Origin of the sequence: Verrucosispora sp. WMMD573, from assembly GCF_027497175.1 — a bacterium.
Lineage (GTDB): Bacteria > Actinomycetota > Actinomycetes > Mycobacteriales > Micromonosporaceae > Micromonospora.
The window spans coordinates 2,813,680-2,929,022 of the sequence record NZ_CP114901.1 but is presented as its reverse complement, the minus strand read 5'-3'; the positions used below and the strand labels follow the sequence as shown (position 1 = coordinate 2,929,022).

Here is a 115,343-nt window from a genome sequence, read left to right as displayed (position 1 = left end):
GCCCGTCGCGGCCACCTCAAGGAGCCGGGTGGGCAGCTCGGCCGGGACGGTCGCCGCGCCACTGGCTCCGGCCGGGCGCAGGTGTCCCTCGCTGTCCCGCAGGTAGAGCAGCCCCAGCGGGACGTCGGCCCGATACCTGTCGAGCACCGCCGCCGCAACCCGGCCGAGTTGGTCGGTGTCGACCGGATCGGCCAGTTCCGAGCCGAGTTCGGCCAGCGCGCGCAGCCGGCGTTCGCTGAGCACCCGCCCGGTGGTCTCGCTACAGATGCAGAGCACCCCGCTGATCGCACCGCTCACGTCGCGGATCGGATCGTACGAGACGTCGAAGTAGACATCCTCCACGAAGCCGTGTCGATCAAGCAGGAAGTGATGATCCTGAGCCTGGTACGACTCGCCGCTCCGCAGCACCCCGGTCAGCAGCGGCTCCAGCACGTCCCAGGTTTCCACCCAGTGCTCCCGGGCAGGCTCGCCCAGCACGGCGGGATGCTTGTCGCCGATGGTGGGCCGGTACGCGTCGTTGTAGAAGGCGCGCAGGTCCTCGCCCCAGAACATGGCGATCTGCGCCTTCGAAGCGAGCATGGTGCTGAGGGCGTTGCCCAGCGAGGTGGGCCAACGCTCCGGTGGACCGAGCGGGTTGGCCGACCAGTCGCGGTCGCGCAACAGGGCACCCATCTCGCCGCCACCCGCGAATGCCGCCGCGAGCAGCAACGACATTCCACTTTCCGCTGCGGAAGGCCGATCACTGTCCACGCCCCCCTGGGCCGAGTTCATGCAGCCTCCCCGGCCGTGTCCACGCCGCTCCCGATCACCAAATGCCCTGACCGCCTTCTACCCAGACGGATCAGCAACGTAACGCATACGGCGGCTGGGACGCTGTTCAGCTCCAGGTGAGCGTCGGTGGCGACCCGACCCAGCAAGCTTGCTCACTTTGGGTGCTGGGAAGATCACAGAGGGGTGACGTACGCGCCGGTGATCCCCCCGTCGACCACGAACTGCGCGGCGGTCATGAACGAGGCGTCGTCGCTGGCCAGGAAGGCCACCGCAGCGGCGATCTCGGTCGGTTCACCGAATCGACCCATCGGCACGTGCACCAGCCGGCGGGCGGCCCGCTCCGGATCGGCCGCGAACAGCTCCCGCAGCAGCGGCGTGGCCACCGGCCCCGGGCAGAGGGCGTTGACCCGGATGCCCTCCCGGGCGAACTGCACGCCCAGTTCCCGGGTCAGCGCCAACACACCGCCCTTGCTCGCGGTGTACGCGATCTGGGACGTCGCCGCACCCATCAACGCCACGAAGGAGGCGGTGTTGATGATCGAGCCCCGGCCCTGCCGGCGCATGTGCGGGATGACGTGCTTGCAGCACAGGTAGACGCTCGTGGTGTTCACCCGCAGCACCCGTTCCCAGGCGTCCAGCCCGGTCTCCAGGATGGAGTCGTCGTCCGGCGGGGAGATGCCGGCATTGTTGAACGCCACGTCCACCTGCCCGTACCGCTCGACCACCCCGTCGAAGAGGTCGCGTACCGCCGTCTCGTCGGCCACGTCCGCCGCGACGAAACTCCCGCCCACCTCGTCGGCGGCCCGCTGACCGGCCTCGGTGTCCACGTCGACGCAGACCACCCGGGCGCCCTCGGCAGCGAACCGCCGCACGGTGGCCAGCCCGATACCGCTGGCCGCCCCGGTCACCACGGCCACCCGGTCCTGCAACCGTCCCGACATGCTCACTCCTCCGTGTTGACGAAGACGTTCTTGACGTCGGTGAACGCGTGCAGGGCGTCCGGCCCCAGTTCCCGGCCCAGACCGGAACGCTTCATCCCGCCGAACGGCGTCCAGTACCGCACCGAGGAGTGGGAGTTGACGCTCAGGTTGCCGGCCTCCACGGCCCGGGCCACCCGCAGCGCCCGGCCCACGTCACGGGTCCAGATCGAGCCGGAGAGACCGTACTCGGTGTCGTTGGCCAGCCGGACGGCGTCGGCCTCGTCGTCGAACGGGAGCACCGAGACCACCGGGCCGAAGATCTCCTCCCGCCAGTGACGGTCGCCGGGCGATTCGGCGAGCAGCACGGTCGGTGCGTGCCAGTAGCCGGGGCCGTCGGGCCGTGAGCCGATGAACGCCACCCGCGAGCCGTCGACGTACCCGGCGACCCGGTCCCGCTGCCCGGCCGAGATCAGCGGTCCCATCTCGGTGCTCTCGTCGGCCGGGTCACCCACCCGGAAGGCCCGCACCGCCGGTTCCAGCAGTTCGAGGAAGCGGTCGTACACCCCGCGCTGCACCAGCAGTCGGGACCGGGCGCAGCAGTCCTGGCCGGCATTGTCGAAGACGGCGTACGGCGCGCTGGCCGCGGCGCGCTCCAGGTCGGCGTCGGCGAAGATCAGGTTTGCCGACTTGCCGCCCAACTCCAGGGTCAACCGCTTCACCTGGCTCGCGCAGCCGGCCATGATCCGGGTGCCGACCTCGGTGGATCCGGTGAAGCAGATCTTGCGTACGGCCGGGTGGCTGACGAACCGTTCGCCGACCACCTCGCCCCGCCCCGGCAGCACGGTGAACACACCCTCGGGCAGACCCGCCTGCTCCGCCAGCTCGGCCAGCCGCATCGCGGTCAACGGAGTCAGCTCGGCGGGCTTGAGCACCACCGTGTTGCCGGCCGCGAGCGCGGGAGCGAAGCCCCAGGCGGCGATGGGCATGGGAAAGTTCCACGGCACGATCACCCCGACCACGCCGAGCGGTTCGTGGAAGGTGACGTCCAGCCCGCCCGGCACCGGGATCTGCCGCCCGGTGAGCCGTTCCGGCGCCCCCGCGTAGTAGTCCAGCACGTCCCGGACGTTGCCCGCTTCCCAGCGGGCGTTGCCGATGGTGTGGCCGGCGTTGGCCACCTCCAACCGCGCCAACTCCTCCAGGTGCTCGTCCACCACCGCCGCGAACCGCCGCAGCAACCGTCCCCGGTCCCCCGCGCTTACCCCCCGCCACCGCTCGAACGCCCGCCCCGCCCGCGCAACCGCCGCATCAACCTCCCCAACCGAACTCTCCCCCACCTCCCGCAAAACCACCCCACGAGCCGGATCCCATACCTCACCCACCCACCCTCACCCCACCCCACCCCACCCCACCCTCACCCCACCCACCCTTCGCCCACCCATTCTTCGCTGATCATGCAGTTGTGGCACGGGAGAAAAGCCACCTACCGCCGCACTTCGGGTACCACAAGTGCATGATCGCGGTGGTCGGGCGGGGTGGCTAGAGGCGTTCGAAGCCACGGGTGAGTTCCCAGTCGGTGACGGCGGCGTCGAAGGCGGCCAGCTCGACGCGGGCCATGTTGGCGTAGTGGGCGGCCACCTCCTCGCCGAAGGCGTCCCGGGCGGCCGTCGAGTCTTCCCAGAGGGTGAGGGCGTCGCGGAGGGTGCCGGGGACGCGTTCCGCGCCCGGGTCGTCGTACGCGTTGCCGGTGCACTCCTCGCCCAGCTCCAGCTCGTTCTCGATGCCGTGCAGCGCGCCCGCCACCAGGGCCGCGATCGCCAGGTACGGGTTGACGTCGGCGCCCGGCACCCGGTTCTCCACCCGCATCCCCTGGCCGTGCCCCACCAGCCGCAGCGCGCAGGTGCGGTTGTCGGTGCCCCACCGCAGTGCGGTCGGCGCGAACGAGCCCGGCTGGTATCGCTTGTAGGAGTTGATGTTCGGCGCGAAGAACAGGCTCATCTCGCGCATGGTGGCGAGCAGCCCGGCGAGCACCCGCTGCCCGGTCGGGCTCAGGTGCGCCGGCCCGTCGCCAAGCATCGCCGAGCCACCGGAGGCGTCACGCAGCGAGAAGTGGATGTGGCAGGAGTTGCCCTCCCGCTCGTTCGGCTTGGCCATGAACGTGATCGACATCCCCTCCTGGGCCGCGATCTCCTTCGCCCCGTTCTTGTAGATGACGTGGTGGTCGGCGCAGGCGACCGCCTCGTCGTAGCGGAAGGCGATCTCGTGCTGGCCGAGGTTGCACTCGCCTTTCGCGCTCTCCGGAACCAGCCCCGCAGCGGCCATCTCGGTGCGGATCCGGCGCAGCAACGGCTCCACCCGGGCGGTACCGAGCAGCGAATAGTCCACGTTGTACTGGTTGGCCGGGGTCAGTTCCCGGTAGCCGCGCCGCCACGCCTGCTCGTACGAGTCACGGAACAGCACGAATTCCAGCTCGGTGCCGGCGTACGCGGTCAACCCGTGCGCGGCCAGCCGGTCCAACTGCCGGCGCAGGATCTGCCGTGGCGAGGCGATCACCGGACCGGCGCCGTCCAACCACTCCAGGTCGGCCAGGAGCAGCGCGGTGCCGGGCTGCCACGGCACCCGGCGCAGGGTGCCGAAGTCCGGCTTCATCGCGAAGTCGCCGTAGCCGCGTTCCCAGCTCGACATCGCGTACCCGTCGACCGTGTTCATGTCCACGTCGACGGCGAGCAGGTAGTTGCACCCCTCACTGCCGTGCGCGACAACCTGGTCGAGGAAGTACGGGGCGTGGAACCGTTTGCCCTGCAACCGGCCCTGCATGTCGACAAGGGCCAGCACCACCGTGTCGATCTCGCCCTCGGCGACGGCGACCCGCAGTTGTTCCAACGTGAGCGGCGGCTTTCTCATCCGCGAGCCTCCATCACCAAGGTCTACCGGCCGAGCCGATCACCGTCAATAAGACGCTCCGCCCGTACCCCCATCCGATCCCCCGCCAAACCGTCAGGGACCGACGACCGGTCGCCACCCGCGCACCGCCACAACCTCGACACCGGCGGTGGTGAAGTAGGGATCCTCGGCCATCAGCCGGTCGACCTCCGCCCGGTCGCCGGTGAAGACCAGCAACGCACCGGAGTCGCCGTCCCAGGGGCCGGCGAGAAGCAGCGCACCCTGCTCGTACAGCGCCCGCAGGCGGTCCCGGTGCGCCGGTCGGGCCGCCAGCCGGGCAGGCTCGTCGGTGAAGGAGAGTTCCACACAGATCATGGCGAGGAGCGTAAGAACCGGGCGGTCGTACGGCTGTATCCCGCGATACGCTCCGCGAGATGGACCAGGTCGAACTGGCGGCGGTGCCGCTGTTCTCGATGCTCGACGAGGCACGCCTGGCGCGGCTCGCCACCGAGTGTCCGCCCCGCGACCTTTCCCGGGGCGCCACCGCCGCCCGCGTCGGCGAGCCCGCCCGACACCTCGTCGTCGTGCTTCGCGGAACGCTCTCGGCGGGTTATGACACCAGCCACGGCTCGCGGGTCCGATTCACGACGGTGACCGGCCCATGCGTGATCGACAAGGCCGCCGTGCTCGGCGGCGGATCGCACACGGCAACCTGGACCGCGTCGACCGCCTGCCGGATCCGCCTGCTGCCGGCCGTTCTCCTGCGAGATCTCATTGATCAGGTTCCGGCGCTCCGCGACCACGTCCTACGCCACCTCGCCGACCAGGTGCACCACGACCGTCGGGCCCAGGTCCGCCGCGCCGCGCCGCAGCCCGTCACGCGGGTCGCCGCCTGGGTCGCCGAGTCCATGCGTACGCGGGGCAGCCGGATCACCCTGCCCGGGGCACAGCAGGGACTGGGCGAGGAGATCGGGCTGTCCCGGGTGACCGTCAACCGCGCACTACAGGTCCTCGTCGGCGCGGGCGCCATCCGGGTCGAGCCCGGCGCCATCATCGTGTTGGACCCGAGCCGCCTCACCGCCGGCGACGGCAGGTAGCAGCGTCAGGGCCGCAATTGCGTTGCCGGCGCGGCCCGCGTACCCCATCCTTGGGCTTGTGACCAGGCCCGATCGCGACGGGCCGACCACCGGGCCCTCGGAACGGCCCGGCCGCCGCGGCGGCGCGGGAAAGCGTCACCTCTCTCTCGGGTACGGCGTCGAGCCCTACCCCGACTCCGCCCCGCGCCGCTTCGGTCAGCACCCGTGCCACGACCGGTCAGGCCATCACCAGGCCGGCCACCCACAGCGCACCGATCACCAGCCCGGAGAGGAACTCCACAAGCATCGACAGCCCCGCTGCGGCGACCGCCCGTTTGGTCGCCGGCCAGGCGAGTCGGGTGTCACCGAGCCGCAGCCGCTCCATCGCGAAGATCCCGCCGACGAAGCCGATGACCAGTCCGACCACCGGGATGATGAAGAAGCCGACCAGCCCGAGCACCGCGCCGGCCAGCAGCGACGTGGTGGGCACCCCGGCCCGCTTGAGGTTCCGCCCGGGCCAGGCGTACTTGACGACGGTGCCGGCCACGGCGACCAGCGTGGCTGCGGCGAGCACCAGCCACCGGCCGGCTCCGGCGTCACCGAACAGGCTCCACACCAGTACGCCGCCCCAACACAACGGCAGCGCCGGCAGGCCGGGCACCACCACCCCGGCCAACCCGGCGAGGATGGCCAGCGCGGCGACGACCGACACCGCCGTTCCGGTTTCCGTCAGCCCCACGTCGACTCCCCACCCGTTCGCCTCGACCCTGATCCACGGGCCACGTTCGTACCCGGAACGGTCACGGTCCGATCATCGCGGTTCGTCGCCACGCAACCGGGCCACCACCGTCTCCGCCGGACCCGGCGGGCCGAACAGCCGGCCCTGCGCGGTGTCGCACCGCAGCGCTCGCAACCGTTCCGCCTGTGCCTCGGTCTCTACCGCCTCCGCCGTGACCCAGAGTTCCAGCGCGTGGGCCAGCCGCACCAGCGCGTCGACGATGCGTTCGTCGCGGTGGTCGGCGTCGGCCGGCTCGGTGCCCCGGATTCCCTCCACGAACGGACCGGCCAGCTTCAGGCAGGTGATCGGCAGCCGGCGCAGGTACGCCAGATTCGAGTACCCGGTGCCGAAGTCGTCCACAGCCAGCCGTACGCCCAGCGCGGCGAGCCGGTGCAGGGTCCGCAGCGGCTCACCGGCGGACCCCATCACCGCGCTCTCGGTCAGCTCCAGTTGCAGCAGCTCCGCCGGCAGGCCGCTGCTGGCCAGCGCATCGGCCACGGTGTCCACGATCGCCGGGCGGTCAGCCTGACGGGCGGCCAGGTTGACGCTCACCACCAGCCTGGCGTCGGGAAACTCGGTGTGCCACCGGTGGGCGTCGCGGCACGCCTGCCGCAGCACCCACTCGCCCAGACGGACGATCAGGCCGGTCTCCTCGGCGAGCCCGATGAACCGGTCCGGACCGACAAGTCCCAGTTGCGGATGCTGCCAGCGGACGAGCGCCTCGACGGCCAGCACGCGCCCGTCTAGCAGGGACACGATCGGCTGGTAGTGCAGCACGAACTCGCCCCGGTCCAGGGCCGCCGGCAGCCCGGCGCTCAGCTCCGACCGGGCGATGTCCCGGGCGCTGCGCTCGGGATCGTAGACCGCCCACCGGTCACGCCCCTCCGCCTTCGCCCAGTAGAGGGTGGTGTCGGCCGCCTTCATCAAATCCACCACGCTGGTGCCGGCGACCGCCGAGTCGACGATGCCGATGCTCGCCGAGACGGCGAGCTGCTGGTCGCCGACGCACACCGGCGCGGCGACGGCGGCCAGGGCCGACTCGGCCACCGCGATCACGTCCTCGATGGCGCCGATCCCGTCGACCAGGATGACGAACTCGTCGCCGCCCATCCGGGCGACCAGATAGCCCTGCTCGGCCACGCAGTCGGCCAACCGTCGGGCGATCATCACGAGCAGCCGGTCGCCGAGGGCGTGCCCGAGACTGTCGTTTATCGCCTTGAATCCGTCCAGGTCGAGGAAGCAGACACCAACCCGGCCCGGCGCGTCGGGTTGCTCCACCAGGCCGGCCAGCGTGTCGAAGAACAGCGTCCGGTTCGGCAGGCCGGTCAGCGGATCGTGCAGCGCCTGGAAGCGCAACCGCTGCTGGAGTTCGTACCGTTCGGTGATGTCCTCGACCACGGCCACGGTGAACCGGGGCCGGCCGTCGTCGTGCCGGATCAGCGAGACAGCCAGGTCGGTCCAGACGGCGCTGCCGTCCTTGCGGTAGTAGCGCTTCTGGACCCGGGCCGCGTCGTGCTTGCCCTCGATCAGTTCCTGGTACAACTCCCACATGCCGGCCGCGTCGTCGGCGTGGAACAGCGACGCCACATTGAGCTGCCGCAGTTCCTCGACCGAGTAGCCGAGCATGTCGGCGAAGGCGTGGTTGACGTCGATGATCGTCCCGTCGACTCCGGCGATGCCGATGCCGATGGCCGCGCCGTCGAAGACCGCCCGGAAGCGGGCCTCGCTGTCACGCAGCGCGGCCTCGGCGTCGTCGCGCGCCTGCCACATCGCGCGGGCGATCCCCTCCTGCTCGACGAAGGTCCGCTCGCGCAACGCGCGGGCGAAGCCGGCCGCGAGGGCACCCTGCACCACCGCGATCCGCTCGTCCAGCCCCGGCCGCGCGGCCAAGGCGGCGAGCACCTCGGTCCGGAACCGCTCGCCGAGGTTACGCACCGACCACTCGATGACGCCCGGTTCGGTGAGGTGCGCGCCGACGAGTGAGCGCCCGATCTCCTCCGCAGCCGCAGCCGGCGACTCGGCGGAGAGCAGCACCTCCGCCAGCCGGACGGTGTGCCCGAGCATCAGCCGCTCGGTCTCGGCCGCGCTCAGCGGCACGAAACCGAGCCGGCGTACGGCCCGCGCCCAGTCGGCGGCGTACCGCTGGGCGCCGGCCGGATCGACGGTGTTCCCGCCGGAGGCACCCACGGCGGCCATCGGATCAGCCGGCGGGCCGGTCGTTCCGGGCGACACCACCGAAGGCACCGAAGCGCTGCCCGTCGGCGGTGACCTCGGACGACGAGTCGGGTCGCCACAACTCCATGTGCACCACCCCGGGGTCCACGATGGTCCAGTCGCCGAAGAATGCGGTTATCTCGGCCCGCGAGCGGAGGGTGATCTCCGTGGCGGTACGCGCCGACAGTCGTTGCGCGTCCAGCATCTCCTGCGGCTGGTCCTCGAAGGTGGAGTGTGAGATGACCAGGTGGCTGCCGTGGGCGGCGGCCGCACGCAGGGTGGCCAGGATGTCACCGGGGTGGTCGGTGTCCGGCACGAAGTGCACCACCCCGGCGAGCAGGATGCCCAGCGGCCGGTCGAAGTCGAGCAGGTCGAGCTTGCGGGCCTCGGCCAGGATCCGTTCCGGGTCCCGCAGGTCGGCGTGGATGACGCCGGTCGACTCGTTGCCGGCGAGCAGTTCCCGGCTGTGCGCCACCGCGACCGGGTCGATGTCGACGTAGACCACCCGGGCCTTCGGGTTCGTGGCCTGGGCGACCTCGTGCACGTTGCCGACCGTGGGGATGCCCGAGCCGATGTCCAGGAACTGGTCGATACCGGCGTCGAGCAGGGCGCGCACGGCCCGGCGCAGGAACTCCCGCCCGGCCCGCATGGTCGCCGGCAGGTTCGGCGTCATGGTCGCGATCTGCTCGGCCAGTTTCCGGTCGATGTCGAAGTTGTGGGCACCGCCGAGGAAGTAGTCGTACACCCGCGCCGCGCTGGGCCGGGAGAGGTCGATCTCGGCGGGGAGTTCGTCCGGCTTCTGCACTGGCTGCACCTCACGTCGTCGCCGTGGATCGTGATGCTGACCACTCTAGGCGGGTCCGTGGCGCGGGGGGAGATCCACAACGGCCTTTTCCCGATCTACCGCCGGCACCGGCGGCTCAGGCGGCCTCCAGCAGCAGCGCGATGCCCTGCCCCACCCCGATGCACATGGTGGCCAGCGCCCGCCGCGCACCGCGTCGGCGCAGCTCCAACGCGGCGGTGAGGGCGAGCCGGGCACCGCTGGCACCGAGCGGGTGGCCAAGGGCGATCGCGCCACCGTTGGGGTTGACGTGCTCCGCGTCCTCGGGCAGGCCGAGTTCGCGCAGCACCGCGACGGACTGGGCGGCGAACGCCTCGTTCAGCTCGATCACGTCGATGTCGGTGAGCGCCAACCCCTGCCGGTCCAGCAGCCGCCGGGTCGCCGGAACCGGCCCGATGCCCATGACCCGGGGCGGCACGCCGGCTGCCGCCGTGCCGGTCACCCGGGCCAACGGAGTCAGACCGTACGCGGCGACGGCCGCCTCCGAGGCGACCAGCAGCGCCACCGCGCCGTCATTGACGCCGGAGGAGTTGCCCGCGGTCACCGTGCCGCCGTCGCGGAACGGGGTGGGCAGCGCCGCCAGTTTCTCCAGCGAGGTCTGTCGGGGGTGCTCGTCGACCTCGACCAGCCGGGTCTCCCGCCGGCCCGCCGGCACGGTCACCGGCACGATCTCCTCGGCCAACCGCCCGTCGGCCTGGGCCTTGGCGGCCCGCAACTGCGAGCGGTACGCGAACTCGTCCTGCGCCGCCCGGTCCACGCCGTACTCGGCGGCCACGTTCTCCGCCGTCTCAGGCATCGAGTCGATGCCCCAGCCCCGCTCCATCAACGGGTTCACCAGCCGCCAACCGATCGTGGTGTCGTACATCTCGGCGGACCGGGAGAACGCGGTGGTCGCCTTCGGCATGACGAACGGCGCCCGGCTCATGCTCTCCACCCCGCCCGCGACGACCAGGTCCGCCTCGCCGGCCACGATCGACCGGGCGGCGGTGGCCAGCGCGTCCAGGCCGGAGCCGCAGAGCCGGTTGACCGTGCTGCCCGGCACCTGCTCGGGCAGCCCGCCGAGCAGAGCCGCCATCCGGGCCACGTTGCGGTTGTCCTCACCGGCCTGGTTGGCGCAGCCGAGCACCACGTCGTCGGTACGCGCCCAGTCCACCGACGGGTGCCGCGCGACCAGCTCGCGGATCACGTGGGCGGCCAGGTCGTCGGGGCGTACGCCGGCCAGCGCGCCGGCGTACCGGCCGATCGGGGTGCGGACACCGGCCACCAGGTATGCCACGGTCATCGCGAGTCCTTCGGGGGGATGGGAAGGGGTGCGGGGGCGCGTCCACCGGGTCCACGGGGACTCACCGACGGCCAGGATATCCCCGGCGGGTGCCGATAGGTTGTGGGCATGGCACGGGCCCAGTTCAGCGCGGAAACCAGCGGCGGCGGCGCGTTCGTCCGCCAACCCAACCGGTTCACCGGTCGGGTCACCCCGCACTCGACCGCACCGCCTGGCGGCGGGCCGGACGAGCAGGACCGCTGGCCGCTGGAGCCGGGCCGCTACCGGCTGATCTGGTGCCGGGCCTGCCCGTGGGCGCACCGGGCCCTGATCGTGCGGAACCTGCTCGGGCTGACCGACGCCATCTCGCTGGGCACCGTCGATCCGATCCGGGACGATCGCGGATGGCGGTTCGCCCTCGACCCGGACGGTTTCGATCCGGTGCTGGGCATCGGCTTCCTCTCCGAGGCGTACCTGGCCACCGATCCGGACTACACCGGCCGGGTCACCGTGCCGGCGCTGGTGGACACCCGCACCGGCCGGGTGGTCACCAACGACTACCCGCAACTGACCCTGGACCTGTCCACCGAGTGGCGGCAGTTGCACGCCCCGGACGCGCCGGACCTCTACCCGGTCGAGCTGCGCCCGGAGATGGACGCGCTGATGGCCGAGATCCACCGGGACGTCAACAACGGCGTGTACCGGTGTGGCTTCGCCACCACCCAGCAGGCGTACGACGAGGCGTTCGAGGCGCTGTTCGGCCGGCTGGACGCGTTGTCGGAGCGGTTGGCCGGCCGGCGCTACCTGATGGGTGACTCGATCACCGAGGCGGACGTGCGCCTGTTCACCACGCTGGTCCGCTTCGACGTGGCGTACCACGGACACTTCAAGTGCAATCGGCAGAAACTCGCCGAACTGCCGGTGTTGTGGGCGTACGCCCGGGACCTGTTCCAGACCCCCGGTTTCGGGGAGACCGTCGACTTCGACCACATCAAGCGGCACTACTACGCCACCCACAACGAGATCAACCCGACCGGGATCGTCCCACTCGGGCCGGACCTGCACGGCTGGACGACGCCGCACGGGCGTGGCTGAGCGAACGGCGGCGCGACTGGCCGCCGGTGCCGCCGCCGGCTGCGTCGGCGTCGGGGTGGCCGCGGTGACGCTCGCCGTGGTCGCCGGTCCGGGTCCAGGTCTGACCGGGTACGTCAGCGAGGCCGGTGTCGTCGGCAGCGGCTACGCCTGGACGTACCGGATCGGCGTCTTCGCCCTGGCCACGGCGTTGCTACTGCTGGCCGCCGCGCTGCGGTCCGGCGACCGAGGGCCGCGCGTCGCGGCCGGGTTGCTCGTCGCGAGCGGTCTGGCGACGCTCCTGTCCGGGGCGGTGACCTGCAGCGCCGGCTGTCCGTTGCCGCCGTTCGAGCGGGCCACAGTTGCCGACCTGGTGCACGGCGGGGCCAGCATCGCCGCCACGGCAGCTGTGGTCTTCGCGATGATCACCATCGTTCTCGCCCCGACGGCGCGGCGCCCGCTGCGCCGGATCGCCGTCCTCGCGGCCACCGTCGCGCTACCGCTCGCGGGCGCGGTCGGCCTGGCCATGCTGTTCGCCGGGCGGGGTTCCCTGGTCGGGGTGCTGGAGCGGCTGCTGCTGGCGGTGGCCGCGCTCTGGGGTCTCGCCACCGCCCTCACCCTGACCGCGCCTCGGCCCGCCGTCACACCGACCGCCCCTGCGAAGCGGACCACCCGTCCGCCGTGGCCGACCGGGCCATCGGTCCCGTCAGGACGGCGGCGAGACGACCCGCAGCGGTGACCGACTCGCCGTTCCCGCCGCCGCAGGCCGAGACCCGCCGGCAGGTCAGCCGGCCAGGTGGCCCCAGTGCTGTTCCAGGTCACGCCAGGGGCCCTGGGCGGCCACCGTGCCGGCGACGAGCACCACCACGTGGTCGGCCCGCACGAGGGCGGCTCGTTTCGAGGTGGAGCCGACCACTGTGACACCGCGGTCCCGCAACGCCTGCCACAGCGCCAGCTCGGTGGTGACGTCCAGCGCGGAGGAGACGTCATCGGCCACCAGCAGCTCGGTACGTGGAGCCAGCGCCCGAGCCAGCGCCAGCCGTTGCAGCTGCCCACCGGACAACCGGGTGCCCTTGTGCCCGATGAGCAGGCCCAGCCCGCTGCCGGTGGCGGCCAGGTCGTGTTCGAGCTGGGCGGTGCTGACCGCGTGCGCGGCGTCCACCTGATGCCCGAGGGTGATGTTCTCGGCGACCGTGCCGGAGAGCACCCGGGGCAACTGACCGACGTAGCCGACCTGGTTGGGACGCAGGAACAGCTCCGGCTCGGTCACCGGCTCGTCGTTCCAGCTCAGCAGCCCGGTGTGCGGGGCGATGCCGGCGAGGGCCCGCAGCAGCGACGACTTGCCCGAGCCGACCGGTCCGACCACGAGGACCAGTTGACCGCGTGCCACGGTGAGGTCCACGTCGCGTACGGCGACGGTGCCGTCGGTGTGCCGGACGCCGAAACCGACCAGTTCCAGCCGCCGCAGCGGGTTACGCGGTGGCGCCGTCGGGGCCGGAGCCGTGCCGGCCGCCAGGTCTACCCCGGGCACCCGGGCCGAGTACGCCTCGATCCCGGTCATCTCCGCCGTCCGCCGGGTCCATACCCGCGCCGACGGCACCTGGGAGATCAACGAGGCGGTGGTCCAGGCGAACCAGCGGGCCGCGCCCAACGTGGCGACCGAGACCAGAGCCGCCCCGGCGGAGAGCCCGCCGGCCAGGAACAACGCCCACACGCCGATCGGGAACAGCCCGCTGGCCACTGCCGGCGTGGAGCGCGCCCAGACCTGCACGGCGATCTCCCGGCGCTGCCGTTCGCTGCGCACGGTGTCGAGGTTGGCGAGGTGGGTCAGCACCGGTCGGGTGGCCCCGGCCAGCTTCACCGTGCGCGCCGCCGACAGGGTCGAGACCAGGGCGGTGGCGAAGGCCGCCCGCGCCGCGACGGTGTCCCGTGCCGCCCGTTCCAGCCTCGGCCCGAACGCCGTGGCGGCCAGCCCGGAGAGCACCATGGTGCCGAGGAAGAACAGTCCCGGCACCACGCTGTCGGTGATCAACGTCATGGCGACCAGCAGGATCAGGCCGACGGTCTGGTCGAGCACGTTGTCGGCGAGTTGGACGACCCGCTCGGTGTCGCCGCCCTGGGCCACCACCTCGGCGGGGGTGTGCCGGCTGACCCGGCGCGGGCCGGTCTGGCCGTGCACCAGGCGCGCGCTTATCCGCAGCATCTGCCGTACCCACCAGGCCGGGAACCACAGGTGGGTCCAGTAGTGCGCCGGGATGGCGATGATCAGCCCAGCCGCGATGCCCAGGGCGGGCAGCCAGGGGTCGCCGGTGCCGTCGACCACGTCGGCCCACAACCAGGCGAGCACCGGCCCGTCCAGGCCGAGGATCGCCAGCACGGCGAAGATGCCCACCGCCGCCGCGCCGTACCGGGGATCGTTGAGGCAGAGCCGACCGATCTCCCGCAGGGTCCGTGCCCGGGAGGCGGGTCGCTGGTCGCCAGTGCCGCCCGTCCTCTGGTCGAGTGGCGGTCCGCCGAGCTCACGTCCGCCCACCTCGTGTCCCCCGGTCTCCCGGCCCTCCGCCGGCTCGACCGGCTCGGGTCCGACCACGGGTGTGGCAGGTACGACGGCTCCGGTCGGCGGGTCCGTCCGCACGGCGTCGGCCAGCGGATCGCTCGCCTCCGGCAGACCGGGGGGCCGGATGTCCGCGATCAGCAGCCCTCTCGGGTCGCCCGAGTCGGCTGCGATCGCCGCGTCCGCCGGATGGGCACCGACCAGCACCGGTTCCGGCCGCGACCAGCCCGACCCGGCCAGCAGGTCGACCTCGACGTCGCCGGCAGCACCACCCGCATGACCGGCAGCATCTCCCGCGACACCACCCGCGTGACCGGCGGCGAGGAGTTCGGCGAAGCGCCGCGACTCGGCCAGCGGTGCGGCCTCGACCACCGCGCCGTCGGCCAGCACCACCACCTCGTCGCAGCGGCTCACCGACGACAGCCGGTGGGCGATGACGATGCCGATCCGGTCGTGCAGCAGGCGCTCGGTGGCCTGCTGCACCCGGGTCTCGGTGACCGGGTCGAGCCGGGCGGTGGCCTCGTCGAGGATCACCACGTGCGGATCCCGGACCAGGATCCGGGCGAAGGCGACCAGCTGCTCCTGACCGGCCGAGAGCACGTGGCCGCCCTCGCCGAGGCGGGTGTTCAGGCCGGCCGGCAGCTCCGCGATCCAGTTGGCCAGCCCCAGCTCGTCCAGGGCCCGCGCGGCGGCGTCGAGCAGTTCGGGATCGAACAGCGCCACATTCTCGGCGAGGGTGCCGGCGAGGATCTCGGTACGCTGCGGCACCACGGCGATCCACCGGCGCAGCTGCTCCACGTCGAGGTCGAGCACGTCACGCCCGCCCAGCAGGACCGTCCCCGGTGGCACGTCGACCGCCCGGGTGAGCAACTTGGCCAGCGTCGACTTGCCCGACCCGGTCCGGCCGACCAGTGCGTACGAGCGGCCCCGCACGAAGGTCAGGTCGATGTCACGCAGCGCCGGCCCGCGATCGGCGTCCGGGCCGGTGCTCGGGTACCGGTAGGTGAGGTCGCGGATGACCAGGTCGCCGTCGCTGGGGGCGGCACCGCCGATGGGTTCCTGCGGCGCCGCCGAGAGCAGTTGGACCCGCCCCCACGCGCCGAGGGCGTACTGCACCTCCGGCACCATCCGGCTGACGTGCTCGACGGTCATGCCGAGGGAGAGCGCGAGCAGCCAGATCGCGGTCATCCGGGCGGCGTCGACCCGGCCGGTGGTCAACGCCCACACCCCGCCGAGCACGACCACCGCCACCCCGGCCCGGGTCACCCCGGCGGCGACGGTGTTGACCTGCGCCGACATCTGCCACACCCGCAGGCCCCGGCGCAGCACCTCGGCTGCCCGGCGGGCGTACAGGCGAAGCACGTACGGCCGGGCCAGACTCGTGCGTACGTCGTCCTGGCCGTGGATCGCCTCCTCCATCACCGCCGCGAGATCCGACCAGGCCGCCTCCTCGTGCATCCGGGCCGGGGCGATCCGGGCGGCTGGACGGCGCAGGGTGACCGCGAGCAGGACGCAGAGCAGCAGCATGCCGATCCCGGCCGGCCACCAGACGGTGAGCGCGACGAGCGTGGACAGCAGGCCGACGGCCAGCGCCTGGGCCAGCCGTACGCCGGGACCGCGCACCCCGGAGGCGACGTCGTAGACGTCGCCGTCGATGCGGTCGAGCATCTCCCCCACCGGGGTCGTCTCCAGGGTGGGTACGGGCTGCCCCAGCGCCACCCGGCACAGTCGGCGACGCAGGTCGGCGGACCAGTCGGCGGTCACGCCGGCCATCACCAGGCTGACCACCAGGTCGCTGACGACCGCCGCGACCAACGCCACCGACAGCAGCAGGAAGAACCCGACGGAGCGATTCAGCAGCACCGGCCCGGCGAGCGCGGCGGTGGCCGCCTGGCCGATGCCGCCGAGCAGGATCAGGACGACCACCAGGGTCATCCGACGCGAGGAGGTGACCCACAGATCACGGAGCAGGCGCATGCGTCGGTTTCCTCCGGTCTGGTGGCGGAGTTTCCAGCCTGCTTCGCCCGGCCGCCTGACTCAACGCATTTTCGCCGGTGGCGGGGCGTGACGAGGATCTCCGCCGACCGGCGGGCCGGCTCAGAACAGCACGGTCGCCAGCGCGCCGACCGGGCGGAAGCCGCAGCGCTGGTAGACCCGCCGGGCGGGCAGGTTGAAGTCGTTGACGTACAGGCTGACCGTCGGGGCGACCCGGGCCAGCGCGTCACGGACCACCGCCGCCATCGCGGCGGTGGCGATGCCCCGCCCGCGCCACTCGGGTGCCACCCACACCCCCTGGACCTGCGCGGTGCGCCGGGTGACGACCGCCAGTTCGGCCTTGAACACCACCCGGCCGTCGACGAAGCGGGCGTACGCCCGACCCGAGCGGATCATCTCGGTGACCCGGCGCCGGTACCCGCGCCCGCCGTCGTCGACCAACGGTGAGATGCCGACCTCCTCGGTGTACATCGCCACGGCCGCCGGGAAGAGCCTGTCGAGTTCGCCGCTGTGCACCCGGCGTACCTGCGGGTCGACGGGGATCGAGGGCAGCGCGTCGGTGACCAGCAACGGCTGGTTCGGGCGTACGTCGCGGGCCGGTCCCCAGGTGTCGGAGAGCCGCTCCCACAGTTGCAGCACGGCGTCGGCGCGCCCGACGATCGAGGAGCAGAGCCGTTCCTCGCCGGCCAGCAGGTCGGCGAAGGCGGCAATGGCCTGTGGGCCGGCCAGCACCGGGGTGAGGTTGCCGCCGAGCCAACAGACGGATTCGAGGTGGCGGCGGGAACCGTACCCCAGGACCCGGCCCTCGGCCCGCCACCAGGCCAGCCCACGCGCGGCGACCCGCTCCGCGACCTGCGCGCTAGCGAACGGGTCGAGATCGAGCAGCCGCTCGACCGCACGCCGTTCCGATTCCCCGATTTGCCGCACCGGCGCCGTCAGCACGGTTACCAGCCTGCCAGATTCGTTCACTTTCTGTCGGCAGACCGCAACCCCACCCCACCCGCTCCCCCTCCCACCCCCTTGATCAAGGAGCTTTCGCCGTCCGCGGGCCTCCATCTCGACCCAAACTTTTGGTCAACAAGGCGGGGCGGGCGGCAGTGAGTTGTCGGCGTTGTGTTGGCGATATATCGTTGATGCATCAGTGATAGTGTCGCGAAGGAGAACAGTCTGATGAAGTTCCATCGACGTGGGCATGGGCTGCACGAAGGGCGGATGCGGGGGTTCGGTTTTCCGCCCTTCCCGCCGGGGCCGCCGTTTCCGCCGGGCGGGCACGGGTTCGGGCACGGTCGGGGCGGTCGCGGACGGGGCCGGGGACGCCGGCCCAACGTCCGCAACGCCGTACTGGCTTTGCTCACCGAGCGGCCGATGCACGGCTACGAGATGATCCAGGAAATCGACTCGCGCACCGGCGGAAGCTGGCGGCCGAGCCCCGGTTCGATCTACCCAACGCTCCAGTTGCTGGAAGACGAGGGCGTCGTCGTCGCCACCGAGGAGTCCGGCGGTGGCCGGAAGCGGTTCACCCTCACCGAGCAGGGCCGCGCCGAGGCCGACGAGGCGGCCCAGACGCCGCCCTGGGCGGAGGTCGCGGAGGACACCATCAACAGCTGGCACGACATTCGTCACGCCGGCATGCAGGCGATGCAGGCGCTGCGCCAGGTGATGATGACGGGCACCGACGATCAGCGGGAACGCGCCGCCCAGGTGCTCGACGAGACCCGCCGCAAGCTGTACGCGATCCTCGCCGAATCCGAGTGACCCGGTACGCGCCGAGGGCGGCCACCCAGTGGATGGCCGCCCTCGTACGTCCGGCCGCGCCCGCGCCGCCCACGACCCTGCCGATCGCGCTCGGGCCGGTCGCCCTCGCCCGCCTGTCGCGTCGTCAGTGCACGGTGACGGTGGCGCCGGGGATCAGGTCGCGCAGTTCCTCGGGCAGTTCGGCGCCCATCTCGTCGGCCAGCCGCAGCGCCTCCTCGATGAGGGTCTCCACGATCTGCCCCTCGGGCACCGTCTTGATGACCTGGCCCTTGACGAAGATCTGCCCCTTGCCGTTGCCGGAGGCCACCCCCAGGTCGGCCTCGCGGGCCTCACCGGGACCGTTGACCACGCAGCCCATCACGGCGACCCGCAGCGGCACCGGCAGCCCTTCCAGGCCGGCGGTGACCTCCTCGGCCAGCTTGTAGACGTCCACCTGGGCCCGCCCGCAGGACGGGCAGGAGACGATCTCCAGGCCGCGCTCACGCAGGCCGAGCGACTCCAGGATCTGGTTGCCGACCTTGATCTCCTCGACCGGCGGCGCGGACAGCGACACCCGGATGGTGTCGCCGATCCCCTCGGCCAGCAGCGCCCCGAAGGCGACCGCGGACTTGATGGTGCCCTGGAACGCCGGCCCGGCCTCGGTCACGCCGAGGTGCAGCGGGTAATCGCACTGCTCGGCGAGCTGCCGGTACGCCCGGATCATCACCACCGGGTCGTTGTGCTTCACCGAGATCTTGATGTCCCGGAAGCCGTGCTCCTCGAACAGCGAGCACTCCCACAGCGCCGACTCGACGAGCGCCTCCGCCGTGGCCCTGCCGTACTTGGCCAGCAGCCGCTTGTCCAGCGAGCCGGCGTTGACCCCGATCCGGATCGGCGTACCGGCGGCGGAGGCCGCTGCCGCGATTTCCTTGACCTTGTCGTCGAACTGGCGGATGTTGCCCGGGTTGACCCGGACCGCCGCGCACCCGGCGTCGATCGCGGCGAAGACGTACTTCGGCTGGAAGTGAATGTCCGCGATCACCGGGATCTGCGACTTCTTGGCGATCGCCGGCAGCGCCTCGACGTCGTCCTGGCTGGGCACCGCGACCCGGACGATCTGGCACCCGGACGCCGTCAGCTCCGCGATCTGCTGAAGGGTGGCGTTCACGTCAGCGGTCAACGTGGTGGTCATCGACTGGACGGACACCGGCGCGCCGCCGCCGACCGGCACGGACCCGACCATGATCTGGCGGCTGGCCCGGCGGGGCGCGAGCGGCGGCGGCGGTACGGGCGGCATACCGAGACTGACAGCGGTCACTTCAGGCACTCACTTTGGGAAGAGGGTGATCGGGTTGACCACGTCCGCGGTGATGGTGAGCAGGGTGAACACCCCACCGATCAGGATCACCACGTACGTGAAGGGCATCAGCTTGAAGTAGTCCACCCGACCCGGGTCGGGCTTGCGCAGCCGCGCGTACAGCCAGGAACGGGCCCGTTCGAACCAGGCGATGGCGATGTGGCCGCCGTCCAGTGGCAGCAGCGGCAGCAGGTTGAACACCCCGATGAAGAAGTTCAGCGAGATGAACAGCATGACGAAGATTTCCCAGGCGTTGTTGGCGACCGCCTCGCCACCGAGGACGCTCGCGCCGACCACGCTGATCGGGGTGTCGATGTCCCGCTCGCCGCCGGTGATGGCGGTCCACAGCGCGGGGATCTTCTCCGGCAGCCGCTGCAACGCCTGCGCGGTGGCCACCGCCATGTCGCCGATGAAGGTGCTGGTCGCGCCGACCGCCTCCACCGGGCCGTAGCTGACCAGGCCGGGGGTACTGATGATCAGGCCGATGCCGAGCGCGGGAACGTCGGTGACCGGCCCGTCCGGGTTGTCGATCGGGGGGCGCTTGGTGGTGCCCAGCACGGTGTCGACGGTGCCGGCCTGGCCGTCGCGCTCGTAGCCGAGGGTGGCGGTGGCACCCGGGCTGGCGGTCCGTAGGGCGGTGAGCAGGTCGCCGTAGTTGGTGACCGGGGTGCCGTTGAACGAGGTGATCCGGTCGCCGTTCCGGAGCCCGGCCGCGGCGGCCGGGCTGGCGGCGTCGCTCGGGGTGCACTCGCGGTAGGTGGTGTCCGGCAGGACGCAGTCCTGGAGGGCGATCACCGCCGGCTCGCTGCGGATCTGCTCCTCGGTGGTCGGGCGGTCCGGGTTGGGCAGGCCGAAGGTCATCGCGGCCAGCCAGGCGGCGAAGATCGCCAACCCGAAGTGGGTGACCGACCCGGCGGACATCACGATGGTGCGCTTCCACACCGGGTAGCGCCACATGGCCCGCTTCTCGTCACCGGGCTCGACGTCGTCGTCCTGCGGCGTCATCCCAACGATCTTGCAGAAGCCACCGAGCGGGATGCCCTTGATCCCGTACTCGGTCTCGCCGCGCTTGAACGACCAGAGGGTGGGGCCGAAGCCGACGAAGTAGCGGGTGACCTTCATGCCGAAGGCCTTGGCGGTGAGCATGTGCCCGGCCTCGTGCAGGCTCACCGAGATGAGAATGCCGAGGGCGAACAGCACCACCCCGAACGCGAACGACATCAAGCTCCTTCCACCGCAGCAGCGATGATCTCCTGCGCGTGTGCGCGCGCCCACGACTCGGCTTCGAGTACGTCCTCGACGGTACCCGGTTCGCCGAAATCGGGAGCCTCCTCCAACACGCGCTGCAACGTGTCGACGATGCCGAGGAACGGCAGCCGCCCGGCGACGAACGCCGCCACGCACTCCTCGTTCGCCGCGTTGTAGATCGCCGGCCGGCATCGACCGCCCTCCCCGGCCGCCTTGGCCAGCGCCACCGCCGGGAACGCCTCGTCGTCAAGCGGCGCGAACTCCCAGGTGTGCGCCGTGGTCCAGTCGACGGCGGCGGCGGCCTCCGGCACCCGGTCCGGCCAGCCGAGGCCCAGGGCGATCGGCAGCCGCATGTCCGGCGGGCTGGCCTGCGCCAACGTCGACCCGTCGACGAACTCGACCATCGAGTGGATCACCGACTGGGGGTGCACCATCACGGTGATGTCGGCGTACGGCACGTCGAACAGCTCGTGCGCCTCGATCACCTCAAGCGCCTTGTTGACCATGGTCGCCGAGTTGATCGTGACGACCGGCCCCATGGTCCAGGTCGGGTGGGCCAGCGCCTGCTCCGGGGTCACCGCCGTCAGCTCGTCGCGCCGCCTACCCCGGAACGGCCCACCGCTGGCGGTCACCACCAGCCGGCGGACCTCACCCCGGGTGCCGCCGCGCAGGCACTGGGCCAACGCCGAGTGCTCCGAATCGACAGGGACGATCTGCTCCGGCCGCGTCACCGCGCCCTTGACCAGCGAGCCGCCGGCCACCAGCGACTCCTTGTTGGCCAGCGCGAGCGTACGCCCGGCGCGGAGCGCCGCCAGGGTCGGCGCCAACCCGAGCGACCCCACCACCCCGTTGAGCACGACGTCACACGGCCACTGGGCCAGCTCGGTCATCGCCTCCGGCCCGGCCACGATCTTGGGCAGCTTGAACTCGCCGCTCGCCCAGCCCCGCCGGCTCGCCTCGGCGTAGAACGCCAGCTGAAGGTCCTGCGCGGCGGACGCCTTGGCCACCCCGACCACGTCGACACCGAGTTCGAGCGCCTGGGCGGCGAGCAGCCCGATGTTGCCGCCACCGGCACCCAGCGCCACCACCCGGAATCGCTCCGGGTTGCGCCGCACGATGTCGATGGCCTGCGTACCGATCGACCCGGTACAACCCAGCAGCACAAGATCACGGGGGGACGTCACGCCGCCCATTGTTACGCACCGCCGCTGAGCGCAAGGCAGGGCACCTTGTTGCGCCTGAGGTCGCGCAAGGGCGTCTCTGAAGGAAGGAAAGCTACTTCCCTTCCCGGTCCGCCTCCGGCGGGACCGGGCCTTCCGTCGAGTCAGCATCCTGCGGTGCCTCGTCGTCGAGCAGGTCTGCCGGGTCGACCGAGAAGTCGAAGGGCCGATTCATCGCGAAGGTGGTGCCAGCGGCGGCTGCCGCCAGCGGTGACCACGAGACAACCACGCGAGACCCCGACCCTCGGTCCCACGCGAGACCCCGATCCTCGGTCCGTTGCTCTCCAGCAGCACGCCCGACGCAGCGCTCGCTCTCCACCGCGAGTCCCGGACGGCACCACCTCAAAAAGGCAGATGCGATCCTCGCTCGCTGCACGCCGTCAACCTTTCACAGCGTCAACGGGTCAAACTGAGGACTCGCCAGCAAATCTTGGACAGTTTCCGTTAGCGCCTAACGGAAACTGTCCAAGTCACCCGGTCTTTCGGGACGCCTCGCAGGCGTGAAAATGGTGGGTAGGTCGCCCGCCGACGTCGTGAGATCTTGGCCTGTTTGAGGCCGTGTCCAAGTCTGACGCCGGGGCCCGGACCTGAAGGGTCACGCACTGTTGCTTCGAGCACGCCGGTCAGATTTTCGGTTCCCGACCGAGGCCCCCGGGCGACCGCCTTTCATATCGATTGCGCGGTGAGTGAGGGGGTGTGGGTGAGGATGCGTGGAGTGCCCGAGGAGATTGCGGACGCGGAGTCTGAGCAGGTCCTGGCGCGGGTGTGCGCGGTCGACGTGGCCAAGGAGTCGGGGATGGTGTGCACCCGCGGGTCTGGTCCGAGCGGGCGGCGTGTCAGCCGGGTGTGGCAGGTGGCGGCGACCACGAAGGCGGTCAGTGACCTTGCGGGGAATCTGGTGGCGGCGGGGGTGGAGAAGGTCACTGTGGAGAGCACGTCGGACTACTGGCGGATCTGGTTTTACCTGTTCGAAGCTGCCGGGTTGGATGTGCAACTGGTCAACGCCCGTGACGTCAAGAACGTGCCCGGGCGGGCGAAGACCGACAAGCTGGACGCGGTGTGGTTGGCCAAACTCACCGAGAAGGGCCTGTTACGGCCGTCGTTCGTGCCCCCGGCGCCGGTGCGGGTGTTACGCGATTACACCCGGATGCGGGTGGATCTGGTCCGGGACCGCACCCGTTACTGGTCGAGGTTGGAGAAACTCCTCGAAGATGCCCTGATCAAGGTCTCGTCGGTGGCGTCGACCCTGAAGACGGTCTCGACGCGGGACATGGTCGAGGCGTTGATCGCCGGCCAACGTGATCCGCAGGCCCTCGCCGGCCTGGCCCGTGGCCGGATGCGCGGCAAACACACCGCCCTGATCGAGGCACTCACCGGCCGGTTCGACGCCCATCACGGTGAGCTGGCCCGGATCCTGCTCGACCAGATCGACCGCCTCGACGCCGAGATCGCGAAGCTCACCACACGGATCGGGCAGTTGCTCGACGACATCGATCCACCCTCCCCCGACGGGGACATCCCGCGGCCAGACGCCCGCACACGGCTGGCCGAGATCCCGGGAATCAGCACCGAGTCCGCACAACTGATCATCGCCGAGATCGGCCTGGACATGACACGGTTCCCCACCGCCGGACACCTGGTGTCCTGGGCGAAACTATGCCCACGCACCATCCAGTCCGGCACCACCCACACCCCGGGCAAGACCGGCAAAGGCAACCCCTACCTCAAAGGCGCACTCGGTATCGCCGCCGCCAGCGCCGCCCGCGGCAAGACAACGTTCCTGTCCGAACGCTACCGACGCGTGGTCAAACGCCGAGGCAAAGGCAAAGCCCTCGTCGCCGTCGCCCGATCCATACTCGTGACCATCTGGCACCTGCTGGCCAACCCCACCACCCGTTTCCACGACCTCGGCGCGGACTACCACGACCGCCGCGTCAACACCACCCGCAAGATCAACAGCCTGATCCGGCAACTCGAAGCCCTCGGCCACACCATCACCCTGCAACCAACCACCTGACCCACACCCACCCCAACCCCAGCCAATCGACACAAGGCCAGTCCCGCACGCCCCAAACCCGCCGCGGTACAGGTCATTTACCGGTCAGATCTCACATCCATGTCCCGCCTTGGCACCGCGCATAGCCCGATTCAGGTTGTGATCGACACCGTTGCGGCCATCCGGCAGCCTCCCGGCGCCGTGGAGACCACAATTCCACCGAACCGGTTTCCTGATCATGCTCCGACCGGCCCGGCACCGCGAAGACACGGCCCGGTGCCGACCGGGTTCGGTCGGCACCGGGCGGGTCATGCCAGGTTCAGGTGCGGGGGGCGAAGCGGCCTGCGCGGGTGGCGGCGACGAACCGGGTCCAGCTTGTCGCGGCGAAGCTCAGCTCCGCGCCCTGCCGGTCCTTGCTGTCGCGTACGCCGACCGCGTCGACAAAGCCGGCCACCTCGACGCATTCACCGCTGCCGGACCGGGACGACGTGCGCCACGCTCCGTCACGTCTCATGGGTCATCTCCTTCGCGATTGCCGTGATCAACTCACGGGAGTCATCGACGTCGAGCGCCCGCTCGCCGAGCGAGCGCCAAACTTCCTCGTAGGTCCGGATCTCGTGCGGCTTGTCAAGGTAGACCGCGCCGCACGGACCGTCCATGTAGATCGTGGTCGGCTCCGGTTCCCGCACGTCGGCGGGGAAGTCGAGCATGGTGAAGGTGCCCGTATCGGCCGAGCGGAACAGCCCGGCGGCCAACGGAAGTACCCGGATCTTGATGTTGTGCTGGCGACCCGCCACCACCAGCGCGTCGAGTTGCCGGGCCATCGCCGCCCGGTCACGCAGCGGCCGACGTAGCACCGCCTCGCTGAGAATCACGTCGTAGTAGGGCGCGCGGGGTACCGCCCGAGCCAGCAGACGTTGTCTGCGCAGTCGAACATCTACCTTGACCTGCTGTTCGGCCTGGGACAGATCCGGATGGTTCGTCGCGATGACCTCAGTCATGTACTCGACCGTCTGCAACAGGCCGGGTACCAGGTCGGCCTCGTACTTTCGGATCTTTGTCGCGGCGGCCTCCAAGCCGACGTACAGCTTGAACCAGTCCTCGATCGCCTCGCCGTAGCTGTGCCACCAGCCGTGCGCCTTGGTTTCCCGGGCCAGCGACCGCATGGTCTGGATGGTCTCGGGGGTCGCACCGTACACCCGGCACATGGCCTCCACGTCGTTCGGGTGCATGGGGACCTGGCCGGTTTCGTACCGCCAGATTCGCGGCGTCGACCATTCCAGTTCCTTCGCGGCCGCGACCACAGTTACGTGCGCGTTTTCGCGAAGTTCTCTCAAATACCTGCCGAGTTGCCTACGCGGGACGGTGCTTCCCGGGTCGTCCACGTCATCTCCTCTGCTGTTGTCGCGTAAGGCACCTCATCCCTTGATTCGCATTCTCGCGCAAAACATTGCGCCAGGCCAGTAGTGAAATGACCATCGTGGATGACCAGCCAATCCCCCTGGCAGGTCAGGGCCGGAGCGGACGCCTCCCACGAACCTCATCCCGGCATCCGCTCCGGCCCCGCGACCATTCCACAGAGGAGGACCATGGATTCGATCGACGAAGCCTTCGGCGAGATTCCGCTGCCTCCCTACATCACCGCCGAAGATGTCACATTCGCGCTCCGGGCGATAAGCGTGCACGCCGCAGAACAATGGCCCGACGGCCAACGCTGCCGCAACGACCGGGCAACCCACCCCTGCCGCCTGCACCGCTGGGGCCGCCGCATCCTCACCATGCGCGGCCTCACCGATCAGGAAATCCAGACGATGCTCGCCGAGCAGGAAGCCTCCCGCCCATGATCTACCTGTCCGGGGAGCGCCCACTTCCCCAGCACGCCCGCGCTACCACCTTCGACACCCGTTGGCGCGGCCTCGACCCAACCCAGGTGTACGCCTACCTCAACCGGCTCGCCGACGAGCTGGAACGCCTACACCGCGAACTGACCACCGCCAACACCGAAGCCGAACGCATCCGCCAGGCGCTGCGCCAATGGCAGTCCCGCCAGGCCGCCCACCGCCACCACAGTCGCGACTCCCGATGAACCCGCCTCGGTGGGTCATCCACCTACCCACCACACTGATCCGCTCCGACGAGGCGACCGCACTCGCCGTGGCCCTCCGAGATTCCCTCGGCCACCTGACGGTCATCGACTTCGGCGAAACCACCCTCAGCGAGGAAGACCACCAAAGCCGGCGTACCCGAGTCTGGTGCGACACCCCACTCGACGGCCCCGGACGCTGCCCCCGCCCCAACGACCACCCGGGCACCTGCGCGCCAGCTCCGACGGCCTACGAGTAAACGTCCTTGCGATGCCCGACATCGTGGATGGTGAGTTCGTCGTCGTCGAGCCGGTAGAGGACCCGGTAGTCGCCGACGCGCAGACGACGCCCAGATCCATCGCGCATCTCGGTTGAGTTCTGCGGCGAAGGATCGGCGACCAAGCCGAGGATCGCACTCAGGACGGTCAGAAAAACGTGGCGAGGTTGCTTGTGCAGCCAGACCAGCACGTTCCGGTCGATCTGAACCTTCACGCCGCCGCACCGCCGGGCCGGTCAGCCAGCAGCGCCTCCACCTCGCGAGGATCGACCCCTAGCGACTCCAGAGCCGCCGACAGCGGCACGAACTGACCCTCGGCACGGGAACGAGCGATCACCGCCGAATCCCGGCGGTCCCGGAACGCCTCGATCTCCTCCCACTCGTCGATGCCGATCAGGACAGCCACGGGTCGCTCGTACTTGGTGATGATCACCGGATCACCGGTGCGCTCGATCCCCTCCAGCACCCGACCCACGCCATCGCGAAACTCCCGCAGCGTAATCTTCGCCATGTACCGCACCGTACCACGCGGTACCATTCCGACGCCCCCACATGCCCCGCCGCCACCTTCGACACCCGCTGGCGACGCTGCCCCGCCCCGGCGACCACCCGGGCACCTGCCTGGCCGTTGGGCACCACCCGATCAGGCGGTGCGTGGCTCGTCATTGGTTTGCGGCCACGGTGGGTCGGGTGGTGTCCACGGCGGTGTGCCTGCCGATGAGGAGCCTCGCCTCGGCACCCGGCGTACGGCGTAGCGGATGGCCCACGGGATGCCGCCAAACATCACGACCACCGCGACGATCGGCACAACGATTACCGCTACACGTTGCGGAGGCCAACCGGTCAGCAAACGCAGCAGCAACGGCAGTGGCACCATCGCCCCAGCGAGGATGCCCGCAACGCAGATCCGGCCGGTCAGGGCCGGCAACGGCTCCGTGGCGTTGGCGACGAGCACCGGACCACTCCGAGGAGCCCTGTTGGTCTGGAGATTGGCCGGCGTGTCAGCCAATCCGTCCTTCACAATTAGGAGCAGGCACCCGCACCGGGCGGCCATCAGGATTACCTGTCCGTCTGCGACTCCGTCATCAGCGTCGGCCGGTATCCACGCTCCGAGGCCCATCGTTCAGCCTCGATTAGGAGCTGGCTTACCTCAACTTTCGAAAGACCTCTCACGCTTGCCATTCCGGCAAAAATAAGCATCTTAAGTCCTTCCACCCTTCCACTTGGAATGGCGGACAAGTCTGCGCTTTCCCCCAGCGCGGAACGAACGACTAGCTCCACCTCCCCTTCTTTCATTCGAGGATCCGGGAACTTTTTGACAATTTTTCGGGACAGCTTCTTAACGTCAGACAACTTCGGGGGAGTCGCGAAATGCCCAGCTAGCGCCACAGCCAGCGCGCCGTCAACCAAGCCATCCGCGTCCCGCCAGCCCGTCGATACCAACTTCGCTTTGACCCTATCCCGGGACTCATTGTCACGAAGGATCGTGGCCATCATAAATTGCGCCATCAGCGACCTGGGACCAAAAACGTCACTCATCTTCGATGCTTTCCCTTGTAGCCACCCTGAAGGATGCGCTTTACCCCCAAACCAATTGCGTACAATACGATACCGATATTTCCGACAGCGTCCCCGACGGCCACATCGGCCACTGGCGGAGCTCCGGTGTTCTCATATACTTGCGCAAAGAACTCGGCACCTTCCTGAATGCTGTCGACCTTCTTTTCGACACCATCGCGCCGACGTTGGTTGGGCTCGTCGTAGTCGGTCTTCTGCCGATCAACCGTGACCCCGTCCCCATCCACCTCAAAGCGAGGGGCTTTGTCGCACTGGCAATCGTCAGAATGCCCCGCAAGCGAACCCCCACAGTTATGGACGAGGATCGAAGTTCTGTCCGCTACCACATGGTACGTGTGGGTGTTGGCGACGGTTAGGTTGTGGACGGTGGCGCGGGGGACGCTCCAGCGGTCGATCGCGGTGATCTGGACGTAGGTGCCGGCGCTGGTTCGAAGCCACTGGCCGGGCTGGAGGTCGGTGGCGTCGATCCACTCGCCCAGTTCGGGTACCCAGAACGGGTGACCGTCGGTGGCGGTGACCTCGGCGGTCTCGCTGCCGTGATCGCCGTCGGTGTCGATGACGACCTTCACCAGGTCCTTGACGCCGTCGCCGGTGATCGTGGCGGTAACCGTGTCCACCTCGGTACGGCCGGTCTCCGGATCGGTGACCACCACCTTGTCGCCGGGCTCGACGTCCTCGATCGCCTTGGTTGAGCCGTCGGCCATGAGCACCCTGGTGCCCGGCACGAAGCTGTTGCCGGGGCGCTCACAGGATCCACCACCCGACGAACCGCCATTGTTGCCGCTGGAGCCGCCGTTACTGCGGTTGGAGGCACCGGAGGAACCGCCCGGCTTTGAGTCGCCCTTGCCACCGCCACCGCTACCGCCGCCGCCCTTGCCGCCGGCGCCGCCGGACGCCGCCGACGAGCCCTTCGGGTTGGACTTGGCCTGGGCTTCCTTCTGCGGGCCGTTACCCGTCTTCTTCGCCGACTGGGTCGCCTTGTTGCTTGTCGAGTTGACCTTGTCGGCGGCCTTCTTCTTCGCCGCCTGGGCAGCCTTCTTGGCCCGTTCGATGGCGAGCTTCTTGGCCTGCAACGCGGCGGCCTCGGCAGCTCGTGCCGCCGCCAGCACCGCCTCGGCGGCCCGTTTCGCCGCCTGCCATGCCTGGATCGCGTTGATCGTACGGTTGACCGCCCGGATCACCGCCGGAATCTTGGCGACCTTTGTCCAGGGGATGGCGTTGAGGATGAGGCTGCCGCACGCCCACATGTCACCGCCGAAGCAGTTCAGGGCGTCGTTGATGCCGATGAACTCCTTGAGGATGTACCACGCCGAATCCAGGATGACCGAGATCAGCGAGCGGCCCATGTTGGCCTGCGCCTGAGCGATCATCGCCGACGACAAGCCTGCACCAGCCAGCGCCGCCGCCGTCTCCGACGCGGTCAACGCCACCGACAGGCCCGACGGGTCGGAGTGGGTGACCGGGTTGTTGTGGGCGTACGTGAAGCCGTTGTTCTGCACCGGGTCGGTCAGGTCCAGCACCGGGTCCGCGGAGAGGAACCGACCCACCTCCGGGTCGTACAGCCGGGCACCCAACGGTACGAAGCCCGACGTGTCGTCGCGGACCGCGCCGAGGAAGCCCCGGTTGGTCTGGAGATTGGCCGGTGTGTCGGCGATCCGCTGGTTGCCGAACGGATCCTGCTTACGGATCCGGATCTGCATCCCGTTGGCGAGGGCCACCTCGGCGGACGGGCTGCCCTGGTGGTCGCTGGCGACGGCCACCAGGTTGGATCCGGTGCTGGTGCCGTAGGCGTACCGCGTCACCATCCCGCCCGGCGTGGCGTAGCTGCGCTGGGTGTTGAGCAGCATCCCGCCGCTCTGCACGGAAACCTGGGCCTCGCCGAGGTCGAGGGTGGCCTGCTGACCCTGGATCTTCAGCAGGCGGGTGCCGCCCGGCCCGTAGATGTGCCGCGTCTCGTCCTGCGCCTCCCACAGCTGCTCGGGAGCACCACCGGCGCAGGCCGCGAGCACGATCGGCGTGGAGTCGGCGATGGCTGCGTCCTGCACCGCCAGGCACAGGCCGGAGGTGGGATGCTTCAACTGCCCCGTCGACAGCCGCTCCAGCTGCTGCGCCGCCGTGCCGTCACACCGTTGCAGGCGCAGCGCCGACCCGGCGGTGGTGCCGGCCGGCTGGGCGCACCAGGAGTCGAATATCGACAGGGTGCCCAGGTTCGCGTTGGTCTGCTCCGGTGCCGGGACGAAGGCCCACTTCTGCGCGATTGTCGCGTTGCACGTGTACAGCTGGATGGGTCGATTCGGCTCGGCCAGGCTGGAACTCAGGTCTATGCACTTGCTCGCCAGACCCAGGTACGCGGTGCGGCCCTTGGTGCCGGAGCCGGTGATCCGCTCGACCTGGCCGTCGTACGTCCAGGACAACTCCTGCTGGTCCCCGTTGCGGGTGGAGGTGACCGACTTCGTCTCGCCGGTCAGCTCGTACAGCCGCTTCGCCTCGGAGACGATGGCCGCGCCCTGCGGCGTGGTGTAGGTCTTGGTGACGGCGTCGAGGGTGCGCGGCTGGTCGCCCTCCTCGGTGCCGTAGCCGTACCCGTAGGTGGTCTCGATCGGGCCGGTGGAGGTGCGGCCGGTCAGGTCCCGCTCGACCAGCTTGGTCCGGTTGCCGAGCAGGTCGTACTCGTACTCCTGCCAGTAGCCGGTGCCGTCGACGCCCGCCGCCGCGTTCGGTGCCGTCGCGGTGCCCGGACCGGCGCTGCACGACGCCTGGTCCTGGGAGGTCCAGGCGTTGCGGAGCTGGCCGAGCGGGTCGTAGGTGAAGCACTGCCGCTCGGCGATTCCGGCCGCATACTCACGGATCGCGGTCACGTTGCCGGCGGCGTCGTACCAGTAACCACGGTTCGAGACCAGGTGGTTGCCCTCGATCTCGCGGAACACCTGCTGCCGGGTGAGGGCGCCGCTGGCGTCGTCGTACGAGGCCATGGTCCACACCCGGTACGGGTGCGCGCCCAGCGTCGAGCGCAACACCTGCCCGTACGGCGAGTAGACCGTCTCGGAGCCGTACCAGTCCTTGCCGGACACCGACAGCGGCAGGCCGTCCCTGGTGTACCGGACCAGCAGCTTCTCGCTGGGCAGCGAGCCGACCGCCGGCAGCGTCGCCGACTCGGTCAGTCCGGTGTCGGTGTACGTGTGGTCGTAGCGGTAGTCCCGGTTCAGACCCCAGGTGGTGGCGATCGACTCCGGCAGCGTCAACGTGGTCGAGGTCGGCTGGTAGTCCTCGGTGTAGCCGCCGACCGACTGGGTGTACGGCAGGCCGTCGGTGTACCGGGTCGACGTCGCCGGCAGGCCCTTACCGCCGGCCACCGTGTCGTAGGTGTACTCGGCCAGCAGTTCACCGCCGCTGCCACCGAGCCGCTGCTGGGTGGGGCGGGACAGCTCGTCGTACCCGTTCCAGACCGTGATGCCACGGGCGTTGGTGCTGGTCAGCGGCCGGTCCCGGTGGTCGTACGTCATGGTGGTGGCACCGGTGTCCGGGTCGGTGGTCCGGGTCAGCCGGCCGCGCTGGTCGTACGTCCAGGTCCACGGGACCGGGTTGGCCGAGTGGGTGGCCTCGGCGAGTTGCCCGCGCGTGTCGTACTCGTAGCGCATGGAGGTGAAGTCGGTGCGGGCGGCGTCGCGGAAGGTATCGACCCGCGTGGTGCGGCCCAGGCCGTCGGTGTAGAGGCGGTACGAGGCCGCGCCCGCCGGGTTGATGACTGTGGAGTGGTCGAGCCCGTAGCTGTACTTGGTGGCGCGGCTCGGGTACTCCGTGCCGTTGAGCAGTGGCAGTTCCTCGACCACCCGACCGAGGCCGTCGTAGGTGTAGCGGGTGGCGTTGGGCACCACCGTGTCCGACTCGGGGGTGAACAGCCGGCCGATCGGCGAGCCTTCGGCGAAGTAGACGTTGTTGGTCTACCAGACCTCGCCGGCCGAGTTGTAGAAGCGTTGTCCAGGCTGGTGTCCTTGAGCATCTGCACCGTGGACCCGTCACCGTTGGCGGTGGTCCAGGTCCCGGTGGTGTCGTCCCGGACCAGCTCGGTGGTCATCCCGCCGAGGGAGAGAGTGGCGTTCTTCGACCCCCAGCAGAGGTCCGCGGTCCGGTGCTCGCTGTTGTTCGAGCCGGGCTTCTTGGAGCCCTGCCGACAGTTGACGTAGGTCGTAGGTGCGGGTGATCGCGCCGGCCGCGTAGTCCCAGCCGTCCGCTCCCGGCCAACGCGCCGAACCCGTCGACCTGGACCCAGATCAAGGCGGTCGGCGACATCACCGGCGACAAACGGCCCGACCTGGCGCTACGCTCCGGCGCGGAGTTCTGGGTGCTGTCCGGTACACCGGGGCCGCCTTTGCGGAGGCGACCCTGATGAACCACGACGCCTGGGCGCGCCGCGATGTCGTCAATCATCGACATCGACATCGACGGGACACCCGACCTGCTCTGGCGTTGTTCTCTCCGCCGACTGGCGACTGTACCGGGCATTCGGCTGACCGAACCGAACGGCGACGGGCCTGAGCAGCCGCATCCCTGCCAGGCCCGTCGCCGGGCGCCTTCTCACTACCTCACGACCCGGTCCACCGAACAGACCCGGCCGCTGATCCGTCGGCCGGGTGCGACCCGCGCAACGGGGATGGTTGCCAGCGGGAATGACGGGGAAATGGAGCGCGATGGGCGGTGCGTGGGAGCGGACGAGGCGGATCACCAATGGGGCTTTCCGCCCGGTCCGAGGCCGGGATCTGTCACTGCACGCCGCCTCGATCACGTTCTACGGTGCGATCGCCGTGGTGCCGGTGGCCCTGCTGGCGATCTGGCTCACCTCGCTGCTGGCGGGAGCGTCCCAGGTTCGGCGGCTCACCGGGTACGCCGTGGAGGCCCTGCCGGACGCGATCGGTGCGCCGCACGCGGTGGCCGCACTGGTCGAGGCGGGGGTCGGCCTGACGCCGTGGCTGGCGCTGGCCGCGCTGTTGCCGGCGTCGCTGTACGGCGAAGGGCTGCGCCGGGCGTTCGTCTCGGTCGCCGCGCCCCGCTCCGACGAACACCTGATCGGCTGGCGTGGCCGGCTGTTGCTGCTGCCGCTGCTGGCACCGGCCCCGGCGCTGCTGCTGTCGATCCTGCTGGCCCTGCCGACCACCACCGGGCTGGTCCGGCGCGGCGGTTGGGCCGGCGCGCTCGGGGTGGTGCTGTCGTTCCTGGCGGTGTGGCTGGTCCTCACGCCGGTGCTGATGTGGGTGTTCCGGGTGGTCGGCCCGGCCTCGCCGGACTGGCTCTCCACGCTGGGAATGGGCTCGTTCACCGCGGCGAACCTGTCCGGCTTCCTGCACGGTTTCGTGCTCTTCGCCTCGTTGCCACTCGACCTGGGCGTGCCCTTCGGCGGCCTCGACGAGGTGGGTTCCGCCGTGGCGATCCTGCTCTGGCTCTACCTGTTCCACGTGATCGTGCTGGCCGGCTACTCCGCCACCCTGGCCCTCTCCGCCTGGCGCACCCGCCGCCGACAGCGCGGATGACAGCGCGGATGACAGCGTCGGTGACAGCGTCGATCATGAAGTTGTTGCCCTGAGCAAACGCTCTCCGAGACAACAACTTCATGATCGACGGAGCTGGGGGCAGGGACGGAGCTGGGGGCAGGGACGGAGCTGGGGGCAGGGACGGAGCTGGGGTCAGCGGCGGAAGGGGCCGGTGACCTCGTAGGTGATGCCGCCGGAGCCGACCGAGTTGCCGCTGGTGCCGCGCTGGGAGGAGAAGTAGAGGCGGGAGCCGTCGGGGCTGAACGCGGGGCCGGTGATCTCCGAGGAGGACTGGCCGAGCAGGCGCAGGAACGGCGCCACCACCCCGGCCGGAGTGATCACGCAGATCTCCATGTTGCCGCCGTCCTCGGCCACGTAGAGGTCCCCGCCCGAGGTGCCGGTGATGTTGTCGACACCGGTCAACGGCGCGGTGCCTGCCGGCACCAGCGAGTCGTCGTACGCCAGGTCGATGCGCTGGTTGACCGCGTCGTACGCCCACACCCGGTTGTCGCCCTTGGTGGTGAACCAGCAGGTGCCCCGGTCGTACCAGCAGCCTTCGCCACCGTCGAAGTGCTTGGCCGCGCCGACCTGCCACCGGGTCGGGATCGGGAAGCCGTCCCGGTCCGGAATGTCCTGCCAGGTCACCGGGCCGGCGGTGGCGTTGGCCGGGGCGCACAGCACCTGCACCTGGCCGGTGCGCAGATCGCCCCAGGTGTCGGGGACGAAGCGGTAGAAGCAGCCGTCGCTCTCGTCCTCGGTCAGGTAGATCACCCGACGGTCCGGGTCGCAGGCCGCCGCCTCGTGGGTGAACCGGCCCATCCGGGTCCGCTCCTCGGCGCTACGGCTGCCGTCCGGCCAGGTCTCGAAGACCCGCCCCAGCGGCACCTCCTCGCAGGACAGCCAGGTGCCCCACGGGGTAGCCCCACCGGCGCAGTTGACGTTGGTGCCGCCGAGGATCCGGTACGAGGTGGCGATCGACCCGTCGGCGCGGAACCGCACCGCGGAGGCCCCGCCGATCAGCGGCACCTCCGAGTTCGAGACGTAGATCCAGCCGTCGCCTGCCGGGAAACAGGCACCGCCGTCCGGTGCCCAGTGCCAGACGTACGAGGTGCCGGCGACCCGCTGACCCGAGCGGGCAATGACCCGGCTGGTGAAGCCGGCCGGCAGCTGGATGCCGTTGGCGTCGGCGGCGAGCAGGCCGCCGTACGGGCCGGGGCCGGGTTGGGCGGGCGCGGCCAGGGCGGCGCCGGCCCAGAGACTTCCGGAGAAGGCGGCGGCACCGCCGACGACGGTGGCACGCAGCACGGTACGACGGTCCACGGAGAACCTCCCAGGGGTGACGGGGGCGGGCCTCACGACGCTAAGCCCCCCACCCCATCGACAAAACCCACTCCCCCATGAACACCAATCGAACCCTCCACCCTGTTGATCATGAGGTTAGCCGCACGAATGGAGATCAAGAGTGCCGCCAACCTCATGATCAACAAGCGTGCGGCGGGGCGGGAACGGGTTAGGGTGCGGGGATGGTGGGTGGTGAGGTGCCGGGGCGAGCGGACGTCGTGGTCGTGGGGGCGGGGCACAACGGGTTGGTGTCGGCGATCCTGCTGGCTCGGGCCGGGCTGGACGTGCTGGTGCTGGAGGCCGCCGAGGTGATCGGTGGGGCGACGCGCACCGAGAACCCGTTCCCCAAGGTGCCGGGGCTGCGTCACTCCACCGGGTCGTACCTGCTCGGGTTGATGCCGCCGGAGCTGCTGGCCGCGCTCGACGTCCGGATCCCGGTGCTGCGCCGCGACCCGCACTACTTCCTGCCCACCCCCGGCGGGGTCGGCTCGCCGTACCTGCTCTTCGGCACCGACACACAGGCCACCCGGGCGCAGCTCACCGAGTTCTTCTCCCCCGCCGACGCCGGCGCCGACGAGGCGTTGCAGGCCGAGCTGGCCGCGTTGCGCGAGGACCTCGCCCCGGCCTGGCTGGCCGAGCCGTTCAGCGTCGAGGAGACCGCCGAACGCTACGTCCGCCCCGCGCTGCGCCAGGTCTTCATCGACCTGGTACGCGGCTCCGTCGCCGACTACCTGGCCCGCTTCGACTTCCGCTCCGAGCTGCTGGTCAGCATGTACGCGGTCACCGACGGCCTGTCCGGGCTCAACGCCGGCCCCGACGACCCCGGCACCGGGCACAACTTCCTGGTGCACAACATGTGCCGGCTGCCCGGCTCCGGCGGCACCTGGATGATCGCCGAGGGCGGCATGGGCACCGTCTCGCGGATCTTCGCCGACGCGGCCCGAGCCTCCGGCGCCCGGATCGTCACCGGTGCCCCGGTCACCGCGATCACCCTCGACCGCGGCGCCGCCAGTGGCGTGGTGCTCGCCGACGGCCGCCAGATCGACGCGGAGGTGGTGCTCGGCGCCTGCGACCCGTACCGGCTGATGGAGCTGCTGCCCGACGGCGCGCTGCCGACCACGCTCAGCGGACGGATGGCGGCGGTCCGGCGCACCGGCAGCACCCTCAAGCTGAACCTGGCGCTGCGTGACCTGCCCCGCTTCTCGTGCCTGCCAGACGGCGCGCCGAGCCCGTTCGGTTCCACCATCCACCTGCTGCCCGGCTCGGCGACGCTGGCCGGCGGCACCGGCGAGTCACCGATGGCGGCGCTGCGCGCCATGTGGGCCGACGTGCGGGCCGGGCGACTGCCGGCGGAGCCGACCATCGAGTGGTACCTGCACACCACCGTCGACCCGTCGCTGGCCGACCCGGCCGGGCACCACTCATCGGCACTGTTCGTGCAGTCCGTGCCGTACGAGTTGGCCGGCACCACCTGGGACGCGGAGCTGCCCGGCTACGTCGACCGGCTGGTCGGAATCTGCGAGCGCTATGCACCCGGCACCGGCGACCTGATCGCCGACGCGGTGCCGCTGCCGCCGCCCGGCATCGAGGCGCATTTCGGCATCACCGGTGGGCACATCCACCACGTCGACAACACCGTCTCGTTCGCCGACCGGATGCCCTATGCCACCGGCGTGGACGGGGTGTACGCGGGCAGCGCCGGCTGTCACCCGGCCGGCAGCGTCATCGGTGCCGCCGGCCACAACGCCGCCCAACGCATCCTCGCCGACCTCGGTCGGTAGGCGACGCCTCAGCTCGTCGGCTGGGTGACCTCCGTGGCGGGAGCCTCCTCGCCGACCCGGTGGGCGCGGACCTTGTGACCGACGCTGGTCAGGCAGCGCCCGCTGGGTAGGTCGAACCGCCAGCCGTGCAGCTGGCAGGTGAGCTGGTCGCCGTCGACGATGCCGAACCGGCTCAGGTCCGCCTTCAGGTGCGGGCAACGCCGCTGCACCACCCAGTCACCGATGGTGATGTCCTCGGCGTCGACCGCCCGCTCGTGCTCGTCGTACCAGCCCTCGGCGTACTGGAGTCGCTCGCTGGACAGGCACTTGAAGAAGGCGTAAACGAACTCGTTGTACTGCCCGATCCGGGCGGCGGAGAAGCGGCAGGACAGGAAGAGCGAGTTGACCCAGTCCACCTCGCCGATGTGCAGCAGGTGCTCCACCAGCGCCCGCTCGGTACGGAACCGGTAGCGCACCTTCTCGTCGGCGTACGGCCGCACCTGCTTGCCGGGGAAGTCGACCACGATCGACTCGACGCTCTCGCCGTCGTAGCCGACCAAATCGAAACGGACCGGACCGCCGACCCCCTTGGCCAGGTAGATCGACTCGTCGAGCAGCGGTTCGACACGCCGCTTCAGCTCCTTGAGCACATCGACCTCGGGGTGCCGCCAGGACGCCTTCTCCGCCTCGATGACGGGCCGCTTACGCTCGCGCATCTCCTCCAGGTGGGCGACCTTGTTGGCGAAGAACTCCGCCACCGGCACCGGGTGGGTGGTCGTGGCCCCGGTGGTGGTGACCTCGGTGACGCTGCCGGGCAGCAGCACGATGCCGTTGGTGCCGCCGACCTTGGCGTACTCGGACAGGAAGACCGACTGGTCGGGAAAGATGTTCCCCTCGTCGCCGAAGATGTCGTTGAACTGCCACAGCTCGTCGTCGAGGAAGCACGGCGGGCCGGCGATCGGGAAGACGTGGTCGGCCTTCAGGTCGTCGATGTAACGCCAGGTACGGTCGAACTGCCGATCCCGCTTCTGCTTGCCGAAGGCGGTCTTTGCCGCGTTCGGCAGCTCGTAGACCATCGGATACCAGATCGCGCCGGAGAACTGGAGCAGGTGCGCGTGCACGTGGCCCAGCTCGGCGAAGGTGCTCAGGTCGGTGGGGCGGGCGTCGTTCTGGTTGAGCAACCGGACGCCGTCGTACTCGACCCAGAGCGAGGAGTCACCGATCGGACCGTCGGTCGGGCTGGTCAACGCCTGAATCATGATCTTCAGGCCGCCGTCCAGCTCGACGACCTCCTCGTTGCGGGTCTTCAGGAACTTCGTGAAGCCCAGCTCGCGGAACTCGTCCTCCATCTCGGAGGTGGGGAACTCGGGCAGCAGCACGGTCGCCTTCTTCGACACGTACCGCCTCAGGTGCGCCGCGTCGAAGTGGTCCCGGTGCAGGTGGGAGACGTAGAGGTAGTCGACGTCGCCGAGGGCCTCCCAGTCGAGCTGGGAGTTGTCGGGGAACGGGAACCAGGAGGCGAAGTAGGCCGGATTGACCCACGGGTCGCACAGGATGCTGCCCGCGGCCGTGTCGATCCGCATGCTCGCGTGCCCCGTACCGGTCACTCGCACCGCAGTTCCCCCTCAAAAAGACAATCAAGGTGTACGCCCCAGAACGCTACCGGAGGCAGTCTGGTCCTCGCCCCGCGACGCCGGTAGTGCCCTGCCACCCACCAGAGCGGGGCCCATCGGCCCTGGCCGGGAACCTTCACGGGGGACGTGCCAGACTAGCCGCAGATCCGTTCGCGAGGAAGGACCGACAGTGGCAGGCAGCGAGCCGGTAACGTCGCCAGACCAGCACAAGCCCGGGCATCGTAAGGCCGGGCGGATCGGCGCGGTGGTCACCGCGTTCGCGCTGCTGGCCATGCTCTGCGGCAACCACGAGGGCAGGGTCGAAAACCTCTGGCTGATCGGCTTGGCCGCGCTCCTGCTGCTCATCGTGATCGGTGACGTGGTGCTGCGCCGCAACGGCCTGCGCTCCTGACGACCTGTTCAGCCGCAACGGCCCGCGCTGCTGAGCGACCGGACCCGGCGCGACGACCTGACGGCCGGCCGGCGCACGCACCTGGGTAGGCAAGCGCGAGGGCCCGCTCTCCGTTCCCGGAGGCGGGCCCTCGCGCATCGCTGTCTGTCAGCGGCCGAAGAGGATGTCCTGCACGTTCTTCAGCGCGGCGTCGACCTCGGCCTCGAAGTAGCCGCCCTGCACCAGCCCGAAGCGCAGCGTGTCCAGGTCCTTCGGGTTCACCGGCATCTGGTTGCGCCCGGCCATCCCGCCGAGCAGTGACTCGAAGAACCGGTCCACCTGGTCCGGGTCGTATCCGCTGCCGAAGCGACGGACCTGGAAGCTGCGCCGGATCTGGTCCACCCGGTAGAGGTCGCTGCCGGGCGGGCCGGCCATCGGAGGCCCACCCATCGCGGGCGGACCGCCCATCGCCGGAGGGCCGCCCATCGGAGGGCCGCCCAGCGCCTGCTGCGGCAGGCCGGGAGGGCCCGCCGGGCCACGCCGGGGATCGCGGTCCGGCAGCCTGATCTCGGCGGTCATGTCCGTACGGCCGTGCCGACCCGCCTCGAACCCGTCGAAGCGCTGCTCGTCCGGGGGACCGTAGCCGCCGGGACCGTCCGGCGGACCGTAGCCACCCGGCGCGTCCGGTGGACCGTAGCCGCCGGGGCCGGCGGGCAGTCCGCGCGGCGGAGGCCCGCCGTGACCCATGCCGCCGGGAGGAGGACCCATCGGCGCGCCCGGGCCCATCGGCGCGGCGGCACCGCGCGGGCCGTCGTAACCACCCCGGGGAGCGTTGTCGTACCCGCCGGCGAAGGCGCCCGTCGGCTCGTCGTAGCGGCCATAGGGCGGGCCGGCCTGTGCCGGCATCGTCCGGGGCGGCATCGGTGGCTGCGGCACCGGGGACATGCCGCGGTCCTCGCGCATGCCGGGGCCCATCCGCTCCATCGGGCCCATCCGGCCGTCGCCGCGAGCGGACACCCCGCCGCGCTCCTCCAGCTCCGCCAGCTGCCGTTCGACCCGGTCGAGGTGCAGGTCGACCTGCCACTCGTCATAGCCGTTGAAGCGAACCCGGAAGACGACGTCATGGACCTCCTGCGAGGCCACCGGCGCCCCTACCGGCTGCCCGGCGAGTGTCGCCTCGACCCGGTCCAGGAAGGCGTCCACCTCGTCAACCTTGTATCCCCGGCGGAGCGCCTTACGCCGGAAACGCTGACCCTGACTCGCCACTATGTCTCCTGGTCTCGTTCGCCACGCCCGGTCACGCCGTCATCTCCCCGGCCGGGTCGGTGCCACTGTCCTCCGCGGCGGCCAGTTGCCCACATGCTCCGTCGATCTCGCGACCCCTGGTGTCCCGCACCGTGGTGGGCACCCCGGCGTCGCGCAACCGCCGGACGAACTCCCGCTCGACCGGCTTCGGGCTGGCGTCCCAGCGGCTGCCCGGAGTCGGGTTGAGCGGGATCAGGTTCACGTGGGCCAACTTGCCGGCCAGCAGCCGGCCGAGCAGGTCAGCTCGCCACGGCTGGTCGTTCACGTCCTTGATCATCGCGTACTCGATCGACACACGACGGCCCGTGCGGGCCGCGTAGGCCCAGGCGGCGTCCAGCACCTCGGACACCTTCCAGCGCTGGTTGACCGGCACGAGTTCGTCGCGCAGCTCATCATCGGGGGCATGCAGCGACAGCGCAAGAGTCACGGAGAGGTCTTCGCTGGCCAGTCGGTGGATGGCCGGCACCAGCCCGACCGTGGAAACGGTGATGTGCCGCTGCGACAGGCCGAGCCCCTCGGGCGGCGGCGCGACCAGGCGGCGGATCGCGGCGATCACCCGGTTGTAGTTCGCCAGCGGCTCCCCCATGCCCATGAAGACCACGTGCGACAGCCTCGGCGGTGACCCCGCGACCTTGCCGGAGGCGGCCACGCCCGCCAGGTAGACCGCCTGGTCGACGATCTCGGCAGTGGAGAGGTTACGGGTCAGGCCGGCCTGACCCGTCGCACAGAACGGGCACGCCATGCCGCATCCGGCCTGGCTGGAGATGCAGACGGTGACCCGGTCCGGGTAGCCCATCAGCACGCTCTCCACCAGCGATCCGTCGTGCAACCGCCACAACGCCTTGCGGGTCGCGCCGTCGTCGCAGGCCAGCTCGCGGACCGGGGTGAGCAGCCGGGGGAGCAGCTGGTCGGCCAGGCGGTCGCGGGACGACGCCGGCAGGTCGGTCATCTGGGCGGGATCGCGGACCAGCCGGCCGAAGTAGTGGGTGGAGACCTGCCGGGCCCGGAACGCCGACTCGCCCAGCTCCGTGACCAGGTCCTTCCGGCCGGCGAGGTCGAGGTCGGCGAGGTGTTGCGGTGGCATCGCCGCCCGGCGCGCGCCAGGCGCGTCCGGGTCGACAGGCATCAGGGGAAGACTCGTCATGGCACGTCCAGTCTGGCACGCCCGGCTCGAAACGCACCCCTGCGGAGGTGCCGGATCCGCTGCCGCCTCGTCCGTGCCCCGATCCCGTCGGCGTGGGCCATGCCTCAGCTCACCGCCGGAACGAACACCACGAGCAGCAGGTACGCCGTCGGCACCGCGAACAGCACGGAGTCGAGCCGGTCCATCAGGCCGCCGTGGCCGGGCAGCAGGTTGCTCATGTCCTTCACGCCGAGATCCCGCTTGATCATCGACTCGGCGAGGTCACCGAGGACCGCGGCGCCGGAGACCGCCATCCCGAACACCGCACCCCACCAGGGCGCCACGTCGAACAGCAGCCAGAGCAGTACGGCGCTGCCCAACGCCGCCGCGCCGACCGAGCCGGCAAAACCTTCCCAGGACTTCTTCGGGCTGATCGTCGGGGCCATCGGCCGCTTGCCGAAGTTGGCACCGGCCGCGTATCCACCGGTGTCGGAAAGCACCACCGCGACCAACGTCACCAGCACCCGCAGCGCACCGTCACCGGGAGACGAGGCGAGCAGAGCGGCGAAGCCGCCGAGAAACGGTACGTACACCGAGATCAGGGTCGCGGCGGTCATGTCCCGCCGAAGGTTGGCCGTACCGTCGCCGAGCCGCCAGACCAAGGTGCCCGCCACGGTGACCAGGAGGCCCAGCAGGAGCGCGTCCAGCCCGGCGAACCAGGCCAGGGTGACGGTGAGCACCCCACCGGCGACCAGCGGCACCAGCGGCACCTCGGCGCCGCCACGACGCACCGCGCGGGACATTTCCCAGATGCCGACGCCGAACGCGGCGGCCAGCACCAGCAGGAACGCCGGGGTATAGAGGAACAGGGGCAGCAGGACCGCCGCGCCCAGGCCCACGCCGACCGAGATGGCCGCCGGCAGGTTCCGCCCGGCCCGGCTCGCGCCCGGCTGCGTGGCCGGCCGGCCGGCACCGGCCCGACGCCGGCCCCGGTGACGCCGGCCCGGGGCGTCCGCCCCGTCAGGCTGTGGTGCCTCGGGGTCCGCGGCACCGGGCGGCACGGCCGCGAGCTGGGTGGTGGGCGCGTCGTCATGGTCCCGACCGGCGCCCACCCGTACCGGAGCGATCTGCGCGGTGGGCGCGTCGCCGTGGTCCAGGTCGCGGACTCCGTTGCGCCCGTGCGGTGGCTGGTCCCAGCTGGCGGGTCCGCGCCCGTTGCGGCTCTCCTGGGTCGGCCGGTCGCCGACGTACCGACCGCGTCGATCCGGGTCAGCGTCGTACGGCTCGCCGAACTCCGCGCCGACCGGGCCACCCCGGTCGTCGGGGCGATGGGCGTATGGCTGCTCGGACTGCGGGCCGGGTCGGGTGCGCGGGTTGGCGTACAGCTCGGCTGCGGGCTGCGGGCCGCGGCCCCACGGACCGGGTTCCACGTCCGGATCCGGCCAGGGCAGCGAGGTGGGTCGGTCCGGGCGATCCCAGTCACGGGCCTCGGCGCCGCCGTAGGGGTCGAGGTGGGACATCACGCACCAGGGGCGAGCGGTACGAGATCCACCACTTGACGCACAGCCACTACCATCCCCTACCCGCGCGAGACGCTCCGTCTATGTGCCGGCCTGTCGGCTGGCCGATCCCCACCGTTCACCGTCGGGTCACCGGGAATCGTGCCGAGCCTACTGCACCCGCCCGCCCGACAGGACGTACCGGTGTCCGTCCCCACCTCCTTGATCATGAAGTTGTCACCACGCCACGCCGGTGACGAGGACAACAACTTCATGATCAAGGAGGGGGTGACCTCGGCGTCAGACTTCCAGGAGTTCGGACTCCTTGTGCTTGACCAACTCGTCGACGTGCGACACGTAGCGCTGGGTCAGGTCGTCCAGTTCCTTCTCCGCGCGACGGCCCTCGTCCTCGCCGACCTCGCCGTCCTTGACGAGCCGGTCCAGTTCTTCCTTGCCCTTGCGGCGGATGTTGCGGATGGCGACCTTCGCCTCCTCACCCTTGTGCCGGGCCACCTTGATCATGTCGCGACGGCGTTCCTCGGTCATCTGCGGGAGCAGGATGCGCAGCTGGTTGCCCTCGTTGTTCGGGTTGACCCCGAGGTCCGAGTCGCGGATCGCCTTCTCCATCGCATTGATCTGCGAGTTGTCGTACGGCTTGATGATGGCCATCCGCGGCTCGGGGACGGCCACCGACGCCATCTGCGTCAGCGGGGTCGGGCTGCCGTAGTAGTCGATGATGACCTTGGAGAACATGGCTGGAGTCGCGCGACCGGTGCGGATGGCGCCGAACTCCTCCTTGGCGTGCTCGACCGCACGCTCCATCTTCTCCTCGGCCTCGAGGAGGGTGTCGTCGATCACCGGTCTCCTCGCCTCCTTCTTGTGCTCGTCGTGGGCTTGTCGGGTCACCGGGGACCGCCGCAATCGCCGTCGGCGGTCGGCTCAGGTGGTGATCAGCGTGCCGATCTTGTCGCCACCCACGGCCCGGACGATGGTGTCGTCGCCCTGCGCGCCGAAGACCAGCATCGGCAGGCCGTTCTCCATGCAGAGGCTGAAGGCGGCCGCGTCGGCGACCCGGAGGTTGCGACGCAGCACCTCGGAGAAGGTGATCGAGTCGAACTTGCTGGCGGTCGGATCGATCCGGGGATCGGCCGTGTATACGCCGTCCACGCCGTTCTTGCTCATCAGCACGACGTCCGCGTGGATCTCCAGCGCGCGCTGGGCGGCCACCGTGTCGGTGGAGAAGTACGGCATGCCCGCACCGGCGCCGAAGATGACCACGCGGCCCTTCTCCAGGTGCCGGATCGCCCGCAGCGGGATGTACGGCTCGGCCACCTGGGCCATCGTGATGGCGCTCTGCACCCGGGTCTCGATGCCCTCCTTCTCCAGGAAGTCCTGGAGGGCCAGGCAGTTCATCACCGTGCCGAGCATGCCCATGTAGTCCGCCCGGGCGCGGTCCATGCCCCGCTTCTGCAACTCGGCGCCCCGGAAGAAGTTGCCGCCGCCGACCACCACGGAGACCTGCACACCTCGGCGTACCACGGTGGCGATCTGCCGCGCGATGGCCTGCACGACATCCGGGTCGACGCCGATGGCGCCCCCACCGAACACCTCACCGGACAGCTTGAGCACCACCCGCCGGGCCCGGCCGGGCGGTGGTGCCGTCGGATCGTCCGCCGCCAACGTCCGGTCACTCACAACCTGCGTCATCCGCCCGTCCTTCCCCCACTGGCGCGCTCAGGTGCGCGTACCTGCCGCTGCCGACCTTATGGGACGAGGAGGCCGCGGTGTGTATCGCATACACCGGCGGCCTCCTCGTCTTGTCGTTGCTCCCAGCCCACGGGCGCGGTGCGCCCCGAGCCGGCTCAGGCCTGGCCGACCTCGAACCGCACGAAGCCGGTGACCTCGATGCCGGCCTCGGCCAGCACCTGCTTCACCGTCTTCTTGTTGTCGGTCACCGAGGACTGCTCCAGCAGGACGAAGTCCTTGAAGAAGGAGTTGACCCGACCCTCGACGATCTTCGGCAGCGCGGCCTCGGGCTTGTTCTCCTCGCGCGCGGTCTGCTCGGCGATGCGCCGCTCGGACTCGACGACCTCGGCCGGCACCTCGTCCCGGGTGAGGTACTGCGGCCGCATCGCGGCGATCTGCATCGCCGCACCGCGCGCGTCGGCGTCGCCCGCCTCGTCGGCCTTGCCGGTGTACTGCACCAGCACGCCCACCGCCGGCGGCAGGTCCTGCGCCTTACGGTGCAGGTAGACCGCGACGGTGCCGTCGAGCTTGGCGAAGCGGTTGAGCACCAACTTCTCGCCGATCTTGGCGGACTGCTCCTGGACCAGGTCGGCGACCGTACGGCCGTCGATCTCGGTGGCGAGCAGCTCCTCGGCGTTGCTGACGCCGGCGCGCTCGCCGTGCTCCACGAGCTGCTGCGCCAGGGCGATGAAGCTGTCGTTCTTGGCGACGAAGTCGGTCTCGCAGTTGAGTTCGAGCAGCGCCTTGCCGGAGTGCGCGACCAGACCGTTCGCGGCGGTCCGGCCGGCCCGCTTGCCGACGTCCTTGGCGCCCTTGACGCGCAGGATCTCGACGGCCTTGTCGAAGTCGCCCTCGGCCTCGGTCAGGGCCTTCTTGCTGTCCATCATGCCGGCGCCGGTCAGGTCGCGGAGCTTCTTGACGTCCGCGGCGGTGATCTGGGACATGGCTCTCTCTTCGGTGTTGAGACTGCGTGGAATGGTCTGAGGTGACAATTACCCGGTTCCGAGAGGTTCGTGCCCGGTCTACCCGCCGCCGGTCACCGCCGGTGGAACGGACGGTGACCGGACGGCGGTACGGTCACTGGCCGGAGACGGCGGCCGGCTGCTCGGCCGCGGGCTGCTCGGCGGCCGGCTGCTCAGCGGCCGGCTGCTGCTCGTCGGCCTTCTTCGGCTCCTCAAGCAGCTCGCGCTCCCACTCGGCGAGCGGCTCGTCGGTGGCGACACCCGCCTCCGGCTTCTCGTCGCCGCCCCGGCGACGACCGGAGCGGGCGATCAGGCCATCGGCCACGGCGGCGGCGACGACCTTGGTCAGCAGCTCGGCCGAGCGGATCGCGTCGTCGTTACCCGGGATCGGGAAGTCGACCTCGTCCGGGTCGCAGTTGGTGTCGAGCACGGCGATCACCGGGATGCCCAGCTTGCGGGCCTCGTCGACGGCGATGTGCTCCTTCTTGGTGTCGACCACCCAGACCGCGGCCGGGAGTTTCTGCATGTCCCGCAGACCGCCCAGGGTGCGGGTCAGCTTGATCTTCTCGCGGGAGAGCTGCAGGGTCTCCTTCTTGGTGTAGCCGGCGGCGGTGCCGCTGAGGTCACCGAGGGCCTCCAGCTCCTTCATCCGCTGCAGCCGCTTGTACACCGTCTGGAAGTTGGTCAGCATGCCGCCGAGCCAGCGGTGGTTGACGTACGGCTGGCCGACGCGGGTCGCCTGCTCGGCGATCGCCTCCTGCGCCTGCTTCTTCGTGCCGACGAAGAGAATGCTGCCGCCCTCAGCCACCGTGTTGCGCACGAAGTCGTACGCCTTCTCGATGTAGTCGAGGGTCTGACGCAGGTCGATGATGTAGATGCCGTTACGCTCGGTGAAGATGAAGCGCTTCATCTTCGGGTTCCAGCGCCGGGTCTGGTGCCCGAAGTGAACACCACTTTCCAGCAGCTGACGCATCGTCACGACGGCCATGATTCGTACTCCTAGCGATCCCTGGTTGTCTCGCCCGGCCGGCGGCCGGGCGTCCTGGTGCCCGGTCGTCGACCATGGTGGGCCCGACCGAGGTCGGGACCAGGGAGGCCGCCGCCACACGACGACTCGTGAGGAGGGCACGCGAGGTCGACCGCACGAGGCGGTCGCCGGTTGACCAGTGTACGCGCCCTCCCGACCGCTCCACCTCCGGGTGCGGCGAGGCGCCGGTCAACCAGCGGCGATCGCGGCCACCAGGAAGAGCGCCAGGCCAACCGTCAGGTATGCGGTCGGCGGTCGCAGCCACCCTCGCGCGCCGTCGCTCAACGAGAACCCGGTGGTCCGCAGCCCGTAAAGACCGGCCGCGAAGATCGGCAGCCCGCAGACCAGGAACGTCCCCGCCAGCACGTCCCCGGCGGCAACCGGGTCCACGGTCGCGCCGTGCAGCAGCACCCGCAGCGCGGGCAGCTCGAAGATCACGACCAGCACGGCGAAGAGCACCGCGAGCACCGGACGTCGTGTCCGGTAGACGCCGTCCCCGGCCGGTGCCCCCGGCTGGACGCCACCCACCGGGTGACCAGGTGTCGGGTGCCCCGCCGCCGGGTGGCCCATCATCGGGTGACCGGCCGTCGGGTGACCGGTCACGGCGTCGGCGGGGCCGGACGGAGCCTCGCCCGACGGCGGCTCCGTCCGGGGTGCCACCGACGGCACCGGCCCGGTCGGCTGCTCCAACGGGTTGGTCACCTCGGGCCCGCGCTTGGCCTCGACGATCGGGTATCCGGCCAGCGCGGCGCGGGTCGGCTCCGTCGACACCGGTGCCCCGCCGCTGGTCGGGACCACCTCGCGGGCGGCACGCCGGCCGGAGCGATCGACCGGCAGTTCACCGGAGACGTCCGGTTCCATCGGTTCCGCCCGGCGGGAACGCGACGCCCGGTAGCGCTCAGTCTCCGCCACCACATCACCGAGCGGGTCCGTCAGGGCACCACGTCGCGGAGAGCCGTACCGGTCGTCGTCGTCACCGCGCTGCTCGGGCACCGCGCGCGACTCGTCGCCGGGATAGTGCCCCTCTCCCGCCGGACGCCACTGCGGGTCGGCGTAGCCACGGTCATGATCGCCTGGATACCAGCGCGACTCCTGGTCGTCGAAACTGCGTCGTCCGTCCACGCCGGGCACCGTATTCGACCAGCGGTTCGTGCGCCATTCGACCCGGCGGCTGACCAGCACACAAAGGCCGCTATAGCACATCTAGGACATGATCGTCCGTTCGTCCACACCACCCTCGGCTGTCCACAGGCCAGCGCGGCGGGGTCGCTGCGAGACCCGGTACGGGAGCAGGGTGCCGCTCATGACCAAGCGGAATCAGGCGATCGGCGGGTACGGGGAACGCTGCGCCGTCCGGCACCTGATCGAAGCGGGACTACGCCCGGTTGCCCGCAACTGGCGCTGCCGCGCCGGAGAGATCGACATCATCGCCTGGGACGGGCCGGTGCTCGCCTTCTGCGAGGTGAAGACCCGACGCACCGCCACCTTTGGCAGCCCCGCCGAGGCGGTGGTGCCCCGCAAGGCCCGCCGACTGCGGGGGCTCGCGGCCGCCTGGCTCGCCGCCACCGGCACCACCGCCGACGAGGTCCGTTTCGACGTCATCTCGGTGCTGCTGCCCCGCCTCGGCCGGGCACACGTCGAGCACGTCAAGGACGCCTTCCGATGAGCGAGCGCAGCGAGCGAATCAGCCGGCACAGCGTGTTGGAGCCTCATCGGGACGCCGAGCGAAGCGAGGTGGCGCGGATGAGTGAGCGCAGCGAGCGAATCATTCGACGCAGGGCGGTGGTGCCTCATCGGGACGCCGAGCGAAGCGAGGTGGCGCGATGAGCTACGCCCGGGTGCTCTGCGTCGGTCTGGTCGGGGTGACCGGGCAGTTGGTGGAGGTGGAGGTGGATCTCGCTGCCGGCCTGCCGGGAGTGGTGATCTCCGGGCTACCCGACACCGCCCTGCACGAGGCGCGCGACCGGGTTCGAGCAGCGGTGGTCAACTCCGGCCAACGATGGCCGAACCGCCGGATCACGCTCAACCTGCTGCCGGCCACCCTGCCCAAATTCGGTTCGACGTTCGACCTGGCGATCGCGGTGGCGCTGCTCGGTGGCTCCGGCGAGCTTCCGCTGTTACCGCTGGACGGCGTGGCGGTCCTCGGGGAATTGGGCCTGGACGGCACCGTGCGGCCGGTCCGGGGCGTACTGCCGATGGTCGCCGCGGCGGCGAAGGCCGGCGTCCGACGGGTGATCGTCCCGGTGGACAACACCGCCGAGGCGGCGGTCGTCCCCGGGCTGCTGGTACGCGGCGTGGACACCCTGCACCGGCTGGTCGCCTTCGTTCGCGACGGCACGCCGCTGATCGAGCCGCCGGTCGACGCTCCACCGCCGGCCGCGCCCGGTCCCGACCTGGCCGAGGTCGCCGGGCAGGGTCTGGGCCGCCGCGCGCTGGAGGTCGCCGCCGCTGGCGGCCACCACCTGGCACTGATCGGGCCGCCGGGAGCGGGCAAGACGATGCTGGCCGAGCGCCTGCCGTCGATTCTGCCGGAACTGGACGACGAGGCCGCACTGGAGGTCACCGCGCTGCACTCGATCGCCGGTCTGTTGCCGGCGGGTGGCCGTCTGATCCGGCGCCCACCGTTTCAGGCGCCTCATCACACCGCGACCGTTCCCTCGATCGTCGGTGGCGGTTCAGGGCTCGCCCGGCCCGGTGCGATCTCGCTCGCCCACCGCGGGGTGCTGCTCATGGACGAGGCACCCGAGTTCAGCAAGGCGGCGCTGGAGGCGCTGCGTCAGCCGTTGGAGCACGGCCGGGTGCTGCTGGCCCGCAGTCGGGGCAGCGCCGAGTTCCCGGCCCGCGCCCAGCTGGTCATCGCGGCCAACCCCTGCCCGTGCGCGAACCCGGCCGGCGACGACCGCTGCGAATGTCCCCCGCTGGCCCGCCGCCGTTACCTGGGCCGGCTCTCTGGTCCGCTGCTCGACCGGATCGATCTCCAGGTGCGGCTGCCACCGATGCGCGCCGCCGAGCTGATGGAGACGACCAGTCACGAGTCGTCAGCGGTGGTCGCCGGGCGGGTGGCGGCGGCACGGGCAGCGGCGGCCGGGCGCTGGGCACCGCTGGGTCGGCGGCTCAACGCCGAGATACCGGGACCGGACCTGCGTCGGGCCCCGTGGCGGCTGCCCGGCCCGGTCACCGCCGAGCTGCGGTCCCGGCTCGATTCCGGGTCGCTGTCCGCCCGCGGCTTCGACCGGGTCGTCCGACTCGCCTGGACGATCGCCGACCTCGACGGGCGGGCACGGCCGAACGCGGGAGACGTCGGCGAGGCCATCGCGCTCAGGACGGGAGAGAGCACATGAGCACCCACGAGGAGTTGACCCTGGCGCGGGTGGCGTTGACCTGGCTGGCCGAACCGGGTACACGGTCGGTGCACGGGCTGGTCGACGAGTACGGGCCGGTGGGCGCACTGGACCTGTTGCTGGACGGCGGAGCACCGCAGCAGGCCCTACGCGAGTCCGTGGCGGCGCGCAACCGGGCAGCTGATGCCCGAGTGGTCGCCGCCGAGGCGTTGCACCGTGCCGACCGGCTCGGTGTCCGGGTCGTCATCCCCGGCGACGACGAGTGGCCCGGGACGGTGGAGCACCTGCGCACGCTCCGCCTGACCGACGCCCGTCGCCGGGTGGACGTCGAGACCGCACCGCCGCTCTGCTTCTGGGTACGCGGCTCGTGGCCACTGGCCGAGGCGCTGGACCGGTCCGTGGCGGTGGTGGGATCCCGAGCCGCCACGCCGTACGGCACCCACATCGCCACGGATCTGGGCTACGGCCTGGCCGACCGGGACTGGACCGTGGTCTCCGGCGGCGCGTTCGGCATCGACGCCGCCGCGCACCGTGGGGCGCTGCACGCTGGCGGGCGCACTGTCGCGGTGCTCGCCTGCGGCGTGGACCGCGCCTACCCGATGGGCAACGCGGCGCTGTTCGACCGGATCGCCGACACCGGCCTGCTGGTAAGCGAGTGGCCGCCGGGCGCTGAGCCGCTGCGCCCCCGTTTCCTCATCCGTAACCGGGTGATCGCGGCGGGCACCCGGGGCACCGTGCTGGTGGAGGCGGCGGCTCGCAGCGGCGCGACGCAGACCACCCGGCGGGCCATCGCCCTGCGGCGACCGGCGATGGTGGTGCCGGGCCCGGTCACCTCGGCGATGTCGGTGGGTGCCCACGAGGTGCTTCGGGAGCATCCGGAGGCCCGGCTGGTGACCGGCCTCGCCCAGGTGTTGGAGGAGGTGGGGCGGATCGGCGAGTTGGCCCCGGTGCCGCGTGGGCCCGAACGCCCCACCGACCTGCTCGACGACGACGCCCGCTCGATCGTGGAGGCGATGCCGCGACGCGGCCGCATCGGTGTGGACGCCCTCGCCGCCCGGGCGGGCCTTGCCGTCCGCACGGTGTTGCGCAAACTGCCGCTGTTGGAGGAGTTGACCCTGGTGGTGCGGCGGGAAGACGGATACGCCCTGGTCGCGCCGAGCCAGCGGTCCACCCGGGCCGGCCCCGCCGAGCCGGCGGTCCACCCGGGCGGGCCCGCCGCGCCACCGAGCGGGCCGATGGGCGGTGACGCCCCATTTTCCGCCTGATCGCCGTTCGGTTGAGCGCGCCGCCTGTTCGCACGTCCGAGCATCCCGATCGTAGGCTGGTCCTCGTGGGCAGCAGCAGCGGGCAGCGGCGGGTCGCCAGCAGCACCCGGGCGATGCACGACGCGCTGCCGGCGCCGCTGCGGGACGCGGTGGACGAGTTCGCGGGCTATCTGGCCTCGGTTCGCAACCGCTCGGCACACACCGTGCGGGCGTACGTCGCCGATCTCGTGTCGCTGTTGGATCACGCTGCACGGATGGGCTGCACCGAGGTGGCCGAGCTGAGCCTCGACACGGTACGCAGCTGGCTGGCCCGGCAACGCACGACCGGCGCCGCCCGCACCTCGCTGGCCCGCAGGGCCGCCACCGCCCGGACCTTCAGCGCCTGGGCGCACCGGCAGGGGCTACTGCCCAACGACGTCGCCGCCACGCTGGCCAGCCCTCGACCGCGCCGGACGCTGCCCACGGTGCTTCGTCCCGAGCAGGCCGCGCTGCTCGTCGAGAAACCCGCCCACCATCCGGCCATACCGCCACCCAGCGGGCCGGCATCCGCCAGCGATCCGGCGACCGCCGAAGGCGCACCCGCGGCCACTGCGTCCGACAGCACCACTCAGGCGGTACGGCTACGCGACCGGATGCTGCTCGAACTGCTCTATGGCACCGGGGTACGGGTCAGCGAGGTGTGCGGCATCGACATGGCCGACGTGGACCAGGATCGACGGGTCGTCCGGGTACGCGGTAAGGGTGGGCGGGAGCGGGCGGTGCCGTACGGGCTGCCAGCGCAACGCGCTCTCGATGACTGGCTGCGGCATGGACGACCGGTGCTGGCGGTCCCCGATTCCCGGGATGCGCTGCTGCTCGGTGCCCGCGGTGGCCGGCTGCATCCGACCACGGCTCGCCGGATCGTCGGTGGCCACGCTGAGGCGGCGGGTCTGCCCCGGACGAGTCCGCACGCGCTGCGCCACTCGGCCGCCACCCATCTGCTCGAAGGCGGGGCAGACCTTCGGGCGGTGCAGGAACTGCTGGGGCACTCCTCACTGGCCAGTACCCAGATCTACACACATGTCTCGGTGGAACGGCTCCGGGCCGCCTACCGTCAGGCCCACCCGCGCGCCTGACAGCCCGCCCCGCACGCAGGCGGACCGAACGAGACCGCCCGAGCGAGGGGCGCCAAGCGGCAGCGGCAGCGGCAGCGGCAGCGGCAGCGGCAGCGGCAGCGGCACACCGTCCCGCGGCGACGCCGCCACCGCAAGCTCTCACCAGGCGCGTCGAGGCCGACGGCTACGATGATCAGGTGAGCGTCCCGCCGCCGCCCGAGCCGATCACGGGCGCCCGTCTGCTCTTCTCCCTCGACCCGGCGGTCAGTCATCTCAACCACGGCTCGTTCGGGGCGGTCCCGATCGTGGCGCAGCGGGCCCAGCAACGGCTGCGTGACGAGATGGAGGCCGACCCACTGCGCTTCTTCACGCAGGGCCTGGTCGACCGGATCGCGCACACCCGTCGGCATCTGGCGGGATTCCTCGGCTCCGATCCCGACGGCACCGCCCTCACCACGAACGCCACCACCGGTGCCGCCGTGGTGCTCCAGTCCCTCGGGCTGCGGCCTGGGGACGAGGTGCTGACCACCGACCACGGATACGGTGCCGTCGAATACTCCATCCGTCGGGAGTGCCGTCGCACCGGGGCCACGCACCGGGTCCTGCGGGTGCCGCTGACCGCCACCGACGAAGAGGTGGTGCGGATCGTGCGGGTCGGGCTGCGGCCGGGCCGTACCCGCCTGTTGGTGGTCGACCAGCTCACCTCGGCCACGGCTCGGCTGTTTCCGGCCGCCGCGATCGTCGGGGTCGCCGGAGAGCACGGCGTGCCGGTGCTTGTCGACGCCGCGCACGCTCCGGGCATGCTGCCGTCGACGGTGAGCAGCATCGGCGCCGATTTCTGGGTGGGCAACCTGCACAAGTGGGGGTACGCGCCGCGCGGCACCGCCGTGCTCGTGGTGGCAGCCCCGTGGCGGGACCGGATCGAGCCGCTGGTGGTCTCCTGGGAACAGGACTCGGGGTTCCCGGCCCGCCTGGAGTGGCAGGCCACCTCGGACTACACGTCCTGGTTGAGCGCGCCGGCGGGTCTCTACACGCTGCGCAGTCTCGGCGTCGACCGGGTGCGTGCGCACAACGCCGGACTGGCCGCGTACGGGCAACGGGTGGTGGGGGACGCGCTCGGCGTGCCACCGGCCGACCTGCCCGACCCGGGTGGACCGACGGTAGCCATGCGGCTTGTTCCGTTAACGGCGGGCCTCGCCACGGCCCTGGACGGTGCCCGGGCGTTGCAGACCCGGATCGCCGAGCGACTCGCCACCCAGGTCGCGGTCACGACCTGGAACGGCCGCGGCTGGCTGCGCCTGTGCGGCCAGGTCTACAACGCGCCCGAGGAGTACGAGCGACTGGCGGTCGGACTGCCCGGTCTGCTCGCCCAGCGTTGAGCGGACGCACCCCGCCGACAGTGAGGTCACCGACGGGCAGCAGTCGGACTCGCCCGAGGCCGAGCAGGGCCAACGGGTCGAGATAGTCGTCTCCCTGGCGCAGTCCCCAGTGCAGGCACGCGGCGGCGGGACACCCGGCGTGCCCGGGCAGCAGCGTGCCCAGAGGTGCCCCGGCCGGCACCGTCATGCCTGCCGTGACGGCCGGTTGGACCGGTTCGTAGGTGGTCCGTAGGCCGTCCGGATGGCCGACGGTGACCACCGGCCGGTTGGCGACCATGCCGGCGAACAGGATCGTGCCGGCGCCGGCCGCCCGGATCGTGCTGGCGGAAGGGGCGAGCAGATCGACTCCCCGATGACCGGCCAGCCACGGCCGGGGCGGCGGGTCGAACCGGCGAACCGGCCGTGGCACGCCGTCGACCGGCCAGCGGAACGGCCCGGTGGCACCAGTGCCCGCCTGGGGTGTGGCTGGGAAGAACGATCTCTCGTTCGGCAGGGCCACTCCGCCCGCCGATCCGGATGGTGTCAGCAGCAGAAGCGTCGTGAGTCCGCCAAGTATCGGCATCCGTGGTCGCATACCGTCGAGCCTGGCGGGGTCCTTCGACCCTTGCCGCCCCAGACAGTAGACCTGTGGATGACCGGACATCCTGTGGACAGTCCACGCACGAGCTGATGATCTGCTATGAGCGGCCGTCGGGCATCGACCATCGGTAGGAACACAATGGACGGAGAATGCGGTCGATCATGGCGGGTGGGGGTCCGCCGTCGCCGCACTCAGCCGGTAAGCGGCTCAGCCGCCGCGCTCAGCCGGTACGCGGCTCAGCCGCCGAAGCCGGAGTCGGCGGGCAGGGAGATGTCCGGCTTCTCCAACTCCTCGACGTTCACGTCCTTGAACGTCATCACGCGGACATTCTTCACGAACCGGGCGGGCCGGTACATGTCCCAGACCCAGGCATCGTGCATCTCGACCTCGAAGTAGACCTCGCCGTCGGAGTTGCGGACGTGCAGGTCCACCTGGTTGGCCAGGTAGAACCGGCGCTCTGTCTCGACCACGTAGGAGAACTGACGGACGATGTCGCGGTACTCCCGGTAGAGCTGGAGCTCCATCTCGGTCTCGTACTTCTCGAGATCTTCCGCGCTCATCGCACTCCGCCTTCCATGACCACATCTTCCCCCACCGGCGCCGGAGGCCGAGGCTGCTCGCCCAACGCCACGCCGACGGTACCCCCTGCCGCGCCCGAGCGCTCCATCGGCTCTTCCCGGCTTGCGCCCAACGGTCGCCGCGAGCGGGGTGGCCGGTCGTCGAGCCCGGAGACGGCGGCCACGTTCACGTACGAGAAACGGTGTTCCCGGCACGGCCCGCGCTCGCGCAGCGCGGCGGTGTGCTCGGCGGTGATGTACCCCTTGTGCTCGGCGAACCCGTAGCCGGGATGCTCGGCGTCCAGATCGACCATGATCCTGTCCCGGGTGACTTTCGCCAGCACGCTCGCCGCCGCCACGCAGGCGGCCACCCGGTCACCCTTCCACACCGCGAGCCCGGGGACACCCAGTCCGTCGACGCCGAACCCGTCGGTCAACACGTACTCCGGCCGGACCGTCAGCGAGGCCAACGACCGGCGCATCGCGGCCAGATTGCACACGTGCAGCCCTCGGGCGTCGACCTCGTCGGCCGGGATGACCACCACCGCGTACGCCAGCGCGCGCTCGACGACCTCGTCGTGGATCCGCTCCCGGCTGGTCGGGGTCAGCAGCTTGGAATCGGCCAGCCCGTCGATCTCCCCCCGCCGGCCCTCCGGCAGCACCACGGCGGCGGCCACCAGTGGCCCCGCGCAGGCACCGCGGCCGGCCTCGTCGGCACCGGCGACGTAGCGGAAACCGCGCCGTTGCAGGGCCCGCTCCAACGCGTAGAGCCCGGCCTCCCGGCGTACCACAGTGCGCGGTGGAGTCAGCATGCCCGTCCCTCGATGACAGCCGTCGTACCGGCCAATACACGGGCCAGCACCTCTGCAAGGTCAAGTGGGTAGCAGCGCTCCCCGGTGCCGCGCAACTCGTCCGCCGACCACCATCGGTGACCGTCGACGCTGCCCCGCTCCAGCTCGCTGAACCCCGCCGTGTCGACCTCGTGCGCCGCCACCCTTACCAGGAAGAACTGCTGCTCCTGCCGGTACCAGACGCCGTCGAAGGAGAACTCGATGAGGTCGGCGTGCACCGGCTGGCCGACATCGGTCACGGTCAGCCGCAGCCCGGTCTCCTCGGCCAACTCGCGGACCGCGCCCTCGGCGTACGTCTCACCCGGGTCCAGTCCCCCACCGGGGGTGAACCACCACCGGCCGCGCTCCGGGCGGGCCGGGTCGGAACCGCGGAACAGCAGCAACCGACCGGCCGCGTCGACCAGCAGGACGCGCGCGGCACACCTCGGGGTGTAGACGGTCACCGCACCAGACTGCCAGACTCCTGCGACGTCGCCCACGCCCCGGCGCAACCGGTGCTGCCCGTCGTCGACGGGCAGCGCACCGGCCCTGGTCAGGACTTCGGAATCGCGTCGAACTCGTCCGGCACCGTCAGGATCCGGGCGCGGTCGAACGGCCAGAAGATGGTGAACGCCCGTCCCACCACGTCGTCCTCGGGGATGGTGGCCGACTGGATGTTCTGCCCCGACTGCTGGTAGTGCTCCAGCGAGTCCCCGGAGGCGGACCGGTGGTCGCCCATGACCCAGAGCCGACCCTCGGGCACCTGCACGTCGAACTCCTGGTCCGCCGGCTTGTCCCGCTGACCGTCGATGGAGAAGATGTACGGCTCGTCCAGCGGTACGCCGTTGATCAGCAGGCGGTCCTGGTCGTCGCAGCAGACCACCCGGTCACCACCGACGCCGATCACCCGCTTGATGAAATCCTCCCCCGCCGGATTGCCACTCCACTCCAGCGGCGCCTTGAAGACGATCACCTCGCCGCGGTGCGGCGAACGGGTGTGGTAGACGAGCTTGTTGACCAGCACCCGATCGTCGATCTTCAGAGTGTTCTCCATGGACGGCGAGGGGATGAAGAAGGTCTGCAGTACGAAGGCACGTACCAGTACCGCGACCAGGATCGCCACCCCGAGGAGGATGGGCAGTTCCTTCCAGAACGAGTGGCGCGGCTTGTCGGTCTGCTCGTCAATCACGGGAGGAGCCTACGTTGCCCGACCGAGCGCCACCGTCCGGAACTCGCGAGAACGGATAGTGCGGCCGTAATCGGGAGGAGCAGGACGACACCTCCGTCGGGGTCGGGGCGTACCGGGGCCGCGCCACCCGCCGTCGGGGGCGGGGCAACGGTGGCGAAGGTCTCCGGGATCGGCAGCGAATGCCACCTGTCGGACGGCCAGACCACCGCGAATGCCCGCCCGACCACGTTGTCGATCGGTACGGTGCCCTGGCAGCGCGCGTCAAGCGAGACCTGCCGGTGGTCGCCGAGGACGAACATGTGACCGGGCGGCACGACGATCTCCTCGAACCGCCGGGAGCGACACTCCTGCGGATTCGGTGCGAGATCCAGTGGCGAGTCCCGCAGCACGTACGCCGACTCGTCCAACGGAGTGCCGTTGACCAGCACCCGCCCCTGGTCGTCACAGCAGCTCACCCGGTCCCCGGGCAGCGCGATGACGCGCTTGATGAAGTCCTTCTCGCCCGGACGACCGACGCCGATCAGGTCACCGATGGTGCGGCCCAGCTTGTCAGCGAAGGTGGTGGGCGGCTGCGCATCCACCTGCGGAACCCACTGGTCGGTGCCCCGGAAGACCACCACCTCGCCCCGCTGCGGGTTCCGGACGTCGTAGACGACCTTGTTGACCACCACCCGGTCCCCGACGAGCAGGGTGTCCTCCATCGAGCCGGAGGGGATGTAGAACGCCTGGAGCAGGAAGCTACGGATCAGCACCGCGAGGCAGAAGGCGACGATGAGCAGCAGCGGCAACTCCTGCCAGAGCGGCATCTGCCGCTTACCGCGCCGGGTGCGCCGACGCCACGGATCGGCCGCGCCGCTGTCGTCAAGCGCCTGTACCACGCTCACTCCCCGGTCCGCAGAAACAACTACCGCCCGGGAACCTCGTCGAGGCTCCCCGGGCGGTAGTGGAGGTCACCCGCCACACAGGAGGCGGGTCACCGCCGCGCTGCGCCCGTACGACCAGGGTAGTGCGGACTGGGCAGTACGGCATACGCGCAGCTCGGGCGGCGTGGCGTAGCGCGATGTCAGCTCGGCTGCTTCTCGCGCAGCTCCTTGATCTTGGCCTTCTTGCCGCGCAGCTCACGCAGGTAGTAGAGCTTGGCCCGGCGGACGTCACCGCGAACCACGACCTCGATCCGGTCGATCGCCGGGCTGTTGATCGGGTAGGTCCGCTCGACGCCGACGCCGAAGCTGAGCTTACGGACGGTGAAGGTCTCGCGCAGCCCGGCGCCCTGGCGACGGATGACGACGCCCTGGAAGATCTGGACCCGGGACCGGGCTCCCTCAACCACCCGGGCGTGCACCTTGACGGTGTCACCGGCACGGAAGTCGGGCAGGTCGGTGCGCTTCGACTGGGCGTCAAGGGCGTCCAGGATGTTCATCGCTGTGTCCTCGTGAGGCTCACGGCGCACCGTCACTCGGCGCGCGGATGGGTGATACTGATCCCCGGGTGGTGGCCGGTGCGAACCGACCCCGGTCGAAGATCCTCGCAGCCGCCCACGGGCGCAGACGACTGCGGCAACCCCCCTACTTTGCCACATCCGATCCGGGCACCTGAAATCCGGCCCGGTCCAACGCCGCCGCGTCCCGTTTGTCCAGGCTCTGCGGGTCCAGGCCGGTGAGCATGTCCGGCCGGCGGCGACCGGTGCGGACCAGCGCCTCGTCGCGACGCCAGCGGGCGATCCGGCCGTGGTCGCCGGAGCGGAGCACCTCCGGCACCAGCAGTCCGCGCCAGCTCGCCGGCTTCGTGTACATCGGTGCCTCCAGCAGCCCGTGCGCGTGGGACTCCTCGGCCAGTGAGCCGGCGTTGCCGAGCACCCCCGGCAGCAGCCGGGTCACCGCCTCCAGGATCACCAGCACCGCCACCTCGCCGCCGAAGAGCACGTAGTCACCGAGGCTCACCTCGGTGACCGGCATCCGCGTCGCGGCGTGGTCGAGGACCCGCTGGTCGATGCCCTCGTACCGGCCGCAGGCGAACAGCAGGCGCGGCTCGTCGGCCAACTCGTGGGCCATCGCCTGGGTGAAGGGCACGCCGGCCGGCGACGGCACCAGCAGCCGCGGCGGGGTCAGCTCCGCTGGTGCCAGGGCATCCAACGCCTCACCCCACGGCTCCGGCCGCATCACCATGCCGGGCCCGCCGCCGTACGGGGTGTCGTCGACGGTGCGATGCACGTCGTGGGTCCAACCCCGCAGATCGTGTACGGCCAACCGCAAGGTGCCGTTGGCCCGCGCCTTGCCGATCAGCGACAGGTCGAGCGGGGCGAAGTACTCCGGGAAGATCGACACGATGTCGACGCGCATCAGGGGCTCCGCCAGCTAGAGATCGAGCAGGCCGCCGGGTGGATTCACCACGACCCGGCCACCGGCGAGATCGACCTCGGGAACGATCGCCTTGACGAACGGGATCAACGCCGTGTGCCCCTCGGGACGCCGCAGCACCAGCAGATCGGAGGCGGGAGCGTGGTCGATCCGGGCCACCTCGCCCAGTCGCTCGCCGGTCGGCGTGACCACCGCCAGCCCGACCAACTGATGATCGTGGAACTCCTCCGGATCCTCCGGCGGGGGGACGTCGGCGCTGTCCACCGCGAGCAGGGTGCCCCGCAGCGCCTCGGCGACGTCGCGGTCCAGCACCCCTTCGAAGGCGACCAGCAGTCGCTCCTGGTGCCGACGCGCGGACTCGACGGTCAACGTGTCGGGCGTCCGGAACAGCACACCGGGAGCGTCCGGTGCGGGCTGGGCGGCTGTCACCCCCGGCACGGTGCTCAACACCATGCCGGGGGCGAAGCGCGTCTCGGGCTCGTCGGTACGCACCTCCACGGTTACCTCACCACGGATGCCGTGCGGCTTACCGATCCTGCCGACGATGAGCAGCATCAGTACGAGTCGACGATGTCGACGCGTACGCCGCGCCCACCGATGGAGCCGATCACCTGACGCAGCGCCTTGGCGGTCCGGCCGGACCGCCCGATCACGGTGCCCAGGTCCTCGGGATGCACCCGGACCTCCAGCCGCTTCCCTCGACGGGAATCGACCATCCGGACGCGTACATCGTCGGGGTGGTCGACGATGCCCTTGACCAGGTGCTCCAACGCCGGCCGCAGCGCCATGTCAGGCCTGCTCGCCGGAGTCCGCGGCGGGCTGCTCCTCGGCCTTCGGGGCCTCCTCGGCCTTCGGCGCCTCGGCGGCCTTGGCGGCCTTCTTCGCCGGCTTGGCAGGGGTGTCGGCCACACCTGCGGCGGCCTTCGCCTCGGCCTCGTAGGCCGCCTTGCGGTCGGCCCGCTCGGCAGCCACCTTCAGCGGAGGCGGGGCCGGCAGGCCCTTGAACTTCTGCCAGTCGCCGGTCAGCTCCAGCAGCCGCTGCACCGCCTCGCTGGGCTGGGCGCCGACGGAGAGCCAGTACTGGACCCGCTCCGACTTGACCTCGATGACCGAAGGGTCCTCCTTCGGCTGGTAGATGCCGACGAACTCGATCGCCCGGCCGTCGCGCTTGGTACGCGAGTCGGCGACGACGATGCGGTACTGCGGGTTGCGGATCTTGCCCATCCGCAGGAGCCGGATCTTTACGGCCACGGTTGTTTCGCTCCTGTTGCGATCTCACCGACCCGGTACGGGTGGTGTGCACGGGTGAGCGCCAACCGGCACAGTGGGGTTGGGCCGGAGACTACTCGGGTGGACTGGCGACGTGCCCGGGTTAGAGGGCGCCGGACGCGCGCCGGATACCAGCCAGCCATTCTGCCAGATCCCGAGCGGAACGCTCACACCGCACCGGCCGGCATCACCCGAGGCGGCACTCATGTGACGAAGGACACACCAAACTCGTCAACGTGCCGGGGGGCGGTCCCAGCCTTCGGGCAGGCGATCGGGAGCGGTCCAGCCCGCCGGCGGGGTGAAGTCACACCAGGTGCCGTCGAACGGAAAGACCCCCGCCTCGGCCAGTGCGATCACTCGTTTGCCCTCGGCCCGCACCGCCGCCTCGTCGGTCACCCAGTAGTGCTCCGGGAAGGCCAGCCGCTCGACGAACTCGTCCTCGTCCTTCCACTCCCAGCTGCGGTCCGGACGGACCCACACATCGAGGTCCTGGTCAATGATGTCCACGCCGGCCAGCCCGCCGTCGTCCCACCGGACGCCCGGCTCCTCCAGGTTGACGTACCAGCCAGCGAAGCGGCCCCGCACGTCGCGGAACCACCAGACGGAATGAGAGGCGCCGACGGGCAGGAACTTCAACAACGGTGGACCGTTCCAGCGGCCCTGCGCCAGCCGGTAGGTCGGGGTCAGCCATTCCCGGAAGGGCACCGCCCGCATGCCCAGCCCGGCCTCGTTGACCTCGCCGGCCACCGGCGTGCCCTCGGCCACCCAGAGCAGCAGCCCTCGCTCGTCGTCGCTGACCACCCGGGCCGGCCGGACCCAGCCGATCCGCCCCCGCCGCACGTTACGGTGCACGACCAACCGCCCCGCCGTAAACCCCACACCCCGACCCTACCCCCACCCCCAGACTCACCGTTGATCATGAGGTTAGCGGCGTGTTCGATCTCTGAAACTGCCAATAACCTCATGATCAACCGAGGTGGGGGTGGGGGTGGGGGTGGGGGTGGGGGTGGGGGGGTTAGTAGGCGCGGGCGAGGATGGTGATGAGGTTGGGTTCGGTCTCGGTGTCGGGGACGGTGCCGTCGGCACGGACCAGGCAGCGAACGGTGACGCCCTGGGCGTTGGCCTTCGCCTCGCCGTCGACGCCGACCGCCGACCACGGGACGCGGGCCCAGCCGGTGGCTGCCGCCTCCAGCGCCTCGTCCAGCGTCGCCACGTCGACCGTGCGCGACTCACGGAAAGCGAGCGCCTGGTCGTGCAGCGCCCGCTGGTCGGCGTCGAGGGCGGCGAGCACCGCACCGACCACGTCCGCCACCGGCGTGGGGGCCTTCGAGCCGTCGGTACGACGGACCACCACCGCGTTGCCGGCGGCCAGATCGCGGGGGCCGACCTCGACGCGTACCGGATAGCCGCGCAGCTCGGCGTCGACGGCCCGGCGGCCGAACGGGGTGTCGGTGCGGTCGTCGAGCGCGACCCGGACACCGGCGTCGCGCAGCGCGTCGCGCAGCTTGGCCGCCGCCTCGGTGACACCGTCGCCGTCCTTGACCACCATGACATACGCCTGGGTCGGTGCCAGCCGTGGCGGCACCCGCAGCCCGTTGTCGTCGCCGTGGCACATGATCAGGCCGCCGAGCATCCGGGTCGAGGTGCCCCAGGATGTCGTCCAGGCGTGCTCCCGGCCGCCCTCGGCCGAGGAGTAGCTGATGTCGAACGCCTTGGCGAAGTTCTGGCCCAGCTCGTGGCTGGTGCCCAGCTGGAGCGCCTTGCCGTCGCCCATCATGCCTTCGCAGGTGTAGGTGGCGGTCGCCCCGGCGAAACGCTCGCGGGCGGTCTTGAGCCCGACCACCACCGGGATGCCGAGCACACTGACCATCAGGTCCTCGTACGCCTCGTGCAGGATCTTGCGGGCGTAGGCGCGGGCGTCGGCCCGGGTGGCGTGCGCGGTGTGCCCCTCCTGCCAGAGGAACTCGCTGGTCCGCAGGAACACCCGGGGGCGCAGCTCCCAGCGGACCACGTTGGCCCATTGGTTGAGCAGCAGCGGCAGGTCCCGGTAGGAGTCGATCCACTTGGCCATGAACTCACCGATTACCGTCTCGCTGGTGGGTCGCACCACCACCGGCTCGGCGAGCTGCTTGCCGCCACCGTGGGTGACCACCGCCAGCTCCGGCGAGAAACCCTCGACGTGCTCGGCCTCGCGCTTGAGGTAGCTCTCCGGGATGAACAGCGGGAAGTACGCATTCTCCGCACCGGCTGCCTTGATCCGGTCGTCCATCTCGGCCTGCATCCGCTCCCAGATGGCATAGCCGGCCGGCCGGATCACCATGGTCCCTCGCACCGGCCCGTTGTCGGCCAGCTTCGCCTTGGCGATCAGATCCTGGTACCAGCGAGGAAAGTCCTCCGCCCGGGGAGTAAGCACGCGCGCCATGACCGCACATCCTATGCGCCCACCGTCCGCCACCCACGCCCAACCCACCCCCACCGCCGAGCCCACACCTCCGCGTTGATCACGGGGTTTGCGTCGCCCGATGGCTCGGAACCCGACGCAAACCTCTTGGCCACCGCGGGCGGGCAGGCGGCACGGCGGAACGGGCGTGGGTTCAGGGGAGGGGGTGGCCGCGGAGGATGAGGTGGGTGGGGGTGCGGAGGGTGGTGAGGTCCTGGCGGGGGTCCTGGGGGTAGATGGCGAGGTCGGCCAGGCCGCCTTCGACCAGGCCGGGAAGGCCGAGCCAGGCGCGGGCCCCCCAGGAGGCGGCGGCGAGCACGTCCAGGGCGGACATGCCGGCCTGCTCGTGCAGCAGGAGCATCTCCTCGACGGCGAGACCGTGGTCGATGCCGCCACCGGCATCGGTACCGACGTAGATCGGCACACCGGCCTCGTACGCGGACCGCACCACCTGCGGGAAGCGGTCGCGCAGGGCGAGCATGTGCTCGGCGTACCCGGGAAACTTCGCCCGGGCCTGGTCGGCGATGTGGCCGAAGGTGCGGATGTTGATCATCGTGGGGATCAGCGCGGTGCCCTGCCGGGCCATCAGGTCGATCAGGTCGAGGCTGAGCCCGGTGCCGTGCTCGACGGAGTCCACCCCGGCCCGCACCATGATCTCCACCGCCGACTCGCTGAACGTGTGCACGGCGGCGCGTGCCCCGGCGGCGTGCGCGGCGGCCACGGCGGCGGTCATCGTGTCGGCGTCCCAGGCCGGTGCCAGGTCACCGACGCCCCGGTCGATCCAGTCCCCGACCAGCTTCACCCAGCCGTTGCCGGCGGTGGCCTGCTCCGCCACGGTGGCGGCCACCTCGGCGGCGCCGACCTCCACACCGATGTCGCGCAGGTACCGCTTGGGCGGTGCCACGTGCCGGCCGGCCCGGACCAGCCGGGGCAGGTCGGGTTCGTCGTCCAGTTCCGGGTACGGGAAGGGCGATCCCGCGTCCCGGAGAGCGAGGACGCCGGCGTCCCGGTCGATCCGCGCCAACGCGCGCGCCTGGTCCAGCGAGGTGATAGGTGCGCCGCCCCGGGCGATGCCGATGTGGCAGTGCGCGTCCACGAGGCCGGGCAGGATGAACCCGCCGTCGGCGACCGTCTCCGCGCCGGGCACCGGTTCGAAGGTGACCCGGTCGCCGACCAGCCACAGGTCGCGTACCTCGTCGTCGGGCAGGAGCACACCGCGCACATGCAGAGCCATGCGCACAGTCCTACCCGATCACTCCCCGTCGCGTGCGAGAAGCCCCGCCCGCCGCGCGGTCAACGCGGGCAGGTCGACGGACACCTTCCACAGTCGCTCGGTGACGAAAAGGGAGGGGCGAGTGGTTGGCGTGCTCGCGGCGGATGGCGACCACGTCGGGCCCGACCACCTGGCGTCACCGACACGCTCAGCGCGGCGGCTTGCCGTCCTTGCCGAACTTGTTGAAGTCGATCTTCGGCAGCTTGAATCCGGGCGGCAGGCCCTGACCGGCGGCCAGGTCGTCGGGGTTCATCCCCGGGGGCAGCTGCGGCATCCCGCCCGGGAAGCCACCCTGCACGCCCCGGGTGCCGGCGCCGCTGCGCGGCCGGTTGCCACCCTTGGTGCCCTTGCGCTTGTTCTTCGGCGACTTGGTCGCCTTACGCCGCCCGGCACCGGGCAGGCCCATCATGCCGCCCATCTGCTTCATCATCTTCTGTGCGTCGGTGAAGCGGTTGAGCAGCTGGTTGACGTCCATCACGGTGACGCCGGAGCCGTTGGCGATCCGGGCCCGCCGGGAGCCATTGATGATCTTCGGATTGGTGCGCTCGGCCGGGGTCATCGACCGGATGATCGCGGTGATCCGGTCGAAGTGCTTGTCGTCAAGCTCGGCGAGCTGGTCCTTGACCTGCCCCATGCCCGGCATCATGGCCAGCACGTTGGCGATCGGCCCCATCCGGCGTACCGCGATGAGCTGGTCGAGGAAGTCCTCCAGGGTGAACTGCTCGCCGCCCATCAGCTTGGCGGTCATCTTCTCCTTCTGATCGGTGTCGAAGGCCGCCTCGGCCTGCTCGATCAGAGTGAGTACGTCGCCCATGCCGAGGATCCGGCTGGCCATCCGGTCGGGGTGGAAGACGTCGAAGTCCTCCAGCTTCTCGCCGGTGGAGGCGAACAGGATCGGCTGCCCGGTCACCTCGCGGACCGACAGCGCGGCACCACCACGGGCGTCGCCGTCGAGCTTGGAGAGGACCACGCCGGTGATGCCGACGCCGTCGCGGAACGCCTCGGCCGTCCGCACCGCGTCCTGACCGACCATGGCGTCGATGACGAAGACGACCTCGTCCGGGTTGACCGCGTCACGGATGTCGGCGGCCTGCTGCATCATCTCCGCGTCGATGCCGAGCCGGCCGGCGGTGTCGACGATGACGACGTCCCGGGCGGCCCGGCGGGCGTGCTCGATCGAGGACTTCGCCACCTGCACCGGGTCACCGACGCCGTTGCCGGGCTCCGGGGCGTACACCTCGACACCGGCACGGCCACCGAGCACCTGGAGCTGCCCGACGGCGTTGGGACGTTGCAGGTCGGCGGCGACCAGCAGCGGCTGGTGCCCCTGGGCCTTGAGCCAGCGGGCCAGCTTGCCGGCGAGCGTGGTCTTGCCGGAGCCCTGGAGGCCGGCCAGCATGATCACCGTCGGCGGCTGCTTGGCGAACTGGAGCCGCCGCCCCTCGCCGCCCAGCACGGCGATCAGTTCCTCGTTGACGATCTTGACGATCTGCTGGGCCGGGTTGAGCGCCTGGGATACCTCCGCGCTGCGCGCCCGCTCCTTGACGTTCGCGATGAAGCCCTTGACCACCGGCAGCGCGACGTCCGCCTCCAGCAGCGCGAGACGGATCTCGCGCGCGGTGGCGTCGATGTCGGCGTCGGTGAGACGTCCCTTGCCGCGGAGCTTGGTGAAGATCCCGGAGAGGCGGTCACTCAAGGTGTCAAACACGCGAACATCCCGTTTGTCAGTGTTCCGATGAGCACGAACGAGGCCGGGTGAGCTGTCCGACCACCGCTAGGGTAGCCCGCCACCCACATACCCGCTCCCGCCCGCCCGGCTCCTGCGGGAGCCCGGGCGCCGCGATCTGTGGCAGTTCGGGTGTCCGACACGCCGATCAGTTGACCCTGCACTGCCACAGATCCCGGGCGGATTACACGGCGGCGAGGACGGCCGCCTCCAGGCGGGCCCGTTCCTCCTCCGGAGGCCAGCCGCCGACCAGGTAGAAGGCATCGACCACGTCGCCGCCGAGCGTGGCGATCCGGGCCGCGCGGACCTGGGCGCCGGCCACGTCGAGCGCACTTGTCACCCGGTAGAGCAGGCCGGCGGCGTCGGCGGCCCGCAGTTCCAGCAGCACCGCATCGGTGGCGGCGTCCCGGTGCCACACCACCCGCGGTTGGGCCCCGGCCCCCCGCGCGGCCAGGGCCCGACCGCGTAGCCGCTGGGTCACCGACACGTCACCGCGCACCGCACGGCGCAGGTCGGCGCTCAACGCCACCGGATCCGGGGCCAGTCCGTAGCGCGGCTGCACCCGGCACTGCACCAGAGCCCGCCCGTCCACCGTCGAGGCGTCCGCGGCGAGCACTTCCAGCCGGTGCAGGGCCAGGCAGCCGGCCACCGTCGCGAGCAGGCCCCGACGATCGGCCGCGGCCACCGCCACCCGGTCTCCGGTCAGGTGTACGACCGGCAGTGGCCCGGCCACCAGCGCCGGGTCCGGTGCCGGCGGAGCGGGTACGTCGCCCGTGTCGAGGGTGGTGCGGACCCGGGCGACCAGCTCGGCGACCAGCCGGCCCTTCCAGTCCGACCAGGCCGCCGGGCCGGTGGCGGCGGCGTCGGCGCGCACCAGCGCGTACAGCAGGTCGAGGGTGGTGACGTCGCCTACCGACTCGGCCACCCGGGCGATGGTGACCGGGTCGGACAGATCCCGCCGGGTGGCCACCTCGGGCAGTACCAGGTGCAGCCGGACCAGCGTGCCAATCAGCGTCGCCTCGGCGGCCGGCAGGCCGATCCGGGTCGCGATTCCCGCGGCGATCGGCGCACCCACCACGCTGTGGTCACCGGGGAGCCCCTTGCCGACGTCGTGCAGCAGCGCCCCGAGCAGAAGCAGGTCGGGACGATCCACGTCGCGGGTGTGCCGGCTGGCCTCGGCGGCCGTCTGTACCAGGTGCCGGTCCAGGGTGAACCGGTGCACCGGGTTGTGCTGGGGCAGGCTGCGCAGCCGGGTCCACTCCGGCAGCCATCCGTCGATCAGCCCGTACCGATCGCAGGTCTCCCAGGCCGGGATCATGCCGGCCCCGGCACCGAGCAGCGTGGTCAGGGCGGCGCGGCCCTCGGCCGGCCAGGGTGTCGGCAGCGGTGGGCAGTACGCGGCCAGCCATTCGCAGGTGGCCCGGGCGATCGGCAGCCCGGTGGTCGCCGCGGCGGCGGCCACCCGCAGCGACAGGCTGGCGTCGGGGCGGGCACCGATGGCGGTGCGGGCCAGCACCAGTTCGCCGTCGTGCTCGACCACGTCCCGGGCGACCGGGCGGCGCAGCGGCCTGCCGTCGGCACCCCGCCGACGACCGGAGCGCAGCCGGTCGGCGGCGCGGAAGGCGTCGTCCAGGGCGTGACTGATGGTCCGGGCGTCACCGGCGACCCGACGCAGCAGGGTGTCGCCGTCGCCGTCCTCGGCCCGCGACGTGGGGTCGGACCGCTGGTCCGGTGACGTGCCGGCCGGCTGCGGCGGCACCGCGTTCGGCTGGCCGACGTCGGCGCCGGATGGCGTCCGGCGCAGACCGAGCAGGGCAGCCACCCCGTCGCGTTCCTGGGCGAGCAGCCGGTCGACGCGGCGGCCGACCTGCTGGTGCAACGCGTCCCGGGTGTCCAGCAGCCGCAGGTGTGCGGCGTGCACGGCGGGTCGTAGCGCGTCGGTGATCCCGGCGGTGGCGATGGCCCGCAGGATGCCGACGTCACGCAGTCCCCCGGCCGCCTCCTTCAGGTCGCCCTCCAACAGGTGGGCCAGTTCGCCGTGGGCCTGCCAGCGGGCGGCGGTGCTCTCCCGCAGCGGCGCGAGTTGGCGGACCGCGGTGCGCCGCCAGTGGTCGGTCGCGCTACCCGCCAGCGTGTCCGCGAGGTCCGGGTCACCGGCGACGAGCCGGGCGTCGAGCAGCCCGAGGGCCACCTTGACGTCGTCCTGGGCGACCGACAGCGCCTCGGCGACCGTCCGGACCGAGTGGTCCAGCCGCAGCCCGGCGTCCCAGATCGGATACCAGAGGGCGGCGGCCAGTTCGTCGATACCGGGCACCCCGGCGTGCACCAGCACCAGGTCCAGGTCGGCGTAGGGAGCACACTGCCGCCGGCCCAGCCCGCCCACCGCGAGCAGCGCGACGCCCGGCCGGTCCGGCAGCAGCCGGGCCAGCCAGGCGTCGTACGCGTCGGCCCGGGCCCGACGCGCCGTCGCGCCGACCCCGGCCGGTGCGCCGACGACCTCGTTGACCAGGAGGTCAGCGCTACCGGGGAGTTCCGAGGCTGTCCTACTGGTCAACGAGGTCATCGATCATCGCCCTACAGTGCGTCCAGGCCGCGCTCGCCGGTGCGGACCCGGACGACCTCCTCGACGGCGGTCACCCAGACCTTGCCGTCGCCGATCTTGCCCGTCCGGGCGGCCGATACGACGGCGTCGACGATCTTCTCGACGTCGATCTCGTCGGTCAGCACCTCCACCCGGATCTTGGGCAGGAACTCGACGGTGTACTCGGCGCCCCGGTAGACCTCGGTGTGGCCCTTCTGCCGCCCGTAGCCCTGGACCTCGCTCACCGTCAGACCGGCCACGCCCAGCGTGTGCAGGGCCTCCTTGACGGCGTCCAACTGGTGCGGCTTGATGACCGCGGTCACCAGCTTCATGTCCAACCCCTCCATTCCCGAAACGTTAGCCGGCGACCTTTTCGCTTACCGGTTCGGTGGGCTCGGTCTTCGACGACGCCGAGGTACCGATGCCCGCGGCGGCGAACGCGCCACCGCCACCACCCGTGGAGCTGAACTCGTACGCGCTCTCCGCGTGCTCGGCGTTGTCGATGCCCTCGACCTCGGCGTCGGCGCTGGCGCGGAACCCGATGGTCTTGTCGATCACGAAGCCGATGAGGTACGCGACCACGAACGAGTACGCCAGCACGGCGGCCGAACCGAGAGCCTGCTTGCCCAGCAGCGTGACGCCGCCGCCGTAGAGCAGACCGTCGTTGCCCTCACCGGCCAGCACCTCCATCGCCAGGAAGCCGATGAGCAGCGAGCCGATGATGCCGCCGATCATGTGCACGGCGACCACGTCGAGCGAGTCGTCGTACTTGAGGCGGTACTTGAGGCCGACGGCCAGCGCGCAGACGACACCGGCGATGACACCGAGCGCGATGGCGCCGAGCGGCTCCAGGAAGGCACAGGCCGGGGTGATGGCGACCAGACCGGCGATGGCACCGGACGCCGCACCCAGGGTGGTCGGCTTGCCGTCACGGAACTTCTCCACCAGCAGCCAGCCGAGCACCGCGGCGGCGGTGGCGACCTGGGTGTTGATGAAGGCGATCGCGGCGGTGCCGTTGGCAGCCAGCGCCGACCCGGCGTTGAAGCCGAACCAGCCGAACCACAGCAGGCCGGCGCCGAGCAGCACCATCGGCAGGTTGTGCGGCTTGAAACTGTCCTTCGGCCAGCCGACCCGGCGGCCGAGGACCAGGGCCAGGGCCAGGGCCGCGGCACCGGCGTTGATGTGCACCGCGGTGCCGCCGGCGAAGTCGAGCACACCCAGCTCGAAGATCCAGCCACCGCCCCACACCCAGTGCGCCACCGGGAAGTAGACCAGGGTGGCCCACAGACCGGCGAAGAGCAGCCACGGGCCGAACCGGGCCCGGTCGGCGATCGCGCCACTGATCAGCGCGACGGTGATCACGGCGAACATCAGCTGGAAACCGGCGAACAGCAGGTCGGGGATGCCACCCTCGGTCCCGCTCTCCAGCATGCCGCGCAGGCCGGCGGCGGAAAGATCACCAGTGATCCCGCCGACGTCCTCACCGAACGCGATGCTGTAGCCGTAGAACACCCACAACAGGCTGACCAGGCCGATCGCCCCGAAGCTCATCATCATCATGTTGAGCACGGACTTGGACCGGGTCATGCCCCCGTAGAACAGCGCCAGGCCGGGCGTCATGAGCAACACCAGCGCGGCTGAAGTCAAAATCCAGGCGGTGGCACCAGAATCTAGCTCCGGCACGCTGCCTCCTCTCGGGTTGTTTTCTCCCTCCCTCCCGGCACCGCGCAGCATCGCCCGTACGCCGGTTGCGCGGAAGCCTGGTAGTCCGCTGTTTCACCCAGGGTCCCCGGCTGGTTTCCGAACCGTGACGGCTTGTTTCGGACGTGTGAAGAAAGACGCACACGTCAGCGCTTCGACGGGGACGGATCGGCCGTTTGGTGCCGGTCTATCCCCCCGACGGCCCAGAGACCGTCGGGAGACCCCGCGCGCCCGCTCAACGCAGGGCGTGTTCGAGGGCGTGTCGCTCGTAGTCGAGCAACCGCAGATCCCGCATCGGCCGGCGCAGGTGGCCCTTGTGCACGATCCGGACGAAGGCCGGCTCCCCCGCCGCGGCCATCCGGCGGATGCCCTCGACGTGGTCGACGATCCGCTTGCGGATGGTCCGGATCAGCCGGTGCCGGTCGCGCGGGATGAGCCCGTACGCGTCGGCGAAGAGCCGCAACCGGCGCGGCCGGTCGGGGCGCTTCCAGCCGAGGGTGATGGAGTCCCGGTCGGAGAAGATCGGCACCCAGGTCCACGCGGCGTACGCCACGTCGTAGATCCGGGCACCGGGCGAGGCGAGATCGAAATCGATCAGCCCGAGGGTGCCGTCCGGCCGCCAGATCACGTTGTGCGGTGCCGCGTCGTGATGGCAGATGACCTCGGTGTCCGGCGGCGGCGGACCGAACGAGCGCCACACCGCCTGCGGCGGCGGCACGAAACCGTACTGCGCGTCGTGGAACATCCGCAGCATGGTGGCGACGGTGACCAGGGCCTCGTCGGTGACCCAGTGCGGAGCCAGCGGGTACTCCCCGCACTCCCCCTCCAGGTACGACAGCACCTCCCGGTTGCGCTCGTCCATGCCGAGGGCACGGGGGGCACCGGTGAACCCGACGTACTCCAGGTGACGCAGCAGGGCGTGCACCGACGGGGTCCACGGCCCGGCGTTGCGCCGCACCGTGTCACCGACCCGCACCACGGTGCTCACGTTCCCGCCGTGCAGCGGGATCTCCTGCGAGGTCACGTACGGTCTCCCGAGGCGCTGCGACGGGTGGCTCGGGTCGCGCCAGCCCGCGTACGCGCGATCGTCTCTGGTCACCCGAGGTTACGCGGTCTGACCGGAGGACTCGGTACCCAGCAGGGCGTCGACGAACTGCGCCGGGTCGAAGGGCGCGAGGTCGTCCGGGCCCTCGCCGAGGCCGACAAGCTTCACCGGGATGCCGAGCTTGCGCTGCACGGCGATGACGATGCCCCCCTTGGCGGTGCCGTCGAGCTTGGTCAGCACCACACCGGTGACGTTCACCACCTCGGTGAAGACGCGCGCCTGCTCCAGCCCGTTCTGACCGGTGGTGGCGTCGAGCACGAGCAGTGTCTCGTCGATCGGGCCGTGCTTCTCCACCACCCGCTTGACCTTGCCCAGCTCGTCCATCAGGCCGATCTTGTTCTGCAACCGGCCGGCGGTGTCGACGAGAACCGTGTCCACCCCGGTCTCGATGCCGCGCTTGACCGCGTCGAAGGCGACGCTGGCCGGGTCGGCACCCTCCGGACCCCGGACGGTCTCGGCCCCCACCCGCCCGGCCCAGGTCTGCAACTGGTCGGCGGCGGCGGCCCGGAAGGTGTCGGCGGCGCCGAGCAGCACGCTGCGGCCGTCGGCGATGAGCACCCGGGCGATCTTGCCGCAGGTGGTGGTCTTGCCCGCGCCGTTGACCCCGACCACGAGCAGCACCGCCGGCACGCCCTCCTTCGGGGCGGTGTGCAGCGACCGGTCCAGCCCCGGGTCGAGCGCGTTGACCAGCTCGGCGGCGAGCAGGGCGCGCAGCTCGGCGACCGACCGGGTACCCAGCACCCGGGTGCGCTCCCGTAGCCGGTCGACGATCTCCCGGGTGGCGTCGACGCCCACGTCGGCGGTGATCAGGCTGTCCTCGATCTCCTCCCAGACGTCCTCGTCGAGCCGGTCCCGGCTCAGTAGGCCGAGCAGGCCCTTGCCGAACACGTTCTGCGATCGCGACAGCCGGGAACGCAGCCGCACCAGCCGGCCGGCGGTCGGCTCGGGCACCTCGACGGTCGGTGCCGGCGCCTCGATCGGCGGCTCGACCAGGACACCTGTGGACAGATCGGCCTCCGGTGCCTGCACCGGCGGACCGGCGAGGTCCTCCTCCGCCCGGGTGTCGACCTCCGTACGCGGCAACGGCGGCTGCGGCCGTCGACGCAGCCGCGGCACGACCAGCCCGATGCCGCCGAGGATCAGCAGACCGAGCAGGGCGAGAGCGATGAGGAGGTATTCCGTCATGCCGGAATCCTGTCAGATGCCGGCGATCACGTCTCAGCCACCGCTCCCGCCGGGCTCGGCAGTTCCCTGGCGCCCGACCGCTCCCGGCGTCGGCCCAGCAAGCGGCGGTAGTCTCGGCCACAGTTGGCAGTGGTGCGCCGCCGGCCGGGTAGTAAAGGATGAAGTTCTCTCGTCTGGAGGTCCCGTATGCCCGCCGAGCTGCTCATCGGCCCCCTGCTGCGCCGGGTCGTCGGCACTCGGGCCACCGTCTGGGTGGAGACCACGACGCCGGCGGTGGTCACCGTCCGCACGGCCGCCGGCGGCACCGGCACCGCCCCCACCTTCAGCGCGTACGACCACCACTACGCGCTGGTGGTGGTCGACGGGCTCACCCCGGACAGCACGACGCCGTACGAGGTGTTGATCGACGACGAGGTGGCCTGGCCGCAGCCGGATAGTCGTTTCCCGCCCAGCGTCATCCGCACCCGGGCCGACGACGACCGGGACCAGCCGGTCCGGCTGCTCTTCGGTTCCTGCCGGGAGACCACCCAGCACGCGACCACCCGGAAGTTGCCGCCGGACGCGCTCGACGCGTACGCCCGGCGGGTGATGGCCGATCCGGACCCGGCCGCCCTGCCCGACCTGCTGCTGCTGCTCGGTGACCAGGTCTACGCCGACGAGACCTCGCCGACTGTGAAGCGCCTGCTGCGCCGCCGCCGGCGACGTCCGGAGGGTGCGCCTAAGGACCAGGTGGTCAGCTTCGACGAGTACACCAAGCTCTACCTGGAGTCGTGGCGCGACCCGGAGATCCGCTGGCTGCTCTCCACCGTGCCGAGCGTGATGATCTTCGACGATCACGAGATCATCGACGACTGGAACACCTCGGCCTCCTGGCGCGCCGAGATGCGCGAAGAGCCGTGGTGGGCCGAGCGGATCGCCAGTGGGTTGGCTTCCTACTGGGTCTACCAGCACCTGGGCAACCTCTCGCCGGACGAGATCGCCGCGGACCCGGTCTTCGCCAAGGTGAGCGCGGCGGAGGACGCCACCGGCGTGCTGCGGGAGTTCGGCGCGCGGGTCGACACCGAGGCCGACCTGGCCCACGACACCGAGCGCTGGCGGGCGGTGCAGTACCAGTGGAGCTACGCGCTCGACCTGGGGCGCACCCGGCTGGTGATGTTGGACAACCGGTGCAGCCGGGTGCTGCTACCCGGTCGGCGGGCGATGCTGCCGCCCGGGGAGTGGTCGTGGTTCGTCGACCGGGCCCACGGTGGCTACGACCACCTCGTGGTCGGCTCGTCGCTGCCCTGGCTGTTGCCGCCCGGCATCCATCACGTCGAGACATGGAACGAGAAGCTTGCCGACTCGCCCCGGCGCTGGGTGGCCGGGCTGGGCGAACGGTTGCGCCGCGCGCTGGATCTGGAGCACTGGGCCGCGTTCCGCCGCTCGTTCGACGCGCTGGCGGAGCTGTTCGCCCGCATCGGCGCCGGCGCACCCGGCGCGCCCGACGACCGCAAGGGCGCCGGGCCGGCGTACCCGCCACCGGCGTCGATAAGCGTGCTCTCCGGCGACGTGCACCACTCGTACGTGGCGAGAGTCAGGTTCACCGACCCTGGTGTGCGTACACCGGTGCACCAGCTCACCTGCTCGCCGATCCACAACCAGGTGCCGGCCGGGATGCGACCGCTGATGCGGCTCGGCTGGGCGCGGGGGCCGGCCGGGGCGGCCCGTGCCCTGGCCCGCACCGCCGGGGTCCGCCGCCCGCTGGTCAAGTGGCGCAGGCTGGCCGGGCCGTATTTCGGCAACGCGGTGGCGACGCTCACCCACGCCGGCCGTGGGGCCGAGGTGGTCATCGAGGGCACCACCGGCGACGGTCACCTGCACGAGGTCGCCCGGCAGCGGCTCACCGACGGCCGCTGAGCGCACCACAAACCTGTCGCAGGTTGTCAGACATCCGGGCCAGAATCTCCGGATGACTTGGACAGCACCGGCGATCGACCGCACCCCCGAGCCCTACGTCGGCGACGAGCGCACCATGCTGGCGGGCTGGCTGGACTGGCACCGGCAGACCCTCCTGCTCAAGTGTGCCAACCTCACCGCCGAGCAGTTGCGCACGGCCAGCGTGGCACCGTCCGGCCTCACCCTGCTCGGGCTGGTCCGGCATCTGGCCGAGGTGGAGGCCTGGTGGTTCCGGGAGAACGTCGCCGGTGAGCAGGTGGACTACCCCTACTACACGCCCGACGATCCGGACGCCGACCTCGACGTCAGTGCCGCCGACGCCGAGGCGGACTTCGCCACCTTCCACCGCGAGGTGGCGCTGGCCCGCGCCGCCGTCATCGGACGGTCGCTGGACGAGACGTTCACCGAGGTGGGTCCGAAACAGCGCACGTTCAACCTGCGCTGGGTCTACGTCCACATGATCGAGGAGTACGCCCGGCACAACGGGCACGCCGACCTGATTCGCGAGCGCATCGACGGCGTCGTCGGCGAGTGACGGAGAGCGTGACTGGTCGGCACCGGTGGCGGCACGTCGCGGTAACCCGTCGGCGGGGCACCCCGGCTTGCCGCGACCCGGGCGCGCAAAGGAGCGCCCGGGGTCGGTGTTGGCTCAGCCGGCCAGGGCGGCGCGCAGGTAGCGCAGGTCGGCCGGACCATTCCAGCGGTACGCCGACAGCCCGGCGGCCCGGGCCCCACTGATCGCCCGGTCCTCGTCGTCGACGAAGAGCACCCGGGCCGGCGGCGTGTCCAGCGCCGCGCAGGCGGCCTGGAAATACTCGGGTGCCGGCTTGTGCACCCCGATGGCCGAGGAGTTGACCACCACGTCCAGCTCGCCGGTGAGGCCCAACGCGGCCAGGTCGGCGTCGAGCAGGTCGGTGGCGTTGGTGCCGAGCCCGACCCGGATGCCGGCGGCCCTCGCCGCACGGACGAACGCCAGCACCTCCGGGTCGACCTCACCGCGATAACGCTGCCACTGCGCCACCGCCGCCCGCGCCCGCTCGGGGTCACCCACGGACGGCGTGAGCGCGTCGGCCACGCTTGTCATCCAGTCGGCGTGGCTGACCTGGCCGGTCAGCACCGGTTGCAACCGCCCCCACTGCATGGCGATCTCGCCGAGCACACCGGCGGAAAGGCCGTACTCCCGCTCGACGGCGGCGGCGACCGCCGGGTCCCAGCGCCGAAGCACACCGTCGAAGTCCACCAGGAGCGCCGTCGCGCGTTCCCGAGCCACTACCCGTTCTCCTCGCCGCGGCCCTGCCGCTCGTCATCCCCGTCGGCCCGGTTGAGCCGTTGACTGATCACCTGGGTCACTCCGCCGCGCATGGTCACACCGTAGAGCGCGTCAGCGATCTCCATCGTCCGCTTCTGGTGCGTGATGACGATCAGCTGGCTCTTCTCCCGCAGCTGAGCCAGCAGGGTGATCAGCCGGCCCAGGTTCACGTCGTCGAGGGCCGCCTCCACCTCATCCATGATGTAGAACGGGCTCGGCCGGGCGCGGAAGATCGCCACCAGCATCGCCACGGCGGTCAGCGACCGCTCGCCGCCGGAGAGCAACGACAGCCGTTTGATCTTCTTGCCCGGCGGGCGGGCCTCGACCTCGACGCCGGTGGTCAGCAGGTCGTCCGGGTCGGTGAGGATCAGCCGGCCCTCGCCACCGGGGAACAGCACGGTGAAGACCTGCTCGAACTCCCGGGCGGTGTCGGCGAAGGCGCTGGCGAAGACCTCCAGAATCCGCTCGTCGACGTCCTTGACCACGGTGAGCAGGTCCCGGCGGGTCGCCTTGAGGTCCTCCAACTGCTCGGAGAGGAACTTGTACCGCTCCTCCAGCGCCGCGAACTCCTCCAGGGCGAGCGGGTTGACCTTGCCCAGCAGGGCCAGTTCCCGTTCGGCCTTGGCGGCCCGCTTCTCCTGCACCGGGCGTTCGTAGCGGACCGGCTCGGGCACCGGCAGGTCGTCCCGCTCGGCGGCGGCCACCTCGGCCTCGGTGGGCGGCACCAGCTGACTCGGGCCGTACTCGGCGACCAGGGCCTCGACCGTCAGGCCGAAGTCCTCGGCGGCCTTGGCCTCCAACTGCTCGATGCGCAACCGCTGCTCGGCCCGGGCGACCTCGTCCCGGTGCACCTGGCTGGTGAGCCGCTCCAGCTCCGCACCGAACCTCTTCGCGGCGGCCCGCACCTCCTGTAGCTCCGCCTCGCGGGTGGCCCGTTCCCGCGCCACCGCGTCGCGGTGCTCCTCGGCCCGCGCGATGCTGCTGGTCAGCTGGGTCAACGCCGTCCGCGCGCCACCGGCCACCGCGCGGGCGATGGCGGCGCCCCGGGTGCGCGCCGCGCGCCGGGCCGCCGCCCGTTCCCGGGCCGCCCGCTCGGCACCGGCCTGCCGGCGCAGCGAGTCGGCCCGTCCGGCGATCGAGGCGACCCGCTCCTCGGCGGTACGCACCGCGAGCCGGACCTCCATCTCGTTCTGTCGGGCCTGCGGCACCATGGCGGCGAACTGGTCACGTTCCTCAGTGGAGGGTTCCGCGTCGAGCGGGGTGGCCTCGGCCAACCGCAGTCGCTCCTCCAGTTCGGCCAGGCTGGTCAGGTCCCGTTCCCGGGCCGCCTCGGCGCGCGATCGGGACTCACCGAGGCGGTCGGTCTCCGCCTTCGCCGATCGGGCGGCGGCACCCAGCTCGGCGAGCCGCCGTGCCGCGGCGTTGCGGTGGCTCTCCGCCTCCCGCTTGGCCGCCGCGGCGTGCTGCACCGCCTCCTTGGCCGTGGCCACCTCGGCACGCGCCTCGACCAGCTGATCCCGCAGTTCGGCGCTGGTCCGCTCGGCAGCCAGCCGATTGGCCCGGGCCTCCTCGACAGCCGCCTGCACCTCGATGTAACTCGGTGCCTTCGCCGACCCGCCGGCCGCCGCGTACGCGCCCACCACGTCGCCCTCGCGGGTGACCGCCCGCAGTTCAGGATTCGCGCTTACCACCTCGGTGGCGGCGGACAGGTCCGCCACCAGCACCACGTCCCGCAGCGCCCGGTACACCGCAGGCCGGATCTGGGCGTCGCATTCGACCAGGTCGGGTGCCCAGTGCGCGCCGTCGGGCAGTTTCGGACGCAACGCGTCGGCCGGGCCGGACATGCCCGGCCCGGCGGGACTGCCGACGAGCAGGCCGGCCCGCCCGGCGTCGGAGATCTTCAGCAGCCGCATCGCCTCGACGGCCTCGTCCACGCCGGTCACCGCGACCGCGTCGGCCAGCCCGCCGAGCGCCGCGGCGAGCGCCGCTTCGTGGCCCGGCGCCACCGTGAGCAGGCCGGCGAGGCCGCCCAACAGGCCGGGCACCTCATCGGCGCGGGCCAACAGGGCCCCGGCGCCGTCCTTGCGGCGCAGGCCCAGGGCGAGCGCCTCCTCCCGGGCCTTCCAGGTCGCGGCGTCCTTCTCCGCCGCCCGTTCCGCGTCCGACAGGGACCGGACCGTGGCCTGAGCCTGTTCCTGGGCGGCGACGGCCTCGGCGTGCCGGGCGTCCAGGTCGGCGTTGTCGCGGTCCGCCTCGGTGGACTGCTCGGCGACCGCGTCCAGCTCGGCCTGGGCCCGCTCGGCACGCGCCATCGCGTCGGTGTGCGCGGCGGCGAGCCGCTCGATCTCCTCACCGGCGCTTGTGGTCCGCGCCCGGGCAGAGTTCACCTGCCCGGTCAACCGGGCCAGGCCCTCCCGCCGGTCCGCGATGGCCTTCGCGGCGGCGACCAGTTCCCGCTCGGCGGCGGCAAGCTGCCGCTCCAGCTCCTGGCGGTGCTCGACCGCCTCGGCGAGCCGGACCTGGTCGTCGGTGAGTGCCGCGCGCAGCTCCTCCTCCTGCTCGCGGACCCGTTCGGCCTCGGCCTCCAGCTGCTCCGGGTCACGACCCGGGCGCTCGTCGTCCGGCGTGGCGGTCAGGTGCCGCAGCCGTTCGACGGCGAGCTGCTCGATGGAGCGGAACCGCTCCTGCAACGCAGAAAGCTTGTACCAGGTGTCCTGGGCGGCGGCCAGCAGTGGGGCGTCGGAGGCCAACGCCTCCTCCAACTCGCCGAGGCGGGACTGCACCTCGGCGTGCTCGGCCTCGACCTGCTCACGCCGCTGCCGAAGCGCGGTCTCGTCCGCGATCTCCTTGTCCAGCGTGGTCCGCAGAGTGGCGAGGTCGTCGGCGAGCAGCCGCAGCCGGGCGTCGCGCAGGTTGGCCTGGATGACGGCGGCCCGACGGGCCACCTCGGCCTGCCGGCCGAGGGGTTTGAGCTGTCGGCGCAGCTCGGCGGTGAGGTCGGTGAGCCGGTTGAGGTTGGTCTGCATCGCGTCGAGCTTGCGCAGCGCCTTTTCCTTGCGCTTGCGGTGCTTGAGGACGCCGGCCGCCTCCTCGATGAACGCCCGCCGGTCTTCCGGCTTGGCGTGCAGCATCCCGTCGAGCCGGCCCTGCCCGACGATGATGTGCATCTCCCGGCCGATGCCGGAGTCCGACAGCAGCTCCTGAATGTCGAGCAGTCGGCACGAATCGCCGTTGATCTCGTATTCGCTCTCGCCGGAGCGGAACATCCGGCGGGTGATCGAGACCTCGGTGTACTCGATCGGCAGCGCGCCGTCGGTGTTGTCGATGGTGAGGGTCACCTCGGCTCGGCCCAGCGGGGCTCGCCCGGCGGTGCCGGCGAAGATGACGTCCTCCATCTTCCCGCCACGCAGCGCCTTGGCGCCCTGCTCGCCGAGCACCCAGGCGATGGCGTCGACGACGTTGGACTTGCCCGAGCCGTTCGGGCCCACCACGCAGGTGATCCCCGGCTCCAGCTTGAGCGTCGTCGCGGAGGCGAAAGACTTGAAGCCCTTCACCGTCAGGCTCTTGAGATGCACCTTCTCGATCCTCGTCCGGTGGCCGCCGTACCGTCGCCAGGCTGCGCGGACCCTGGTAAACCCGCAGACTAACCCGGGACCGGGTGGCGCACGCGACGCGACCCACCTGCCGGCCGTCGGACACCGACCGGACCACGCCGCCGCACCGAACGGCCGAGGCGATCGGCTACGCACAGAGCTGCGCGCCGGCACATCGTGTCGGCGCGCTGTGTGCGGTGGTGCTATTCAGTTGTGGCGACCAGTTGGGTCCAGTCGCTCTTGCGGCGACCAGGTAGATCCAGTCGCCTTGCGGCGGCCAGGTAGGTCAGGTCAGCGCGGGCTCGGCCAGACGAAGCAGATCGTCTGCCTCCGCCGCAGCCGCCGCGAGCCGATCGTTCTCGGCACGCAGCCGCGTGACCTCGAACTCCAGTGACTGAACCCTGGCACGCAGTCGGGTGACCTCGTCGAGCAGGCGCCGGTCGGGCGCCGCACCTACGTGGCCGTAGAGGGCCTTCGCCATTTTTACTCCTTGATGTGCGCTGCCGGAGAGGCCGGCCAACGCGCGCCCATGTGAACGCGACTACCATTCCCACAATTTCTGGGCATGGCCGGGCGCGACTGGCGACATCACCATATTGAGCCGACAGCCCCTGCTTCGTCAAGTTCACGCAGGCCGTAGATCATCTCGGCGTCGGCCACACCCGTCTCGGGGGACTGCCACGAGGCGCGGACACGCTCTGTCCGGACGCCCCGACTCTACGCTCCGGATTCACCGAACACCTCACCCGGACGTACAGGCTCCTCTTAACTCTTCCTTAGCCAGATTGCTGCTGCTCAGACACAACACGTAGCGTCACCCCGGCCCGTAACTGACCCGTGGAGGCGACAGGCGTGCACGGCTGGAATGATCCGATCGACCCGGAGCACACCCCGCGGCGGGCGGAACCACCGACCGACGACCCGGTCTGGTTGACCGACCGGCCGGCGCCACGGTCGTCCTACCTGTTCGGCGACGATCCGGAGGGCCCGGCCGACGGGTGGTACCGCGACCAGCCGACCGAGCACTGGCGGTCCGACGCCACGCAGTCCTACCAGGCGACGGAGGCGCACCGGCCGGCGGAGCAGTCGTACCCGACGGCGGGTCAGGACTGGTACGACACCTCGGGCTCGTTCCACCACGAGACCGGCTCGTCTCGCCAGGAAAACGGCTCGTTCCGCCAGGAGACCGGGCGGCACCACCGCGACGACGACCTCACCACCGTCCATGCCGCCGACTGGCCCACGCACCACGTGTCGCCGCAGGAGAGCCCGTACGCCTACGATGATCGGCTCGACCGGTACGCCGATCAGGCCGTCGGGTACCCCGACCGGAGCAGTGCGTATGCCGAACCGGTCGTCCTCCCTCACTACGGGCCGCAGACCGGGCACCGGGAGGTGGCCGGGGTCGACGAGCCGCCGCTCGAACCGACCACCCGGGCCCGTCGGTCCCGCCGGCTGCCGCGTCCCCTGGTGATGGGTGGCGCGGCCGCAGCCGCCACCCTCGTGGTGAGCATCGGCGTCGCGGCCCTCGCGCTGCCCGGTGACGACGACCCCACCAACTCCACGGCCGGCGAGGCACCGGTCGCCAGCGCGCCCGCCGCGCCGGAGGAGGACGCGGCGCTGGCGCTCGACCTGCCCGAGAGCCAGAGCCCGAGCGCCACTCCCAGCCCCAGCGCCTCGCCCAGCACCGCGACGGCGTCGCCGTCACCGAGCCGGACGACCCGGCCCGAGCCCACGCCCTCGCGCAGCACGGCCCCCTCCCGGCTCAGCGCCGACCGCCAGGGCAGCCCGAGCCGGGCCGCCTCGGCCAGCCCGTCGCCGCCCTCCGGCGACGTCGCCTCGGAAGCGGCCGAGGTGGTCTCGTTGGTCAACACCGAGCGGGCGAAGGCCGGATGCGGCGCGCTGAGCATCGACGACAAGCTGATGACCGCGGCCCAGCGGCACAGCCAGGACCAGGCCGACAACCGGAACATGTCGCACACCGGCAGCGACGGCAGCGATCCCGGCGACCGGATCGACCGGGTCGACTACGCCTGGCGCACGTACGGTGAGAACGTCGCCTGGAACCAGCGGACGCCGGCGGCCGTCATGGACGCCTGGATGAACAGCGACGGACACCGGGCCAACATCCTCAACTGCGCCTTCACCGAGATCGGCGTCGGCGTGGCGAGTAGCAACGGCCCGTACTGGACGCAGGTGTTCGCCGCACCACGCTGAGCTGAGTGCGAGTCCTTGTCGGGTCTGCGCTCGTTTGACCGGGTGGGTACGCCGAGACCCGGCGTACCGGCTCGGGCGGCCCGACGTCGCCCCCGCGACCTGCGGAGCTGGCGATGCGGTACGGCCTGGGCGGGCGACCGGCGCGGTGGATGCACCGCCGGGCGCTGCCGGCCGGCCTGACGTTCACGCTGCTGGTCACGGCTGCCGCCTGTCGGCCTGACCTCACCCCGCCCGGGGCGCCGACCAGTTGGCCGAGCAGCTCGGCGCGGCACTGGCAGTGGCAGTGGCAGTTGGACGGAGTGCTCGATCCGGACGTCGAGGCGGACGTGTTCGTCCTGGACCCGGTCGACACCACCGCCGCACAGACCGCCGAGTTGCGCTCCCGGGACCGTCGGCTGGTCTGCCAGGTGCACATCGGGTCGGTGCGTCCGGCCGACCCCGACGCCGACCGCTACCCGGCCCGGGTGCGCGGGGCGACGATCGCGCGCAGCGGGCGCGTCTGGTTGGACGTACGCCGGTGGGACGTCCTGCGGCCGGTGCTGGCCGACCGGTTCCGGCTCTGCCGCGGCAAGGGTTTCGGCGCGGTGGTGTTCGCCGACGCCGACGGCTACGACCAGCGGTCCGGATTCGCGCTGGAGTTCGACGACCAGTTGGCGTTCAACCGTCGGGTCGCCACGCTGGCCCGCTCGCTCGACCTCTCCCCCGGCCTGCTCGGCGACTTGGCGCAGGTCACCGCGCTGGCACCGGACTTCGACTTCGCCGTCAACGAGGAGTGCGTACGGCTCGGCGAGTGCGACAAGCTGCTGCCCTTCGCCGACGCCGGTAAACCGGTGTTCCATGTGGAGTACACCGGCGCCACCACCGAGTTCTGTGTGACAAGCGTCGGCTACGGCTTCGCCTCGATCCGCAAGAACCGCACCCTGGACGCCTGGCGCCTGCCCTGCCCGTCCCCCTGACTCCCCCACCTTCCTCGTCGATCTTGCGCTTTGCGTCGCCGAAACGCCCCTCTTCGTGTTTCTCGTCGGGGCAGAAAGTGCAAGATCGCGGGGAAGGGAGGGTGGGGTCAGGGGCGGGGGCGGGGGCGGGGTTGGCAGCGGGGGCAGCTGTAGGACGACCGGTTCATGAACGCCTCGCGGCGGATCGGGGCGCCGCAGCGGGGGCAGGGCTGCCCCTCGCGTCCGTACGCGTTCAACGACCGGTCGAAGTAGCCACTCTCGCCGTTGACGTTGACGTAGAGGGCGTCGAAGCTGGTGCCGCCCGCCGTGATCGCCTCGCCGAGGACGTCCCGCACGTGCGCGAGCAGCCGCTGGGCGGCCGGGCCGGTCAGCGCGTCGGTGGACCGGGTGCCGTGCAGCCCGGCCCGCCACAGCGCCTCGTCGGCGTAGATGTTGCCCACGCCGGAGATCAGGCTCTGGTCGAGCAGCGCCCGCTTCACCTCGGTACGCCGCCGACGCAGCGCGGCCACGAACTCCGCGTCGGAGAACTCCGGGTCCAGCGGGTCGCGGGCGATGTGGGCGATCTCCGCCGGCAGCGTGCCGCCGCCCTCGCTGACCGAGAGCCCGCCGAACGTGCGCTGGTCGACGAAGCGCAGCTCGGGCCCACCATCGTCGAAGCGGAACCGGACCCGCAGGTGGGTCTCGTCGGGCGCGTCCATCGGTTGCAGCAGCAGTTGCCCGGACATCCCGAGGTGTCCGACGACGGCGTCCCCGCTGTCCAGCGGCAGCCAGAGGTACTTTCCGCGCCGACGGACGTCGAGCACCTTCCGGCCGGTCAGCACGTCCGCGAAGTGCGCCCCGCCCGGCACATGCCGACGAACCGCCCGGGGGTGGCGCACCTCCACGCTGTCGATCCGGCGGCCGGTGACCCAGCGGGACAGACCCTGCCGGACGGTCTCCACCTCCGGCAGCTCAGGCATGGTGGGCCGGGGCTTCGACCTCGCCCACCAGGTCCCGCTGGCCGTCCACCGCCGCGTTCACCCGCTCGTCGGCCGAGCCGTCGGCAATCGTCTCGGCCTGGCCGTCGTCGGTCGCCTCAGCCTGCTCGGTGAGGGTCCGCCAAGCCGATTCCGCGGCCCGTTGCTCGGCCTCCTTCTTGCTCCGTCCGTCGGCGCCGCCGTACCGGTTGCCGGCGACCACCACCCAGGCGGTGAAGGTCTTCAGGTGATCGGGTCCGGTGCCCTCGATCCGGTATTCCGGGACGCCGAGGCCGAGCGCGGCGGTCAGTTCCTGGAGGCTGGTCTTCCAGTCCAGCGCGGCGCCCCGGCCGGCGGACTCGGCCATCAGCGGGTCGAACAACCGGTGGATCACGATGGCGGCGGTGTCCAGGCCGTACTGGAGGTAGATCGCGCCGAGCAACGCTTCGAGGGTGTCGGCGAGGATGCTGGCCTTGTCCCGACCGCCGGTGGTCTCCTCGCCCTTGCCGAGCAGCAGGTAGGGGCCGAGCCCGTCCGGGCCCAGGCCGCGTGCCACGTCGGCGAGCGCGCGCATGTTGACCACGCTGGCCCGCAGCTTCGCGAGCTGACCCTCCGGCAGGTCGGGGTGGTTCTCGAAGAGCGCGGTGGTGATCACCACGCCCAGCACCGAGTCGCCGAGGAACTCCAGCCGCTCGTTGGTGGGCAGCCCGCCGTTCTCATACGCGTACGAACGGTGGGTGAGGGCACGTTCCAGCAGTTCCGGATCCAGTGAGACGCCGAAGGCGGCCTCCAGGTGGCCGATTGCCGGCCGCCGACGCTTGTCGTTGCTCATGATGTGCGTACCTCGGTGTCGGTCGTGCGATCGGTGCGGTTCGCGGCGAGCAGCGCGGCGACCCGCTCGGTGGCGTCGCGCCGCCAGAGGTGGGCGGCCAGGGCGATGCCGGAGGCGATGTCATCGGCGCGGGCGGCACCGTGGCAGACGACGACGGTGCCGGCCACGCCGAGCAGCGCCGCCGCCCTGGGCGCGCCGCCACCAGGCGGCGTCCCGCCGGCCATGGCGTACGCGCCTTCGACGGCTTTGAGCAGCACGTTACCGGTGAAACCGTCGGTGACCACCACATCGGCCCGCGTGCCGACGCAGACGTCGTACCCCTCGACGAGCCCGACGTAACGGGCCTCGCCGGGCAGTGCCGCCGCACTGAGCATGGGATCGGTGAGCCGCCGGGCGCGGTCGCCCTTGCCGGGCTCGGTGCCCACGGAGAGCAGGCCCACCCGGGGCGCGGCGACGCCGTGGGCGACCGCGGCGTAGGCGGCACCCAGCGCGGCGTGCCGGGCGAGAGTCGCCGGGTTCGGTTCCAGTGAGCCACCGACGTCGAGCAGGACGACGGTGCCGGAGACGGCGGGCAGCGCGGCGGCGAGGGCCGGACGTCGCACGTCGGGCCAGCGGCCGAGGCCGAGGGCGGCGGCGGTGACGGTCGCGCCGGTGGAGCCGGCGGAGACCAGCGCGTCGGCGTACCCGGCACGGACCGCCGCCACCGCCGCGCGGACGGTGGTCTCGGCGCGTGCCGCGCTGGGCTCGTCGGCCATATCGACGACGGAGTGCGACGGGCGGACCGTGATCCGGTCCCGTTGTGCCGGTTCCAGGGCGTCGATCAGCGCGCCGGCGGCCCTGGTCGGCCCGACGAGAAGCAGGTGCAGGTCCGGGTCGTCGCACACCGCCCGCAGAGCGCCGTCCACCACGACGGCGGGAGCCTCGTCCCCGCCGAGGAGGTCAACGGCGATCCGTGCGACGCCTGACTCCGTCTCGACGCCGACCGGCCTGGGCCGGCCGGCGTCGGCCGGAGTTGCGGGCGTCCGCCGGGGGGTGTGCGTCGCCCGACCTGTGGTCGGAGACGTCACGCGCCGTCCGGGTCAGACCTCAAGGACCTGGCGGCCGTTGTAGGTGCCGCAGACCGAGCAGGCGGCGTGCGGCAGCTTCGCGGACTTGCACTGCGGGCAGGCGACGGTCGCGACCGCCGCGGCCTTCCAGTTCGCCCGGCGGGACCGGGTGTTGCTGCGCGACATCTTGCGCTTGGGGACGGCCACGGTTCTTACTCCTCTGTACGGGTCAGTTGCGACAGGCCCGCCCAACGCGGGTCGATCTGCTGGTGGCTGTGATCGGCCGGCAGATCGTCCCGGTGCACCCCGCATTCGGGGCACAGACCTGGGCAGTCCTGGCGGCAGAGCGGATTGTTCGGCAGCGCGAGCACCACCGCGTCCCGCAACGCCGGTTCCAGGTCGATCAGGTCTCCCTGCATTCGACCCACTTCGTCCTCTTCGGTGGTGGCGTCCGTGGTGCTGTTCTCGTACGCGTACAGCTCCTGGATCGTCACCGTCACCGAGTCGTTGATCTCGCGCAGGCAGCGACTGCACTCGCCCTGGATCGGACCGTTGACGGTCCCCGAGACGAGCACACCCTCGGACACCGACTCCATCCGCAGATCGAGGTCGAGGCCCACGCCCTCCGGCACGCCGATCAACTCCACGCCGAGGTCCGACGGTGCCGGGACCACCCGTTCGACGGTACGCAGAGCACCAGGTCGACGCGGCAGCTCCCTCGTGTCGAGGACCAGCGGCGACCTGGGGTCGAGTGAAGTGGGTGAGTTCTTGGGCATAGTCAGACTCCGGCCGGTGAGAGGCCGACAAACGAGGTTACCTGGACGGACGCTCCAGCGTCGAATCGGGGTGACCAGCCGTCCCGGCACCGGGAGCAGCGGACGATCCCGGCGCTGGCGGACAGTCCGGCCGGCAGCGGACGATCCGTTCGACAGCCTCCCGGTAGGTCAGAAGGGCAGCGGGCGCTCCGCCTCGTCCCCGGCGAAGGTGCCGATCTCCCGCAGCGCATGCATCTTGTCCCGGCCGCGCTCTATCGAGGCCAGCGCCCGGGTGAGGAACTGCTCGAAGTTGGCCAACGCGGTGTCGACGTAGTCGTCGACCTCCTCGCGCAGCCGCTGCGCCTCCGCCCGCGCCTCGGCGATGATCCGGGCGCCCTCGTGCTCGGCGGAGACGGTGATCTCGTTCACCGAGACCAGGCGGGCGTGTTCCGCCTCACCCTCACTGATGATGCGGTCGGCCTCCCGCTTGCCCGCCTCCATGATCTTGTCCCGCTCCTCCAGCAGAGCGGCGGCGCGGCGCAGGTCGGCAGGGAGTTCGGCGCGTAGTTCGTCGAGGGCCGCGATCATCTCGCCCCGGTCGACCATGCAGTTGTTGCGCGACATCGGTACGGAGCGCGCCTGCTCCACGATGGTGATCAGTTCGTCGATGCGGTCGAGCGGGTCCACCGGTACCTCACTCCTGTCGTTCGTCGGGCCGACCTACATCATGCGGGCTGCGGCCGGTTTCCCGCTTCACCCATGATGTCGTCCGCCACCAAACCCGCACCGCCCCCTCCCCGGGCGTGTCGCCCCACCCCACCTCGCGATCTTGCATTTTCCGTCCCCGCAAACCACATCGGAAGCGACAGAAGGACGACTGGAACTGCAAGATCGCGTATGCGAGGGCGGCTCGTGGTCAGGCTGGTGGGGGGACCAGGCGGGCTTTGAGGGCGTCGCGGACCACGTCCGGGACGTGGGGCGTGACGTCGCCGCCCCACTTGGCCACGTCCTTGACCAGGCTGGACGAGAGGAAGGAGTAGAGCGGGTTGGTCGGCATGAACAGCGTCTCGACCCCGGCCAGGCCGATGTTCATCTGGGCCATCTGCAACTCGTAGTCGAAGTCGCTGACCGCCCGCAGGCCCTTGATGAGCACTGTCGCCCGCTGCGCCCGGCAGAAGTCCACCAGCAGGCCCCGGAAGGATTCCACCCGCACGTTGCCGTAGGAGGCGGTCACCTCGCGGAGCATGTCGATGCGCTCCTCGACGGTGAACAGGCCACTCTTCGACTGGTTCACCAGTACGCCCACGATCACCTCGTCGAACAGCCGGCTGGCCCGGCCGACGATGTCGAGGTGACCGTTGGTGACCGGGTCGAACGATCCGGGACACACCGCACGTCTCATGATCGGCGACCGTACCAAAGGGTGGTCTCGCCGTACCGTCGACTGCGCTGGCCAGTGATGCCTTCCACCCACTCGACCGGTCCGCCACGGCTGGACCGCTCCACCACCACCAATGCCTCCGGCGCCAGCCAGCCCCCGTCCAGCAGAGCGCCGAGCATCGCGCGGATGCCATCGTCGGGCAGGGCGTACGGCGGATCGGCGAAGACGACGCCGTACGGGTCACCCTCCGCACCGGCGGCCAGCACGGTGGCGACCTTTCCGGTGACCAGTCGGGCCGACGTACCGACCCGCAGCGCCGTCAGGTTCTCCCGGATCACCCGAGCGGCGCGCGGGTCGGACTCGACCAGCAGCGCGTACGCGGCGCCCCGGGACAGCGCCTCCAGGCCGACGGCGCCCGAGCCGGCGTAGAGGTCGGCGAAACGGACCCCGTCGAGGTCCACCTCGGCTTCGACCGCGCTGAACAACGCCTCGCGGACCCGGTCGGAGGTGGGTCGGGTGCCGGCACCGGACGGGGCGGCGATCCGCCGGCCACCCAGGCTGCCCGCGACGATGCGGGTCATCGCTCGCTCCTGCTCACCTTCCTGACGCTACGCGACAGCGGACCGGCCACGGGCCGACGGAGCCCCATCGCCGCGGCGGGCCGGTCCAGACGGGACAGCTGAGCGCGCCGCCCCCGAGTGATCACTGCGGGTATATCAATGATCTCGAATTGACAACATCTCACTTAAGCTTGCCTGAGGGCTGTTTCGTTTCTCGCGATCTCGCTAGGGTCTGCCCGGTGCCGGCGCATCGCCGCCGGTCATCGGCAAGGGAGGCACCCTTACTCAGGCGCGGCGCCGTGCCGCCAGCGCCGACCGTCCCGCCCGCGCCGACCCTGACGCATCTTCACCCCGGGAGTACGCGTGATCCGACCCAAGCTGTCGCTGCGGCGGCCGCTGGCTGTCCTGGCAGCCGCCCTCATCGGCCTGACCGGAGCAGCGGCGGTGGCCACCCCCGCCAGCGCTCACCACACCACCATCACCGCCACCGTCGTCTGCGACCAACTCAGTGGTGAGCGGGTGATCACGTGGAAGGTGGTCAACAGCGAACGTAACAAGGCCGCCACCGTCAAGCAGGTGACCGCCGAGCCGTCGACCCCGGTCGAGGTGCTCATCCCGGGTGCCGGCAACGTCCCCCTGGAGGGTGTCGCCATCGCCAAGGGCGGCTTCGTCGAGGCCGTGCAGCGGGTACCGGGCGACACCGCCAGCGCCAAGCTCATCGTGAAGGCCCGGTGGGACAACAACCGCAAGCAGACGAACGAAGGCAGCATCGACCTCGCCGCCGACGGTGCGTGCACCCCGGCGCCGAAGTGCGTCGACGCCAGCGAGGCGAAGTACAGCCACACCTTCGACGGTCCGAAGGGCACGGCGACGGTCAAGCTGGAGGGTGACCTGCCGCTGTGCGGTGACGAGAAGCAGTACTTCACCCTGGTGTCGTACTTCGCGCCGCGCCCGCAGTTCGCCACCCCGCAGTACGTCTACGGCGAGCCGGACAGCGACTTCCTCGGTGCCGGTCAGAACGAGATCGAGCTGAACGTCGGTGTCCCGGACTGCCACACCCAGGTCGACCTGATCTGGGGCGGTGTCGACGAGGTCATCGACCCGCTGGTCGAGGACGGCCCGCGCTACGGCTCCAAGAAGCTCGGCGACAAGGGTGCTCCCGGCAACCGCTCCTCGGGCCCGCAGGGCTGGTACAACGGCGGCAGCAAGAACTGCACCACCCCGGCGTCCACCTTCTCCTCCGCCTGCGACGGCAGCGTCACCGTCTCGCTGAGCAACGACGGTTCGATCTCCAAGTACCCGGTCGAGTTCGAGGTCCGGGCCGAGAACGGCTGGTCCAAGACCGTCACCGTCGCGCCGGGCAAGGCCGACAACGAGACCGTGGTGCCCGCCGAGAACGCCGGCAAGATCGAGGTGCTGGTCGACGGCAAGGTCATCGAGAACGGCACCTACTCCTGGGAGCGTCCCGAGGACTGCCCGCTGCCCACGGTGACCACCGAGGCGGACTGCGAGACCTTCGGGCTGACCGCGTCGAACCCGGAGGGTGGCATGCCGGTCAAGGTGGAGTTCACCTACGGCGACAAGACCGAGACCCGTACCGTCGCACCGGGTTCGTCCGAGGAGGTCACCTTCCCGGCCGGTGACGAGGAGGCGGCGCTGGTCGTGCTGCCGGAGCTGGGCCTGGAACTTGAGGTCGTCTATGCCCCCGAGGGCTGCGGCGGCGGTGGCGGCGGCGAGGAGCCGGGCCTGCCGGTGACCGGCGCTGCGGCCGGCGGCATCGCCGCGGGCGCGATCGCCCTGCTGGCGCTGGGCGCGGTCCTGTTCGTGATGGCGCGGCGGCGGCGGATCCACTTCACCGCCTGAGCCGAGCTGAGCGTGCCCGCCCCGGTCACCCCGTTCCACGGGTGACCGGGGCGGTTCGCCGTCCCGCCCCGGCGACCGGCGCGAGGGCGTCGAGAAGGCCGGCGGCTCGGAAGCTGGTCAGCCCTTTTCGAGGTACTCGGCGCGGTCGGCGTCGACCAGCGCGGCCACCGAGGCGGCGAGCGCCGGATGCCGGGTCAGCTCCGGATCCTCCTCGACCAACGCGATCGCCTCCGCCCGGGCGTCCCGGATCAGGTCCGCGTCGCGCAGCAACGACAGCAGGCGCAGGTGCGAACGACGGCCGGACTGGGTGGCGCCCAACACGTCGCCCTCCCGCCGCTGTTCCAGGTCCAGCTCGGCGAGCTTGAAACCGTCAGTGGTGGAGGCGACGGCGTCCAGCCGCTCCCGTGCACCGCTGCCCTCGGCCGCCTCGGTCACCAGCAGACAGAGCCCGGGTGCGCTGCCCCGGCCCACCCGGCCGCGCAACTGGTGCAGCTGCGAGACGCCGAACCGGTCGGCGTCCAGCACCACCATCATCGTCGCGTTGGGGACGTCCACCCCCACCTCGACCACCGTGGTGGCCACCAGCACGTCCAGCTCTCCGGCGGCGAAGGACCGCATCACCGCGTCCTTCTCGTCGGCCGGCAGCCGGCCGTGCAGAACCCCGATCCGCAGACCGTGCAGCGGCCCGTCGGCCAGCAACGGCGCGACCTCGGTCACCGCCAGCGGTGGCCGCCGTTCCGAGTCGTCGAGCGTCGGCGGTTCCTCCTCGGCCCCGGAGGTCGAGTCCCCGATCCGGGGGCAGACCACGTACGCCTGGTGGCCGGCGGCCACCTCCTCCCGCAGCCGCCGCCAGGCGCGATCGAGGAAGGCCGGCTTCTCCGCCGCCGGTACGACGTGTGAGGCGATCGGTGAACGACCGCGCGGCAGTTGGGACAGGGTGGAGATCTCCAGATCGCCGTAGACCGTCATGGCCACCGTACGAGGAATCGGGGTGGCGGTCATCACCAGTACGTGCGGCGGCTGATCCGCCTTGGCCCGCAACGCGTCCCGCTGCTCGACGCCGAACCGGTGCTGCTCGTCGACCACGACCAGACCCAGATCGGCGAAGTCGACCCCCTCGTAGAGCAGGGCGTGGGTGCCCAGCACGATGCCGGCCGCGCCGCTGGCGACCTCGGCCAGCACCCGACGCCGAGCGGCCGCGCCCAACGATCCGGTGACCAGTTCCACCCGGGTGGCATGCTCGGCGGCACCCAGCTCACCGGCCTGGGCGAGCGGACCGAGCAGGTCGAGCATGCCCCGGTGATGCTGGGCGGCGAGCACCTCCGTCGGGGCCAGCAGTGCGGCCTGCCCGCCCGCGTCGACCACCTGGAGCATCGCCCGCAGCGCCACCACGGTCTTGCCGGAGCCGACCTCGCCCTGCAACAGCCGGTGCATCGGATGACCGGTGGCGAGGTCGGCGGCGATCTCCACACCGACGTCACGTTGACCGGCGGTCAGCTCGTACGGCAGCCGGGCGTCGAACGCGTCGAGCAGACCACCTGATGTTCCGGGCCGGGGACGCGCGGGCGACGCGGCGGCGTCCCGCTTGCGCCGGACCAGGGTCACCTGTACGGCGAACGCCTCGTCCCACTTCAGCCGCCGACGGGCCCGGTACAGCTCCTCCCGGCTGGACGGCCGGTGGATCTCCCGGAGGGCAATGCTCAGGCCCACCAGACTCCGGCTGGCCCGTACCGTCGCCGGCAACGGATCCTCCGGCGGGGCCACCGTGTCCAGCACCACCCGGACGCAGCGGGCGATCACCCAGGTGGGCACCGCCGCAGCGGCCGGGTAGACCGGAATGAGCGCCCCGGCGAACTCCTCGATCTGCTCGCTGGCCGCGACCTCGGTGTCGGTCTGCTCCCCCAGCAGGACGTACTCCGGCCCGTTGAGCTGCCGCCGACCGCGGAACTCGGTGACCTTCCCGGCGAACAGCCCCCACCGGCCTGGGCGCAGTTCACGTTCGCGCCACGCCTGGTTGCCGAAGAAGGTGAGTGTGAGGCTGCCGCCGGAGCCGTCGCCGACGGTGACCTCCAACAGGTTGCCCCGCCGCTGACGCATCGGGCGTACGGCGGTGCGCTGCACCTGAGCCAGCACGGTGACCTGCTCGCCGACGTCCAGCGCACGGATGTCGGTGTGCTCGCCACGCTCGTCGTAGCGGCGGGGAAAGTGGTAGATGAGGTCGCCCGCGGTGTGCAGGTCGAGGTGACCGGCCAGCGCCTTGGCGGTCTTCTCACCGACCAGCTTCTTCAACGGAGTGCCCAGGTCGGACGGATCGGCGGTCATTCGACACCGACCAGCAGGGGATGGTGCGGTTGCCCGCCCGGGTACGCCTGCACCTCCACGAAGGGCCAGCGCGCCGCGAGGTGCGCCCGCACCGCGTCCACCAACCCGTCGGGCGCGTCGGCACCGACGAGCAACGTGACCAGCTCGCCGCCACCGCCGAGCATCCGGTCGACCAACGCGACGCAGGTGTCCACCAGGTCGGCGCCGATCAGATTGACCTCACCCTCTACCAGGGCGAGCACGTCACCGGCACGGCACGGGCCGGCGACGGTGAGCGCCTCGCGGCCGGCCCGGCACACCTCCGCGTACCGGCAGGCACCGGCGGCCTCGGCCATCGCGATCACGTCGTCGGCGAAGCGGCGCAGCGGATCGCGCACGGCTAGCGCCGCCAGCGCCTGCACCGGTGACCGGGTCGGTACCACCGCCACCTCCACCCCCAGCCGGCCCGCCTCCTCGGCGACCTGGTTCGCCACCGCCTGCGCGTCCGGGTCGTTGGGCAGCACCACCACCCGTGCCGCCCCGGTGGCGCGTACCGCGTCGAGCAGCTCCCCGACCGAGGGGTTGCCCGGCACCACCACCGCTCCCTCGGCGGCGAGCAGCTCGGCGATCCCGGCGCCGGCGGCCACCACCACGGCGGCCCGCCCGTCGGGCAACCGGGGCGGTACGGGTTCCGGATGGTCGACGAAGCGGGTCACCGCGATCTGGTGCGGGCGGCCGGCCACCACCCCCGCCTCGATCGCCGCGCCGACGTCGTTGACGTGCACGTGGACCTGCCAGGTGCCATGGTCGCCGACGACCACCAGGGAGTCGCCGATCGTGGCCAGGGTCTCCCGCATCCGCTCCACCGCGGCGGGCTCGGCGTCGAGCAGGAACTGCACCTCGTAGGCGTACTCCGGGGAGCCGGTCTCCCGGGCGACGGTGACCGCCGGCCGCACCGGCGGAAGACTGGGCGCCGGCCGCACCGGACTCTCCCCCGCGACCACCTCGACCAGGGCGTCGAGCAGCAGGCACAGCCCCTGCCCACCGGCGTCGACCACCCCGGCACGGGCCAGCGCCGGCAGCTGCTCGGGAGTGCGGGCCAGCGCGCCGGCCGCGGCGTCGGCCGCCGCCCGGGCCACCACGCGCAGCTCGTCGCTGCCGGCCTGATCGGCCGCGTCGGCGGCGGCCGAGACCACGGAGAGCAGGGTGCCCTCCACCGGGCGGGCCACCGCCGTGTACGCCGCGTCGGTGGCCTGGCGCAGGGCTGCGGCCAGCTCCCGGCCCCGCACCTGCGGGGCAGCCGCCAGTGTGTCGGCGAGACCCCGCAGGATCTGCGACAGGATCACCCCGGAGTTGCCCCGCGCGCCGAGCAGGGCGCCCCGGGCCATCAGGCGCAACGCGTGCCCGTGCGCGGTCGAGACGCCGTCGGCGTGGGTGTCGAGATCCATCGCCAGCGCCTGCTGCGCGGAGGTGAGGGTGAGTACCAGGTTGGTGCCGGTGTCACCGTCGGGCACCGGGTAGACGTTCAGCTCGTCGATCTCACCCTGGTGCCGCTTGAGCGCAGCCAGGCCGCTGGCGCACCAGCGGCGCACGGCGGCGGCGTCGAGGGTGTCCAGCACGGTGGCAGCCTACTGGCGTACGCTGACACTCGCCCGGCACCGGGCGGGTGCGGTCCGGATCAGGTTCGCGGGCCCGCTGCCGTCCGCGTCGCCTGCCGCGCGGCGGCAATGGCCGAGCCCGGTTGGGCAGGCGACTTCCGCATCGGGTACCCTGGCCAGGTTGCCCGGGCTGCGCCTGGTGCCGACCTCATGAACGTTTCAATCCCAGGAGTATCCCGTGGCTAGCGTGTGTGACGTCTGTGGCAAGGGGCCGGGCTTCGGCCACAACGTGTCCCACTCGCACCGGCGGACCAACCGCCGCTGGAACCCGAACATCCAGTCGGTGCGCACCCCGGCCGGTGGCGGCACGACCAAGAAGCTGAAGGTCTGCACGTCCTGCATCAAGGCCGGCAAGGTCGCCCGCGCCTGACGCGGTAGCACCCGACATCACGACTGTCAGCAACCGGCGGGCCCAGCGGGGCTCGCCGGTTTTGTCGTGTTCCGCAGGCCGGTGTGGTGTCCCTGCGAGCGGATGCTCAGAGCGTGCGGCCGAACGACAGGCAGCCGGGCTCGTCGGCGTAGAAGCCGAAGTTGGGGATCCGCTCGTAGCCGGCCGCCTTGTACAACGCGATCGCCTCGGGCTGCCGGTCACCGCACTCCAGGATGATCCGTCGGCGGCCGTGCTCACGGGCCGAGCGCTCGATGGCCGCCAGCACCGTGCGGGCCACCCCCCGCCCCCGGGCCTCCGGCGCGGTGTACATCCGCTTCACCTCGGCTGCCTCGTCGCCGTGGCTGCGCCAGCCGCCGCAGCCCATGGGCTGACCGTCGATCCGGGCGACCAGGAACGCCCCCGCCGGTGGAACGAACTCGCGCGCGTCGACCGGGGTCTCGTCGCCGCTGCCGCCGTACCGGGCGCCCAGGTCGGCCAGGGTCGCGGTGATCAACCGCCGCGCCTCCGGCGAGTCGAACGGCACCCGGTGGATCTCGATCTCGTGCACCCGTGCAGGGTACGACGCGGCTGGCGGCGCACCGCGGGGTGGCCTGCGATCAGCGAAAATGGTCCCATCCGGCCGGTCCGTCGAACGGTCGGCCGTCCACCGTCACACCGGAGCCCTCGGCGACCCGGCCGATCACCCGCCAGCCCGGTGGCAGGGCCGTCGCCGGGGGAAAGGTCGCGGCCAGCGCGTGGTCGTCGCCACCGGCCAACAGCCAGGCGTACGGGTCGACACCGAGCGCCTGCGCGGCGTCACGCATCTGCGGCGGCACCTCGAAGGCGTCCCGGGTGATGTCGATGGCCACCCCGCTGGCCTTCGACACGTGCCCGAGGTCGGCCAGCAGCCCGTCCGAGACGTCGATCATGGCGGTGGCGCCGAGCCGGGCGGCCTGCGGTCCGGCCGGGTAGGGCACCTCCGGTCGCCGGTACGCCTCGACCAGCAGCCGGGGCGTCCGGAAGCCACGGGAGAGCACGGTGAACCCGGCCGCCGCGTACCCGGTGCGACCGGCCAGGGCGAGCAGGTCACCGGGTCGGGCACCGGCCCGGGTCACCGGCGACCGACCGCCCAGGTCGCCGAGCGCGGTGACCGCGATGGTAAGCGTGGGGCTGGCCGACATGTCCCCGCCCACCACACTGGCCTCGACACCGGCTGCCTCGGCACCGAGCCCGTCGGTCAGCTGCTCCAGCCAGCCGGTGTCGACATCCCCCGGCACGCAGAGCGCCACCAGCAGGGCGGTCGGCTCCGCGCCCATGGCCGCCACGTCGGCGAGGTTCGCCGCCGCCGCCCGTCGGCCGATGTCGTGCGCCCCGGACCAGTCCCGGCGGAAGTGGCGCCCCTCGACCAGCACATCGGTGGTGGCGACCACCCGGGCGTCCGGCGCGGCGACCACCGCCGCGTCGTCACCGGGGCCGAGCAGCACCGTCGGGCCGTACGAGAGCCGGGCGGTGACCCGGTCGATCAGCCCGAACTCGCCGACACCCGCGACGCTCACGACGCCACTCCGCTGCGCCTGATGGCTCGCTCGCTGCGCTCGCTCACTGCTTCTCCTTGGCCACCGATCGGGGTCTGCGCTGGTCCGTAAGGTACTTTCTCCCTTCGGGCCGCCTGGCAGGCGGCGACGGAGGGAGGTCGAGTCGTGGTACAGGCGTACATCCTCATCCAGACAGAGGTCGGCCGGGCACGTGACGTGGCCGGTCTCATCGCTGATCTCGCCGGCGTGGTCCGCGTCGACGCGGTCACCGGGCCGTACGACGTGGTCGTGCTCACCGAGGCGAACACCGTCGACGAACTCGGGAAACTCATTGTCAGCAAGGTGCAGATGGTGCCCGGCATCACTCGCACCCTCACGTGTTCGGTGGTGCGCCTGTAAGTGGACGAGCACACTGAAGCCCCCGTCGCCCAGGCCGACCGCCCGGACGCGAAGGCACCCGACCGCACCAACCGGAGTGCGGCGCTGATCGCCACGGCGGTGGCGGTGCCGGTGGCCCTGCTGGTGGGTGTGCTCGCGCTGAGCAACCTCTCGCCGGCGGAGCCGACCGCCGCGCCGCAGCCGTCGGCGACCACGCCCGGGCCGGTCTCCACCGCGCCGGTCGAGATGGCGGCCCCCCAGCTCGGCGAGCGGCCGACCGTCGTCTGCCGCGCCCTGCTGTCCCAACTGCCCGACTCGATCCGCGACCTGCCGCAACGACCGGTCAGCGCCGGGCCGGAGCAAAACGCCGCGTACGGCGACCCGGCGCTCACCGTCGCCTGCGGTGGCGACGAGCCGGAGGTGCGGCCCGACGACCACCTCTACCTGGTCAACTCGGTCTGCTGGTACGCGGTGGAGGGGCCCGACGCGACGGAGCTGATCACCGTCGACCGGGAGACCGCGGTGACCCTGCGGGTGCCGCACAGCTACGGCGAGGCGTTGCAGTGGGCCTCCCCGGTCTCCGCCACCATCGTCGAGTCGATCCGGTCGTCCGGCGCGGCACCGTCCGGCTGCACCTCCTGACGCAGCAGGTCAGCGCCGGGCCTGAAGTCAGTGCTGCCCCGGTCCCCGGGTCAACGCGGTGCGGATGAGCCGGTCGACAAGCTTCGGATACTCCAGACCGGCCGCCGCCCACATCCGGGGGAACATCGACGTCGGCGTGAAGCCGGGCATCGTGTTGATCTCGTTGAGGTAGACGTCGAGTTCGGGTGTGACGAAGAAATCGACGCGGGCCAGGCCGGCGCAGTCCAGCGCGGTGAAGGCGCGAACGGCGTAGTCGCGCACCTGCCGGGTGACCCGCTCCGGCAGGTCGGCCGGAATGTCGTACTCGCAGGCGGACTCCGCATCGATGTACTTGGCCTCGAAGTCGTAGAAGTCGTAGTCCCCGACCACCCGGACCTCGGCCAGCACGGATGCCTCCGGCGCACCGCCGGCCTCGCCCTCCAGCACGCCGCACTCGATCTCCCGGCCGACGATGGCGCCCTCGACCAGGACCTTGCTGTCGATCTCCCGAGCGGTGGCGAGGGCCGTGTCCAGGTCGGCCCAGTCGTTGACCTTGGTGATGCCGAAGGAGGAGCCGGCCCGGGAGGGCTTGATGAAGACCGGCAGACCCAGCCGCTGTTTGTCCGCCTCGCTCAGCGTGGTTCCGCTGCGCAGCACCGCGTACGGGCCGACCGGGATGCCGTCGGCGGCGCAGAGCTTCTTGGTGAACTCCTTGTCCATCGCGGCGGCCGAGGCGAAGACCTTCGCCCCGACGTACGGGATGCCGGCCATCTCCAGCATGCCCTGGATGGTGCCGTCCTCACCGTAGGCGCCGTGCAGCACGGGGAAGACCACGTCCACGTCGGCGAGCGCCCGGGGTCCTTCGGTCGGGTCGAGCACGAGCAGCCCGCCGCCGGTGGGGTCGGTGCGCAGCACGATGTCCGTGCCGGAGTCCGCGGTGATCTCCGGCAGCCGACGGGCGTTGATCGCCAACTGACCGGGGTCGCCGCTGGTCAGTACCCACTGACCGGCCCGGGTGATACCGACCGGCACCACCTCGAACTCGTCCGGATCCAGCGCGCCGAGCACACTGCCGGCGCTGACGCACGAGATGCCATGTTCCGGGCTGCGGCCGCCGAAGACGATCGCCACGCGGGTCTTGCCTGGGGTGGTCACTGTGATCACCTTTCCGGGACGCACTGCTGGCGCTCTCCCGGATGACCTTACTGTGCGTGGCGGATGCGGGTAGCCGATACCCTGCGGGAACGCGACACGGCCGCAAACGGTCAACGAGTGATATACAGAAAGTAATCGGACGATCGAGGTCAGCCGGCCAGCTCACGCTCGCCGTACGCATGCCGGCGGCCGATGGCGAGCACCTTGACCCGCTGCCGGCCGGCCCGCACCATGCCCAGCGCCATGAAGGCGGCGGCGATCCGTTCGGCGGCCTCGCGGCTGCTCGCACCGACCACCTGGCGGCGACGCTCCGGGGCCAGTCGTTCGTTACGACCGTCCACCTCGAACGGACGGACGTCGGTCAGCACCACCAGGAAACGTGTCATCGCCGGCCGTCCCGGCGCTCGCCGAAAACCCGCTGACCAGTCTGCACGTCGATTCCCTTCCGGTGGCCGACCTACTGGCGTGGCACGCGGCGATCGGGTACGGGGGAAAACCCGACCGCCGCGCGCCTCATCCCCTCCGGTCGCTCACCACCACCGTCGCCACGACAACCGGCGGTGAGGACGCGCTAACAGATTGACAGCTCCATGGGCATGAATGCAACTCTCACCGGCGTTCTCTCATGTACAGCTTCCCAAATACGTGCGACCATCTATACATGGCTCCGAAGACCGCACGTGCCCGTCGGTTGGGCATCGCCCTGCGCCACCATCGGGAGGCCGCCGGGCTCACCCTGGAGACTGCGGCCGACGAGATCAACAGCACCCGCAGCACACTCTCCCGCTACGAGAACGCACAGACCCTGGTCAGCCCGGCCACCGTGCGCGCGCTGCTCACCCTCTACGGGGTCGGCGCGGACGAGGTCGCGGCCGCCGTCCAGCTCGCCAAGGACGCGCGCAAGCCGGGCTGGTGGGTGTCCTACTCGTACCTGCTCGACCGACGCACCATCGACTTCATCGCGCTGGAGGCCGAGGCCGTCGCCATCGCGAACTTCGAGCCGTCGGTGGTGCCGGGGCTGTTGCAGACCGCCGACTACATCCGCGGCGTCATGCGGGGCGGGCCGCACACCCTCAGCGACAACGACGTCGAGGAACGGGTGCGCATGCGGCTGGACCGGCAGCAGCGGGTCTTCGAGGAAGATCCGCCGATCTTCGACGCGATTCTCGACGAGGCCGCGCTGCTGCGCCCGGTGGGTGACGACTCGGCGCAACAGGGTCAGCTGAGCCACCTGCTCAAGATGAGCGAGTTGCCGAACATCACGGTTCAGGTGATCCCGCTGGTCGCCGGCTACCACCGCGGCACCCGAGGCTCCCTGCACATCCTCGAATTCGCCGACCCGGAGGACCCGATCATCGCCTCCGTGGAGACGGTCGCCGGGCAGATGATCCTCGACCGTCCCGGCGACCTGCGTACCTGCACCAAGATCATGGAGCACCTGCGCACCGTCGCGCTCAGCCCGACGGACAGTCGCGAGGCAATCTTCAAACTCCTGAAGGGACGGTAGTGCGATGACACCGACGACCAACGCCGCAGAGGCCGTGACGGGCTGGCGCAAGAGCAGCCACAGCGGTGACGAGGGCGCCTGCGTCGAGATGGCGGTCGTTCCCGGCACGGTCGCCGTACGCGACTCCAAGGACCCGCACGGCCCGCTGCTGACCTTCCGGCCGTCGGCGTGGACCGCCTTCGCCCAGGCGCCGCCGACCAGCTGAGCTGCGGAGGGACCGCATCCCAGAGCCGCTGACCGGGCCGGTAAGGGCACCGCCGGCCCGGTCAGCCCCTCCGCTGTCGTCGGTTCAGTCGCCGATCAGCGGTGGCGGCGACGGCAGCACCCGGATCGTCTCCAGCGCCGCCAGCGCCACCCCGCGCGCACCAGCCATGTCGCGGTCCGGCACCAGCGCGAAGGTGGCCAGGGCGGTCTGCTCCGACCGGAGCAGGGTGTGCTCGCGCACGGCGGCCAGGAACCAGTCGCGGAACGCCGGGTCCGTCTCCACCACCCCACCGCCGACGAAGTACGCGTGCGGATCGGTGAAGTTCGATGCAATCGTGAACAGCGCACCGAGCGCCCTCGCCTGCTGGGCGAAGATCTCCCGGGCCAGTTCGTCGCCCCGCTCGCCGTAGCCGCGTACCAGCTTCGCCGCGCGCTCCGGCGACTCGCCGACCAGCGGATGCCCCGGAAAGCGGGTCAACCAGTACGGCAACAGGTTGTGCTCGATCGCGGTCAACGACACGACGCTCTCGACGTCACCGGCGAAGCCGCAGGCGCAGGTCGGCACCGGTTGGCCCGGTGCCAACACGGTGGTCATCGGAATCTGCACATGTCCCAACTCACCGGCCATTCCCGCCGCGCCGGAGATCACCCGGCCGTGCTCGACCAGGCCGCCACCCAGTCCGGTTCCGACGATCGCCGACACCGACGAGCGCCGCATCGCGTCTGCCCCGAAGTGAACGTGATGGGCGTAGAGCGCGGCGGCGTTGCCGTCGTTGTGGTAGATCACCGGCAGCCCCAGCCGACGTTCGAGGCCACCCCGCACGTCGTAGCCGCGCCAGGCCGGCTGGGAGAAGTTCGTGGAGCCCTTCGACGAGATGACGCCGCCGGCACTGGCCGGACCGGGCGTGTCCAGACCGATCGCACCGACCTGTTCGCGGGGTACCCCGGTGAGAGCCAACACACCGTCGAAGGCGTCCGCCATCGCCGCTATCGCCGCCTCCGGGCCCTCCTGCACCCGGCTCGGCGTCTCCACCAGGCGGTCGACCAGGAACCGTCCGTCAAGCGTGAGCACGGTGGCGTTGTTGGTCGTGCCACCGTTGTCGATCCCGACGACCACCGTTGCGCTGTCCACCCGAGTTCCGCCTCCCGCCGTCACACTTGACGTGAGGCTAGTTCTCGTACCGCGCGCCCGCCATGTCGTCCGGGTATCGGCCCAGCATCGCGACGGCGTCCGAGGCTTCGTCACGTGCCACCGACGGCACCAGACCGACCTCGGTCAGCACCGCCCGGAACCGGTCCACCTGCCCCTGGCCGACTTCCACCACCAGATGCCCGCCCGGCGCGAGCCAGGTCGGCGCGGCAGTGGCCAGCCGGCGCAGCACGGCCAGCCCGTCGGGTCCGCCGTCGAGCGCCGCGGCGGATTCGTACCGGCGGGACTCCGGAGGTAGCAGCGCCATCGCCGCCGTCGGCACGTACGGGGCGTTGGCCACCACCAGGTCGAGGCGACCACGCCAGGCCGCCGGTAGTGGATCGAAGAGGTCCCCGGCGAGGACCGGCGCACCCACGGCGGCCAGGTTCCGCCGCGCGCAGACCACCGCCGCCGGGTCCACGTCGACCGCGGCCAGCAGCCGGGGCGCGGCGAGCCGACGCGCCAGCACCCGGGTGATCGCACCGGAGCCACAACACAGCTCCACCACGGTCGCGGCCGGTCCGGTCACCCGGGCCGCCACCGAGACCAGCAGAGCGGTACGCGCCCGGGGCACGAAGACGCCCGGATCGACGTCGATCCGCTCACCGCAGAACTCCGCCCAGCCCAGCAGGTACTCCAGCGGTTCACCGGCGACCCGCCGGTCCACCAGCGCGGCGAGCGTCGCCGGGCCGTCAGCGGCCTCGACGAGCAGCCGCGTCTCGTCCTCAGCCCAGACGCAGCCGGCCCGGCGCAGCCGGGCGACCAGGGCGTGCTGGTCGGCCGGGGAGACGGGCGCCATCAGGCGGCGGCGTCCAACGCGGCCGTGACGTCGGCGACCAGGTCGGCGGGGTCCTCCACCCCGCAGGAGAGCCGGACGAAACCGGGCGCGGTGTCGTCGCCCCACTGGGCCCGCCGGTCCGCCGTGGTGTGCAGGCCGCCGAAGGAGGTCGCCGCGGTGACCAGCCGGGCCGCGCCGAGGAAGCGGGCGACCCGGTCGGCGCTGCCGAGATCGAAGGAGAGCACGCCCGGCATCCGGCGCAGTTGCCGCACCGCCACCGGATGCGCCGGGTCCTCCGGCAGGCCGGGCCAGCGCAGGCCGGAGACGTCGGCGCGGTCGGCCAGCAGCCGGGCCAGCGCCGCCGCGTTCGCCGTCTGCCGGGCCAGGCGCAGGTCGAGGGTGGCCAGCGACCGGTGGGCCAGCCAGGCGTCGAACGCCCCGGGCACCGCACCAGTCGCGGTACGCCAGGCGGTGACCGTCGACAACAGCTCCGCCGACCGGGTGGCGACGTAGCCGAGCAGCAGATCGGAGTGTCCGGTCAACGCCTTGGTGCCGGAGGCCACCACCACGTCCGCGCCGAGATCCAGCGGCCGCTGTCCGAGCGGGGTGGCGGTGGTGTTGTCCACCGCCAGCAACGCACCGCAGGCGTGCGCCCGCTCGGCCAGCGCCGGCAGGTCCACGACGTCCAGCCCCGGGTTGGCCGGCGTCTCCACCAGCACCAGCCGTACCCCGTCGAAGTCCGGGTACGGCCCGATCGTCGGCGCGAAGAGCACCCGTACGCCGTTGCCGGCGAGGGTGTCGGTGGCGAACGCGCGCACCGGGAAGTACCCGTCGGCGGGCAGCACCACCACGTCGCCGGCCCGCAGCACCGCCAGCAGCAGCCCGGTTATCGCCGCCTGACCGCTGGCGAAGACCCGGCAGTCGCCGCCCTCCAGCTCGCCGACCGCGGCCTCCAGCAGCCGACGGGTCGGGTTGTCCGGACGCCCGTACCCGTTCGGGGCCGCCGCCGGCCCCTGCCGCGGGTCGAGATGGTACGGCGCGGCGAACACCGGACCGGGCAGGAACGGCGCGCCCGGGGTCGGCGCGGGCAGGCCCGCGTGCACGCACCGGGTGCCGTCCCCCAACGACGGATGGTCCTGCGGCTGCGGGGCGTCACGCTCGCTCATGGTGCTGCTCATTCCGGCTTCGTGGTGCGGCTCATCAGGGCCTGGACCGCCAACCGTGGGTCCACCCCCTCGTGACATACCAGCTCGACCTGCTCGGTGATCGGCATTTCCACCCCGTGCGCGCGGGCCAGGTCCCGGATCGCCAGCGCGCTCTTCACCCCCTCGGCGGTCTGCCGGGTGGCCACCCGCGCCTCCTCCAGGGACGCGCCTCGACCGAGGTGCTCGCCGAAGGTGCGGTTGCGGGCCGACGGTGACGAGCAGGAGGCCACCAGATCACCCATCCCGGCGAGACCCGCGAAGGTGAGCGGGTCCGCGCCGAGGGCCACCCCGAGCCGGGCGGTCTCGGCCAGCCCACGGGTGACCAGCATCGCCCGGGTGTTGTGGCCGAAGCCCATCGCGGTGGCGATGCCGTACGCCAGCGCGATCACGTTCTTGACCGCCCCGCCCAGCTCGCAGCCGATCACGTCGTCGTTGGTGTACGGGCGGAAGTAGGGCGTGGTGATCGACCGCTGCACCAGGGTGGCCCGCTCGGAATCGGTGCAGGCGACCACGGTGGCCGCCGGTTGCTCCGCCGCGATCTCCGGTGCCAGGTTGGGACCGGAGACCACCACCACCCGGTCCGCCGCGACCGCTGCGGTCTCGACGATCACCTCGCTCATCCGCTTGGTGGTGCCCAGTTCGATGCCCTTCATCAGTGACACCAGGGTGGCCTCGGGGTGCAGGTGCTCCACCCACTCGGCGAGGTTGCCGCGCAGCGTCTGCGACGGCACCGCCAGCACCACCATCTCGGCGCCCTTGATCGCCTCGACGGGGTCGCCGGTTCCGGTGACCCGTTCCGGCAGCACCACCCCGGGCAGGTACTCCGGGTTACGCCGGTCCGTGCGGATCACGTCGGCGATCGGCTGTCGCCGCGCCCAGAGCGTCACCTCCCGGCCGGCATCGGCGAGGATCTTCGCGAACGCCGTACCCCACGACCCCGCCCCCAGCACCGCCACGTGCCCACTCACGCCGCCGCCTCCCTGCGGTCGGCGCCGTCGTGAGGCACCACCGCACCGCACCGATGATTCACTCGCTGACGCCCGCTCATGCCGGCACTCCGCTGACGCTCGCTCATGCTGCCGCCTCCGGGCGCGGACGGTCGGGCTGCGGGCGGGTGGTGCGCTGCCACAGCGGCGGTGGTGTCCCGCCCCGGATGTCGGCGAGCATGTCCCGCAGGCGCAGCATGATCACGTCAGTCATCTCCTCCAGCACCTGGCGGCTCGGGGCGGCGCCGGCCCAGCGGCTCAGGTCGATCGGCGGCCCGGCGACCACGGTCACCGGAATCCGGGGGCGCAGGTTGATCCGGGCCCGGCGCGGATCGAAGATCCGCTCCGGTCCCCACATCGCCAGCGGCACCACCGGGGCGCCGGTGGCCAGCGCCAGCCGGGCCGCGCCGGTCTTGCCCTTCATCGGCCACAGGTCCGGCTCCCGGCTGGTGGTGCCCTCCGGGTAGATGATCACGGCACCGCCCTCGTCGAGCGCCTTGACCAGGGCGTCCAGCGACTTCACCGCGTCGACCGAGCCCCGCTCGACCGGAATCTGCTTACACCGGTGCAGGATCCAGCCGATCACCGGCACCTTGAACACGCTCGCCTTGCCGAGGAACTGCGGCCACCGCCCGGCGTCGTAGACGAAGTGCGCGGAGACCAGCGGGTCGGCGTGCGAGATGTGGTTCGGCACGATGATCACGGGACCGTCCTGGTCCAGGTGTTCCATGCCCCGCCAGGTACGCCGGGTCCAGATGGTCATCACTGGCTTCACCAGCACCACGGCGAACCATTGCCAGAATCCCAGCCTCCGCCGACCCACCGTGCCTCCTCGTGCCCGCCCCGACCCGACCACCGGAGAAGCCCGGTGAGGTCCGCAGCCGAAATCATGCCTGCTCGCCCCGGGTACGGCCAGTGAGGGTACCGCCGTCCGGCTGGCAGGATGGCAGGCGTGACACAGCCCTGGACGGTGGTGGTGCCGGTCAAACGCCTGGCAGCCGCGAAGACCCGACTGCGTGGCGGGCTGCCGGGCGTACCCCATCAGGATCTGGCCCTGGCGCTGGCCGCCGACACGCTCGCGGCGGTGCGGGCCTGCCCGGGGGTGGCCGAGATCCTCGTGGTGACCGACGACGCCCAGGTCGCCGATGCGGCCCGGTCCGCTGGTGCCCGGGTACTGCCGGACGTCGCGGACGCCGGGCTCAACGCCGCGTTCCGGCACGGCGCGGCGGGCGTCGCCGGCTGGGTGGCCGGGCTCACCGCCGACCTGCCCGCGCTGCGCCCGGCCGAGCTGGCGGCGGCGCTGCGCACGGCGCTGTCCGGTCCGCCGGAGGTACGTCAGTTCGTGGCCGATGCCCCGGGCACCGGCACCGTGCTGCTGGCCGCCCCGCCGGGCGTACCGCTGGACCCGCGCTTCGGACCTGGCTCGGCCGCCGCGCACGCGGCCAGCGGTGCCCGCCCGCTCACCGGCGACTGGCCGAGCCTGCGGCGCGACGTGGACACCGCCGGCGATCTGGCCGCCGCGGCGCGGCTCGGGCTCGGCCCGCGTACCACGGCGCTCACCGCCGGCTGCCTCACCGAGTCCTTCTGCACCTGACGGCGCGGGCGGACACGCCACCCGCCGGAGGATTCGGTACGGTGCTGGCATGCAGGGCACGGTGGCGACCTTCGACGCGGCGACCCGCAGCGGGCTGCTGCTGCTGGACGACGGCACCGAGCTGCCCTTCCCGGCCCGGGCGTTCGACGCCTCCGGGCTGCGCCTGCTCCGCCTCGGCCAGCGGGTCCGCGTGGAGACCGACGCCGCCGGCGTCGTCGTACGCGTGACACTGCCGACGATGTCCTGACAACCCGCCGCAAGTTCATTTTGCGTTAACCGAGTTCGGGTGATTATGGGCGGGTGAGCACCCCTCGCGAACGCCCCGCCAGCCCCGCCGCCACCGACCACACCACCAGCCGCAACGGAGGTCGCCCTCGGGGGACCGACGGGCGGTTCCGCAGCACCCGCCCGATCCCCGACGACGCCCCGGCCAGCGACCCGGCGGCGGCCTCCGCCGGCCTGGAGGAGGTGCTGGACCCGGTCTCGGAACCGGGCCTGCCGCAGCCCGCCGACGACCCGGCGCCCGCCCATCCGCTGCCGGAGGACCGGTTCCTCAACCGGGAGCTGTCCTGGCTCGACTTCAACGCCCGGGTGCTCGCCCTGGCCGAGGACCAGAGCAACCCGCTGCTGGAACGGGCCAAGTTCCTGGCCATCTTCGCCAGCAACCTCGACGAGTTCTACATGGTGCGGGTGGCCGGGCTGAAACGCCGGCTCTCCGCCGGCCTACCCGTGCGGGGCGGCGACGGGCTGCCCCTGCGTACCCAGCTGGCGCTGATCTCCGAGAAGGCCGCCGCGCTGGTGGCCCGGCAGGCCGCCTGTTACGTCGACGACCTGGTGCCCAGGCTCGCCACCGAGGACATCCGGGTGCTGCGCTGGTCCGACCTGGGCGATGCCGAGCGGGAACGGCTGCGCACCTACTTCCGGGAGAAGATCTTCCCGGTGCTCACCCCGCTGGCGGTCGACCCGGCCCACCCGTTCCCGTACATCTCGGGCCGATCGCTCAACCTGGCCGTCGCGGTACGCGATCCGGACGGCGGGCCGGAGCTGTTCGCCCGGGTGAAGGTGCCCAACAACGTGCCCCGGTTCGTCCGGGTCGACCGCGACCAGCCCGGGGTCCGCATGCTGCCGGTGGAGGATCTCATCTCGGTGCACCTCGGTCAGCTCTTCTCCGGCATGCAGGTGGTCGAGTGCCACCTGTTCCGGGTAACCCGTAACGCCGAGGTCGAGGTCGACGAGGACCGGGACGAGGACCTGCTCCAGGCGCTGGAGCGGGAGCTGGCCCGCCGCCGCTTCGGCCCGCCGGTACGGCTGGAGGTGGCCGCCTCGATCTCCGACCACATGCTGGAACTGCTCGTCCGGGAACTGGACATGGACACCCAGGACGTGCTGCGGGTCCGGGGCCTACTGGATCTCTCCGCGCTCTGGCAGTTGTACGGCGAGGCCGACCGGCCCGACCTGAAGGACCCGCCCTTCGTCCCGGCCACCCATCCCCGGCTCGCCGAGGGCGAGGTGCCGCGCAGCGTCTTCGCCACCCTGCGCGACGGCGACGTGCTGGTGCACCACCCGTACCACTCCTTCGCCACCAGCGTGCAACGCTTCATCGAGCAGGCCGCCGCCGACCCGAACGTGCTGGCCATCAAGCAGACGCTCTATCGCACCAGCGGTGACTCACCGATCGTGGACGCGCTTGTCGACGCCGCCGCCGCCGGCAAGCAGGTGGTGGTGCTCGTCGAGCTGAAGGCCCGCTTCGACGAGGTGGCGAACATCGGTTGGGCCCGCACCCTGGAACGGGCCGGCTGTCACGTGGTGTACGGCCTGGTCGGCCTCAAGACCCACTGCAAGACCGCCCTGGTGGTACGCCAGGAGGGCAACCAGATCCGCCGCTACTGCCACATCGGCACCGGCAACTACCATCCGAAGACCGCCCGGCTCTACGAGGACTTCGGCATGCTCACCGCCGACCCGGAGATCGGCGCCGACCTGACCGACCTGTTCAACGTGCTCACCGGGTACAGCCGGCAGACCGCGTACCGGAGGCTGCTGGTGGCACCGCAGGGCATTCGCAGCGGCCTCATCGAGCGGATCGAGCGGGAGATCAACCATGTCCGGCTGGGCATGCCGGGGCTCGTCCAGTTCAAGGTGAACTCGCTGGTCGACGAGGAGATCACCGACGCGCTGTACCGGGCGTCCCAGGCCGGTGTGCATGTCGATCTGATCATCCGAGGGATGTGCACGCTGCGACCGGGGGTCCCCGGCCTGTCGGAGAACATCCGGGTGCACTCGATCCTCGGTCGCTTCCTGGAACACTCGCGGGTCTTCCGCTTCGGCAACAACGGCGACGCGGAGTTCTGGATCGGCTCCGCCGACCTGATGCACCGCAATCTGGACCGGCGGGTGGAGGCACTGGTCCAGGTCACCGACCCGGTGGCCCGGGCGGAACTGGACCATGTGCTCGGTGCCGCGATGAGCCCGGACGTGGACGCGTTCGAGCTGGCCGGCGACGGCACCTGGAGCCGCCGGGCGGGCCGGCCGGAGGCGCCCCTGAGCCACCTTCAGCACCTGCTGCTGCGTCGCGTCGGCAGCACGGCCGGCTGACCGGATCGGAATAGGCTGAGCAGATGGTCGAGGAGGAACGGAAGTTCACGGTGGAGGCCGGGTGGCTGCTGCCCGACCTCTCCCCCGCCGTGCCGCCGTCGGGGAGCGTCCGGGCGCTGCCGCCGGCGACCCTCGTCGCCACCTACCACGACACCGTGGACCTGCGGCTGGCCCGGGCGGGTGTCTCGCTGCGCTACCGCGAGGGTGACGAGGTGCCGTGGACGGTGAAGTTGCCGACCGGCAGTCCCGGTCTTCGCCACGAGATCTCCCGCCCCGGCACCGCCGACGCGATGCCGGCGGAACTGGTCGAGCTGGTCACGGTCTTCCACCGGGGTGCCGCGCTGGCCCCGGCGGCGGTGGTGCGTACCGTCCGGCACGCCCGGGAGGTCGTCGACGAGGCCGGCCGGGTGCTGGCCGAGGTGGTCGACGACCAGGTCACCGTGCTCGACGCCGAGGGTGCCACCACCGGCGCCTTCCGCGAGGTGGAGGTCGAGCGCAAGGCCGGTGACGCGGCACTGCTCGACCGGCTCACCGAGCTGCTGAGCGCCGCCGGCGCCCAGGGTGGCGACTTCACCCCCAAGCACGTACGCGCGCTCGGCCGGGCGGCCACCGCCGAACCGGACCTGGTGACCCCGGACGAACTGCCGGCCGATCCGAGCGCCGCGACGGTGGTCACCGAGGCGGTACGCCGCGAGGTGGCCCGGCTGTTGGCGCACGACCCGCTGGTCCGGCTGCGGGCACCGGTCGGCGACGACGACACCGCCGTGCACCAGATGCGAGTGGCCTGCCGGCGGTTGCGCAGCGACCTGAAGACCTTCGGTCCGCTGGTCCGCCCCGCGTGGGCCCGGCCGCTGCGCACCGAGTTGAAGTGGCTGGCGGACGCCCTCGGGCCGGCCCGGGACGCCGAGGTGCTGCGGGAACGGCTGCGTCGCACCGCCGCCGTCGACCCGGTCAGCCCGGTGGATCCGGCGGCGGTCGACCGGCTGGACGCCGTACTCGCCGACTGGCAGGAGGAGGCGCTGACCGGGGTCGACGAGGCGCTGCGCTCAACCCGGTACCTCGCCCTGGTCGACGCGCTGGTGCTGGCGGCCAGGGCGCCGCGACTCACGCCGAGGTCGGACGCACCGGCCCGGCGGGTGCTGCCTCGAATCGTGGCCCGCCCGTGGCGACGACTGGCCGGCACGACGAAGAAGCCCGGCGGCGTCGCGATGCTGCATCCGACCGGACCCGACGAGCAGTGGCACACCGTACGCAAACAGGGCAAGCAGGCCCGCTCGGCGGTGACGGCGGTGGCGCCGGTGCTCGGCGGCGACGCGGCGAAGTTGGCCCGGGCGCTGGCGAAGGTGCAGAACCTGCTCGGTGAGCACCAGGACGCGGCGGTGGCCGCCGAGACCTGGCGAACGGTGGCCGAGACTCGACCCGACGACCATCAGTTGGCGGTGGCCGCGGGACGGCTGCTGGAACGCGAGCGGGCGGCCGTGCGGCGGGCGCGCGCCGACTTCCCGTACGCCTGGCGGCGAGCCAGCCGGCGGCGGCGCACCCGGTGGCTGGCGTGACCGAGATCCGGGCGGCCGGCGGCGTGGTGTGGCGCCCGGCCGGCGCCGACAGCGTCGAGGTGTGCCTGGTGCACCGGCCCCGGTACGGAGACTGGACGCTGCCGAAGGGCAAGTTGGAGCCGGGCGAGCATCCGCTGCTCGCCGCCGCCCGGGAGGTCGCCGAGGAGGCCGACGCGCAGGCCGCGCCGCAGCTACGGCTGCCGTCGGTGCGGTACCGCAGCGAAGGCCGGCTCAAGGTGGTCGACTACTGGTCGATGCGGGCGGTGGGCACCGGCGGATTCCAGCCGGACACCGAGGTCGACGAGGTCCGTTGGCTGGCCGTCGACGACGCGATGACCCTGGTGAGCTATCCGCACGACGTGGAGGTGCTGGCCGCGTTCGCGGCGCTGCCACCGGTCACCGCGGTCCTGGTGCTGGTGCGGCACGGCCACGCGGGCAAGCGGCTGGCCTGGCCCGGCCCGGACACCGGGCGGCCACTGGATGCCCGGGGCTGGTCCGAGGCGCAGGCGTTGGCGCCGCTGATCGGGCTGATCCGCCCGGCACGGCTGCTGTCCGCATCGCCACGCCGGTGTGTGCAGACCCTCGATCCGGCCGCCGCGTCGTTGGATCTGCCGATCGAGGTCTGCGGCGACCTGGACGAGCCGAGCGCCGGCCAGCAGCCCGACGAGTGCGTGCTGGCCGCCGCCGCACGCCTGGCGGCGCTGGCCGCCGCCAGGGAACCGGCGGCGGTCTGTAGTCAGGGCAAGGTGATTCCGGGCGCCCTGGAGCGTTTGGCGGGGCGGTGTGGTGACTGGACCACCGGCAAGGGCGGCGGTTGGCTGCTCGCCTTCGCCGGTGACCGCCTCGTCGCCGCCGACCGCCTCTGACAGTGCCGCTCTCAGCGGTTGGGCAGGGTGAGGGTGACGGCGACCGGCAGGTGGTCGCTGGCGGTGCTCGGCACCGCTACCGCCTCGGCGGCGATCAGGTCGGGCGAGACGAACACGTGGTCGATCTGTTCGTGCGGATCGTCCGCGGGGCTGGTCGGCAGCGGGCGGGCGGCGGCGAGCGCATCGACGAGGCCGGCGCCGGTGAACGCCGTGAAGGCCGGATCGCCCGGCTCCGTGTTGAGGTCACCGGCGACCACCAGCGGCGCGCCGTCGGCGTACCCGGTGGCGAAGTCCGCGACGGCGCGAGCCTGGACCACCGGGGCCGCACCGGGCGGCGGTTGCAGGTGGGTGCTCACCACGGCCAGGCGTACGCCGGCACCGAGGTCGACGGTGACGCCGAGCGCCTGCGCCCCGGTGGGCGCGCCCACCGCCGGTAGCGGACGGGTACGCGGCCGTTGCACCGGCCACCGGCTGAGCACCGCGTCCCCCCACAGCGGGTCGGCGGCGGGCGCGAAGACGTAGGGCATCCCCAGCCGGGCGGCGAGTAGGCCCAGCGTGTCGTGGCCACCGTTGAGCAGCCAACCCCGGTCGACCTCGCTGAGCACGACCACGTCGGCCCGACCGACCGCCCGTTCCAGTGCGGTGAGGTCGAGGCGGCCGTCGAGGCCGAAGCCCATCCGGATGTTGTACGCCACCAACCGCACCCGCTCCGGCGGCCCGGCCCGGTTGCTGGCCACCAGCCACGGCCCGTGCAGCCAGGCGGCGGCGAGGGCGACCACGGCGGCCAGCACCGCGAGCCGCCGCCGGGGAAACTCTGGCGCGGGTGCCGCCCGAGGTGGCCGGTGCCCGCCGGACGCGGCCACGCCGCCCATCGCGACCACCCCGGTCAGGGCGGCCACCAGGGCCGGCACCCACTCGTTGGGGTAGCCGAGGTCGTAGGCGGCGTAGTAGACCAGCGCGGCGACGGCGAAGACGAGCATCCCGCCCACCGCCGCGTACCCCGGGCCGGTGCCGGGCCGGCCGGCGCGCTGCGACGACGGTCCGCCACCGGCCAGGCCGAGGCAGCCGCCCAGCCCCGCCGCGCCGGCCAGGATGGCGAAGGTGAGCAGCGTCGGCGGGCCGTAGCCGAACAGCAGGGCCCCGGCCAGCAGCAGCACCGGCGGCACCGCCCGCCATCGTGGCTGCGGCGGAGTCAGCGCTCCGAGCAGGAACAGTGGTGCCGCGACGCCCAGCGGCGCCAATGCGAACGGCGGCGGCGCGGCGGTTCCCGCCTCGCCGTACCAGTAGGACATGGCGCTGATGGCGACCGCGGGTGACAGCGCCACCATGCCGCCGAGCAGCAGCGCCGGTCCGACGAGCAGCCAGCCCCGGCGGGTCGGCGGGACCTCGACCGGTGGAGCGCTGGCGCGTCCGCGCCCGAACGCCGTCTCGGCGGCCAGCAGCGCCGCCACCACCGCCACGCTGGCCGCCCACGCCGGCCACCGCCCCCACCACACCAGGTCGTACGTGCCGAGCAGGGCGTGGCACAGCGCACCCGCGGTCAGCCCCAGCACCAGCCCGGGTACCGGATACGCGACCCGGGCGGCCGTGGCGGCCAGCCAGACCAGACCGGCGAGCAGACCGGCGGTGGCCAGCCACAGTTGGGCCCGGCCACCCGGCGCGGCGGTGAGGGCGAGCCGGGCGGCGCCGAGCGCCAGCACCGCCGTGACACCGACGGTGGCAGGGCCGACCCGCGCGACGAGGGCCGGCGCGGCGAGCGCCAGCACGAACCAGCCGACGGCGAACGCGCCGAGCAGCTCGGCCGGGGTCGACGCGGCCTGACCGAAGATGGTGATGACCGACGGCAGGAAGACCCGCAGCACGTCGGTCAGGACGACGAGTCCCAGGGCCAGGGTGGCGGTGCCGAGACGACGCTGACTCAACCCGGTCCTCTTTCCGGCGAGGGGTGGTGCGGCGATTCTGCTGGCCGGGTTCCGGGCCGGTCAACGGTTGGCCGCCATGGCGGCCAACCGTGGGGTGGACATGGCGAGGGCGCCCACCGTACCGGCGGGCGCCCTCGTCGTACGACCGGCTCAGCGCCGGGTCGCAGCCTTCCTGGCCGGCGCCTTCTTCGCCGGTGCCTTCTTGGCCGTCGCGGTCTTCCGAGCCGCCGTCGCCTTGGTCGCCGCGGCGGTCTTCTTCGCCGGGGCGGCCTTCTTGGTGGCAGCCTTCTTCGCCGGAGCGGCCTTCGCGGTCGTCTTGGTCGCGGTGGTCTTCTTGGCCGCCGCGGTCTTGCTCGCCGTGGTCTTCTTGGCTGCGGTGCTCTTCGCCGCGGTCGTCTTCTTCGCCGCGGTGCTCTTCGCCGCGGTCGTCTTCTTCGCCGCGGTCGCCTTGGCACCTGTGGTCTTGGCGGTGGCTCCGGCGGTCTTCTTCGCCGCAGCCGTGGCCTTCGGCACCTTGCCGCTGGCCACCATCTCCTTGAACCCGGCGCCGGGGCGGAACGTCGGCACCGAGGTCTTCTTGACCTTCACCGCCTCCCCCGTACGCGGGTTGCGGGCTGTTCGCGCGCCCCGTACACGCTTCTCGAACGCTCCGAAACCGGTGATCGCCACCTTCTCGCCCTTGGTGACCGCCGCCTGGACCTCAGCGAGGACCGCGTCGAGCGCGGCCGTCGCCGTTTTCCGGTCCCCCAGGCGAACGGCGAGCGCCTCGATGAGCTCGGCCTTGTTCACGACTTCCTCCTGATTGTGCAACTGACTCGACGCGAGCCATTCTGCGCGCACGGTATGCCCTGTGCTGGCGGGACACAAACATTCGGCGGAAAAAAGCCCTTGTGTCGTAACGGATTCGCCCCCACCGGTGGCACCGGTGGGGGCGAAATCGGCTGCGGATCGGGGCGTCCGGGCTACGCGACCCGGGGCAGGAAGGCCGGTCGGTCAGCCTCGAAGGCGCTGATCCGGTCCTCGTGGCGGAGGGTGAGTCCAATGTCGTCCAAGCCCTCCATCAGCCGCCATCGGCTGAAGTCGTCGAGCGGGAACGACCAGATGGCGGTGCCGACCCGCACCTCGCGCGTGGTCAGGTCGACGACCACCGGAGTGGTCGGATTCTCCTCTACCAGGCGCCAGATTTCCTCGACGGCTTTCAATTCGAGCTCAACCGGAAGCAGCCCTTCCTTGAGGGCGTTCCCGCGAAAGATGTCACCGAAGCGCGGCGAGATCACCACCCGGAAGCCGAAGTCACGCAGCGCCCACACGGCGTGCTCCCGTGATGACCCGGTGCCGAACTCGGGGCCGGCCACCAGAATCGACGCTCCCGAATAAGCTTGATCGTTGAGCACGAATGCCGGGTCCTCACGCCACGCGCTGAACAGCCCGTCGGCGAATCCGGTCCGGGTCACCCGCTTGAGGTACACGGCGGGGATGATCTGATCAGTGTCCACGTCGGACCGCCGCAGCGGCAGGGCGGTGCCGGTGTGCACGGTGAACTTGTCCATGTCGCAGCCCTTCTTACAGGTCGGCGGGAGCGGCCAGCCGGCCGACGACGGCGGTGGCGGCGGCCACCGGCGGGCTGACCAGGTGGGTACGCCCACCCCGGCCCTGGCGGCCCTCGAAGTTCCGGTTGGAGGTGGAGGCGGCGCGCTGCCCCGGCGAGAGCGTGTCCGGGTTCATGCCCAGACACATGGAGCAGCCAGCGAAGCGCCATTCGGCACCGGCGTCGGCGAAGACCTTGTCGAGCCCCTCCGCCTCGGCGGCCTCCCGCACCGCGGCCGAGCCGGGCACCACCAGCATGCGTACCCCGTCGGCCACCCGGTGACCGCGCAGCACGTCGGCGGCGGCCCGGAGGTCCTCCAGGCGCCCGTTCGTGCACGAGCCGACGAAAACCACGTCGACGGAGAGGTCGCGCAGCGCGGTGCCGGGGCGCAGGTCCATGTACGCCAGGGCGCGACGGGCGGCGGCCCGCTCCGGCTCGGTGACGAACTCCTCGGGATCCGGCACGGCCGCACCCAGCGGCGCGCCCTGCCCGGGGTTGGTGCCCCAGGTCACGAACGGCGTGATCTCGGCGGCGTCCAGCGTCACCTCGGAGTCGAAGGTCGCCCCCTCGTCGGTGGGCAGCGTCCGCCAGTACTCCAGCGCCGCGTCCCAGTCGGCGCCGCTGGGCGCGTTGGGGCGCCCCTTCAGGTACGCGAAGGTGGTCTCGTCCGGCGCGATCATGCCGGCCTTGGCACCCCACTCGATGGACATGTTGGCGATCGTCATCCGTCCTTCCATGGACAGCGCCCGGATCGCCTCGCCCCGGTACTCCACGATGTGCCCACGCCCGCCGCCGGTGCCGACCTTGGCGATCAGGGCGAGCACCAGGTCCTTGGCGGTGACGCCGGGACCGAGCTGCCCGTCGACGGTGACCGCCATCGTCTTCGGTCGGGCCTGCGGCAGCGTCTGGGTGGCCAGCACGTGCTCGACCTCGCTGGTGCCGATGCCGAACGCCAGGGCCCCGAACGCGCCGTGCGTGGCCGTGTGCGAGTCGCCGCAGACGATCGTCATGCCGGGCTGGGTGAGGCCGAGCTGTGGACCGATGACGTGCACGATGCCCTGGTTGGCGTCGCCGAGCGGGTGCAGCCGTACGCCGAACTCGGCGCAGTTGCGCCGCAGCGTCTCGATCTGCGTACGAGAGGTGGGGTCGGCAATGGTGAGCAGGTCGCCACGGCGCTGCTGAAACGAGGGATCGGCGTACCCGGTCGGGGTGTTGTGATCCTCGGTGGCCAGCGTGAGGTCGGTACGCCGCACCCGACGGCCGGCCATGCGCAGTCCGTCGAACGCCTGCGGGCTGGTCACCTCGTGTAGCAGGTGCAGGTCGATGAAGAGCAGATCGGGCTCACCATCGGCGGACCGGACGACGTGTGCGTCCCAGACCTTCTCGGCCAGGGTCCTCGGCTCAGGAGTGACTCCCACCATCTGGACATCCTAAATTCTGGGAGGTAAATTTCGGCTTGTGGGACACAGTATGAGCGGTGTCGGCGTTCTCGACAAGGCGGTGGTCATCCTGGCCGCCTGTGTAGACGGCGCCAGCCTGGCCGAACTCGTTGAACGCACCAAGCTGCCCCGAGCCACCGCGCACCGATTGGCCCAGGCGCTGGAGATCCACCGGATGCTGGTCCGGGACACCCAGGGTCGCTGGCGTCCCGGTCCACGCCTGGGTGAGCTGGCCAACGCGGCGCCGGATGTGCTGCTGACGGCGGCCGAGCCGCTGCTGGCCGCCCTGCGGGACGCCACCGGCGAGAGCGCCCAGCTCTATCTGCGCCGGGCGGACGAACGGATCTGTGTGGCCGCCGCGGAACGCGCCAGCGGGCTACGCGACACCGTGCCGGTCGGCTCGGTGCTGCCGATGACCGCCGGGTCGGCGGCGCAGATCCTGCTCGCCTGGGAGCCGCCCGAGGCGGTGATGCC

Annotated in this window: 106 protein-coding genes and 4 pseudogenes (2 of these 110 only partly in view); 33 read left to right on the top strand and 77 right to left on the bottom strand. The window is 71.4% G+C overall.

The genetic code is table 11. From position 1 onward, the window contains the following. The 5 genes from O7601_RS13495 to O7601_RS13475 all read right to left on the bottom strand — a co-directional run. Window positions 1-771: the start of a SpoIIE family protein phosphatase gene (locus O7601_RS13495; RefSeq protein ID WP_281566489.1), read on the bottom strand. Its footprint begins 2,937 nt before the window's first position; 771 of the gene's 3,708 nt are visible here — the first part of the coding sequence; its start codon is at window positions 769-771; its stop codon lies off the left edge, out of view. A 173-nt stretch (window positions 772-944) separates the two neighbouring features. Continuing rightward, on the bottom strand, window positions 945-1,712 hold the full coding sequence (locus tag O7601_RS13490) for a 3-oxoacyl-ACP reductase (RefSeq protein ID WP_281566488.1): 768 nt from the start codon (window positions 1,710-1,712) through the stop codon (window positions 945-947). A 2-nt stretch (window positions 1,713-1,714) separates the two neighbouring features. Beyond that, window positions 1,715-3,070: an aldehyde dehydrogenase family protein gene (locus O7601_RS13485; RefSeq protein WP_281566487.1), complete on the bottom strand. Its 1,356-nt coding sequence runs from the start codon at window positions 3,068-3,070 to the stop codon at window positions 1,715-1,717. A 157-nt stretch (window positions 3,071-3,227) separates the two neighbouring features. Further along, window positions 3,228-4,592 (bottom strand): glutamine synthetase family protein, encoded by a 1,365-nt coding sequence (locus O7601_RS13480; RefSeq protein ID WP_281566486.1) that lies wholly within the window; start codon window positions 4,590-4,592, stop codon window positions 3,228-3,230. A 93-nt stretch (window positions 4,593-4,685) separates the two neighbouring features. Beyond that, the gene (locus O7601_RS13475; RefSeq protein ID WP_093401650.1) at window positions 4,686-4,946 is read right to left on the bottom strand and encodes a YciI family protein; all 261 of its coding nucleotides are present in this window, start codon (window positions 4,944-4,946) and stop codon (window positions 4,686-4,688) included. A gap of 59 nt (window positions 4,947-5,005) precedes the next feature. On the opposite strand from O7601_RS13475, the gene O7601_RS13470 reads away from it, so the two are divergent. After that, entirely contained in the window at window positions 5,006-5,668 is a 663-nt protein-coding gene (locus O7601_RS13470) for a Crp/Fnr family transcriptional regulator (RefSeq protein ID WP_281566485.1), read from the top strand. 217 nt (window positions 5,669-5,885) lie between these two features. On the opposite strand, the gene O7601_RS13465 is transcribed toward O7601_RS13470, so the two are convergent. The 4 genes from O7601_RS13465 to pcaF form a co-directional block, all read right to left on the bottom strand. After that, the gene (locus O7601_RS13465) at window positions 5,886-6,386 is read right to left on the bottom strand and encodes a DUF456 domain-containing protein (RefSeq protein WP_281566484.1); all 501 of its coding nucleotides are present in this window, start codon (window positions 6,384-6,386) and stop codon (window positions 5,886-5,888) included. Window positions 6,387-6,458: 72 nt separating this feature from the next. Then, a complete protein-coding gene (locus tag O7601_RS13460; RefSeq protein ID WP_281566483.1) occupies window positions 6,459-8,621 on the bottom strand; it encodes an EAL domain-containing protein in 2,163 nt (720 codons plus the stop codon). Window positions 8,622-8,625: 4 nt separating this feature from the next. Then, entirely contained in the window at window positions 8,626-9,444 is an 819-nt protein-coding gene (locus O7601_RS13455; RefSeq protein WP_281566482.1) for an SAM-dependent methyltransferase, read from the bottom strand. 115 nt (window positions 9,445-9,559) lie between these two features. Beyond that, window positions 9,560-10,762: a 3-oxoadipyl-CoA thiolase gene (gene pcaF, locus O7601_RS13450; protein WP_281566481.1), complete on the bottom strand. Its 1,203-nt coding sequence runs from the start codon at window positions 10,760-10,762 to the stop codon at window positions 9,560-9,562. 108 nt (window positions 10,763-10,870) lie between these two features. On the opposite strand from pcaF, the gene O7601_RS13445 reads away from it, so the two are divergent. Beyond that, window positions 10,871-11,836 (top strand): glutathione S-transferase C-terminal domain-containing protein, encoded by a 966-nt coding sequence (locus tag O7601_RS13445; RefSeq protein ID WP_281566480.1) that lies wholly within the window; start codon window positions 10,871-10,873, stop codon window positions 11,834-11,836. Then, window positions 11,829-12,551 carry a DUF998 domain-containing protein gene (locus O7601_RS13440; protein WP_281566479.1) on the top strand — a complete coding sequence of 241 codons (723 nt, stop codon included), beginning with the start codon at window positions 11,829-11,831 and terminating at the stop codon, window positions 12,549-12,551. Before O7601_RS13445 ends, O7601_RS13440 begins: the two co-directional genes overlap by 8 nt. A gap of 45 nt (window positions 12,552-12,596) precedes the next feature. On the opposite strand, the gene O7601_RS13435 is transcribed toward O7601_RS13440, so the two are convergent. Both O7601_RS13435 and O7601_RS13430 read right to left on the bottom strand, forming a co-directional pair. Further along, entirely contained in the window at window positions 12,597-16,343 is a 3,747-nt protein-coding gene (locus tag O7601_RS13435; protein WP_281566478.1) for an ABC transporter ATP-binding protein, read from the bottom strand. A gap of 120 nt (window positions 16,344-16,463) precedes the next feature. Further along, the gene (locus O7601_RS13430) at window positions 16,464-17,303 is read right to left on the bottom strand and encodes a DUF4081 domain-containing GNAT family N-acetyltransferase (protein WP_281566477.1); all 840 of its coding nucleotides are present in this window, start codon (window positions 17,301-17,303) and stop codon (window positions 16,464-16,466) included. 228 nt (window positions 17,304-17,531) lie between these two features. Here O7601_RS13430 and O7601_RS13425 point away from each other — a divergent pair, with 228 nt between their 5' ends. After that, window positions 17,532-18,116, top strand: coding sequence for a PadR family transcriptional regulator (locus tag O7601_RS13425; RefSeq protein ID WP_281566476.1), 585 nt, complete (start codon window positions 17,532-17,534; stop codon window positions 18,114-18,116). Between the two features lie 124 nt (window positions 18,117-18,240). Here the strand turns inward: O7601_RS13425 and ispG are convergent, their stop codons facing one another. From ispG to O7601_RS13405, 4 genes are all read right to left on the bottom strand, one after another. Continuing rightward, window positions 18,241-19,413, bottom strand: coding sequence for a flavodoxin-dependent (E)-4-hydroxy-3-methylbut-2-enyl-diphosphate synthase (gene ispG, locus O7601_RS13420; RefSeq protein ID WP_281566475.1), 1,173 nt, complete (start codon window positions 19,411-19,413; stop codon window positions 18,241-18,243). 9 nt (window positions 19,414-19,422) lie between these two features. After that, entirely contained in the window at window positions 19,423-20,673 is a 1,251-nt protein-coding gene (locus tag O7601_RS13415) for a site-2 protease family protein (protein ID WP_281566474.1), read from the bottom strand. Further along, on the bottom strand, window positions 20,673-21,884 hold the full coding sequence (gene dxr, locus O7601_RS13410; protein ID WP_281566473.1) for a 1-deoxy-D-xylulose-5-phosphate reductoisomerase: 1,212 nt from the start codon (window positions 21,882-21,884) through the stop codon (window positions 20,673-20,675). Before dxr ends, O7601_RS13415 begins: the two co-directional genes overlap by 1 nt. Before the next feature lie 91 nt (window positions 21,885-21,975). After that, complete coding sequence (locus tag O7601_RS13405) at window positions 21,976-22,149, bottom strand: hypothetical protein (RefSeq protein ID WP_281566472.1); 174 nt, start codon at window positions 22,147-22,149, stop codon at window positions 21,976-21,978. 477 nt (window positions 22,150-22,626) lie between these two features. Between O7601_RS13405 and O7601_RS13400 the strand changes: the two genes are divergently transcribed. Then, window positions 22,627-23,937: an IS110 family transposase gene (locus O7601_RS13400; RefSeq protein ID WP_281566905.1), complete on the top strand. Its 1,311-nt coding sequence runs from the start codon at window positions 22,627-22,629 to the stop codon at window positions 23,935-23,937. Between the two features lie 298 nt (window positions 23,938-24,235). On the opposite strand, the gene O7601_RS13395 is transcribed toward O7601_RS13400, so the two are convergent. Together O7601_RS13395 and O7601_RS13390 are read right to left on the bottom strand one after the other, a co-directional pair. After that, on the bottom strand, window positions 24,236-24,430 hold the full coding sequence (locus O7601_RS13395) for a DUF397 domain-containing protein (protein WP_281566471.1): 195 nt from the start codon (window positions 24,428-24,430) through the stop codon (window positions 24,236-24,238). After that, window positions 24,420-25,301 (bottom strand): helix-turn-helix transcriptional regulator, encoded by an 882-nt coding sequence (locus O7601_RS13390; protein ID WP_281566470.1) that lies wholly within the window; start codon window positions 25,299-25,301, stop codon window positions 24,420-24,422. Before O7601_RS13390 ends, O7601_RS13395 begins: the two co-directional genes overlap by 11 nt. A gap of 204 nt (window positions 25,302-25,505) precedes the next feature. Between O7601_RS13390 and O7601_RS13385 the strand changes: the two genes are divergently transcribed. Next, a complete protein-coding gene (locus tag O7601_RS13385) occupies window positions 25,506-25,760 on the top strand; it encodes a hypothetical protein (protein ID WP_281566469.1) in 255 nt (84 codons plus the stop codon). Then, window positions 25,757-26,002 carry a DivIVA domain-containing protein gene (locus O7601_RS13380; protein WP_281566468.1) on the top strand — a complete coding sequence of 82 codons (246 nt, stop codon included), beginning with the start codon at window positions 25,757-25,759 and terminating at the stop codon, window positions 26,000-26,002. Before O7601_RS13385 ends, O7601_RS13380 begins: the two co-directional genes overlap by 4 nt. A gap of 247 nt (window positions 26,003-26,249) precedes the next feature. Here the strand turns inward: O7601_RS13380 and O7601_RS13375 are convergent, their stop codons facing one another. The 4 genes and pseudogenes from O7601_RS13375 to O7601_RS13360 form a co-directional block, all read right to left on the bottom strand. Continuing rightward, window positions 26,250-26,492: a type II toxin-antitoxin system RelE/ParE family toxin gene (locus O7601_RS13375; RefSeq protein WP_281566467.1), complete on the bottom strand. Its 243-nt coding sequence runs from the start codon at window positions 26,490-26,492 to the stop codon at window positions 26,250-26,252. After that, window positions 26,489-26,788, bottom strand: a complete 300-nt coding sequence (locus tag O7601_RS13370; RefSeq protein WP_281566466.1) for a type II toxin-antitoxin system Phd/YefM family antitoxin — start codon at window positions 26,786-26,788, stop codon at window positions 26,489-26,491. The genes O7601_RS13375 and O7601_RS13370 overlap by 4 nt, the downstream gene beginning before the upstream one ends. Before the next feature lie 548 nt (window positions 26,789-27,336). After that, a complete protein-coding gene (locus O7601_RS13365) occupies window positions 27,337-27,816 on the bottom strand; it encodes a hypothetical protein (protein WP_281566465.1) in 480 nt (159 codons plus the stop codon). After that, window positions 27,813-31,823 (bottom strand): annotated as a pseudogene (locus tag O7601_RS13360) (ricin-type beta-trefoil lectin domain protein); the annotation flags it as partial. The gene O7601_RS13365 and the pseudogene O7601_RS13360, both read right to left, overlap by 4 nt. Before the next feature lie 263 nt (window positions 31,824-32,086). Here O7601_RS13360 and O7601_RS13355 point away from each other — a divergent pair. Then, a pseudogene (locus O7601_RS13355) lies at window positions 32,087-32,320 on the top strand (hypothetical protein); the annotation flags it as partial. 223 nt (window positions 32,321-32,543) lie between these two features. Continuing rightward, entirely contained in the window at window positions 32,544-33,380 is an 837-nt protein-coding gene (locus O7601_RS13350) for a YhjD/YihY/BrkB family envelope integrity protein (protein WP_281566464.1), read from the top strand. A gap of 153 nt (window positions 33,381-33,533) precedes the next feature. Here O7601_RS13350 and O7601_RS13345 read toward each other — a convergent pair whose 3' ends face one another. Then, window positions 33,534-34,700: an alkaline phosphatase PhoX gene (locus O7601_RS13345; protein WP_281566463.1), complete on the bottom strand. Its 1,167-nt coding sequence runs from the start codon at window positions 34,698-34,700 to the stop codon at window positions 33,534-33,536. A 203-nt stretch (window positions 34,701-34,903) separates the two neighbouring features. On the opposite strand from O7601_RS13345, the gene O7601_RS13340 reads away from it, so the two are divergent. Beyond that, the gene (locus O7601_RS13340; RefSeq protein ID WP_281566462.1) at window positions 34,904-36,502 is read left to right on the top strand and encodes an NAD(P)/FAD-dependent oxidoreductase; all 1,599 of its coding nucleotides are present in this window, start codon (window positions 34,904-34,906) and stop codon (window positions 36,500-36,502) included. Between the two features lie 8 nt (window positions 36,503-36,510). Here the strand turns inward: O7601_RS13340 and O7601_RS13335 are convergent, their stop codons facing one another. Continuing rightward, entirely contained in the window at window positions 36,511-38,094 is a 1,584-nt protein-coding gene (locus tag O7601_RS13335; protein ID WP_281566461.1) for a Rieske 2Fe-2S domain-containing protein, read from the bottom strand. A gap of 190 nt (window positions 38,095-38,284) precedes the next feature. On the opposite strand from O7601_RS13335, the gene O7601_RS13330 reads away from it, so the two are divergent. Next, a complete protein-coding gene (locus O7601_RS13330; protein WP_281566460.1) occupies window positions 38,285-38,506 on the top strand; it encodes a DUF2631 domain-containing protein in 222 nt (73 codons plus the stop codon). Between the two features lie 147 nt (window positions 38,507-38,653). Here the strand turns inward: O7601_RS13330 and O7601_RS13325 are convergent, their stop codons facing one another. From O7601_RS13325 to O7601_RS13290, 8 genes and pseudogenes are all read right to left on the bottom strand, one after another. Beyond that, window positions 38,654-39,751 carry a DivIVA domain-containing protein gene (locus tag O7601_RS13325; RefSeq protein WP_281566459.1) on the bottom strand — a complete coding sequence of 366 codons (1,098 nt, stop codon included), beginning with the start codon at window positions 39,749-39,751 and terminating at the stop codon, window positions 38,654-38,656. 31 nt (window positions 39,752-39,782) lie between these two features. Continuing rightward, a complete protein-coding gene (gene rlmN, locus O7601_RS13320) occupies window positions 39,783-40,934 on the bottom strand; it encodes a 23S rRNA (adenine(2503)-C(2))-methyltransferase RlmN (protein ID WP_281566458.1) in 1,152 nt (383 codons plus the stop codon). Window positions 40,935-41,038: 104 nt separating this feature from the next. Further along, a complete protein-coding gene (locus O7601_RS13315) occupies window positions 41,039-42,433 on the bottom strand; it encodes a phosphatidate cytidylyltransferase (protein WP_281566457.1) in 1,395 nt (464 codons plus the stop codon). 279 nt (window positions 42,434-42,712) lie between these two features. After that, the gene (gene frr / locus O7601_RS13310) at window positions 42,713-43,270 is read right to left on the bottom strand and encodes a ribosome recycling factor (protein ID WP_093402027.1); all 558 of its coding nucleotides are present in this window, start codon (window positions 43,268-43,270) and stop codon (window positions 42,713-42,715) included. A gap of 81 nt (window positions 43,271-43,351) precedes the next feature. After that, window positions 43,352-44,119 carry a UMP kinase gene (gene pyrH, locus O7601_RS13305; RefSeq protein WP_093401681.1) on the bottom strand — a complete coding sequence of 256 codons (768 nt, stop codon included), beginning with the start codon at window positions 44,117-44,119 and terminating at the stop codon, window positions 43,352-43,354. Window positions 44,120-44,274: 155 nt separating this feature from the next. Next, window positions 44,275-45,102 carry a translation elongation factor Ts gene (gene tsf, locus O7601_RS13300; protein ID WP_281566456.1) on the bottom strand — a complete coding sequence of 276 codons (828 nt, stop codon included), beginning with the start codon at window positions 45,100-45,102 and terminating at the stop codon, window positions 44,275-44,277. 133 nt (window positions 45,103-45,235) lie between these two features. Then, window positions 45,236-46,108, bottom strand: coding sequence for a 30S ribosomal protein S2 (gene rpsB / locus O7601_RS13295; RefSeq protein WP_281566455.1), 873 nt, complete (start codon window positions 46,106-46,108; stop codon window positions 45,236-45,238). A gap of 228 nt (window positions 46,109-46,336) precedes the next feature. Next, window positions 46,337-47,306 (bottom strand): annotated as a pseudogene (locus O7601_RS13290) (hypothetical protein). A gap of 144 nt (window positions 47,307-47,450) precedes the next feature. On the opposite strand from O7601_RS13290, the gene O7601_RS13285 reads away from it, so the two are divergent. The 6 genes from O7601_RS13285 (at window position 47,451) to O7601_RS13260 (ending at window position 53,226) form a co-directional block, all read left to right on the top strand. Further along, a complete protein-coding gene (locus O7601_RS13285; protein WP_281566453.1) occupies window positions 47,451-47,813 on the top strand; it encodes a YraN family protein in 363 nt (120 codons plus the stop codon). Then, window positions 47,810-47,974: a hypothetical protein gene (locus O7601_RS13280; RefSeq protein ID WP_281566452.1), complete on the top strand. Its 165-nt coding sequence runs from the start codon at window positions 47,810-47,812 to the stop codon at window positions 47,972-47,974. Before O7601_RS13285 ends, O7601_RS13280 begins: the two co-directional genes overlap by 4 nt. Continuing rightward, window positions 47,971-49,488, top strand: a complete 1,518-nt coding sequence (locus tag O7601_RS13275; RefSeq protein ID WP_281566451.1) for a YifB family Mg chelatase-like AAA ATPase — start codon at window positions 47,971-47,973, stop codon at window positions 49,486-49,488. The genes O7601_RS13280 and O7601_RS13275 overlap by 4 nt, the downstream gene beginning before the upstream one ends. Continuing rightward, entirely contained in the window at window positions 49,485-50,753 is a 1,269-nt protein-coding gene (locus O7601_RS13270) for a DNA-processing protein DprA (protein WP_281566450.1), read from the top strand. The genes O7601_RS13275 and O7601_RS13270 overlap by 4 nt, the downstream gene beginning before the upstream one ends. Window positions 50,754-50,866: 113 nt before the next feature. Beyond that, a complete protein-coding gene (locus O7601_RS13265; RefSeq protein ID WP_281566904.1) occupies window positions 50,867-51,868 on the top strand; it encodes a tyrosine recombinase XerC in 1,002 nt (333 codons plus the stop codon). A gap of 176 nt (window positions 51,869-52,044) precedes the next feature. Then, a complete protein-coding gene (locus O7601_RS13260) occupies window positions 52,045-53,226 on the top strand; it encodes an aminotransferase class V-fold PLP-dependent enzyme (RefSeq protein WP_281566449.1) in 1,182 nt (393 codons plus the stop codon). Here O7601_RS13260 and O7601_RS13255 read toward each other — a convergent pair. The 20 genes and pseudogenes from O7601_RS13255 to ftsY form a co-directional block, all read right to left on the bottom strand. Beyond that, window positions 53,114-53,800, bottom strand: coding sequence for a M23 family metallopeptidase (locus O7601_RS13255; protein ID WP_281566448.1), 687 nt, complete (start codon window positions 53,798-53,800; stop codon window positions 53,114-53,116). The genes O7601_RS13260 and O7601_RS13255 overlap by 113 nt on opposite strands. Window positions 53,801-54,042: 242 nt before the next feature. After that, window positions 54,043-54,366, bottom strand: coding sequence for a DUF2469 domain-containing protein (locus O7601_RS13250; RefSeq protein WP_007075222.1), 324 nt, complete (start codon window positions 54,364-54,366; stop codon window positions 54,043-54,045). Next, entirely contained in the window at window positions 54,363-55,175 is an 813-nt protein-coding gene (locus O7601_RS13245; RefSeq protein ID WP_281566447.1) for a ribonuclease HII, read from the bottom strand. Before O7601_RS13245 ends, O7601_RS13250 begins: the two co-directional genes overlap by 4 nt. Then, a complete protein-coding gene (locus O7601_RS13240) occupies window positions 55,169-55,657 on the bottom strand; it encodes an NUDIX domain-containing protein (RefSeq protein ID WP_281566446.1) in 489 nt (162 codons plus the stop codon). Before O7601_RS13240 ends, O7601_RS13245 begins: the two co-directional genes overlap by 7 nt. 89 nt (window positions 55,658-55,746) lie before the next feature. Further along, the gene (gene lepB / locus O7601_RS13235) at window positions 55,747-56,382 is read right to left on the bottom strand and encodes a signal peptidase I (protein WP_281566445.1); all 636 of its coding nucleotides are present in this window, start codon (window positions 56,380-56,382) and stop codon (window positions 55,747-55,749) included. Between the two features lie 9 nt (window positions 56,383-56,391). Continuing rightward, window positions 56,392-57,260, bottom strand: a pseudogene (gene lepB, locus O7601_RS13230) (signal peptidase I). A 185-nt stretch (window positions 57,261-57,445) separates the two neighbouring features. Beyond that, a complete protein-coding gene (gene rplS / locus O7601_RS13225; protein WP_093401691.1) occupies window positions 57,446-57,802 on the bottom strand; it encodes a 50S ribosomal protein L19 in 357 nt (118 codons plus the stop codon). Between the two features lie 145 nt (window positions 57,803-57,947). Further along, window positions 57,948-58,721, bottom strand: coding sequence for a tRNA (guanosine(37)-N1)-methyltransferase TrmD (trmD, locus tag O7601_RS13220; RefSeq protein ID WP_281566444.1), 774 nt, complete (start codon window positions 58,719-58,721; stop codon window positions 57,948-57,950). Between the two features lie 15 nt (window positions 58,722-58,736). Next, the gene (rimM, locus tag O7601_RS13215) at window positions 58,737-59,291 is read right to left on the bottom strand and encodes a ribosome maturation factor RimM (protein WP_281566903.1); all 555 of its coding nucleotides are present in this window, start codon (window positions 59,289-59,291) and stop codon (window positions 58,737-58,739) included. A gap of 2 nt (window positions 59,292-59,293) precedes the next feature. Continuing rightward, window positions 59,294-59,527 (bottom strand): RNA-binding protein, encoded by a 234-nt coding sequence (locus tag O7601_RS13210; protein WP_013732101.1) that lies wholly within the window; start codon window positions 59,525-59,527, stop codon window positions 59,294-59,296. Window position 59,528: 1 nt separating this feature from the next. After that, a complete protein-coding gene (gene rpsP, locus O7601_RS13205; RefSeq protein WP_210940945.1) occupies window positions 59,529-59,990 on the bottom strand; it encodes a 30S ribosomal protein S16 in 462 nt (153 codons plus the stop codon). Window positions 59,991-60,239: 249 nt separating this feature from the next. Continuing rightward, on the bottom strand, window positions 60,240-60,887 hold the full coding sequence (locus O7601_RS13200; RefSeq protein WP_281566443.1) for a DUF402 domain-containing protein: 648 nt from the start codon (window positions 60,885-60,887) through the stop codon (window positions 60,240-60,242). 136 nt (window positions 60,888-61,023) lie between these two features. Then, entirely contained in the window at window positions 61,024-62,430 is a 1,407-nt protein-coding gene (gene proS / locus O7601_RS13195) for a proline--tRNA ligase (RefSeq protein ID WP_281566442.1), read from the bottom strand. Between the two features lie 172 nt (window positions 62,431-62,602). Further along, entirely contained in the window at window positions 62,603-63,682 is a 1,080-nt protein-coding gene (locus tag O7601_RS13190) for an amidohydrolase family protein (RefSeq protein WP_281566441.1), read from the bottom strand. A 187-nt stretch (window positions 63,683-63,869) separates the two neighbouring features. Then, window positions 63,870-65,429 (bottom strand): signal recognition particle protein, encoded by a 1,560-nt coding sequence (gene ffh, locus O7601_RS13185; protein ID WP_281566440.1) that lies wholly within the window; start codon window positions 65,427-65,429, stop codon window positions 63,870-63,872. Window positions 65,430-65,631: 202 nt separating this feature from the next. After that, complete coding sequence (locus O7601_RS13180) at window positions 65,632-68,010, bottom strand: [protein-PII] uridylyltransferase (RefSeq protein ID WP_281566439.1); 2,379 nt, start codon at window positions 68,008-68,010, stop codon at window positions 65,632-65,634. Window positions 68,011-68,021: 11 nt separating this feature from the next. After that, complete coding sequence (locus O7601_RS13175) at window positions 68,022-68,360, bottom strand: P-II family nitrogen regulator (RefSeq protein ID WP_166458079.1); 339 nt, start codon at window positions 68,358-68,360, stop codon at window positions 68,022-68,024. A gap of 25 nt (window positions 68,361-68,385) precedes the next feature. Continuing rightward, window positions 68,386-69,762, bottom strand: a complete 1,377-nt coding sequence (locus tag O7601_RS13170) for an ammonium transporter (protein ID WP_281566438.1) — start codon at window positions 69,760-69,762, stop codon at window positions 68,386-68,388. A 202-nt stretch (window positions 69,763-69,964) separates the two neighbouring features. Next, a complete protein-coding gene (locus tag O7601_RS13165) occupies window positions 69,965-70,828 on the bottom strand; it encodes an aminoglycoside phosphotransferase family protein (protein ID WP_170863284.1) in 864 nt (287 codons plus the stop codon). A 6-nt stretch (window positions 70,829-70,834) separates the two neighbouring features. Beyond that, window positions 70,835-72,019 carry a signal recognition particle-docking protein FtsY gene (gene ftsY / locus O7601_RS13160; RefSeq protein ID WP_281566437.1) on the bottom strand — a complete coding sequence of 395 codons (1,185 nt, stop codon included), beginning with the start codon at window positions 72,017-72,019 and terminating at the stop codon, window positions 70,835-70,837. A gap of 186 nt (window positions 72,020-72,205) precedes the next feature. Here ftsY and O7601_RS13155 point away from each other — a divergent pair, with 186 nt between their 5' ends. Further along, complete coding sequence (locus O7601_RS13155; protein WP_281566436.1) at window positions 72,206-73,915, top strand: alkaline phosphatase D family protein; 1,710 nt, start codon at window positions 72,206-72,208, stop codon at window positions 73,913-73,915. Between the two features lie 52 nt (window positions 73,916-73,967). Further along, entirely contained in the window at window positions 73,968-74,489 is a 522-nt protein-coding gene (locus O7601_RS13150; RefSeq protein WP_281566435.1) for a DinB family protein, read from the top strand. A 114-nt stretch (window positions 74,490-74,603) separates the two neighbouring features. On the opposite strand, the gene O7601_RS13145 is transcribed toward O7601_RS13150, so the two are convergent. From O7601_RS13145 to O7601_RS13135, 3 genes are all read right to left on the bottom strand, one after another. Next, window positions 74,604-75,224, bottom strand: coding sequence for an HAD-IA family hydrolase (locus O7601_RS13145; protein ID WP_281566434.1), 621 nt, complete (start codon window positions 75,222-75,224; stop codon window positions 74,604-74,606). Further along, window positions 75,224-78,838 carry a chromosome segregation protein SMC gene (gene smc, locus O7601_RS13140; RefSeq protein ID WP_281566433.1) on the bottom strand — a complete coding sequence of 1,205 codons (3,615 nt, stop codon included), beginning with the start codon at window positions 78,836-78,838 and terminating at the stop codon, window positions 75,224-75,226. The genes O7601_RS13145 and smc overlap by 1 nt, the downstream gene beginning before the upstream one ends. 304 nt (window positions 78,839-79,142) lie before the next feature. Further along, window positions 79,143-79,337, bottom strand: a complete 195-nt coding sequence (locus O7601_RS13135) for a hypothetical protein (protein ID WP_093401709.1) — start codon at window positions 79,335-79,337, stop codon at window positions 79,143-79,145. Window positions 79,338-79,708: 371 nt separating this feature from the next. Between O7601_RS13135 and O7601_RS13130 the strand changes: the two genes are divergently transcribed. Beyond that, the gene (locus tag O7601_RS13130) at window positions 79,709-81,073 is read left to right on the top strand and encodes a CAP domain-containing protein (RefSeq protein WP_281566432.1); all 1,365 of its coding nucleotides are present in this window, start codon (window positions 79,709-79,711) and stop codon (window positions 81,071-81,073) included. A 113-nt stretch (window positions 81,074-81,186) separates the two neighbouring features. Beyond that, window positions 81,187-82,029 carry an endo alpha-1,4 polygalactosaminidase gene (locus O7601_RS13125; protein WP_281566431.1) on the top strand — a complete coding sequence of 281 codons (843 nt, stop codon included), beginning with the start codon at window positions 81,187-81,189 and terminating at the stop codon, window positions 82,027-82,029. 107 nt (window positions 82,030-82,136) lie between these two features. Here O7601_RS13125 and mutM read toward each other — a convergent pair whose 3' ends face one another. The 8 genes from mutM to rsmD form a co-directional block, all read right to left on the bottom strand. Continuing rightward, complete coding sequence (gene mutM / locus O7601_RS13120) at window positions 82,137-82,988, bottom strand: bifunctional DNA-formamidopyrimidine glycosylase/DNA-(apurinic or apyrimidinic site) lyase (RefSeq protein WP_281566430.1); 852 nt, start codon at window positions 82,986-82,988, stop codon at window positions 82,137-82,139. Beyond that, a complete protein-coding gene (gene rnc / locus O7601_RS13115) occupies window positions 82,981-83,817 on the bottom strand; it encodes a ribonuclease III (RefSeq protein ID WP_281566429.1) in 837 nt (278 codons plus the stop codon). Before rnc ends, mutM begins: the two co-directional genes overlap by 8 nt. Next, window positions 83,814-84,767: a phosphate acyltransferase PlsX gene (locus O7601_RS13110; protein WP_281566902.1), complete on the bottom strand. Its 954-nt coding sequence runs from the start codon at window positions 84,765-84,767 to the stop codon at window positions 83,814-83,816. Before O7601_RS13110 ends, rnc begins: the two co-directional genes overlap by 4 nt. Window positions 84,768-84,896: 129 nt before the next feature. Then, complete coding sequence (rpmF, locus tag O7601_RS13105) at window positions 84,897-85,070, bottom strand: 50S ribosomal protein L32 (protein ID WP_091435485.1); 174 nt, start codon at window positions 85,068-85,070, stop codon at window positions 84,897-84,899. 5 nt (window positions 85,071-85,075) lie between these two features. Further along, window positions 85,076-85,639 (bottom strand): YceD family protein, encoded by a 564-nt coding sequence (locus tag O7601_RS13100; RefSeq protein ID WP_281566428.1) that lies wholly within the window; start codon window positions 85,637-85,639, stop codon window positions 85,076-85,078. 168 nt (window positions 85,640-85,807) lie between these two features. Continuing rightward, entirely contained in the window at window positions 85,808-86,305 is a 498-nt protein-coding gene (locus tag O7601_RS13095; protein WP_203998365.1) for a hypothetical protein, read from the bottom strand. A 229-nt stretch (window positions 86,306-86,534) separates the two neighbouring features. After that, the gene (gene coaD, locus O7601_RS13090; protein ID WP_093401716.1) at window positions 86,535-87,020 is read right to left on the bottom strand and encodes a pantetheine-phosphate adenylyltransferase; all 486 of its coding nucleotides are present in this window, start codon (window positions 87,018-87,020) and stop codon (window positions 86,535-86,537) included. Continuing rightward, window positions 87,017-87,580 (bottom strand): 16S rRNA (guanine(966)-N(2))-methyltransferase RsmD, encoded by a 564-nt coding sequence (gene rsmD, locus O7601_RS13085; RefSeq protein ID WP_281566427.1) that lies wholly within the window; start codon window positions 87,578-87,580, stop codon window positions 87,017-87,019. Before rsmD ends, coaD begins: the two co-directional genes overlap by 4 nt. Before the next feature lie 342 nt (window positions 87,581-87,922). On the opposite strand from rsmD, the gene O7601_RS13080 reads away from it, so the two are divergent. Then, window positions 87,923-89,422, top strand: a complete 1,500-nt coding sequence (locus O7601_RS13080; protein WP_281566426.1) for a cell wall anchor protein — start codon at window positions 87,923-87,925, stop codon at window positions 89,420-89,422. Between the two features lie 117 nt (window positions 89,423-89,539). On the opposite strand, the gene recG is transcribed toward O7601_RS13080, so the two are convergent. Next, window positions 89,540-91,744, bottom strand: a complete 2,205-nt coding sequence (recG, locus tag O7601_RS13075; RefSeq protein WP_281566425.1) for an ATP-dependent DNA helicase RecG — start codon at window positions 91,742-91,744, stop codon at window positions 89,540-89,542. Next, window positions 91,741-93,342, bottom strand: a complete 1,602-nt coding sequence (locus O7601_RS13070; RefSeq protein WP_281566424.1) for a DAK2 domain-containing protein — start codon at window positions 93,340-93,342, stop codon at window positions 91,741-91,743. Before O7601_RS13070 ends, recG begins: the two co-directional genes overlap by 4 nt. A gap of 217 nt (window positions 93,343-93,559) precedes the next feature. On the opposite strand from O7601_RS13070, the gene rpmB reads away from it, so the two are divergent. Next, complete coding sequence (gene rpmB / locus O7601_RS13065; RefSeq protein WP_093401721.1) at window positions 93,560-93,751, top strand: 50S ribosomal protein L28; 192 nt, start codon at window positions 93,560-93,562, stop codon at window positions 93,749-93,751. A gap of 106 nt (window positions 93,752-93,857) precedes the next feature. On the opposite strand, the gene O7601_RS13060 is transcribed toward rpmB, so the two are convergent. Together O7601_RS13060 and O7601_RS13055 are read right to left on the bottom strand one after the other, a co-directional pair. Next, a complete protein-coding gene (locus O7601_RS13060; RefSeq protein WP_281566423.1) occupies window positions 93,858-94,319 on the bottom strand; it encodes a GNAT family N-acetyltransferase in 462 nt (153 codons plus the stop codon). Window positions 94,320-94,368: 49 nt separating this feature from the next. After that, window positions 94,369-95,307: a thiamine-phosphate kinase gene (locus O7601_RS13055; protein WP_281566422.1), complete on the bottom strand. Its 939-nt coding sequence runs from the start codon at window positions 95,305-95,307 to the stop codon at window positions 94,369-94,371. A 144-nt stretch (window positions 95,308-95,451) separates the two neighbouring features. Here O7601_RS13055 and O7601_RS13050 point away from each other — a divergent pair, with 144 nt between their 5' ends. Then, window positions 95,452-95,685: an Lrp/AsnC ligand binding domain-containing protein gene (locus tag O7601_RS13050; RefSeq protein ID WP_013284547.1), complete on the top strand. Its 234-nt coding sequence runs from the start codon at window positions 95,452-95,454 to the stop codon at window positions 95,683-95,685. Next, window positions 95,686-96,306: a DUF3515 family protein gene (locus O7601_RS13045; protein ID WP_281566421.1), complete on the top strand. Its 621-nt coding sequence runs from the start codon at window positions 95,686-95,688 to the stop codon at window positions 96,304-96,306. 27 nt (window positions 96,307-96,333) lie between these two features. Here the strand turns inward: O7601_RS13045 and O7601_RS13040 are convergent, their stop codons facing one another. Further along, window positions 96,334-97,440 (bottom strand): D-alanine--D-alanine ligase family protein, encoded by a 1,107-nt coding sequence (locus O7601_RS13040; protein ID WP_281566420.1) that lies wholly within the window; start codon window positions 97,438-97,440, stop codon window positions 96,334-96,336. Between the two features lie 149 nt (window positions 97,441-97,589). Then, window positions 97,590-97,826, bottom strand: a complete 237-nt coding sequence (locus tag O7601_RS13035; RefSeq protein ID WP_281566419.1) for a hypothetical protein — start codon at window positions 97,824-97,826, stop codon at window positions 97,590-97,592. A gap of 275 nt (window positions 97,827-98,101) precedes the next feature. On the opposite strand from O7601_RS13035, the gene O7601_RS13030 reads away from it, so the two are divergent. Next, the gene (locus tag O7601_RS13030; RefSeq protein ID WP_281566418.1) at window positions 98,102-98,947 is read left to right on the top strand and encodes a helix-turn-helix transcriptional regulator; all 846 of its coding nucleotides are present in this window, start codon (window positions 98,102-98,104) and stop codon (window positions 98,945-98,947) included. 4 nt (window positions 98,948-98,951) lie between these two features. Then, complete coding sequence (locus tag O7601_RS13025; RefSeq protein WP_281566417.1) at window positions 98,952-99,152, top strand: DUF397 domain-containing protein; 201 nt, start codon at window positions 98,952-98,954, stop codon at window positions 99,150-99,152. Between the two features lie 84 nt (window positions 99,153-99,236). Here O7601_RS13025 and O7601_RS13020 read toward each other — a convergent pair whose 3' ends face one another. The 5 genes from O7601_RS13020 to O7601_RS13000 form a co-directional block, all read right to left on the bottom strand. Continuing rightward, window positions 99,237-100,283, bottom strand: a complete 1,047-nt coding sequence (locus O7601_RS13020; RefSeq protein WP_281566416.1) for an ROK family protein — start codon at window positions 100,281-100,283, stop codon at window positions 99,237-99,239. 37 nt (window positions 100,284-100,320) lie between these two features. Further along, the gene (locus O7601_RS13015; protein ID WP_281566415.1) at window positions 100,321-101,139 is read right to left on the bottom strand and encodes a putative protein N(5)-glutamine methyltransferase; all 819 of its coding nucleotides are present in this window, start codon (window positions 101,137-101,139) and stop codon (window positions 100,321-100,323) included. After that, on the bottom strand, window positions 101,139-102,284 hold the full coding sequence (locus tag O7601_RS13010; RefSeq protein WP_281566414.1) for a cystathionine gamma-lyase: 1,146 nt from the start codon (window positions 102,282-102,284) through the stop codon (window positions 101,139-101,141). Before O7601_RS13010 ends, O7601_RS13015 begins: the two co-directional genes overlap by 1 nt. A gap of 8 nt (window positions 102,285-102,292) precedes the next feature. Continuing rightward, window positions 102,293-103,291 (bottom strand): NAD(P)H-dependent glycerol-3-phosphate dehydrogenase, encoded by a 999-nt coding sequence (locus O7601_RS13005; RefSeq protein ID WP_281566413.1) that lies wholly within the window; start codon window positions 103,289-103,291, stop codon window positions 102,293-102,295. A gap of 103 nt (window positions 103,292-103,394) precedes the next feature. Beyond that, the gene (locus O7601_RS13000) at window positions 103,395-104,132 is read right to left on the bottom strand and encodes a lysophospholipid acyltransferase family protein (RefSeq protein WP_281566412.1); all 738 of its coding nucleotides are present in this window, start codon (window positions 104,130-104,132) and stop codon (window positions 103,395-103,397) included. A gap of 129 nt (window positions 104,133-104,261) precedes the next feature. Here O7601_RS13000 and cofC point away from each other — a divergent pair, with 129 nt between their 5' ends. The 5 genes from cofC to O7601_RS12975 are packed head-to-tail and all read left to right on the top strand — an operon-like array spanning window position 104,262 to window position 109,920. Then, on the top strand, window positions 104,262-104,903 hold the full coding sequence (gene cofC, locus O7601_RS12995; RefSeq protein WP_281566411.1) for a 2-phospho-L-lactate guanylyltransferase: 642 nt from the start codon (window positions 104,262-104,264) through the stop codon (window positions 104,901-104,903). A 49-nt stretch (window positions 104,904-104,952) separates the two neighbouring features. Next, window positions 104,953-105,150, top strand: coding sequence for a cold-shock protein (locus O7601_RS12990; RefSeq protein ID WP_281566410.1), 198 nt, complete (start codon window positions 104,953-104,955; stop codon window positions 105,148-105,150). A gap of 53 nt (window positions 105,151-105,203) precedes the next feature. Next, window positions 105,204-107,498 (top strand): RNA degradosome polyphosphate kinase, encoded by a 2,295-nt coding sequence (locus O7601_RS12985; protein ID WP_281566409.1) that lies wholly within the window; start codon window positions 105,204-105,206, stop codon window positions 107,496-107,498. 23 nt (window positions 107,499-107,521) lie between these two features. Next, window positions 107,522-109,054 carry a CYTH and CHAD domain-containing protein gene (locus O7601_RS12980; protein ID WP_281566408.1) on the top strand — a complete coding sequence of 511 codons (1,533 nt, stop codon included), beginning with the start codon at window positions 107,522-107,524 and terminating at the stop codon, window positions 109,052-109,054. Continuing rightward, window positions 109,042-109,920 carry an NUDIX hydrolase gene (locus O7601_RS12975; protein ID WP_281566407.1) on the top strand — a complete coding sequence of 293 codons (879 nt, stop codon included), beginning with the start codon at window positions 109,042-109,044 and terminating at the stop codon, window positions 109,918-109,920. Before O7601_RS12980 ends, O7601_RS12975 begins: the two co-directional genes overlap by 13 nt. 11 nt (window positions 109,921-109,931) lie before the next feature. Here O7601_RS12975 and O7601_RS12970 read toward each other — a convergent pair whose 3' ends face one another. The 4 genes from O7601_RS12970 to leuC all read right to left on the bottom strand — a co-directional run bounded on the left by O7601_RS12970 (window position 109,932) and on the right by leuC (window position 114,851). Next, complete coding sequence (locus tag O7601_RS12970; RefSeq protein WP_281566406.1) at window positions 109,932-111,842, bottom strand: endonuclease/exonuclease/phosphatase family protein; 1,911 nt, start codon at window positions 111,840-111,842, stop codon at window positions 109,932-109,934. Window positions 111,843-111,992: 150 nt separating this feature from the next. Next, window positions 111,993-112,631, bottom strand: coding sequence for an HU family DNA-binding protein (locus O7601_RS12965; RefSeq protein WP_348650250.1), 639 nt, complete (start codon window positions 112,629-112,631; stop codon window positions 111,993-111,995). A 173-nt stretch (window positions 112,632-112,804) separates the two neighbouring features. Further along, a complete protein-coding gene (gene leuD, locus O7601_RS12960; protein WP_281566405.1) occupies window positions 112,805-113,392 on the bottom strand; it encodes a 3-isopropylmalate dehydratase small subunit in 588 nt (195 codons plus the stop codon). A gap of 13 nt (window positions 113,393-113,405) precedes the next feature. Then, a complete protein-coding gene (gene leuC / locus O7601_RS12955; RefSeq protein ID WP_281566404.1) occupies window positions 113,406-114,851 on the bottom strand; it encodes a 3-isopropylmalate dehydratase large subunit in 1,446 nt (481 codons plus the stop codon). A gap of 49 nt (window positions 114,852-114,900) precedes the next feature. Here leuC and O7601_RS12950 point away from each other — a divergent pair, with 49 nt between their 5' ends. Next, window positions 114,901-115,343, top strand: the 5' portion of a protein-coding gene (locus O7601_RS12950) for an IclR family transcriptional regulator (protein WP_013284529.1). It continues 244 nt past the right edge of the window; only the first 443 of its 687 coding nucleotides appear in the window; it begins with the start codon at window positions 114,901-114,903; the stop codon falls past the right edge of the window.

Excerpts from the sequence above, each read along its gene's own strand:
- O7601_RS13155 (WP_281566436.1), top strand. The coding sequence starts at position 72,206 with ATGCCCGCCGAGCTGCTCATCGGCCCCCTGCTGCGCCGGGTCGTCGGC.
- O7601_RS13190 (WP_281566441.1), bottom strand. The coding sequence starts at position 63,682 with ATGGCTCTGCATGTGCGCGGTGTGCTCCTGCCCGACGACGAGGTACGC.
- recG (WP_281566425.1), bottom strand. The coding sequence starts at position 91,744 with ATGACCGCCGATCCGTCCGACCTGGGCACTCCGTTGAAGAAGCTGGTC.
- O7601_RS13170 (WP_281566438.1), bottom strand. The coding sequence starts at position 69,762 with ATGCTGCGCGGTGCCGGGAGGGAGGGAGAAAACAACCCGAGAGGAGGC.
- O7601_RS13475 (WP_093401650.1), bottom strand. The coding sequence starts at position 4,946 with ATGATCTGTGTGGAACTCTCCTTCACCGACGAGCCTGCCCGGCTGGCG.
- leuD (WP_281566405.1), bottom strand. The coding sequence starts at position 113,392 with ATGGACAAGTTCACCGTGCACACCGGCACCGCCCTGCCGCTGCGGCGG.
- mutM (WP_281566430.1), bottom strand. The coding sequence starts at position 82,988 with ATGCCTGAGCTGCCGGAGGTGGAGACCGTCCGGCAGGGTCTGTCCCGC.
- O7601_RS13280 (WP_281566452.1), top strand. The coding sequence starts at position 47,810 with ATGAGCGAGCGCAGCGAGCGAATCAGCCGGCACAGCGTGTTGGAGCCT.
- pcaF (WP_281566481.1), bottom strand. The coding sequence starts at position 10,762 with ATGACCGTGGCATACCTGGTGGCCGGTGTCCGCACCCCGATCGGCCGG.
- O7601_RS13015 (WP_281566415.1), bottom strand. The coding sequence starts at position 101,139 with ATGGCGCCCGTCTCCCCGGCCGACCAGCACGCCCTGGTCGCCCGGCTG.
- rplS (WP_093401691.1), bottom strand. The coding sequence starts at position 57,802 with ATGAACATCCTGGACGCCCTTGACGCCCAGTCGAAGCGCACCGACCTG.
- O7601_RS13425 (WP_281566476.1), top strand. The coding sequence starts at position 17,532 with ATGAAGTTCCATCGACGTGGGCATGGGCTGCACGAAGGGCGGATGCGG.
- O7601_RS13125 (WP_281566431.1), top strand. The coding sequence starts at position 81,187 with ATGCGGTACGGCCTGGGCGGGCGACCGGCGCGGTGGATGCACCGCCGG.
- O7601_RS13010 (WP_281566414.1), bottom strand. The coding sequence starts at position 102,284 with ATGAGCGAGCGTGACGCCCCGCAGCCGCAGGACCATCCGTCGTTGGGG.
- O7601_RS13210 (WP_013732101.1), bottom strand. The coding sequence starts at position 59,527 with ATGGCGCTGCGGCCGGCGTTGGAGCACCTGGTCAAGGGCATCGTCGAC.
- rnc (WP_281566429.1), bottom strand. The coding sequence starts at position 83,817 with ATGAGCAACGACAAGCGTCGGCGGCCGGCAATCGGCCACCTGGAGGCC.
- O7601_RS13480 (WP_281566486.1), bottom strand. The coding sequence starts at position 4,592 with ATGAGAAAGCCGCCGCTCACGTTGGAACAACTGCGGGTCGCCGTCGCC.
- O7601_RS13245 (WP_281566447.1), bottom strand. The coding sequence starts at position 55,175 with ATGCTGACTCCACCGCGCACTGTGGTACGCCGGGAGGCCGGGCTCTAC.
- O7601_RS13380 (WP_281566468.1), top strand. The coding sequence starts at position 25,757 with ATGATCTACCTGTCCGGGGAGCGCCCACTTCCCCAGCACGCCCGCGCT.
- O7601_RS13490 (WP_281566488.1), bottom strand. The coding sequence starts at position 1,712 with ATGTCGGGACGGTTGCAGGACCGGGTGGCCGTGGTGACCGGGGCGGCC.
- O7601_RS13415 (WP_281566474.1), bottom strand. The coding sequence starts at position 20,673 with ATGTCGTTCGCGTTCGGGGTGGTGCTGTTCGCCCTCGGCATTCTCATC.
- O7601_RS13100 (WP_281566428.1), bottom strand. The coding sequence starts at position 85,639 with ATGCCCAAGAACTCACCCACTTCACTCGACCCCAGGTCGCCGCTGGTC.
- O7601_RS13270 (WP_281566450.1), top strand. The coding sequence starts at position 49,485 with ATGAGCACCCACGAGGAGTTGACCCTGGCGCGGGTGGCGTTGACCTGG.
- O7601_RS13265 (WP_281566904.1), top strand. The coding sequence starts at position 50,867 with ATGCACGACGCGCTGCCGGCGCCGCTGCGGGACGCGGTGGACGAGTTC.
- O7601_RS13255 (WP_281566448.1), bottom strand. The coding sequence starts at position 53,800 with ATGCGACCACGGATGCCGATACTTGGCGGACTCACGACGCTTCTGCTG.
- O7601_RS13385 (WP_281566469.1), top strand. The coding sequence starts at position 25,506 with ATGGATTCGATCGACGAAGCCTTCGGCGAGATTCCGCTGCCTCCCTAC.
- O7601_RS13340 (WP_281566462.1), top strand. The coding sequence starts at position 34,904 with ATGGTGGGTGGTGAGGTGCCGGGGCGAGCGGACGTCGTGGTCGTGGGG.
- O7601_RS13350 (WP_281566464.1), top strand. The coding sequence starts at position 32,544 with ATGGGCGGTGCGTGGGAGCGGACGAGGCGGATCACCAATGGGGCTTTC.
- O7601_RS13180 (WP_281566439.1), bottom strand. The coding sequence starts at position 68,010 with ATGACCTCGTTGACCAGTAGGACAGCCTCGGAACTCCCCGGTAGCGCT.
- proS (WP_281566442.1), bottom strand. The coding sequence starts at position 62,430 with ATGGCGCGCGTGCTTACTCCCCGGGCGGAGGACTTTCCTCGCTGGTAC.
- O7601_RS13035 (WP_281566419.1), bottom strand. The coding sequence starts at position 97,826 with ATGACACGTTTCCTGGTGGTGCTGACCGACGTCCGTCCGTTCGAGGTG.
- rlmN (WP_281566458.1), bottom strand. The coding sequence starts at position 40,934 with ATGACGAGTCTTCCCCTGATGCCTGTCGACCCGGACGCGCCTGGCGCG.
- O7601_RS13030 (WP_281566418.1), top strand. The coding sequence starts at position 98,102 with ATGGCTCCGAAGACCGCACGTGCCCGTCGGTTGGGCATCGCCCTGCGC.
- O7601_RS13435 (WP_281566478.1), bottom strand. The coding sequence starts at position 16,343 with ATGCGCCTGCTCCGTGATCTGTGGGTCACCTCCTCGCGTCGGATGACC.
- leuC (WP_281566404.1), bottom strand. The coding sequence starts at position 114,851 with ATGGTGGGAGTCACTCCTGAGCCGAGGACCCTGGCCGAGAAGGTCTGG.
- coaD (WP_093401716.1), bottom strand. The coding sequence starts at position 87,020 with ATGAGACGTGCGGTGTGTCCCGGATCGTTCGACCCGGTCACCAACGGT.
- O7601_RS13315 (WP_281566457.1), bottom strand. The coding sequence starts at position 42,433 with ATGTCCCACCTCGACCCCTACGGCGGCGCCGAGGCCCGTGACTGGGAT.
- ftsY (WP_281566437.1), bottom strand. The coding sequence starts at position 72,019 with ATGACGGAATACCTCCTCATCGCTCTCGCCCTGCTCGGTCTGCTGATC.
- O7601_RS13250 (WP_007075222.1), bottom strand. The coding sequence starts at position 54,366 with ATGAGCGCGGAAGATCTCGAGAAGTACGAGACCGAGATGGAGCTCCAG.
- O7601_RS13025 (WP_281566417.1), top strand. The coding sequence starts at position 98,952 with ATGACACCGACGACCAACGCCGCAGAGGCCGTGACGGGCTGGCGCAAG.
- rpsB (WP_281566455.1), bottom strand. The coding sequence starts at position 46,108 with ATGGCCGTCGTGACGATGCGTCAGCTGCTGGAAAGTGGTGTTCACTTC.
- O7601_RS13285 (WP_281566453.1), top strand. The coding sequence starts at position 47,451 with ATGACCAAGCGGAATCAGGCGATCGGCGGGTACGGGGAACGCTGCGCC.
- trmD (WP_281566444.1), bottom strand. The coding sequence starts at position 58,721 with ATGCGCGTCGACATCGTGTCGATCTTCCCGGAGTACTTCGCCCCGCTC.
- pyrH (WP_093401681.1), bottom strand. The coding sequence starts at position 44,119 with ATGACGCAGGTTGTGAGTGACCGGACGTTGGCGGCGGACGATCCGACG.
- O7601_RS13365 (WP_281566465.1), bottom strand. The coding sequence starts at position 27,816 with ATGAGTGACGTTTTTGGTCCCAGGTCGCTGATGGCGCAATTTATGATG.
- O7601_RS12990 (WP_281566410.1), top strand. The coding sequence starts at position 104,953 with ATGCAGGGCACGGTGGCGACCTTCGACGCGGCGACCCGCAGCGGGCTG.
- O7601_RS13150 (WP_281566435.1), top strand. The coding sequence starts at position 73,968 with ATGACTTGGACAGCACCGGCGATCGACCGCACCCCCGAGCCCTACGTC.
- tsf (WP_281566456.1), bottom strand. The coding sequence starts at position 45,102 with ATGTCCCAGATCACCGCCGCGGACGTCAAGAAGCTCCGCGACCTGACC.
- O7601_RS13370 (WP_281566466.1), bottom strand. The coding sequence starts at position 26,788 with ATGGCGAAGATTACGCTGCGGGAGTTTCGCGATGGCGTGGGTCGGGTG.
- O7601_RS13445 (WP_281566480.1), top strand. The coding sequence starts at position 10,871 with ATGGCACGGGCCCAGTTCAGCGCGGAAACCAGCGGCGGCGGCGCGTTC.
- O7601_RS12980 (WP_281566408.1), top strand. The coding sequence starts at position 107,522 with ATGGTCGAGGAGGAACGGAAGTTCACGGTGGAGGCCGGGTGGCTGCTG.
- O7601_RS13275 (WP_281566451.1), top strand. The coding sequence starts at position 47,971 with ATGAGCTACGCCCGGGTGCTCTGCGTCGGTCTGGTCGGGGTGACCGGG.
- O7601_RS13470 (WP_281566485.1), top strand. The coding sequence starts at position 5,006 with ATGGACCAGGTCGAACTGGCGGCGGTGCCGCTGTTCTCGATGCTCGAC.
- rsmD (WP_281566427.1), bottom strand. The coding sequence starts at position 87,580 with ATGACCCGCATCGTCGCGGGCAGCCTGGGTGGCCGGCGGATCGCCGCC.
- O7601_RS13135 (WP_093401709.1), bottom strand. The coding sequence starts at position 79,337 with ATGGCGAAGGCCCTCTACGGCCACGTAGGTGCGGCGCCCGACCGGCGC.
- O7601_RS13395 (WP_281566471.1), bottom strand. The coding sequence starts at position 24,430 with ATGAGACGTGACGGAGCGTGGCGCACGTCGTCCCGGTCCGGCAGCGGT.
- O7601_RS13460 (WP_281566483.1), bottom strand. The coding sequence starts at position 8,621 with ATGGCCGCCGTGGGTGCCTCCGGCGGGAACACCGTCGATCCGGCCGGC.
- O7601_RS13400 (WP_281566905.1), top strand. The coding sequence starts at position 22,627 with ATGCGTGGAGTGCCCGAGGAGATTGCGGACGCGGAGTCTGAGCAGGTC.
- O7601_RS13175 (WP_166458079.1), bottom strand. The coding sequence starts at position 68,360 with ATGAAGCTGGTGACCGCGGTCATCAAGCCGCACCAGTTGGACGCCGTC.